Origin of the sequence: Aestuariivirga sp. (assembly GCF_047602625.1) — a bacterium.
Lineage (GTDB): Bacteria > Pseudomonadota > Alphaproteobacteria > Rhizobiales > Aestuariivirgaceae > Aestuariivirga.
On the sequence record NZ_JASGGV010000001.1, the window covers coordinates 1 to 112,556 of the forward strand.

107 protein-coding genes and 7 pseudogenes (1 of these 114 running past the window's edge) are annotated in these 112,556 nt (G+C 62.0%); 68 read left to right on the plus strand and 46 right to left on the minus strand.

The window, feature by feature from the left end:
* Positions 1-10 precede the first annotated feature (10 nt).
* Positions 11-211 carry a hypothetical protein gene (locus tag QM694_RS00005; protein WP_415004910.1) on the minus strand — a complete coding sequence of 67 codons (201 nt, stop codon included), beginning with the start codon at positions 209-211 and terminating at the stop codon, positions 11-13.
* Positions 212-653: 442 nt separating this feature from the next.
* A pseudogene (locus tag QM694_RS00010) lies at positions 654-1,927 on the minus strand (carboxyl transferase domain-containing protein).
* 443 nt (positions 1,928-2,370) lie between these two features.
* On the opposite strand from QM694_RS00010, the gene QM694_RS00015 reads away from it, so the two are divergent.
* Positions 2,371-2,811 (plus strand): hypothetical protein, encoded by a 441-nt coding sequence (locus QM694_RS00015; protein ID WP_415004911.1) that lies wholly within the window; start codon positions 2,371-2,373, stop codon positions 2,809-2,811.
* Between the two features lie 96 nt (positions 2,812-2,907).
* Here QM694_RS00015 and QM694_RS00020 read toward each other — a convergent pair whose 3' ends face one another.
* The 6 genes from QM694_RS00020 to QM694_RS00045 form a co-directional block, all read right to left on the minus strand.
* Positions 2,908-3,135 carry a hypothetical protein gene (locus QM694_RS00020; protein WP_415004912.1) on the minus strand — a complete coding sequence of 76 codons (228 nt, stop codon included), beginning with the start codon at positions 3,133-3,135 and terminating at the stop codon, positions 2,908-2,910.
* 179 nt (positions 3,136-3,314) lie between these two features.
* The gene (locus QM694_RS00025) at positions 3,315-3,470 is read right to left on the minus strand and encodes a hypothetical protein (RefSeq protein WP_415004913.1); all 156 of its coding nucleotides are present in this window, start codon (positions 3,468-3,470) and stop codon (positions 3,315-3,317) included.
* Positions 3,471-3,496: 26 nt separating this feature from the next.
* Complete coding sequence (locus QM694_RS00030; RefSeq protein WP_415004914.1) at positions 3,497-3,661, minus strand: hypothetical protein; 165 nt, start codon at positions 3,659-3,661, stop codon at positions 3,497-3,499.
* Positions 3,662-4,145: 484 nt separating this feature from the next.
* On the minus strand, positions 4,146-4,274 hold the full coding sequence (locus QM694_RS00035; protein ID WP_415004915.1) for a hypothetical protein: 129 nt from the start codon (positions 4,272-4,274) through the stop codon (positions 4,146-4,148).
* Positions 4,275-5,434: 1,160 nt separating this feature from the next.
* Positions 5,435-5,695, minus strand: coding sequence for a DUF1028 domain-containing protein (locus QM694_RS00040; protein WP_415004916.1), 261 nt, complete (start codon positions 5,693-5,695; stop codon positions 5,435-5,437).
* 1,639 nt (positions 5,696-7,334) lie between these two features.
* The gene (locus tag QM694_RS00045) at positions 7,335-7,607 is read right to left on the minus strand and encodes a hypothetical protein (RefSeq protein ID WP_415004917.1); all 273 of its coding nucleotides are present in this window, start codon (positions 7,605-7,607) and stop codon (positions 7,335-7,337) included.
* 522 nt (positions 7,608-8,129) lie between these two features.
* On the opposite strand from QM694_RS00045, the gene QM694_RS00050 reads away from it, so the two are divergent.
* Genes QM694_RS00050 through QM694_RS00070 form a run of 5 tightly spaced genes read left to right on the plus strand, consistent with a single transcriptional unit; the run spans position 8,130 to position 12,131 of the window.
* Positions 8,130-8,537, plus strand: coding sequence for a 4-hydroxyphenylacetate 3-hydroxylase C-terminal domain-containing protein (locus tag QM694_RS00050; protein ID WP_415004918.1), 408 nt, complete (start codon positions 8,130-8,132; stop codon positions 8,535-8,537).
* A 28-nt stretch (positions 8,538-8,565) separates the two neighbouring features.
* Positions 8,566-9,822, plus strand: coding sequence for a flavin-containing monooxygenase (locus tag QM694_RS00055; protein WP_415004919.1), 1,257 nt, complete (start codon positions 8,566-8,568; stop codon positions 9,820-9,822).
* 17 nt (positions 9,823-9,839) lie between these two features.
* Complete coding sequence (locus tag QM694_RS00060) at positions 9,840-10,256, plus strand: RidA family protein (RefSeq protein WP_415004920.1); 417 nt, start codon at positions 9,840-9,842, stop codon at positions 10,254-10,256.
* A 16-nt stretch (positions 10,257-10,272) separates the two neighbouring features.
* Complete coding sequence (locus tag QM694_RS00065; RefSeq protein WP_415004921.1) at positions 10,273-11,457, plus strand: aromatic ring-hydroxylating oxygenase subunit alpha; 1,185 nt, start codon at positions 10,273-10,275, stop codon at positions 11,455-11,457.
* Positions 11,454-12,131: a DUF1028 domain-containing protein gene (locus QM694_RS00070; protein ID WP_415004922.1), complete on the plus strand. Its 678-nt coding sequence runs from the start codon at positions 11,454-11,456 to the stop codon at positions 12,129-12,131. The genes QM694_RS00065 and QM694_RS00070 overlap by 4 nt, the downstream gene beginning before the upstream one ends.
* On the opposite strand, the gene argE is transcribed toward QM694_RS00070, so the two are convergent.
* A complete protein-coding gene (gene argE / locus QM694_RS00075) occupies positions 12,128-13,279 on the minus strand; it encodes an acetylornithine deacetylase (protein ID WP_415004923.1) in 1,152 nt (383 codons plus the stop codon). The two genes, QM694_RS00070 and argE, sit on opposite strands and share 4 nt — an antisense overlap.
* A 91-nt stretch (positions 13,280-13,370) precedes the next feature.
* Between argE and puuE the strand changes: the two are divergent.
* Positions 13,371-14,270 (plus strand): annotated as a pseudogene (gene puuE, locus QM694_RS00080) (allantoinase PuuE); the annotation flags it as partial.
* 42 nt (positions 14,271-14,312) lie between these two features.
* Positions 14,313-14,735, plus strand: coding sequence for an OsmC family protein (locus QM694_RS00085; RefSeq protein ID WP_415004924.1), 423 nt, complete (start codon positions 14,313-14,315; stop codon positions 14,733-14,735).
* Positions 14,736-14,738: 3 nt separating this feature from the next.
* Here QM694_RS00085 and QM694_RS00090 read toward each other — a convergent pair whose 3' ends face one another.
* Complete coding sequence (locus QM694_RS00090; protein ID WP_415004925.1) at positions 14,739-15,434, minus strand: hypothetical protein; 696 nt, start codon at positions 15,432-15,434, stop codon at positions 14,739-14,741.
* Positions 15,435-15,629: 195 nt separating this feature from the next.
* On the opposite strand from QM694_RS00090, the gene QM694_RS00095 reads away from it, so the two are divergent.
* The 4 genes and pseudogenes from QM694_RS00095 to scpA all read left to right on the plus strand — a co-directional run bounded on the left by QM694_RS00095 (position 15,630) and on the right by scpA (position 21,360).
* Positions 15,630-17,162 carry an acyl-CoA carboxylase subunit beta gene (locus QM694_RS00095; protein WP_415004926.1) on the plus strand — a complete coding sequence of 511 codons (1,533 nt, stop codon included), beginning with the start codon at positions 15,630-15,632 and terminating at the stop codon, positions 17,160-17,162.
* A gap of 26 nt (positions 17,163-17,188) precedes the next feature.
* Positions 17,189-18,674: pseudogene (locus QM694_RS00100) on the plus strand (acetyl/propionyl/methylcrotonyl-CoA carboxylase subunit alpha); the annotation flags it as partial.
* Entirely contained in the window at positions 18,653-19,207 is a 555-nt protein-coding gene (locus tag QM694_RS00105; protein ID WP_415005743.1) for a biotin/lipoyl-containing protein, read from the plus strand. The pseudogene QM694_RS00100 and the gene QM694_RS00105, both read left to right, overlap by 22 nt.
* Positions 19,207-21,360: a methylmalonyl-CoA mutase gene (gene scpA / locus QM694_RS00110; RefSeq protein ID WP_415004927.1), complete on the plus strand. Its 2,154-nt coding sequence runs from the start codon at positions 19,207-19,209 to the stop codon at positions 21,358-21,360. The genes QM694_RS00105 and scpA overlap by 1 nt, the downstream gene beginning before the upstream one ends.
* 21 nt (positions 21,361-21,381) lie before the next feature.
* On the opposite strand, the gene rsmD is transcribed toward scpA, so the two are convergent.
* On the minus strand, positions 21,382-21,939 hold the full coding sequence (rsmD, locus tag QM694_RS00115; RefSeq protein ID WP_415004928.1) for a 16S rRNA (guanine(966)-N(2))-methyltransferase RsmD: 558 nt from the start codon (positions 21,937-21,939) through the stop codon (positions 21,382-21,384).
* Between the two features lie 73 nt (positions 21,940-22,012).
* On the opposite strand from rsmD, the gene QM694_RS00120 reads away from it, so the two are divergent.
* Positions 22,013-22,444 carry a nucleoside deaminase gene (locus QM694_RS00120; RefSeq protein ID WP_415005744.1) on the plus strand — a complete coding sequence of 144 codons (432 nt, stop codon included), beginning with the start codon at positions 22,013-22,015 and terminating at the stop codon, positions 22,442-22,444.
* Here the strand turns inward: QM694_RS00120 and QM694_RS00125 are convergent.
* The 3 genes and pseudogenes from QM694_RS00125 to purD all read right to left on the minus strand — a co-directional run bounded on the left by QM694_RS00125 (position 22,428) and on the right by purD (position 25,602).
* A complete protein-coding gene (locus tag QM694_RS00125; protein WP_415004929.1) occupies positions 22,428-23,264 on the minus strand; it encodes a patatin-like phospholipase family protein in 837 nt (278 codons plus the stop codon). The two genes, QM694_RS00120 and QM694_RS00125, sit on opposite strands and share 17 nt — an antisense overlap.
* A pseudogene (locus QM694_RS00130) lies at positions 23,261-24,326 on the minus strand (phosphotransferase family protein). The gene QM694_RS00125 and the pseudogene QM694_RS00130 overlap by 4 nt, the downstream one beginning before the upstream one ends.
* 22 nt (positions 24,327-24,348) lie before the next feature.
* Complete coding sequence (gene purD, locus QM694_RS00135) at positions 24,349-25,602, minus strand: phosphoribosylamine--glycine ligase (protein WP_415004930.1); 1,254 nt, start codon at positions 25,600-25,602, stop codon at positions 24,349-24,351.
* Positions 25,603-25,671: 69 nt separating this feature from the next.
* Here purD and xseA point away from each other — a divergent pair, with 69 nt between their 5' ends.
* Complete coding sequence (gene xseA, locus QM694_RS00140) at positions 25,672-27,072, plus strand: exodeoxyribonuclease VII large subunit (RefSeq protein WP_415004931.1); 1,401 nt, start codon at positions 25,672-25,674, stop codon at positions 27,070-27,072.
* A 260-nt stretch (positions 27,073-27,332) separates the two neighbouring features.
* Here the strand turns inward: xseA and QM694_RS00145 are convergent, their stop codons facing one another.
* Positions 27,333-27,716 (minus strand): VOC family protein, encoded by a 384-nt coding sequence (locus QM694_RS00145; protein ID WP_415004932.1) that lies wholly within the window; start codon positions 27,714-27,716, stop codon positions 27,333-27,335.
* Positions 27,713-28,942: an aminopeptidase gene (locus QM694_RS00150; RefSeq protein ID WP_415004933.1), complete on the minus strand. Its 1,230-nt coding sequence runs from the start codon at positions 28,940-28,942 to the stop codon at positions 27,713-27,715. Before QM694_RS00150 ends, QM694_RS00145 begins: the two co-directional genes overlap by 4 nt.
* 67 nt (positions 28,943-29,009) lie before the next feature.
* On the opposite strand from QM694_RS00150, the gene QM694_RS00155 reads away from it, so the two are divergent.
* Positions 29,010-29,225, plus strand: coding sequence for a DUF2093 domain-containing protein (locus QM694_RS00155; RefSeq protein ID WP_415004934.1), 216 nt, complete (start codon positions 29,010-29,012; stop codon positions 29,223-29,225).
* A gap of 2 nt (positions 29,226-29,227) precedes the next feature.
* Here the strand turns inward: QM694_RS00155 and QM694_RS00160 are convergent, their stop codons facing one another.
* A complete protein-coding gene (locus QM694_RS00160) occupies positions 29,228-29,479 on the minus strand; it encodes a hypothetical protein (RefSeq protein WP_415004935.1) in 252 nt (83 codons plus the stop codon).
* Between the two features lie 190 nt (positions 29,480-29,669).
* Here QM694_RS00160 and QM694_RS00165 point away from each other — a divergent pair, with 190 nt between their 5' ends.
* Both QM694_RS00165 and QM694_RS00170 read left to right on the plus strand, forming a co-directional pair.
* On the plus strand, positions 29,670-31,067 hold the full coding sequence (locus QM694_RS00165; RefSeq protein WP_415004936.1) for a class II 3-deoxy-7-phosphoheptulonate synthase: 1,398 nt from the start codon (positions 29,670-29,672) through the stop codon (positions 31,065-31,067).
* A 485-nt stretch (positions 31,068-31,552) separates the two neighbouring features.
* Positions 31,553-32,248 carry a glutathione S-transferase N-terminal domain-containing protein gene (locus QM694_RS00170; RefSeq protein WP_415004937.1) on the plus strand — a complete coding sequence of 232 codons (696 nt, stop codon included), beginning with the start codon at positions 31,553-31,555 and terminating at the stop codon, positions 32,246-32,248.
* Here the strand turns inward: QM694_RS00170 and QM694_RS00175 are convergent.
* From QM694_RS00175 to QM694_RS00185, 3 genes are read right to left on the minus strand one after another with little or no spacing between them, the layout of a single operon-like run.
* Entirely contained in the window at positions 32,245-33,141 is an 897-nt protein-coding gene (locus QM694_RS00175; RefSeq protein WP_415004938.1) for a DMT family transporter, read from the minus strand. The two genes, QM694_RS00170 and QM694_RS00175, sit on opposite strands and share 4 nt — an antisense overlap.
* Complete coding sequence (locus QM694_RS00180; RefSeq protein WP_415004939.1) at positions 33,141-34,019, minus strand: DMT family transporter; 879 nt, start codon at positions 34,017-34,019, stop codon at positions 33,141-33,143. The genes QM694_RS00175 and QM694_RS00180 overlap by 1 nt, the downstream gene beginning before the upstream one ends.
* On the minus strand, positions 34,016-34,873 hold the full coding sequence (locus QM694_RS00185; protein ID WP_415004940.1) for a DMT family transporter: 858 nt from the start codon (positions 34,871-34,873) through the stop codon (positions 34,016-34,018). The genes QM694_RS00180 and QM694_RS00185 overlap by 4 nt, the downstream gene beginning before the upstream one ends.
* Positions 34,874-35,141: 268 nt before the next feature.
* Here QM694_RS00185 and cysS point away from each other — a divergent pair, with 268 nt between their 5' ends.
* The 5 genes from cysS to QM694_RS00210 all read left to right on the plus strand — a co-directional run bounded on the left by cysS (position 35,142) and on the right by QM694_RS00210 (position 41,025).
* Positions 35,142-36,536, plus strand: coding sequence for a cysteine--tRNA ligase (cysS, locus tag QM694_RS00190; protein ID WP_415005745.1), 1,395 nt, complete (start codon positions 35,142-35,144; stop codon positions 36,534-36,536).
* A gap of 217 nt (positions 36,537-36,753) precedes the next feature.
* The gene (locus QM694_RS00195; protein WP_415004941.1) at positions 36,754-36,876 is read left to right on the plus strand and encodes a hypothetical protein; all 123 of its coding nucleotides are present in this window, start codon (positions 36,754-36,756) and stop codon (positions 36,874-36,876) included.
* A gap of 24 nt (positions 36,877-36,900) precedes the next feature.
* Positions 36,901-38,478, plus strand: coding sequence for a citramalate synthase (gene cimA, locus QM694_RS00200; RefSeq protein WP_415004942.1), 1,578 nt, complete (start codon positions 36,901-36,903; stop codon positions 38,476-38,478).
* Positions 38,479-38,551: 73 nt separating this feature from the next.
* Positions 38,552-39,475: an EamA family transporter RarD gene (gene rarD, locus QM694_RS00205; RefSeq protein ID WP_415004943.1), complete on the plus strand. Its 924-nt coding sequence runs from the start codon at positions 38,552-38,554 to the stop codon at positions 39,473-39,475.
* Between the two features lie 236 nt (positions 39,476-39,711).
* Positions 39,712-41,025: an alpha/beta hydrolase gene (locus QM694_RS00210; protein WP_415004944.1), complete on the plus strand. Its 1,314-nt coding sequence runs from the start codon at positions 39,712-39,714 to the stop codon at positions 41,023-41,025.
* 44 nt (positions 41,026-41,069) lie between these two features.
* On the opposite strand, the gene QM694_RS00215 is transcribed toward QM694_RS00210, so the two are convergent.
* From QM694_RS00215 to QM694_RS00225, 3 genes are all read right to left on the minus strand, one after another.
* On the minus strand, positions 41,070-41,930 hold the full coding sequence (locus QM694_RS00215; protein ID WP_415004945.1) for a hypothetical protein: 861 nt from the start codon (positions 41,928-41,930) through the stop codon (positions 41,070-41,072).
* Between the two features lie 33 nt (positions 41,931-41,963).
* Complete coding sequence (locus QM694_RS00220) at positions 41,964-42,440, minus strand: MarR family winged helix-turn-helix transcriptional regulator (protein WP_415004946.1); 477 nt, start codon at positions 42,438-42,440, stop codon at positions 41,964-41,966.
* A gap of 191 nt (positions 42,441-42,631) precedes the next feature.
* On the minus strand, positions 42,632-43,231 hold the full coding sequence (locus QM694_RS00225; protein WP_415004947.1) for a TIGR00730 family Rossman fold protein: 600 nt from the start codon (positions 43,229-43,231) through the stop codon (positions 42,632-42,634).
* A 158-nt stretch (positions 43,232-43,389) separates the two neighbouring features.
* On the opposite strand from QM694_RS00225, the gene QM694_RS00230 reads away from it, so the two are divergent.
* The 5 genes from QM694_RS00230 (at position 43,390) to QM694_RS00250 (ending at position 48,399) form a co-directional block, all read left to right on the plus strand.
* Positions 43,390-44,718 (plus strand): LysM peptidoglycan-binding domain-containing protein, encoded by a 1,329-nt coding sequence (locus QM694_RS00230; protein WP_415004948.1) that lies wholly within the window; start codon positions 43,390-43,392, stop codon positions 44,716-44,718.
* Positions 44,719-44,722: 4 nt separating this feature from the next.
* A complete protein-coding gene (locus QM694_RS00235) occupies positions 44,723-46,594 on the plus strand; it encodes an ABCB family ABC transporter ATP-binding protein/permease (RefSeq protein WP_415004949.1) in 1,872 nt (623 codons plus the stop codon).
* 302 nt (positions 46,595-46,896) lie between these two features.
* Positions 46,897-47,601 (plus strand): phosphatidylserine decarboxylase, encoded by a 705-nt coding sequence (locus tag QM694_RS00240; protein ID WP_415004950.1) that lies wholly within the window; start codon positions 46,897-46,899, stop codon positions 47,599-47,601.
* Positions 47,601-48,005, plus strand: coding sequence for a CDP-alcohol phosphatidyltransferase family protein (locus QM694_RS00245; protein WP_415004951.1), 405 nt, complete (start codon positions 47,601-47,603; stop codon positions 48,003-48,005). The genes QM694_RS00240 and QM694_RS00245 overlap by 1 nt, the downstream gene beginning before the upstream one ends.
* Complete coding sequence (locus tag QM694_RS00250) at positions 47,890-48,399, plus strand: CDP-alcohol phosphatidyltransferase family protein (protein WP_415004952.1); 510 nt, start codon at positions 47,890-47,892, stop codon at positions 48,397-48,399. The genes QM694_RS00245 and QM694_RS00250 overlap by 116 nt, the downstream gene beginning before the upstream one ends.
* Here the strand turns inward: QM694_RS00250 and QM694_RS00255 are convergent.
* Together QM694_RS00255 and QM694_RS00260 are read right to left on the minus strand one after the other, a co-directional pair.
* Positions 48,388-48,588 carry a hypothetical protein gene (locus QM694_RS00255; RefSeq protein ID WP_415004953.1) on the minus strand — a complete coding sequence of 67 codons (201 nt, stop codon included), beginning with the start codon at positions 48,586-48,588 and terminating at the stop codon, positions 48,388-48,390. The genes QM694_RS00250 and QM694_RS00255 overlap by 12 nt on opposite strands.
* Complete coding sequence (locus tag QM694_RS00260) at positions 48,533-49,612, minus strand: trans-sulfuration enzyme family protein (RefSeq protein ID WP_415004954.1); 1,080 nt, start codon at positions 49,610-49,612, stop codon at positions 48,533-48,535. The genes QM694_RS00255 and QM694_RS00260 overlap by 56 nt, the downstream gene beginning before the upstream one ends.
* An 82-nt stretch (positions 49,613-49,694) precedes the next feature.
* Between QM694_RS00260 and QM694_RS00265 the strand changes: the two genes are divergently transcribed.
* The 5 genes from QM694_RS00265 to QM694_RS00285 all read left to right on the plus strand — a co-directional run bounded on the left by QM694_RS00265 (position 49,695) and on the right by QM694_RS00285 (position 57,628).
* Entirely contained in the window at positions 49,695-52,265 is a 2,571-nt protein-coding gene (locus QM694_RS00265; RefSeq protein ID WP_415004955.1) for a hypothetical protein, read from the plus strand.
* A gap of 91 nt (positions 52,266-52,356) precedes the next feature.
* Positions 52,357-53,937, plus strand: coding sequence for a peptide ABC transporter substrate-binding protein (locus QM694_RS00270; protein WP_415004956.1), 1,581 nt, complete (start codon positions 52,357-52,359; stop codon positions 53,935-53,937).
* Between the two features lie 64 nt (positions 53,938-54,001).
* Complete coding sequence (locus tag QM694_RS00275; protein ID WP_415004957.1) at positions 54,002-54,925, plus strand: ABC transporter permease subunit; 924 nt, start codon at positions 54,002-54,004, stop codon at positions 54,923-54,925.
* Positions 54,918-56,033, plus strand: coding sequence for an ABC transporter permease (locus tag QM694_RS00280; RefSeq protein ID WP_415004958.1), 1,116 nt, complete (start codon positions 54,918-54,920; stop codon positions 56,031-56,033). Before QM694_RS00275 ends, QM694_RS00280 begins: the two co-directional genes overlap by 8 nt.
* Before the next feature lie 2 nt (positions 56,034-56,035).
* Positions 56,036-57,628, plus strand: coding sequence for an ABC transporter ATP-binding protein (locus QM694_RS00285; RefSeq protein ID WP_415004959.1), 1,593 nt, complete (start codon positions 56,036-56,038; stop codon positions 57,626-57,628).
* A 2-nt stretch (positions 57,629-57,630) separates the two neighbouring features.
* Here QM694_RS00285 and QM694_RS00290 read toward each other — a convergent pair.
* From QM694_RS00290 to QM694_RS00305, 4 genes and pseudogenes are all read right to left on the minus strand, one after another.
* A pseudogene (locus tag QM694_RS00290) lies at positions 57,631-58,363 on the minus strand (peptidase).
* Positions 58,364-58,390: 27 nt separating this feature from the next.
* Positions 58,391-59,194, minus strand: a complete 804-nt coding sequence (locus QM694_RS00295) for a transglutaminase family protein (protein ID WP_415004960.1) — start codon at positions 59,192-59,194, stop codon at positions 58,391-58,393.
* A gap of 5 nt (positions 59,195-59,199) precedes the next feature.
* Positions 59,200-60,147: an alpha-E domain-containing protein gene (locus QM694_RS00300; RefSeq protein ID WP_415004961.1), complete on the minus strand. Its 948-nt coding sequence runs from the start codon at positions 60,145-60,147 to the stop codon at positions 59,200-59,202.
* Positions 60,147-61,562 (minus strand): circularly permuted type 2 ATP-grasp protein, encoded by a 1,416-nt coding sequence (locus tag QM694_RS00305; RefSeq protein ID WP_415004962.1) that lies wholly within the window; start codon positions 61,560-61,562, stop codon positions 60,147-60,149. The genes QM694_RS00300 and QM694_RS00305 overlap by 1 nt, the downstream gene beginning before the upstream one ends.
* Positions 61,563-61,621: 59 nt before the next feature.
* Between QM694_RS00305 and QM694_RS00310 the strand changes: the two genes are divergently transcribed.
* From QM694_RS00310 to QM694_RS00345, 8 genes are all read left to right on the plus strand, one after another.
* The gene (locus tag QM694_RS00310; RefSeq protein ID WP_415004963.1) at positions 61,622-61,819 is read left to right on the plus strand and encodes a hypothetical protein; all 198 of its coding nucleotides are present in this window, start codon (positions 61,622-61,624) and stop codon (positions 61,817-61,819) included.
* 66 nt (positions 61,820-61,885) lie between these two features.
* A complete protein-coding gene (locus tag QM694_RS00315; protein ID WP_415004964.1) occupies positions 61,886-63,271 on the plus strand; it encodes an aspartate aminotransferase family protein in 1,386 nt (461 codons plus the stop codon).
* 79 nt (positions 63,272-63,350) lie between these two features.
* Complete coding sequence (locus QM694_RS00320) at positions 63,351-64,430, plus strand: ABC transporter substrate-binding protein (protein ID WP_415004965.1); 1,080 nt, start codon at positions 63,351-63,353, stop codon at positions 64,428-64,430.
* Positions 64,431-64,486: 56 nt separating this feature from the next.
* Positions 64,487-65,377 (plus strand): ABC transporter permease, encoded by an 891-nt coding sequence (locus QM694_RS00325; protein WP_415004966.1) that lies wholly within the window; start codon positions 64,487-64,489, stop codon positions 65,375-65,377.
* A gap of 2 nt (positions 65,378-65,379) precedes the next feature.
* Positions 65,380-66,222 carry an ABC transporter permease gene (locus QM694_RS00330; protein ID WP_415004967.1) on the plus strand — a complete coding sequence of 281 codons (843 nt, stop codon included), beginning with the start codon at positions 65,380-65,382 and terminating at the stop codon, positions 66,220-66,222.
* A gap of 2 nt (positions 66,223-66,224) precedes the next feature.
* Complete coding sequence (locus tag QM694_RS00335; protein ID WP_415004968.1) at positions 66,225-67,313, plus strand: ABC transporter ATP-binding protein; 1,089 nt, start codon at positions 66,225-66,227, stop codon at positions 67,311-67,313.
* A 3-nt stretch (positions 67,314-67,316) separates the two neighbouring features.
* Complete coding sequence (gene speB, locus QM694_RS00340) at positions 67,317-68,312, plus strand: agmatinase (RefSeq protein WP_415004969.1); 996 nt, start codon at positions 67,317-67,319, stop codon at positions 68,310-68,312.
* 9 nt (positions 68,313-68,321) lie between these two features.
* Entirely contained in the window at positions 68,322-69,011 is a 690-nt protein-coding gene (locus QM694_RS00345; protein ID WP_415004970.1) for a DUF2459 domain-containing protein, read from the plus strand.
* Position 69,012: 1 nt separating this feature from the next.
* Here the strand turns inward: QM694_RS00345 and QM694_RS00350 are convergent, their stop codons facing one another.
* Complete coding sequence (locus tag QM694_RS00350) at positions 69,013-70,134, minus strand: NADH:flavin oxidoreductase/NADH oxidase (protein WP_415004971.1); 1,122 nt, start codon at positions 70,132-70,134, stop codon at positions 69,013-69,015.
* The gene (locus QM694_RS00355; protein WP_415004972.1) at positions 70,131-71,408 is read right to left on the minus strand and encodes an NAD(P)/FAD-dependent oxidoreductase; all 1,278 of its coding nucleotides are present in this window, start codon (positions 71,406-71,408) and stop codon (positions 70,131-70,133) included. Before QM694_RS00355 ends, QM694_RS00350 begins: the two co-directional genes overlap by 4 nt.
* A gap of 86 nt (positions 71,409-71,494) precedes the next feature.
* On the opposite strand from QM694_RS00355, the gene QM694_RS00360 reads away from it, so the two are divergent.
* Positions 71,495-72,844: a glutamine synthetase family protein gene (locus tag QM694_RS00360; protein WP_415004973.1), complete on the plus strand. Its 1,350-nt coding sequence runs from the start codon at positions 71,495-71,497 to the stop codon at positions 72,842-72,844.
* Positions 72,845-72,962: 118 nt separating this feature from the next.
* Complete coding sequence (locus QM694_RS00365; RefSeq protein ID WP_415004974.1) at positions 72,963-74,522, plus strand: L,D-transpeptidase family protein; 1,560 nt, start codon at positions 72,963-72,965, stop codon at positions 74,520-74,522.
* 24 nt (positions 74,523-74,546) lie between these two features.
* Here QM694_RS00365 and QM694_RS00370 read toward each other — a convergent pair whose 3' ends face one another.
* The gene (locus QM694_RS00370) at positions 74,547-76,190 is read right to left on the minus strand and encodes a thiamine pyrophosphate-dependent enzyme (protein WP_415004975.1); all 1,644 of its coding nucleotides are present in this window, start codon (positions 76,188-76,190) and stop codon (positions 74,547-74,549) included.
* Between the two features lie 14 nt (positions 76,191-76,204).
* Positions 76,205-77,347: a citrate/2-methylcitrate synthase gene (locus QM694_RS00375; protein WP_415004976.1), complete on the minus strand. Its 1,143-nt coding sequence runs from the start codon at positions 77,345-77,347 to the stop codon at positions 76,205-76,207.
* 239 nt (positions 77,348-77,586) lie between these two features.
* On the opposite strand from QM694_RS00375, the pseudogene QM694_RS00380 reads away from it, so the two are divergent.
* Positions 77,587-78,284, plus strand: a pseudogene (locus tag QM694_RS00380) (phosphate acyltransferase).
* Here QM694_RS00380 and QM694_RS00385 read toward each other — a convergent pair.
* From QM694_RS00385 to xsc, 3 genes are read right to left on the minus strand one after another with little or no spacing between them, the layout of a single operon-like run.
* The gene (locus tag QM694_RS00385; RefSeq protein WP_415004977.1) at positions 78,267-79,355 is read right to left on the minus strand and encodes an acetate/propionate family kinase; all 1,089 of its coding nucleotides are present in this window, start codon (positions 79,353-79,355) and stop codon (positions 78,267-78,269) included. The pseudogene QM694_RS00380 and the gene QM694_RS00385 overlap by 18 nt on opposite strands.
* Positions 79,355-80,095 carry a sulfite exporter TauE/SafE family protein gene (locus QM694_RS00390; RefSeq protein WP_415004978.1) on the minus strand — a complete coding sequence of 247 codons (741 nt, stop codon included), beginning with the start codon at positions 80,093-80,095 and terminating at the stop codon, positions 79,355-79,357. The genes QM694_RS00385 and QM694_RS00390 overlap by 1 nt, the downstream gene beginning before the upstream one ends.
* Before the next feature lies 1 nt (position 80,096).
* On the minus strand, positions 80,097-81,872 hold the full coding sequence (gene xsc, locus QM694_RS00395; RefSeq protein WP_415004979.1) for a sulfoacetaldehyde acetyltransferase: 1,776 nt from the start codon (positions 81,870-81,872) through the stop codon (positions 80,097-80,099).
* A gap of 162 nt (positions 81,873-82,034) precedes the next feature.
* Here xsc and QM694_RS00400 point away from each other — a divergent pair, with 162 nt between their 5' ends.
* Positions 82,035-82,691 (plus strand): glutathione S-transferase family protein, encoded by a 657-nt coding sequence (locus tag QM694_RS00400; RefSeq protein WP_415004980.1) that lies wholly within the window; start codon positions 82,035-82,037, stop codon positions 82,689-82,691.
* Positions 82,692-82,706: 15 nt separating this feature from the next.
* On the opposite strand, the gene QM694_RS00405 is transcribed toward QM694_RS00400, so the two are convergent.
* Entirely contained in the window at positions 82,707-82,988 is a 282-nt protein-coding gene (locus QM694_RS00405; protein ID WP_415004981.1) for a cupin domain-containing protein, read from the minus strand.
* Between the two features lie 132 nt (positions 82,989-83,120).
* On the opposite strand from QM694_RS00405, the gene QM694_RS00410 reads away from it, so the two are divergent.
* The 6 genes from QM694_RS00410 to QM694_RS00435 all read left to right on the plus strand — a co-directional run bounded on the left by QM694_RS00410 (position 83,121) and on the right by QM694_RS00435 (position 87,315).
* A complete protein-coding gene (locus tag QM694_RS00410; protein ID WP_415004982.1) occupies positions 83,121-83,552 on the plus strand; it encodes a hypothetical protein in 432 nt (143 codons plus the stop codon).
* A 66-nt stretch (positions 83,553-83,618) separates the two neighbouring features.
* Positions 83,619-84,092: a transcriptional repressor gene (locus tag QM694_RS00415; protein ID WP_415004983.1), complete on the plus strand. Its 474-nt coding sequence runs from the start codon at positions 83,619-83,621 to the stop codon at positions 84,090-84,092.
* Complete coding sequence (locus QM694_RS00420; RefSeq protein WP_415004984.1) at positions 84,092-84,856, plus strand: ATP-binding cassette domain-containing protein; 765 nt, start codon at positions 84,092-84,094, stop codon at positions 84,854-84,856. The genes QM694_RS00415 and QM694_RS00420 overlap by 1 nt, the downstream gene beginning before the upstream one ends.
* A 2-nt stretch (positions 84,857-84,858) precedes the next feature.
* The gene (locus tag QM694_RS00425; RefSeq protein WP_415004985.1) at positions 84,859-85,659 is read left to right on the plus strand and encodes a metal ABC transporter permease; all 801 of its coding nucleotides are present in this window, start codon (positions 84,859-84,861) and stop codon (positions 85,657-85,659) included.
* Between the two features lie 5 nt (positions 85,660-85,664).
* Positions 85,665-86,888 carry a flavodoxin-dependent (E)-4-hydroxy-3-methylbut-2-enyl-diphosphate synthase gene (ispG, locus tag QM694_RS00430; protein WP_415004986.1) on the plus strand — a complete coding sequence of 408 codons (1,224 nt, stop codon included), beginning with the start codon at positions 85,665-85,667 and terminating at the stop codon, positions 86,886-86,888.
* A 1-nt stretch (position 86,889) separates the two neighbouring features.
* A complete protein-coding gene (locus QM694_RS00435; protein WP_415004987.1) occupies positions 86,890-87,315 on the plus strand; it encodes a hypothetical protein in 426 nt (141 codons plus the stop codon).
* A 131-nt stretch (positions 87,316-87,446) separates the two neighbouring features.
* Here the strand turns inward: QM694_RS00435 and QM694_RS00440 are convergent, their stop codons facing one another.
* Positions 87,447-88,325 (minus strand): polyprenyl synthetase family protein, encoded by an 879-nt coding sequence (locus QM694_RS00440; RefSeq protein WP_415004988.1) that lies wholly within the window; start codon positions 88,323-88,325, stop codon positions 87,447-87,449.
* A 38-nt stretch (positions 88,326-88,363) separates the two neighbouring features.
* On the opposite strand from QM694_RS00440, the gene mtgA reads away from it, so the two are divergent.
* From mtgA to QM694_RS00460, 4 genes are all read left to right on the plus strand, one after another.
* On the plus strand, positions 88,364-89,134 hold the full coding sequence (gene mtgA / locus QM694_RS00445) for a monofunctional biosynthetic peptidoglycan transglycosylase (protein ID WP_415004989.1): 771 nt from the start codon (positions 88,364-88,366) through the stop codon (positions 89,132-89,134).
* A gap of 71 nt (positions 89,135-89,205) precedes the next feature.
* Positions 89,206-89,391 carry a 50S ribosomal protein L32 gene (gene rpmF, locus QM694_RS00450; protein WP_415004990.1) on the plus strand — a complete coding sequence of 62 codons (186 nt, stop codon included), beginning with the start codon at positions 89,206-89,208 and terminating at the stop codon, positions 89,389-89,391.
* 89 nt (positions 89,392-89,480) lie between these two features.
* Positions 89,481-90,581: a GNAT family N-acetyltransferase gene (locus tag QM694_RS00455; RefSeq protein WP_415004991.1), complete on the plus strand. Its 1,101-nt coding sequence runs from the start codon at positions 89,481-89,483 to the stop codon at positions 90,579-90,581.
* A complete protein-coding gene (locus tag QM694_RS00460) occupies positions 90,578-91,510 on the plus strand; it encodes a cupin-like domain-containing protein (RefSeq protein ID WP_415004992.1) in 933 nt (310 codons plus the stop codon). Before QM694_RS00455 ends, QM694_RS00460 begins: the two co-directional genes overlap by 4 nt.
* Before the next feature lie 60 nt (positions 91,511-91,570).
* Here the strand turns inward: QM694_RS00460 and ald are convergent, their stop codons facing one another.
* Positions 91,571-92,689: an alanine dehydrogenase gene (ald, locus tag QM694_RS00465; RefSeq protein ID WP_415004993.1), complete on the minus strand. Its 1,119-nt coding sequence runs from the start codon at positions 92,687-92,689 to the stop codon at positions 91,571-91,573.
* 119 nt (positions 92,690-92,808) lie between these two features.
* On the opposite strand from ald, the gene QM694_RS00470 reads away from it, so the two are divergent.
* Positions 92,809-93,156: an Lrp/AsnC family transcriptional regulator gene (locus tag QM694_RS00470; protein WP_415004994.1), complete on the plus strand. Its 348-nt coding sequence runs from the start codon at positions 92,809-92,811 to the stop codon at positions 93,154-93,156.
* Positions 93,116-93,280, plus strand: a complete 165-nt coding sequence (locus tag QM694_RS00475; RefSeq protein WP_415004995.1) for an Lrp/AsnC ligand binding domain-containing protein — start codon at positions 93,116-93,118, stop codon at positions 93,278-93,280. Before QM694_RS00470 ends, QM694_RS00475 begins: the two co-directional genes overlap by 41 nt.
* Here the strand turns inward: QM694_RS00475 and QM694_RS00480 are convergent.
* Positions 93,277-94,212, minus strand: a complete 936-nt coding sequence (locus tag QM694_RS00480; protein WP_415004996.1) for a DMT family transporter — start codon at positions 94,210-94,212, stop codon at positions 93,277-93,279. The genes QM694_RS00475 and QM694_RS00480 overlap by 4 nt on opposite strands.
* A gap of 13 nt (positions 94,213-94,225) precedes the next feature.
* The gene (locus QM694_RS00485; protein ID WP_415004997.1) at positions 94,226-95,692 is read right to left on the minus strand and encodes a PLP-dependent aminotransferase family protein; all 1,467 of its coding nucleotides are present in this window, start codon (positions 95,690-95,692) and stop codon (positions 94,226-94,228) included.
* 90 nt (positions 95,693-95,782) lie between these two features.
* On the opposite strand from QM694_RS00485, the gene QM694_RS00490 reads away from it, so the two are divergent.
* From QM694_RS00490 to QM694_RS00520, 7 genes and pseudogenes are all read left to right on the plus strand, one after another.
* On the plus strand, positions 95,783-98,620 hold the full coding sequence (locus QM694_RS00490) for a molybdopterin oxidoreductase family protein (RefSeq protein ID WP_415004998.1): 2,838 nt from the start codon (positions 95,783-95,785) through the stop codon (positions 98,618-98,620).
* Positions 98,621-98,708: 88 nt separating this feature from the next.
* A pseudogene (locus tag QM694_RS00495) lies at positions 98,709-99,507 on the plus strand (4Fe-4S dicluster domain-containing protein).
* A gap of 2 nt (positions 99,508-99,509) precedes the next feature.
* Positions 99,510-100,439, plus strand: coding sequence for a dimethyl sulfoxide reductase anchor subunit family protein (locus QM694_RS00500; protein ID WP_415004999.1), 930 nt, complete (start codon positions 99,510-99,512; stop codon positions 100,437-100,439).
* The gene (locus QM694_RS00505; RefSeq protein WP_415005000.1) at positions 100,439-101,257 is read left to right on the plus strand and encodes an MBL fold metallo-hydrolase; all 819 of its coding nucleotides are present in this window, start codon (positions 100,439-100,441) and stop codon (positions 101,255-101,257) included. The genes QM694_RS00500 and QM694_RS00505 overlap by 1 nt, the downstream gene beginning before the upstream one ends.
* A 51-nt stretch (positions 101,258-101,308) precedes the next feature.
* A complete protein-coding gene (bmt, locus tag QM694_RS00510; protein ID WP_415005001.1) occupies positions 101,309-102,322 on the plus strand; it encodes a betaine--homocysteine S-methyltransferase in 1,014 nt (337 codons plus the stop codon).
* A 60-nt stretch (positions 102,323-102,382) separates the two neighbouring features.
* On the plus strand, positions 102,383-102,886 hold the full coding sequence (locus tag QM694_RS00515; protein WP_415005002.1) for an AAA family ATPase: 504 nt from the start codon (positions 102,383-102,385) through the stop codon (positions 102,884-102,886).
* A complete protein-coding gene (locus tag QM694_RS00520) occupies positions 102,801-103,145 on the plus strand; it encodes an AAA family ATPase (RefSeq protein ID WP_415005003.1) in 345 nt (114 codons plus the stop codon). Before QM694_RS00515 ends, QM694_RS00520 begins: the two co-directional genes overlap by 86 nt.
* On the opposite strand, the gene QM694_RS00525 is transcribed toward QM694_RS00520, so the two are convergent.
* The gene (locus QM694_RS00525; RefSeq protein WP_415005004.1) at positions 103,142-104,071 is read right to left on the minus strand and encodes a Gfo/Idh/MocA family protein; all 930 of its coding nucleotides are present in this window, start codon (positions 104,069-104,071) and stop codon (positions 103,142-103,144) included. The two genes, QM694_RS00520 and QM694_RS00525, sit on opposite strands and share 4 nt — an antisense overlap.
* A 2-nt stretch (positions 104,072-104,073) precedes the next feature.
* Complete coding sequence (locus QM694_RS00530) at positions 104,074-105,315, minus strand: cysteine desulfurase-like protein (protein ID WP_415005005.1); 1,242 nt, start codon at positions 105,313-105,315, stop codon at positions 104,074-104,076.
* A 163-nt stretch (positions 105,316-105,478) separates the two neighbouring features.
* Between QM694_RS00530 and QM694_RS00535 the strand changes: the two genes are divergently transcribed.
* From QM694_RS00535 to QM694_RS00545, 3 genes are all read left to right on the plus strand, one after another.
* The gene (locus QM694_RS00535; RefSeq protein WP_415005006.1) at positions 105,479-106,180 is read left to right on the plus strand and encodes a corrinoid protein; all 702 of its coding nucleotides are present in this window, start codon (positions 105,479-105,481) and stop codon (positions 106,178-106,180) included.
* A 159-nt stretch (positions 106,181-106,339) separates the two neighbouring features.
* Positions 106,340-106,924 carry a HupE/UreJ family protein gene (locus QM694_RS00540; RefSeq protein ID WP_415005007.1) on the plus strand — a complete coding sequence of 195 codons (585 nt, stop codon included), beginning with the start codon at positions 106,340-106,342 and terminating at the stop codon, positions 106,922-106,924.
* A gap of 151 nt (positions 106,925-107,075) precedes the next feature.
* Positions 107,076-107,711 (plus strand): DUF1638 domain-containing protein, encoded by a 636-nt coding sequence (locus QM694_RS00545; RefSeq protein WP_415005008.1) that lies wholly within the window; start codon positions 107,076-107,078, stop codon positions 107,709-107,711.
* A gap of 16 nt (positions 107,712-107,727) precedes the next feature.
* Here the strand turns inward: QM694_RS00545 and QM694_RS00550 are convergent, their stop codons facing one another.
* The 3 genes from QM694_RS00550 to QM694_RS00560 are packed head-to-tail and all read right to left on the minus strand — an operon-like array spanning position 107,728 to position 110,352.
* A complete protein-coding gene (locus QM694_RS00550; protein WP_415005009.1) occupies positions 107,728-108,111 on the minus strand; it encodes a GFA family protein in 384 nt (127 codons plus the stop codon).
* Entirely contained in the window at positions 108,108-108,764 is a 657-nt protein-coding gene (locus tag QM694_RS00555; protein WP_415005010.1) for a hypothetical protein, read from the minus strand. The genes QM694_RS00550 and QM694_RS00555 overlap by 4 nt, the downstream gene beginning before the upstream one ends.
* A gap of 7 nt (positions 108,765-108,771) precedes the next feature.
* Complete coding sequence (locus QM694_RS00560; protein WP_415005011.1) at positions 108,772-110,352, minus strand: trimethylamine methyltransferase family protein; 1,581 nt, start codon at positions 110,350-110,352, stop codon at positions 108,772-108,774.
* A 170-nt stretch (positions 110,353-110,522) separates the two neighbouring features.
* Here QM694_RS00560 and gcvA point away from each other — a divergent pair, with 170 nt between their 5' ends.
* Positions 110,523-111,449, plus strand: a complete 927-nt coding sequence (gene gcvA, locus QM694_RS00565; RefSeq protein WP_415005012.1) for a transcriptional regulator GcvA — start codon at positions 110,523-110,525, stop codon at positions 111,447-111,449.
* Positions 111,449-112,556 carry the 5' portion of a trimethylamine methyltransferase family protein gene (locus QM694_RS00570; RefSeq protein WP_415005013.1) on the plus strand. 461 nt of this gene lie beyond the right edge of the window, so 1,108 of the gene's 1,569 nt are visible here — the first part of the coding sequence; the start codon lies at positions 111,449-111,451; its stop codon lies off the right edge, out of view. The genes gcvA and QM694_RS00570 overlap by 1 nt, the downstream gene beginning before the upstream one ends.

The window sequence follows — 112,556 nt, forward strand, 5'->3', positions numbered from 1 at the left end:
TATTGCTAAGTTACAGGGAAACACGATAATCTGAACAGCACCTCATCGAGCATTCGCGCTCGCCGAGATAGACCATGTTGCCATGTTTATCGCCCAGCACCTGAATTTCGATGTGATGCTGCATGAAAATGCGGTCGTCGCCGAATGTTTCGCTTCGTTGCGGGAAGACGGACTCCTCCGCGCGCTCCGCCTCGTTCCAGGCAATGCGCATTCCGCCGTCCTGCCGATGCCTTGATCTCATCTGGATAACCGACGCTGTTGGACATCCGCACGGCTTCTTTGGCATCGGCAATCAGGCCCATGTCTGGGCACGGTTGGACGCCCGTTCGCGATTTTCTTAGGCTGCCCCCATCGCTTCGATGGCCTTCACCTGGCCGATGAGGAGTGGCGCGGTTCTCGGACAAGAACCCATATCCGGATGGACGAGCGCCCGTGGCGCGGATGGCCGAGACGATATTGTCGATGACGAGATAACGGACCCGGCGGCACGGGCACGGCCACAAGCTCGTCCGCCACATACCGGTCGGCATCGGCATAGACGGCAACCGTCTTGACGCCGAGCCGCCGCGCGGCTGCGGGATGACGCCGTGATCGCCGCGCTTGGCAATGAGGATTTTGGAGAACATCGGGACGGTCCGTTGTGAGGCGATGGATCAGAGCGGAATGGTATCGTGCTTGCGCCACAAGCCCGCTGCGCAACATGGCGAAGGAGCGGGGGCGATGCGGCGGCGAGACGCATGCGGCATGATCACTTCGTCAATGGAGCCGCGCTCGGCGGCGACGAAAGCGGTCCCATATCGCGCGCCGGACCGTTCGATCGGTTTCGCGCCCTTGGCGCCATCACGGCGATCGTCAACGGTGTAATCGACATCCGCGCCGATATGCTTTGACGCCATGACGTCATAAGCGCCGCCATAACGGGTGATCAGTGTAACCATCGGCACGGTGGCCTGGCTATAGGCAAGCAGCAGCTCCGGCGCGCGCTTGATGTTGTTAACAAATCCCGCACATCAACCAGCGTCACATGGGGATGCTGAAGGCGTACCGAATTTGCCTTGCGCGAGGAGTCAGGCAGCGGCCAGCACCATGCCTGATTGGCTACTACTGTGATCGTCTGCCCCTCCATAACGATGGAAGCCGGTGAGAATGTTGCGCGCAAACGCCTCGTCAGAGATTTCAGCTCCGCGACGGCGAGGATTAGTTCGCGCATAATCGGTAGGCTTGCGTTGCGTGTCCGGGGATCAAGGTATCAAGGCCGTCGTCGATGCGGGCCGGTCACAAAGTAGGGCTACTGTAGCTTCTCGCGATTGTTCAGCGGCAGGAAATCAAACAGGTCACGGATGCGAAGCAGCGCCACTCCATCGGCGAACCGAGGACTTGCTCAACGGACTTCGCCGACAATCATTTGGTGATGGTTCTTCACCATATCAGGCCGGTTACCAACATGTAGGAGGAATTCCTGCACCATGAAGATGAGTCCGTCACGGCCAATAAAGTGCCCCTCCCGTGCCGCCCATGATGACGGATATTTGCGGGATCGTGTTTGCTGAGCACCCTCTGGCATTGCGGCGGAAAACTTCCGCATTTCCGCCAGCGAGGCGACGCCTTCCTGGACGCGGGCCCCGCCACGATTTTCAGGCCATTGACCGGCGCGCCGTTGCGCGCCGCCATATCCATGATCTTGCACATTTTTCTGGGCATGGGTTTCCGAGGGACCGCGAGGTCCCGCCGAGAACACGTAGACGAGACGCCCGTTGATGGTGGCCCCAGCCGCTTCACCACGCGCCCCCGGGAACACGAGTCCGTGCAGCGGTGCATCACATGATGTCCGTGTTCAAACGACCCCTGATCCAGGAGCACTTCGCGCGCGGTGAGCTTTCCCTTTGGCACGGCGGCCGCCACCCATCCGCGCCGCACTGCGCCGCATTCAAGGTGTTCGTGTATTTGGCGCATTGCGTTTTCCCATCCGGCATGATGACAACCCTACTCCAATTCCGGTACCAAAACTCCTCCTGTCTGGACAACACGGGAGCAACCCGGCAAGCTCCAAACTGGCGCTACCGCTACGGTGAGTTAGGCTTCCGCAAAATACGGTTCCTCAAAACTGCAGGTGAGCACCACGATTTTCCGGGCGATCCTGCACATCGGAACACCGCGCACGGGCGCGGCCCAGCCTGAGACGCTACCTGACCCGTGACGCTGCGCTAAAACCCTGCGCTGCCGGTCCTGGGACTACAAGGGGCAATTTCAAGGCGCTGTTTCAGCCGCTTTGCTTTGCTATTTCCGCCGGACGCTTGTGCATGAAAAGACTGGTGGAGCGGCTGTTTCACGGGCGCCGCGCCGCCACATCATGCGATACCGGGGCCGCCCATGCAGTTCGACAGCTATTTTTTCCTGCGACCTGCGTCCCTGCTGCGCCAGCGGATGAGGTCTTGCGCCTCGAAGCGCCTGTTCCGCCCTGAAATCGTTCACCATCGTCTTGTGCCTGCGTCGGGCTGCCTATTTACGGCAGCGCCAGCGCCGATTTTGACCTACGGTGCCGACGCAGCAGCCAAATCTTTCCCACTGATCTGTCACATTCATTTATGGCTTGCCGATGATGACGCCATCATCAAAACCTACAGCCTGATCAGTCCGGACATCCGGCGATCGAGACCCATGACCGTGACCGTGGCGCATGGAAATGCGATCGTTTTGGGGATTGGTGATGCGCGCCGTCGACGAACGTGGCGGCGAACCTGCCTGACGGTCAGGCGCCGTCTTCCTCGACCGTCCAGCCATGTTCGATCTTCGCCGTCTTGCCGAACATGATCGAGGAGCAATGTTTTCGGCCGAGAGATTGATGGCGCGCTCCGTTTTTCCCTTCAGCGGACAGTCGGCTTCACGTGGGCTGAAGGCTTCGGGTTGTCACGCTTCCGCCTCCAGCGTGATGTCGCAGGCCGTGACCTTCTCGCGGACGATATACAACGTCGACCCTGGCGGTGAACAGTTGCAGGTCAGGCAGCAGCATTTCCATTGGCCGCACACCAATATTGCGCCCGCCTGCAGGGCGCGCCATCCATCACCACCGCGTGGCCCGATCCGCACTCCGCCACGAAACCTGCGCCCATCCAGCCATTGAACCCGTGCTTTCATGATCGTCTCCCGGCTCACGCTCCTAGCCGCCTAGAAGGTGGCGTGCCAGTGGCGCGTGATGTCGATGCGGCGGGGAATCCACACATTGGGATTCCACTGCACGGCTAACCGAATTTTGCGGAGGCCCGGCGCGCGGCCGGGTGGTGCCGATTCAACGGCAATGGAGGCCCACCGACACCTCACTCTTCGGCGATCCTGCCTTCCTCATAGGAGGCAATCGAAAACGGTCCTTGAGATACTGGTAAATGTTCGCCGGTGTTGAAGCCCTGCGGCGTGGCGAAGCGCATGTCGTTGGCGTTGAGCGTATAGGGAAATGACGAGGTGGCGGCCGCCATCAGCCTTCTTCAGCCAATAGGGAAGGTCATCGAACTAGCTCGGAGGAGAGGAAGCCGCCCTCCTCCATCACCAGCCTCGTGGTGTTCATGAGCAGCGGCCGGTAGACCAGCCTGAGCGGACGCTCGCCCGTCACCTGCTCATGCAGGCGGATCGTCGGCGATTCCTGCCGCCGCTCCTCCTCTTCCGGCATCTCCCCTCCACCCATTTGAGGCCATGGCTGGCGATTTCCCAGCCCGCCTCCCATCGCGGCGACCTGATCCGGCGAGCGCATAGGCCGTGGCCACACCATAGATGGTGGAGTGGACGCGGCGGCTCGGGTGGGCCGCCAGAACCTGCGTGGGCGCCTAATTTCATAAATCGATTTCATGTTCCAGCTGTGCTGGCCAACCCAGGCCGTGCGCCACGATTCCGACAGAAAGGCTCGGGGCCGATCGCGATGGAGGATATTGTTCTCGCCGCCCTCCTCATAGTTCAGCAACGACCCCTACGGCCACAGGGCCCCGCCCGGCCATGGGGATTTGGGGATCGCGTGGCCAGCTTTCATGTCGCGGGACAACGTCTGCCATATTGCCCTCTTTCGCGGCCAAGCATGTGGCTGGAACAGCGCGTGGCAGCAGCTCTTTGACATTTCGGCGCGTGAGACGCAAAATCATGTCCGCTTCCCTCGATCTGCTTCACACCCTCACGGCGACAGCAATCTCGATCTGATCGCCTATGTGCGCGACTACCTCGGGAAACTCCGGCATCACGTCGATGCTGGCGCCGAGCGAGGACGGCGGGAAGGCGAACCTGTGGGCTACCATCGGGCCTGCCGATACCCGGGGATCGCCGTCCGGGCACACCGACGTGGTGCAGGCGTGGTCAACCGACCCATTCACTCTACCGCCCGCGATGGGGTTTACGGGCGTGCTGCAGTGACATGAAGGGCTTCGATCGCCTGCTGCCGCAACCCCGCGGAGGCGAAGCTCAAGACGCCCATCCATTTGCCTTTTCCTATGACGAGGACGCTGCTGGTGGGCGTGCCGGCGGCTGCTGGACCTGCTGAAGGACGCACCGGTGAAGCCGCGCCTGGTGGGCGAGCCGACGACGACGGCTGCCACGGTGCACAAGGGCAAGCTGGGCTTCCGCGTTACAGCCTTCGGACTCGGCGCATTCGGTCTCGTGCTCATCGGCGTCAACGCGATTGTCCATCGGCGCCATCCGCGCGATCCAGGGTCAGCATCGCGTTCGCGACGGCGACGATGAGGTGGCCTTTACGACGCTGCATGTGGGCAGATGCAGGGGTGAGGTGATGAAGCATCGCGTGAACCGCGCCAGCTTCGACTTTCCGCCATCCTGCGGGAGGACGACGGAGGCGGCCGTATTCCGCGGCCGAAAAGATCGCTGAAACATACAGGCCGGTCTATCCCATGCTGCTTCAGCTTCGCGGAATTGCAGAGCTATCCGGCCATGAATACGCCAGTGGACAGCGAGGCGGTGAAATTCGTCGCATGCTCTCACGGGCGGACCGCAGACTACTTTCGGGAACCGAGGGTGGCCTGTTCCAGACGGGCACCTTCTCGTGGCCCGGAGCATCGCCGCCGCGCACAAGCCCGATGAATATGTGAGCCAGGCGCAAACGGACGGCGCGGCTGGTGGAGGGAGCCGCAGGTCGCGGGCACGCCGTAGCTTGGCGCTTGCGTGGATCTTCGATGCGCGCTGGAGATAGGGCGCCATCTGCGGCTTGTAGCTTCCTCATTCCCTCAGTACACGGATGGGAATCGTCTGCTTTCCCCAGTTGACGGTGCCTACGAGGGGAAATTTCGTGATGGACGATGAGCGTGCGGGAGAAACAGGCTCCGCCCCCGTCAATGACCAGCGGCAGCACTGATCGGCATTCGCCGCGAAATCCGTCATCACTTTTGGGAGTGCTGAAGATTTCAGAAGATTGCCGGCGCCACGCAATCCTTCTGTTCCGAAACGCCTAGGACGTGCTTTCCCGAACCCACGACAATTGCCGTTGCGGTCCACCGCGCCCGCCCAACTGGCGTTCGGATGCGGCGGTCCCATATTCCCTTGCGCTCAATCCCTGTTCCATCAGATCAAGAAGCATTGGCCCAAGGTTTGGATCGGTGAATCCGCGTGGCGACGGTACCGCGCGCGCATACGGGCAGCGCGCGCCAACCGCGATGGATGAGGTGGCGACGGCAACGCCGAAGCACCCGATTTGGGCAGCGACCGGCAATCGAAAACGTCATTCCGCAGCAATCGACACGGACCTGCCCGATCCGAGTTTCTTGTCGAGATAGCGCGCGAAGTCATGGATCTCGCGTTAAGCCAGCTCAGGGGACCGCGCAGTGTATATTTGAGCCCTTGGACTCCTCCACCACGAACTTGTTTGGCATTCACGCGGTCGAAGACGTTCGCGAGTTTGTCATGTCGTGCTCAACGCCACGCCAAAGCGCACATGCACCACGCCCTTCGGCCTCAGCGAGAGATACCAGAGATGATCCGGGGGCCACATATACATGTGGGCGGGGAACACGGTGGGAAGGATCCAGGTATAGCGCCATTTGCCTCACGTATTGCTCTCATGCGCGCGGCCATAGGTGGCGTTCTCGTCCTTGGTGGTGTCCGGTAGGTGAAGGCGTCGAAGACCTCGTCCGGGGACTCGTGTCCTCCACGGAAACCAGGATACCGCAGGTGATAGCCTTCCATGAAGTTCTCGTTCAGCAGCTTCCAGTTGGTGTCCCAGACATCATCACGGACACAGCCCGCCATGTCATAGCGTTCGACGACCGGCAGAAGCCCTTGCAGCAGCCGCGCCAACGGACCGCATCGGGATTGAGCGTGACATAGACCCAGCCTCTCACATTTTCGGTGTGGAGTTCCGGCAGGGCGAACTGCTTTATCAAAGGCGGATCACGGCCTCACCTTGCCTTCAGCGTCGTAAGTCCAGGCGTGGACAGGCATGCTTGCCGCAGGAGCGGCCCTCCACCAGGTGCAGGCAGACATTGGAGAAGCTGCGGATGACGCCATCCCTGCCCCGCACGAACGGCCGACTGGGGTTTGACATCACAACCCCTGGGACAGACCCAATCCTTGCTGATGCGTTCCATCTCCAGTGCTTCCAACAGCAGCGGGATGGTGTCCGCCTGCTGAAAGGCGATTGGGCAACGGCATGAAGGCCGCGCAGGGCCTCATCCACCTCACGTGGAGGCTTCATGCCGATTTCTCCCTGATCAATCCGGAATGACAGCCGTTGTCTTTATTTCCACAACCCATTCAGGCACGGCGCCCAGCGCGGTGATCAACTCAAAGGCCCGTGAACATGTGCTTCAGCTGATTTGCCATCTCGCGATAGACATCCTGCCGGTAACGCACGTCGGTGAGACGACTGATGTGGAGCACATGGTCGATGTTGCCGCCCGCCTCGTCCTCAGCATCTTGATGTTGGCCATGGTCTTGCTGTCTGCTGGGTGGCTAACTACACCACATGGGCCGTCTGCGAAACCGCGCAGGCAACACGGCGCCCTTTGCCACCACGCCCGGACGCATGCCGCTTCTGTTCGGGGTAGGTACCCCTTGGCGAAAAGGGCGGATGCGCTTGTGTGCGGTCAAATCCGTCTCCAATCGATTTGACGCTTGCGGGGCCGAGCTCATAGGCCATGCAGCCGTGCTGCATGGCGATCTGGTCGGCGAGATATTTGGCATCGTGCCAGATGGTCCGACTTTGAGCCCCGGGGCGTGACAGCCAGGGAAGCCCCAGAAAATAGCCCGGGTTCGGTGGAGACGCCTCGCTGAATATCGACCTTCAACCATCCGTAGTCGGAGGACGCTGGCCCAGACGAGGCGATGCCTGCTTCTTCACAGGATGGGATCGGTCATGCATTGGGCGCGGGGCCGGTATCTCGGCGGGCTTCCGCAGCGAGGCCGTTACGGGCGATGAAGGCGTCCGCCTCGCGCAACACGGGCTTGGCATCGCCTGCTTCTTCCACGTTGCGGGCCAGATCGGGTGCGCAGGACATCGCGTCATCCTGGGTGCGGCCCACCAGCATCATGCCCGTGCGGCCGAGTTGCTGGGACACGAACTTTTTCCGCCCGTCCGCGCCGCTCACAGCGGTCACATGCTCCTTGCCTTGGGCGGGCGTGGTCATGTCCCAACTTGCCAACAGACGAAATCACGGCCGCTGATAGCTTCTCGGTGGGCGGTCACGCGGGCCGACCCCAGAGATACACTTTCCGCCCGGCTTTCAACAGTTCCTCGGCGATCTGCAGCGGCCGCGCCCACCACCAGCACGGCACCTTCCGGCAATTGCGCGGGGTTGCGATAGGCTGTCGACTTTCCCAGCACGCCAGCGCTTTCCGGCACGATGGGCGAAAAATGGGTCTCCGAAGGTCAATCCGGCCTTTGGAGATTTACCGCGGAAGCCACTTTCCTTCGTTTTTGTGAACTGATGTCACGTCCACGGGGATCTAACGCCGCTTCGCAAAATCACAAACGCGTCGGCGATCTTTTCCTTCGGAACGAATTCATCGGGGCGGAGCCCGGGAATTCAAGGCCGGGATAGGTGTCGTGCCACACCATCCAACTACGAGGCCATCCAGCGTTCGGAGCGCCAGCGCTCGGCGATGCGGCTCCGTTCCAGCACGATATGGGGAATGCCCGCCTTCGTGAGATGGGCGCTCATCGCCAGCCCGGCCTGGCCTTCGTGAGATGGGCGCTCATCGCCAGCCCGGCCTGGCCCGCGCCCACCTCGCTGAAATGTCGGTTGATTCAGCGTGATCTTCAAAACTATTCCGCCGCCTGCTTACGCCCCAGATGTTATCAGAGAGATTGCCGGCCTTCTGCGCGAATTTCAGGGTGCTGTTCCAGTCAAAGGTGCGGTAGACCGCCGGAGCCGCTGGCGCTGGCGCGCGATCTCCTGAACTCCGACTATGCCGGCCACCGGCTGACCTTCCAGCTTTTCGCCCAGTCGCCGCCCTTCGCGCAGTCTGCGGCGGTCTACCGCACCTTTGACTGGAACAGCACCCTGAAATTCGCGCAGAAGGCCGGGCATTTTTTTCTGATAACATCTGGGGCGTGAGAAACAGGCGGCGGAATAGTTTTTGAAGATGACCACTGAATCAACCGACGTTCTCGTGGTGGGCGCGGGCCAGGCCGGGCTGGCGATGAGCGCCCATCTCACGAAGGCGGGCATTCCCCATATCGTGCTGGAACGGAGCCGCATCGCCGAGCGCTGGCGCTCCGAACGCTGGGATGGCCTCGTCGCCAATGGCCCGGTGTGGCACGACACCTATCCCGGCCTTGAATTCCCGGGCTTCGGCCCCGATGAATTCGTTCCGAAGGAAAAGATCGCCGACGCGTTTGCTGATTTTGCGAAGCGGGACAAATTGCCGGTCCGCACCGGCGTGGACGTGACATCGGTTCACAAAAACGAAGGAAGCCGTGGCTTCCGCGTCGAAACCTCCAAAGGCCCGATTGACGCAAAATTCGTCGTCGCCGCCACGGGCGCGTTTCAGAAACCCATCATTCCGCCCATCGTGCCGGAAAGCGCTGGCGTGCTGCAGATGCATTCGACAGCCTATCGCAACCCCGCGCAATTGCCGGAAGGTGCCGTGCTGGTGGTGGGCGCGGGCTCGTCCGGCGCGCAGATCGCCGAGGAACTGTTGAAAGCCGGGCGGAAAGTCTATCTCTCGGTCGGCCCGCATGACCGCCCACCGAGAAGCTATCGCGGCCGTGATTTCGTCTGGTGGCTGGGCGTTTTGGGCAAGTGGGACATGACCACGCCCGCCGAAGGCAAGGAGCATGTGACCATTGCGGTGAGCGGCGCGGACGGCGGCAAGACCGTGGATTTCCGCAAGCTCGCCGCACAGGGCATGATGCTGGTGGGCCGCACCCAGAGCTGCAGGGATGGCGCGATGCACTTCGCGCCCGATCTGGCCCGCAACGTGGAAGAAGGCGATGCCAATTATCTTTCCGTGTTGCGCGAGGCGGACGCCTTCATCGCCCGTAACGGCCTCGATCTGCCGGAGGAGCCGGAAGCCCACAAGATCGGCCCCGCGCCCCAATGCATGACCGATCCCATCCTGTCGCTTGACCTGAAGAAGGCCGGCATCGCCACCATCATCTGGGCCACCGGCTTTTCCTCCGACTACGGATGGTTGAAGGTGGATACCTTCGACGCCAAGGGCAAGCCGAAGCATCAGCGAGGCGTCTCCACCGAACCCGGTATCTATTTTCTGGGGCTTCCCTGGCTGTCGCGCCGGGGCTCGAGCTTCATCTGGGGCGTCTGGCACGATGCCAAATATCTCGCCGACCAGATCGCCATCCAGCGCGGCTACATGGCCTATCGCGGCCCGCAACATTGAATCGATTGGAGACAGACATGACCGCACACAAGCGCATCCGCCCCTTCAACACCAAGGACACCTACCCCGAACAGAAGCTTGACAATGATCTCTGCCAGGGCGTGGTGGCGAAGGGCACCATGGTGTTCCTGCGCGGCCAGGTTTCGCAGGATCTCGACACCCGCGAGTCCCTGCATGTGGGTGACGCCACCCAGCAGACGGCCAAGACCATGGCCAACATCAAGATGCTGATGGAAGAGGCGGGCGGCAACATGGACCATATCTGCCGCATCGTCGTCTATCTCACCGACGTGCGTTACCGGCAGGATGTCTATCGCGAGATGGGCAAATGGCTGAAGGGCGTGTTTCCCTGTTCGACGGGCCTCGTGATCACCGCGCTGGCGCGTCCTGAATGGGTTGTGGAAATCGAGGCAACGGCTGTCATTCCGGATTGATCAGGGAGAAATCGGCATGGAACGCTCGCGTGAGGTGGATGAGGCCCTGCGCGGCCTTCATGCCGTTGCCCAATCGCCTTTCAGCGCCGCGGACACCATCCCGCCGCTGCTGTATCGCTCCCGGGACGTTGAAGCGCTGGAGATGGAACGCATCTTCAGCAAGGATTGGGTCTGTCCGGGCCTTGCTGCTGATCTGCCCAAACCCGGCGACTACATCACCTTCTCGATCGGCGATCAGCCCGTCCTGACATTGCGGGGCAGGGATGGCGTCATCCGCAGCTTCTCCAATGTCTGCCTGCACCGCATGATGCCGCTGGTGGAGGGCCGTGGCTCCTGCGGCAACAAGATGGTCTGCCCCTATCACGCCTGGACTTACGACACTGAAGGCAAGGTGATCGGCGCGGGCCATATGGGCGGCCGTGATCCCGCCTTTGATAAAAAGCAGTTCCGCCTGCCGGAACTGCGCACCGAAATCTGGCAGGGCTGGGTCTATGTCACGCTCAATCCCGATGCGCCATCCGTGGCGGAGCTACTGCAAGGGCTTCTGCCGGTCGTCGAACGCTATGACATGGCGGGCTATATCCCCGTCGTCCATCAGGATCATGTCTGGGACACCAACTGGAAGCTGCTGAACGAGAACTTCATGGAAGGCTATCACCTGCCGGTCGCCCACAAGGCGACGGTGGGTGCCTGGTTCCCCGTGGAGGACACGGAGTTCCCGGACGAGGTCTTCGACGCCTTCACCTACCAGACCTTCACCAAGGACGAGAACGCCACCTATGGCCGCGCGCATGAGAGCAATACGCGGCTGGAAGGCAAATGGCGCTATACCTCGATCCTTCCCACCGTGTTCCCCACCCACATGTATGTGCTGGCCCCGGATCATCTCTGGTATCTCTCGCTGAGGCCGAAGGGCGTGGGGCAGGTGCATGTGCGCTTTGGCGTGGCGTTGGCGCCCGAAGTTCATGAGGCGCTGGGCGAAACCCGCGATCAATGGGTGAAGGAGCTCGTCGATTTCTTCGACCGCGTGAATGCCGAAGACAAGTTCGTGGTGGAGGGAATCTTCAAGGGCTCGAAGGCGCCGCTCGCCTCGCGCGGTCCCCTGAGCTGGCTTGAGCGCGAGATCCATGACTTCGCGCGCTATCTCGACAAGAAACTCAATGGGCCTGCCGTGTCAGAAAAAAGGATTGCTGCGGAATGACGTTTTCGATTGCCGGTCGCTGCGCCAAATCGGGTGCCTTCGGCGTTGCCATCACCACCTCATCCATCGCGGTTGGCGCGCGCTGCCCCTATGCGCGCGCGGGTGCGGGCGCCGTCGCCACGCAGAATGTCACCGATCCAAACCTTGGGCCAATGCTTCTTGATCTGATGGAACAGGGATTGAGCGCAAGGGATTCAATTGACTCGATAATCAGGGACCGCCCGCACATCGAATATCGCCAGTTGACGGCGGTGGACCGCAACGGCAATTCCGCCTCATGGTCGGGAAAGCACATCCTCGGCACCCATGGCGTTTCGGAACAGAAGGATTGCGTGGGCGCCGGCAATCTTCTGAAATCTTCAGCACTCCCAAAAGTGATGACGGACGCTTTCGCGGCGAATGCCGATCAGCATCTGGCCGAGCGCTTGCTGCGCTCACTTGAGGCGGGGCTTGCGTCGGGCGGCGAGGAAGGCCCTGTTCATTCCGCCGCGCTCATCGTCCATCACGAACAGAAATTTCCCCTCGTCAGCCTGCGCGTCGACTGGGACGACAACGATCCCATCCGTGTACTGAGGAAATTGTGGGAGGACTACAAGCCGCAGATGGGCGCCTATCTCCAGCGCGCCGTCGATCCCACGCAAGCGCCAAGCTACGGCGTGCCCGGCGACCCTTAGGCCGAGAGCTTCTCCACCAGCCGCGCCATCATCCGGTCGCACTGGGCCATCTGCGCCTCGCTCACATATTCATCGGGCTTGTGCGCCACGGCGATGTTGCCGGGGCCGCAAACCACAGCCGGCGTGCCCAGCGCCTTCTGGAACAGGCCACCCTCGGTTCCGAAAGTGATCTTGCCGGTGGAATTGCCGCCCGTGAGAGCATGGACGAATTTCACCGCCTCGCTGTCCACTGGCGTATTCATGGCCGGATAGCTCTGCAATTCCGCGAAGCTGAAGCGGGCGTCGGGATAGACCGGCCTGTATGTTTCAGCGATCTTTTCGGCCGCCGCCCGGATGCGGGCCACGATCGCCCCCTCGTCGTCCTCCGGCAGATAGCGGATTTCAAAGTCGAAGCTGGCGCGGTTGGGCACGATGTTCATCACCTCGCCGCCCTGCATCTTGCCCACATGCAGCGTCGTAAAGGCCACCTCATAGTCGCCGTCGCGAACGCCATGCTCAGCAATATCTTTCTGGATCGCGCGGATGGCGCCGATCAAGTCCGCCGCCATGTAAATCGCGTTGACGCCGATGGGCGCGAGGCTCGAATGCGCCTCAAGTCCGAAGGCTGTAACGCGGAAGCCCAGCTTGCCCTTGTGCGCCGTCACGGCCTGCATCATCGTCGGCTCGCCCACGATGCACAGGCGCGGCTTCACCGGTGCGTCCTTCAGCAGGTCCAGCAGCCGCCGCACGCCCACGCAGCCGATTTCCTCGTCATAGGAAAAGGCGAAATGGATGGGCGTCTTGAGCTTCGCCTTCACCGCTTGGGGTGCCATGGCGAGGCAGCAGGCGATGAAGCCCTTCATGTCAGCGCTGCCGCGCCCGTAGAGATTCCCATCGCGGGCGGTCAGCGTGAATGGGTCGGTTGACCACGCCTGCCCCTCCACCGGCACCACGTCGGTGTGCCCGGACAGCACGATCCCCGGCGTATCGGCAGGCCCGATGGTAGCCCACAGGTTCGCCTTCCGCCCATCCTCGCTCGGCGCCAGCATCGACGTGATGCCGAGTTTCCCGAGGTAGTCGCGCACATAGGCGATCAGATCGAGATTGCTGTCGCGGCTGACGGTTGGAAACGCCGTGAGGGTGTGAAGCAGATCGAGGGAAGCGGACATGATTTTGCATCTCACGCGCTCCCCGAAATGTCAAAGAGCTTGCTGCCACGCGCTGTTCCGGCGCATCTTCACCCGCACGAAAGAGGGCAATATGGCAGACGTCTATCCCCGCGACATGAAAGGCTACGGCCGCGCGATCCCCAATCCCAGATGGCCGGGCGGGGCCCATGTGGCCGTGCAGTTCGTGCTGAACTATGAGGAGGGCGGCGAGAACAATATCCTCCATGGCGATCAGGCGTCCGAAGCCTTTCTGTCGGAGATCGTTGGCGCACAGGCCTGGGTTGGCCAGCGCCACTGGAACATGGAATCGATTTATGAATATGGCGCCCGCGCCGGCTTCTGGCGTCTCTGGCGCATGTTCACCGAGCGCCGCGTCCCACTCACCATCTATGGTGTGGCCACCGCCCTCATGCGCTCGCCGGATCAGGTCGCGGCGATGAGGGAGGCGGGCTGGGAAATCGCCAGCCATGGCCTCAAATGGGTGGAGCACAAGGATATGCCGGAAGAGGAGGAGCGGCGGCAGATCGCCGAAGCAATCCGCCTGCATGAGCAGGTGACGGGCGAGCGTCCGCTCGGCTGGTATACCGGCCGCTGCTCCATGAACACCACGAGGCTGGTGATGGAGGAGGGCGGCTTCCTCTATTCCTCCGACGACTATTCCGATGACCTTCCCTATTGGCTGAAGAAGGCTGATGGCGGCCGCCACCTCGTCATTCCCTATACGCTCGACGCCAACGACATGCGCTTCGCCACGCCGCAGGGCTTCAACACCGGCGAACATTTTTACCAGTATCTCAAGGACAGTTTCGATTGCCTCTATGAGGAAGGCAGGCGTGGATCGCCGAAGATGATGTCGGTGGGCCTCCATTGCCGTCTGATCGGCAGGCCGGGCCGCGCGCCGGGCCTCGCAAAATTCATCGATTACGTGCAGTCGAAGCCCAATGTGTGGATTCCCCGCCGCATCGACATCGCGCGCCACTGGCACGCCACCTTCTAGGCGGCTAGAAGGCGTGAGAATTTTCGGGAGACGATGATGAAAGCACGGGTTCAATGGCTGGATGGGCGCGCCTTCGTGGGCGAGTCGGGATCGGGCCACGCGGTGGTGATGGATGGCGCGCCGGAGTCAGGCGGGCGCAATATTGGTGTGCGGCCAATGGAAATGCTGCTCCTGGGCCTCGGCGGCTGCACCGCCTTCGACGTTGTGCATATCCTTGAAAAGTCCCGCGAGAAGGTCACGGCCTGCGACATCACGCTGGAGGCCGAACGTGCGGCGGAAGACCCGAAAGTCTTCACCCACGTGAAGATCAACTATGCGCTGAAGGGAAAAAACCTGAAACCCGCCGCCGTGGAGCGCGCCATCAATCTCTCGGCCGAAAAATATTGCTCGGCCTCGATCATGTTCGGCAAGACGGCGAAGATCGAACATGGCTGGACGGTCGAGGAAGACGGCGCCTGACCGTCAGGCAGGTTCGCCGCCGCGTTCGTCTTCGACGGCGCGCGTCACGCCAATGGTGCGGAAAAATGCCGAAACGATCGCATTTCCATGCGCGGCGTCACGGTCATAGTCGATCACCCGGATGTCCGGACTGATCAGGCTGTAGGTTTTGATGATGGCGTCATAGTCGGCGAGCCATGAATCGGATTCGACATAGGTGGAAAGATTTGGCTGCTGGCCTCTCGGCACCCGCTGCAGGTCAAAATGGCGGGCGCTGGCGTCCAGATAATCGGCGGGTTCACGCAGGCACAAGACGATGGTGAATTCCGTTCCGGGCGGAAACAGGCGCTTGAGGCGCAAGACCTCATCCCGCTGGCGCAGCAGGGACAGCAGGTCGCAGGAAAAAATCACTGTCGAACTGCGGTGGCGGCCCCGGTATCGCATGATGTGGCGGCGCAGGCGCCCGGTTTGAAACAGCCGCTCCAGCCAGTTCTGTTTTTCATGCACAAGCGTCCGGCGGAATGGCGAAAGCGAAGCGTGAAACAGCGCCTTGAAATTGCCCTTGCCGTCCAGCCCCCGGCAGAACGCCAGGTTTTCAGAGCGCAGCAGTTGCCGCTCACGGGTCAGGTAGCGCTGCAGGCTGGCCGCGCCCGTGCGCGGTGTTCCGATGTGCAGGATCGCCCGGAAAATCGTCCGGGTGCTCACCTGCGGCTTTTTCAAGGAACCGTCTTTGCGGGAAGGGTTAGCGCCTGGCGTCACGTGCAATTCCGGAGTGTGCCGAATCTGGCCGGTTTCAACATTTGCCGGGTTGCTCCCGTGTTGTCCAGACAGGGAGAGTTTGGCATTTTGGCCGCGGGATTTGGTTTACCGGAAGGAATTGGAGTAGGGTTGTCATCATGCCGGATGGGAGACGGAATGCGCGAAATACGCGAACAGCTTGAAATGCGGCGCAGTGCGGCGCGGATGGGTGGCGGCGAGGCGCGCATCGGCGCCCAGCATGCCAAGGGAAAGCTCACCGCGCGCGAACGGCTGGATGTGCTCCTCGATCAGGGGTCGTTTGAAGAATACGACATGTATGTGATGCACCGCTGCACGGACTTCGGCATGGCCAAAAACCATGTCCCGGGAGACGGCGTGGTGACCGGCTGGGGCACCATCAACGGGCGTCTCGTCTACGTGTTCTCGCAGGATTTCACGGTTCTCGGCGGATCCCTGTCGGAAACCCATGCCCAGAAAATCTGCAAGATCATGGATATGGCGGCGCGCAACGGCGCGCCGGTGATCGGCCTGAATGATTCAGGCGGGGCCCGCATCCAGGAAGGCGTCGCCTCGCTGGCGGGCTATGCGGAAGTTTTCCGCCGCAATGCCGAGGTGTCGGGCGTCATCCCGCAAATATCCGTCATCATGGGGCCATGCGCGGGAGGGGCCGTTTATTCGCCCGCCATGACGGACTTCATCTTCATGGTGCGGGATTCCTCCTACATGTTCGTCACCGGGCCTGATGTGGTGAAGACCGTCACCAATGAAATCGTGTCGGCGGAAGATCTGGGCGGCGCCAAGACCCATTGCAGCAAGTCCTCGGTCGCCGATGGAGCTTTCGACAATGACATCGAGGCGCTGCTTCGCATCCGTGACCTGTTTGATTTCCTGCCGCTGAACAATCGCGAGAAGCCGCCGGTGCGGCCCTTCTTCGATGACCCGGCCCGCATCGACGAGCGCCTTGATACCTTGATCCCGGACAGCGCAACCAAGCCCTACGATATGCGCGAACTAATCCTCGCCATCGCGGACGAGGGTGATTTTTTTGAAATCTCTGAGGCGTTTGCGCGCAACATTCTCACCGGCTTCATCCGTATGGAGGGGCAGACGATCGGCGTGGTCGCCAATCAGCCCATGGTGCTGGCCGGTTGCCTCGACATTGACTCCTCGCGCAAGGCCGCGAAATTCGTGCGCTTCTGCGATGCCTTCAGCATCCCCATCCTGACGCTGGTTGATGTGCCGGGGTTTCTGCCCGGCGTCGCGCAGGAATATAATGGCATCATCAAGCACGGCGCCAAGCTGCTGTTTGCCTATAGCCAGGCCACCGTGCCGATGGTTACGCTGATCACCCGCAAGGCCTATGGCGGCGCTTATGACGTCATGGCGTCAAAGCATATCGGCGCGGATGTCAATTACGCCTGGCCCACGGCCGAGATCGCCGTGATGGGCGCCAAGGGCGCGACGGAAATACTCTACCGCTCGGATCTGAACGATTCCGGAAAAATTGCCGCGCGCACGAAGGAATATGAGGACCGCTTTGCCAATCCCTTCGTCGCCGCCGAGCGCGGCTTCATTGACGAAGTGATCATGCCGCATGCGTCTCGCCGCCGCATCGCCCGCTCCTTCGCCATGTTGCGCAGCAAGTCCGAAAGCAGCTTGTGGCGCAAGCACGATACCATTCCGCTCTGATCCATCGCCTCACAACGGACGTCCCGATGTTCTCCAAAATCCTCATTGCCAACCGCGGCGAAATCGCCTGCCGCGTCATCCGCACCGCGCGGCGGCTCGGCATCAAGACGGTTGCCGTCTATGCCGATGCCGACCGGGACGCCATGCACGTCAAGATGGCGGACGAGGCTGTTTATATCGGCCCGTCTCCGTCCGCCCAGTCCTATCTCGTCATCGACAATATCGTCTCGGCCATCCGCGCCACGGGCGCTGATGCCGTCCATCCCGGATATGGGTTCTTGTCCGAGAACCGCGCCTTCGCGGCCAGGCTGGAGCAGGAAGGCGTGACGTTCATCGGCCCGCCCGTGAAGGCCATCGAAGCGATGGGCGACAAGATCACCTCTAAGAAAATCGCCGCCGAAGCGGGCGTGTCAACCGTGCCCGGCTACATGGGCCTGATTGCCGATGCCAAAGAAGCCGTGCGGATATCCAACAGCGTCGGCTATCCCGTGATGATCAAGGCATCGGCGGGCGGCGGCGGCAAGGGCATGCGCATTGCCTGGAACGAGGCGGAAGCGCGCGAGGGTTTTCAGTCTTCCCGCAACGAAGCGAAGGCGAGCTTCGGCGACGACCGCATTTTCATCGAGAAATTCGTGGATCAGCCGCGTCACATCGAAATTCAGGTGCTGGGCGATAAACATGGCAACGTGGTCTATCTCGGCGAGCGCGAATGCTCGATCCAGCGCCGCAATCAGAAAGTCGTGGAAGAAGCGCCATCCCCTTTTCTTGATGACGCCACGCGAAAGGCGATGGGCGAGCAGGCGGTCGCCCTCGCCAAGGCCGTTGGCTATTGCTCTGCAGGCACGGTGGAGTTCATCGTCGATGGCCAGCGCAACTTCTATTTCCTGGAGATGAACACGCGCCTGCAGGTCGAGCATCCGGTGACGGAGCTGATCACCGGCCTCGATCTGGTTGAACAGATGATCCGTGTCGCTGCGGGAGAGAAACTGTCCTTCGCGCAACCGGACATCAGGCTGAACGGTTGGGCGGTGGAGAGCAGGCTTTATGCTGAAGACCCTTACCGGAATTTCCTCCCCTCGATCGGGCGTCTCACGAGATACCGTCCGCCTGCCGAAGGCGCGCAGGACGACGGCACAATTCTCCGCAACGACACCGGCGTCTACGAAGGCGGCGAGATTTCGATGTATTATGATCCGATGATTGCCAAGCTCTGCGCATGGGCGCCGGGGCAGGGATCACCCGCCCGCCGGAAAGCCATCGCGGCGATGGCGTCGGCCCTTGATGATTTCGAAGTCGAGGGCGTTGGCAACAATCTGCCGTTCCTCTCCGCCGTCATGGCGCATCCGCGATTCCAGTCCGGTAACATCACCACGGCCTTTATTGCCGAGGAATGGCCGGATGGGTTTCACGGCGTGGAACCGGACCCGCAGCAGGCGCGGCTGCTGGCCGCGGTGGCAGTCTTCGCGCATCTCGCCGATGAGGAGCGCAAGGTGCAAATCTCCGGCACCCTTGCCAATCACACCCGCAAGATCGGTTCTGACTATGTTGCCGTTGCGGGAAATGAAACGCTCCCTCTCACGGCCACGCGCGCTGGAAGCACAGTGAAGGTATCTTTCGGCGATGGCGTGTCCCATGACATCGCGTCGGAATGGACGCCGGGCATGCCGCATGGCCGTTTTGCCGTCGATGGCGAGGCGCTCGGCATCAAGATTGCGAAGATGTCAACGGGATGGCGGTTGCGCTGGCGCGGCATTGACAGAACCATCATGGTGATGACGCCGCGGGTCTTCGAACTCTCGGCTTTCATGCCCGTCAAGAAAGTGGCTGATACGTCCAAGCAGTTGCTGTGCCCCATGCCCGGCATCATCACGCAGGTGATGGTGAAGGCGGGCGATGTGGTGGAAGCGGGCCAGCCGCTCGCCACGGTCGAGGCCATGAAAATGGAAAACGTCCTGAAGGCGGAGCGCAAGGGCGCTGTGAAAGCGGTCAAGGCATCCGCGGGCCAGTCACTGGCCGTCGATGAGGTTATCATGGAGTTTGCGTAATGGCGGGCAAGCCCTCGGTTGCGGATTGGGAAAAGGCCGCGGCGCGTGAGATCAAGGCGCCCGCGGAAACATTGCTCTGGCAAACGCCGGAAGGCATTGCCATCAAGCTGCTCTATACCGGACAGGATCTGCAAGGCCTCACCCATCTGGACTCGCTGCCCGGCTTTCCGCCCTTCACGCGCGGCCCCCGCGCCACCATGTATGCTGGGCGGCCATGGACGATCCGCCAATATGCAGGCTTCTCGACGGCGGAAGAGTCCAACGCCTTCTATCGCAAGGCCCTCGAGGCTGGGCAGAAAGGCCTCTCCGTCGCCTTCGATCTCGCCACCCATCGCGGCTATGACAGCGACCATCCGCGCGTCACCGGCGATGTCGGCAAGGCGGGTGTGGCCATCGATTCCGTCGAGGACATGAAAATCCTCTTCGACAAAATTCCGCTCAAGGACATGTCCGTGTCCATGACGATGAATGGCGCCGTCATCCCCATTCTCGCCAGCTTCATCGTGGCGGGAGAGGAGCAGGGCGCATCGCCAGCCGATCTTTCCGGCACGATTCAGAATGACATTCTGAAGGAGTTCATGGTCCGCAACACCTATATCTACCCGCCCGAAGCCTCGATGCGGATTGTCGCGGACATCATCGAATATACCGCGAAGGAGATGCCCCGCTTCAACTCCATTTCCATTTCCGGCTATCACATGCAGGAGGCCGGAGCGACGCTGGTGCAGGAACTGGCCTTCACGCTTGCCGATGGCCGCGAATATGTGCGGGCCGCGCTTCGCAAGGGATTGGATGTCGATGAGTTCGCCGGGCGGCTTTCGTTTTTCTTTGCCATCGGCATGAACTTCTTCATGGAATCCGCCAAGCTGCGGGCGGCGCGCCTTCTCTGGTCGCGCATCATGGGCGAATTCAATCCGAAGAAGGATTCATCCCTGATGCTGCGCACCCATTGCCAGACATCGGGCGTCTCCCTGCAGGAACAGGACCCTTACAACAACATCGTCCGCACCGCCTATGAAGCGCTGTCGGCCGTGCTCGGCGGAACCCAGTCCCTCCACACCAATTCTTTTGACGAGGCGATTGCTCTGCCCACGGAGTTTTCCGCCCGCATCGCCCGCAACACGCAGTTGATCCTTCAGCATGAAACGGGCGTCACGAAGGTCGTGGATCCGCTGGCCGGCTCCTACTACGTCGAAAGCCTCACCGCCTCGCTTGCCGCAGACGCCTGGGCGCTCATCGAAGAGATCGAGGCGCTCGGCGGCATGACCAGGGCTATTGATAAGGGATTGCCCAAACGGTTGATCGAAGAGGCGGCGGCGCGGCGTCAGGCCGCCATAGACCGCGGCGAGGAGGTGATCGTCGGCGTGAACAAATACCGGCTGGAAGAAGAAGCCGAGATCGAAACGCTCGACATCGACAATCGTGCGGTCAGGGACGCGCAGGTCAGGCGGCTTGAGGCCACCCGGCGGTCGCGAAATCCCGAGGTCTGCGCTGCGGCGCTTGAAGGATTGAAAGAGGTGGCGCGCAACGGTGAGGGAAACCTGTTGGCCTCCGCCATCGTTGCGGCCCGCGCCCGCGCGACGGTTGGCGAAATCTCCGATGCCCTGCGCCAGTCCTTCGGCGACCACAAAGCCACGCCCGAAGTCGTTTCGGATATTTATGGCCCCGCCAGCGCCGGCGATCCGGAGTTTCAGACGCTGGTCGACAGGCTTCAGGCGCATATCGCCCGTGCCGGAAAAAGCCCGCGCATCCTCGTCGCCAAGCTGGGCCAGGATGGCCATGATCGCGGCGCCAAGGTGATCGCCTCGGCGTTCGGCGACATGGGCTTTGATGTGATCGCCGGTCCCCTGTTTCAGACACCGGAAGAGGCAGCCGACCTTGCGATCGCCCGGCACGTCGATATCATCGGCGTCTCTTCCCTCGCGGCCGGCCACAAGACGCTGCTGCCCGAGCTGATTGCCAGGCTGAAGGAAAAAGGCGCCGGGCACATCGCCGTGGTGTGCGGCGGCGTCATCCCGCGCAAGGATTATGATTTCCTGATGCAGCATGGCGTGTCCGCCATCTTCGGTCCCGGCACCAATGTGCTCGATGCGGCCCGCGCCATCCTCGATCTCGCCGAAGGAAAGCGCGGCAATGTGTTCCGCGCTGGCTAGCCATTCCGCCCGGACAGAAGCCTAATCTGCACGGTAGAACCGCACCTGCGTGTCGCCGTAGATGCGCGTATCGATGAGCGTAAGCCCCGCCACATCGGAAACCTGCGCATCCGCCTTTTCCTCCAGCACCACCACCGCGCCAGAACTCAGCCACTGGCCTTCCACAAGCGAAGCCAGCGCGCCTTCGCCCAGCCCCTTGCCATAGGGCGGATCGCAGAATACCAGATCGAAGGGCGTCTGCGGCGCGCAGGGGCCGAGCTTGGTGGCATCACGCCGCCAGATCTTCACCTGCCCGATCACGCCCAGCGCATCGGCATTGCGGCGGACGAGGCCGCGCGCCTCCGTGCCCTCATCCACGAACTGGCAGAAGCGCGCCCCGCGTGAGAGGGCTTCGAGGCCCAAAGCCCCCGTGCCCGCGAACAGGTCCATCACCCGCGCCCCGTCGGGCGTGAGGCCGTCGATGCCATGGCTAAGAATATTGAACATCGCCTCGCGCACCCGGTCGGAGGTGGGGCGCGTCGATTGATCGGATGGTGCTGCCAATGTGCGGCCCTTGAACGTTCCGCCCACGATGCGCATGGCGTTTCCCCGGCTTGACCTGATGCTGCTGTTTGCCTCATCTGGCACGATGATCCTCAAACCGCCAGACCAGATGTTGCAGGCCTTTGCCGAAGCCGAAGCCTCAGCCCTCCGTGGCGAAGTGCCGGTGGGCGCGGTGATCGCCGATCAGTCGGGGAAAATTCTCGCGAAAGCCGGAAACCGCACGCTGGAACTGCAGGACCCGACGGCCCATGCCGAGATGCTGGTCATCCGCGCCGCCGCCAATCTCCTCAATTCCGAACGGCTCACGGCTTGCGATCTCTATGTCACGCTGGAGCCCTGCGCCATGTGCGCGGCGGCGATTTCTTTCGCGCGTATCAGGCGGCTTTATTTCGGCGCGTCAGACCCCAAGATGGGCGGTGTGGAGCACGGCCCCCGCTTCTTCACGCAATCGACCTGCCATCACGCGCCGGAAGTCTATGGCGGCTTCGGCGAACAGCGCGCGCGCGATCTTCTGACGGAATTCTTCAGGCACCGGCGCTGAACAGGGCATCCAGCCTGCGCTTCAACTCTTCCTTGGCGGGCTGGGCGGCTTCAAGCACTTCCTGCAGGCGGAAGAAATCACCGGCACGGAAGGCTTCCGTCGCCGGCTCGATATAGATGTCGGGCGGATTGGCCTCATGCCTGAGCATCGCCACCTGGTGGAACATGATGAGGAGCGAGCCGAGCGCCAGTTCGCGGTTGGTGTGGTGGCGGCGGGCAGGGGGCTGCGGCTTGCCTGTCACGTCAATGGCGACAATCACATCGCTGCCTTCGCGCACATGGTCGAAGGGCACGGGATTGGTGCAGCCGCCATCCACATAGACGCGGCCATCGAAAGTGGGTCCAAGGATCACGCCGGGAATGGCGATCGAGGCGGCCACCGCCTTGATGAGGCTTCCTTCGGTGAACACCCGCTCCTGCCTGGCATCGAAATCGGTGGCGACCACGCAGAAGGGAATGGGCATCTCCTCGATCCGGAGCGGGATCGTATGCGGCAGCACGAGATCGACCAGCTTCTCGGCGTTGAGGTGCAGCGAGGCAAAGCCTTTCAGCGCCAGAATGTCCCTGATCTTGGTGCGCTGCGAGCCGAAGACATAGCGCATGGCATCGAAGCGGGTGTTGAGAATCTGTTCCGCCCGGGCGCGGATTTCTTTCGCACTCATGCCGCCCGCATAGGCCGCGCCGATCACCGCGCCGATGCTGCACCCGGCCATGCGCGCCGGTTTGATGCCCAGCTCGTCGAAGACTTCCAGCATGGGAATATGGGCGAGGCCACGCGCGCTGCCGCCCCCAAGCGCAAGGCCGATGCGGGGCTCGCTCATGCGCCGGCCTTCCGTGCGAAATTCCATGCCGTTTCGGCCAGCGGCTCCACCTGTTCGGCCATGCTGGCAGCCTGCGCATTGGCCGCCGTGCCATCCCGCACACGCCCGAGAATGCCCTGGAAAATGGCGGCAAGGCGGAAGAAATTATAGGCCATGTAAATGTTGAAGTTGGGAATGCCGGGGAGGTTCCGTCTCGCGCAATAGGCGGCGATATAATCTTCCGCATGCGGAATGCCGGGATCGCCGAGATGGCCGATCAGCGAGCCCACGCCGGCGCCTGACTGCGACACCGGCATGTACCATTGCATGAGGTGATAGGTGAAATCGGCCAGGGGATCGCCCAGCGCTGCCAGTTCCCAGTCCAGCACGGCGATGACGCGCGGTTCGCTTTCATGAACGATGCAATTGTCGAGGCGGAAATCGCCGTGAACGATGGCTGATGCGCCGTCTTTCGGGCAGGCGTCCGGCAGCCACGACATAAGCCGGTCCATGGCGGCAACTTTCACGGTTTCGGAGGCGCGGTATTGCTCGCTCCAGCGCTTCACCTGCCGCGCCACATAGCCCTGCGGCTTGCCGAAGTCCGCGAAGTCCGGCGGCATCGATGTCAATGCCATGCAAAGCGGCGATGGTGCCGTTGAGGGAGTCAAACAGCGCCGCGCGGTCTTGCGCAGAAAAGCCCGGCGCATAAGGCTCCCACACCACCCGGCCCTCCGAAAAATCCATCACATAAAAGACCGCGCCGATGACGGAAGCGTCTTCGCAGAGGAGATGCGGCTTGGGCACCGGGAAACCCTGCGCATGCAGCGCCGATGTGATGCGGTATTCCCGCTCGATGGCGTGCGCCGAAGGCAGCAGGTTGCCGAACGGCTTGCGCCGCAACACGTAAGCGCGGCCCGATGTGTCCAGCCTGTAGGTGGGGTTGGATTGCCCGCCCTTGAAGCGGCTGACGGTCAGCGGCCCCGCAAAGCCCGGCAGTGCCCGCGCCAGATACTCCGTCAACGGAGCAACGGCAAGATCGGCTTCTGTAGTGCCGGAAAATTCTGTCTGGCGGTCAAGCGGCATGGGGTGAAAGTCTAGCGCCGGTTCAGAGCGCCCGCCAGCCAATATCCCGGCGGCAGAAGCCTTCCGGCCAGTCGATCCTGTCGACCGCCGCATAGGCGCGCTGCTGCGCCTCTTTCACCGTGTGCCCCAGTGCGGTGACGTTCAGCACCCGGCCACCCGCCGAAACAAGCTGGCCGTTTTTCAACGCCGTTCCAGCATGGAAAATCTCAACGCCATCCGCAGCCGCGTCCTTCACGCCCTTGATCGGCGTGCCCTTCACCACGTCCCCTGGATAGCCCTTGGCGCACATGACGACGGTGAGCGCCACCTGTGGGCTCCAGCGCACGCTCATTTTATCCAGCGTCCCATCGGCGCAGGCAAGCAGCAGCGGCACCACATCGTCCTCAAGCCGCATCATCAGCACCTGGCACTCGGGATCGCCGAAGCGCGCATTGTATTCGATGAGCTTGGGGCAGTCCTTTGTGAGAATCAGCCCCGCATAAAGAACGCCCGAATAGGGGTGCCCCATGTCGGAGAGCGCGCGGATGGTGGGCTTGACGATCTTTTCCAGCGCCTCCGCGCACAGCGCCTCCGTCATGCAGGGCGCCGGGGAATAGGCGCCCATGCCGCCGGTGTTAGGGCCGGTGTCGCCATCGCCCACCCGCTTGTGATCCTGCGCGGTGGCCAGCGGCAGCGCATGAACGCCATCGGTCAGCACGAAGAAACTCGCCTCCTCGCCTTCAAGAAACTCCTCGATCACGCATTCAGCACCGCCGAACTTGCCGGAAAAAATATCGGCCACCGCCGAGATTGCCTCATCCATCGTCATGGCCACGGTCACGCCCTTGCCCGCCGCCAGCCCATCCGCTTTGATGACGATGGGAGCGCCGTGTTTTTCCAGATAGGCGCGCGCCGATGCTTGATCATGGAAGCGGCCATAGGCGGCGGTCGGGATATTATACTTCGCGCAAATATCCTTGGTGAAACCCTTGGAGCCTTCAAGCTGGGCGGCGAATTTGGAAGGACCGAACACCTTGATGCCCGCTTCCCGCAGATCATCGCCCAGTCCCGCCACCAGCGGCGCTTCCGGCCCCACCACCACGAAGCCGATGTCCTTCGCGCGGCAGAAATCGATCACGGCGGCGTGGTCCGTCACTTTCACATCAGCGAGTTCCGCCACCTCGGCGATGCCGGGATTTCCCGGCGCGCAATAAAGCCTGCCGCACAGCGGGCTTCTGGAGATTGCCCAGGCGAGGGCATGTTCGCGGCCGCCGCCGCCGATCAAGAGTATGTTCATCCCGGCCATCCTTGCCTTTGCGCGCCTTCTCGCATTTGATGGGCGGGAATCAAAGAGACGATTTGCACCATGTCACAGGCCTGGGACCACGATCCCGAAACCGGCGAAATTCTTGAAGGGAAGCAGCCCAATCTCTCCGAATATTCGGTGAGCGAGATTTCCCACGCCTTGAAGCGCACGCTGGAGGACCGTTTCGGCCATGTGCGGGTGAGGGGCGAGATTTCCGGCTTCCGGGGGCCCCATTCCTCCGGCCATTGCTATTTCTCGATCAAGGATGAGGGCGCCAAGCTCGACGCCGTGGTGTGGCGCGGCACCTTCTCGAAATTGCGCGGCAAATTGCAGGAAGGGCTGGAGGTGATCGCCACCGGCAAGATCACCTCCTATCCCGGCAAATCCTCTTACCAGATCGTCATCGAGAACGTGGAGACGGCGGGCATCGGCGCGCTCATGGCGCTGCTCGAAGAGCGCAAGCGGAAGCTCGCCGCCGAGGGCCTGTTCGATCAGGCGCGCAAGAAACCCATTCCCTATCTGCCGCGCGTCATCGGCGTGGTCACCTCGCCCACGGGGGCGGTGATCCGCGACATCCTGCACCGCCTCAATGACCGCTTTCCCCGCCATGTGATGGTGTGGCCGGTGCGCGTGCAGGGCGAGACGGCGGCGGCGGAAGTGGCGGCGGCGATCGCCGGATTCAACGCCATGGCGGTGAAGCCCGATGTGCTGATCGTGGCGCGGGGCGGCGGCTCGCTTGAGGATCTGTGGGGCTTCAACGAGGAGATCGTGGTGCGCGCCGTGGCGGCCAGCGTCATTCCGCTGATTTCGGCGGTGGGCCATGAAACTGATACGACGCTCATCGACTTCGTCTCGGATTTGCGCGCCCCCACGCCCACGGCGGCGGCCGAGCATGTGGTGCCGGTGCGGGCGGACCTCGTCGAGCGCGTCGCGAAGCTCGATGCGCGCCTGTCGGGCGGCCTGTGGCGCGGGCTTGAGGATAGCAAGCGCACCGTGCGCAACCTCGCGCGCGCCTTGCCGAAACCTGATGAGATTCTGGCTCTCGCCCGCCAGCGCCACGATGCGGCGGCAGGCCGCCTGTCGCAGGCGCTCCGCGCCAACACGCAGCTTCACCGCTCGGGCTTCGAGCGCGTGGCGGGGCGGCTGTCGCTCAAACCGCAGCAGCAGCAGATCGCCAGGGCCTCCAAGTCGCTCGAACGCCTGTCCCGCACCGCAGCCCGCGCCGTGCGGGTGATATTGGAGCGCCGGCGTCAGGCGCTTGAGAGCCAAGGGAAACTATTTGACAGCCTAAATCACAAATCCGTCCTCCGCCGTGGCTTCGCGCTGGTCAAGGACATGAACGGCAACCTCATCCGCACCGCTGCGTCTGTCGTGCCCGGACAGCGAATGGAAATCGAATTCGCCGACGGCACGGTGAAAGCAAAAGAAGACAGCGGCCCCAAACAAGGCTCGCTGTTCTGAACACCACATTGTCCTCGCCCCGATTTATCGGGGAGAGGGAAGGGACCCGTTGCGGAGCAACGGGGAGGAGAGGGGCCAACGGATGTTTTTTACAGAATCCGGATGCCCCTCTTCTCCCCCATCGCAAGAGCGATGGGTCCCCTTCTTCCCCCCGCTGGCGCGGAGGGGAAGACGTAGAGGCGGCTGAAGCGTGGTGAAATCAGCGCGACCCCTCATCCGGCTCTTCGCGCCACCTTCTCCCGCAAGGGGAGAAGGTGGATCTAACCCTCAATCCTCCACGGCGGATTTTTGCGGTTCTTGCCGGCCCAATAGAGGCAGATGGAATTGCCGGAAGGATCGCGCATCCACGCTTCGCGCCACAGCCAGCGCTTGTCTTCCGGCGCGCTCTCGAAGGCCATGCCTTTTGCCGTCAGTGCGGCATAGCGGGCGTCGAGGTCTTCGCATTCAAAATAGATGTGAATGCCTGACGCGCTGTTGACCTCCGTTGCTTCAACGCGCGACAGCGAAAGCGTGGCCTCGCCATCCGGCAGTTCAAACCGCGCATAGTCTTCGGTGCGGACGACGAGGATCAGCCCCAACGCCTCATAGAACGAAACCGATGCCTGAAGATCACGCGCGGGAAGCGTCGCCTGATTGAAATTCACGCCACCCACTCACCCTTGCGCATCAGGGCTTCGGGCTTGCCGTCCGCCAGAATGCCGTCGATGTCGATCTCGCCCGAGCCGATCATCCAGTCGACATGGATCAGGCTGGCGTTCATGCCCTTGGCGAGGCGCTCTTCGGGCGTCAGGCCCGCCGCCCCCTTCATGTTGTCCATATAGGCCTGGCCCACGGCGATGTGGCTGGCGGCGTTTTCATCGAACAGCGTTTCGTTGAACACGATGCCCGACGCCGAGATGGGCGAGGAATGCGGCACCAGCGCCACTTCGCCAAGCCTGGCCGCGCCTTCATCGGTGGCGATCATCTTCTGGAATACGTCCGCGCCCTTCTCCGCATGGGCCTCGACGATCCGGCCTTTCTCGAAGCGCACCCGGATGCCGTCGATGAAAGTGCCCTGATAGGAGAGCGGCTTGGTGGCCCGCACGCTGCCGTCCACGCGTTCCCGGTGCGGCATGGTGAACACTTCTTCGGACGGGATATTGGGATTGCAGATGATGCCGTTGCGCGCCATCGACGCGCCACCCTTCCATTCATGGTCTTCCACGAGGCCGATCACCAGATCGGTGCCGGGGCCTTTGTATTTGAGAGCCGAATAGCGCCGGGCATTGAGGAAATCCGTCCGTTCACGGAGGGCTTTCGAGTGCGCGGCCCACGCGCCCACGGGATCGGGCAGGTCGGCGCGGGTGCATTTGAAGATCGCCGCCCAGAGCTTTGCCAGCGCCTCGTCCGGCGGCAGTCCCGGGAACGCCGACTTCGCCCATGAGGGCGTCGCATAGGCGATGATGTTCCAGTTGATGGCGAAGCTCGAAATCATTTCCAGCGCCGGGCGATAGGCCTTGGAGCGCGCCCGGTTGGCGCGGCTCACCTTTTCGGGGTCGATGCTGGCCAGCAGGGCCGGGTCTTCGCCGATGATGGCAAGGCGCGCCGCATTGCCCTTGAAGGCCGCAGCCATCCCCTCGAACAGCCAGGCGGAAGCCGTGTCGAAGCTTTCGTCCGAAGCATATTTAAATCGCGCCAGCGTGTTCTGCTCATCGTTGAACAGCGGCGTCACCAGACTGGCGCCGGCTTTGTAAGCATGTTCGGTGATCTTCCGGACGAGCGGCACCGCCTCGACGGGCGCGGTGATCACAAGCTGCTGGCCGGGCGCAATGTTCAGGCCGGAGCGCACGGTGAGTTTGGCATAGGCATCGAGAAGCTGGTCATGTGTCATGGGCGCTCTCTTAGCCGAGCCGCGCGCCCGCTTCAAATCCGCCGCGCGCGGGTCTAGGATGCGTTCCATGAACCTCCACGATCCACTGACGCCCCAGCCCCGCGAGGCGAAGCTCCGCTATCTCGATGCCGATTATCAGGTGATGCGCGAGGGTGAGTTCGTGCGCTGCGCCGTGACGGGCGAGGCGATCCGGCTCGACATGCTGCGCTATTGGAACGTCGGTCTTCAGGTGCCATACCGCTCGGCGGCGGTGGCCTTCGGCGAATTGCTGAAGCGGCTTTAGATTTAGAGGATGCGGCTCAGCGACGCCTGGATTTCATCCTGGAACAGGATGAGGCCGTTGGCCATCAGCAGCAGGCTCTGCACGGCGATGGCGGTGCGCGACGGCATGGTGTGCACGCCCTTGGCCCGCCGGACGATAAACAGGATGAAGACGACCGTGTTCAGCGCCAGAAGCTTGAAAATCATCGGCGGATTGCCATCGGCCAGCACGTTGTAGAACTGGTACCACGGCGCGTTGATGATGGTATTCCACATGACAGCTATCTTTGATCGGGTCTCTGTTCGGCCCTTGTGTATGCCACGGCCGGTCTTAACTTTCAGTTGCAGCCTGTGTTGTGGGCTGGAATAGCCATAACAAGGCGTGTATAAGCCCGCACCTTTTGCAATTGGCCGGGGAAGCGCAGACTAGTCGGAACCTGCGTCTTTTGGGCCGTGGAGTAAGAAGATGGTTACGAATTGGACACCGGACGGCTGGCGGAAACTCCCCGTCGTCCAGATGCCGGATTACAAGGATCAGGCAAGGCTCGCGGATGTCGAAAAGCAGCTTGCAGGCTATCCGCCGCTGGTTTTCGCGGGCGAAGCGCGGAAGCTCAAGCGCAAGCTGGCGCGGGTATCGGAAGGCAAGGGCTTCCTGCTGCAGGGCGGCGATTGCGCCGAGAGCTTTGCCGAGCATTCCGCTGATAACATTCGGGATTTCTTCCGCGTCTTCCTGCAGATGTCGGTGGTGTTGACCTTCGCGGGCGGCCAGCCGGTGGTGAAGGTGGGCCGCATCGCGGGCCAGTTCGCCAAGCCGCGCTCCTCGCCCACCGAAGTGGTGAACGGGCAGGAACTGCCCATCTACCGGGGCGACATCGTGAACGGCGCGGATGCCACGCTGGAAGCCCGCCAGCCCGATCCCGAGCGCCAGATCATGGCTTACCGGCAATCGGCGGCCACGCTGAACCTGCTGCGCGCCTTCGCCCAGGGCGGCTATGCCAACCTTGAGCATGTCCACAAGTGGACACTTGGCTACCTCAAGGATTCGCCCGCTTTCGAGCGCTATCAGGAGCTCTCTGACCGGATCACCGAGGCCTTGGGCTTCATGCGCGCCTGCGGCATCAATGCCGATACCGCGCCGCAGCTTCGCTCCACCGATTTCTTCACCAGCCACGAGGCGCTGCTTCTGGGTTATGAAGAAGCATTGACCCGCGTCGATTCTACCAGCGGCGACTGGTACGCAACATCGGGCCATATGCTGTGGATCGGCGACCGGACGCGCCAGGCCGATCACGCCCATGTGGAGTTCTGCCGCGGCATCAAGAATCCGATCGGCCTCAAATGCGGCCCGTCGCTGAAAGCCGATGACCTGATCCGCCTGATCGACAAGCTGAACCCCGAGAACGAGGCGGGGCGGCTCACGCTCATCGCCCGCTTCGGCGCCGACAAGGTTGAAAAGCACCTGCCCGAGCTGATCCGTGCCGTGAAGCGCGAAGGCCGCGTCGTCGTGTGGTCGTGCGATCCCATGCACGGCAACACCATCAAGGCGACCAGCGGCTACAAGACCCGTCCCTTCGAGGCGATTCTCGCCGAGGTGCGCCGCTTCATGAGCGTGCATCAGGCCGAGGGCACCCATGCCGGCGGCATCCATGTCGAGATGACCGGCAAGGATGTCACGGAATGCACGGGCGGCGTCCGGGCGCTCCGCGATGAGGACCTGAACGACCGCTATCACACCTTCTGCGATCCCCGCCTCAACGCCACCCAGGCGCTGGAGCTGGCCTTCCTGGTGGCCGAGGAGATCAAGAAGGAAATGGCCTCGCGCCCCAAGCTGGACGACGACGAAGCCGCCGAAGCGGCGGAGTAAAGGTGCAGGGCGAGGAAGCTCGTCTGGAAATCGTCCGCATGCTGATTGCATGCCGTGGCGATCCGGAGCTTCTTCGCATCCGGCTGAACGGATTTCCTTTCGACTATGAGGAAGAACCGGTCGCGCTCACCGCCACGGACATCCTGAATGTTATCCGGCGGATGCGCACAGGCGACCTGACATTCGATCAGGGCGTGGCCTGGGCAAATGCTGTCGAATTCAGGGATGACATCAGGATTTCCGCATCAACTGAAGAGCGGGAAGCCGGTTTGCATGACGCCCTGTTTCTCCTTTCGACGCCGAAAATATCCGGGCTGACAGAAGGGGAAGTGCTTGAGCAGGTCGAAATCTTCCTGCCTGCAAGCATAGCAGTTCGATTATTTGGGCCTGCCTGCCATGCCGAAAGGCGCGCAATCGGAACTGGACGTTCATCCCGCGCATTCCTAAATCTGTTTCCTCCGGGATTACAGATTGGAGTGCACGGGATGATCGACCTCTATTACTGGCCAACCCCCAACGGCCACAAGATCACGATATTCCTCGAAGAAACCGGCTTGCCGCACAAGATCGTGCCGGTGAACATCGGCAAGGGCGACCAGTTCCAGCCCGATTTCCTCAAGATTTCCCCCAACAACCGCATGCCTGCCATTGTCGATCATGATCCGGCCGATGGCGGCGCGCCGCTGTCGGTCTTCGAATCCGGCGCGATCCTGCTTTATCTCGCGGAGAAGACCGGCAAGTTTCTGCCCAAGGATCTGCGCGGGCGGTTTGAAACGCTGCAATGGCTGTTCTGGCAGATGGGCGGCCTGGGGCCGATGGCGGGGCAGAACGGGCATTTCAACGCCTATGCGCCGGAAAAAATCCCCTATGCCATCGAGCGCTACACCAAGGAGACGGGCCGCCTTTATGGCGTGCTCAACAAACGTCTGGCTGACCGCGACTATATCGCGGGGGATTATTCGATTGCCGACATGGCCAGCTATCCGTGGATCGTGCCGCACCAGAGCCACAAGCAAAACCTCGACGAGTTTCCCAATATCAAGCGCTGGTTCGAGCGCATCAAGGCAAGGCCCGCCGTGGAACGCGCCTATAATGGCGTGGCCCCGTCCTATTCAAAGCCGATGACCGACGAAGAGCGCAAAGTGCTGTTCGGCCAGAGCGCCTCGACGGTGAAGGCCTAGCCCGCCCGGAACGGTTCCGGGTCGGCCTGGCGGTTGCCCCGGAACTCCATCAGGATATGGCCGAACAGGGCCAGGAGCACGATGGCGCCGCCGATCAGCGTGGCGGCATTGGGCGTTTCGCCCAGCACCAGCCACACCCAGAAGGGCGTGAACGGCACTTCCAGCGCCGCCAGGAGCGTTGCTTCCGCCGCAGGCACGCGGCGCGATCCGAACGTATAAAGCGCCAGCCCCATGGCGTTCTGGATGACGCCGAAGGCGGCGGAGAGCCAGAAATCCTGCCCGCTGATCCTGAACGGCTGCGCGAAGAAGAAGCAGAACGCCGAACAGAGCCACGCGGAAGCGCCCATGGCCGGCAGCATCGGCACATCGCGGTTGCCGCGCATGATGGTGGTGAAACTCGCCATGCTCAGCGTCATCAGCACCGCCAGCCCCTTGCCGATCAGGCTTCCGCCCCACGGGCTGCCCCACAGCATGATTGCCACGCCGATCAGCGCCACCGCGGCGGCGATGAGCGTCGAGCGCGTGGGTCTTTCGCCCAGCAGCAGATAGGCCATCCCCGCCGTCACGAAGGGCACCGTGGCATAGATCACCATGGCATCGGCAACCGTGGTGAAGCGGTAGGCGCCGATGCCCGTCACCATGCCCATGGCGGAAAAGAACGCCACGCCCAGCGACGGTAGCCTCATGCGCTTGAGAATTCCCAGCGCATTGCCGCGTTCCAGTGCGAAGAACAGCAGGAACACCGCCGAGCCGGAAAAGATGCCGCGCCAGAACAGCATGGTCATCAGGTCCGCGCCGATGAAGCGCGTGAACAGTCCGGCGGATGACCAGAACAGCGCGCACAGCGCCACGAGGATCAGCCCGATGCGGTGCGATCTGCGGCTTTCGGTCATCACACCCTCGCCTCGCTGCGGCGGAACTCGCGCAGCACATAGCCGAGCAGCGCCGAGAACACGATAGTTCCGCCGATAATCGTCCAGATGTCCGGCGTTTCGTTGAACACAAGCCACACCCAGAAGGGGGTGAGCGGCACTTCCAGCGCGGCGATCAGCGTCGCCTCTGAAGCCGGGATGCGGCGCGAGCCCAGCGTATAAAGCACCAGCCCCATGGCGTTCTGCACCGCGCCGAACAGGGCGGAGAGCCAGAAATCGCGCGCGCTGATTTCCATCGGATGCGCCCAGAAGAAACAGATCGCGGCGCTCAGCCAGGATGAAGCGCCCATGGCGGGCAGCATCGGCACGGTTTTCTCGCTCCGGATGATGGTGGTCAGCAGCGCCATGCACAGCGTCATCACCACGGCCAGCGCCTTGCCCAGCAGGCTGCCGCCCCAGTCGCTTCCCGCCAGCATGATGGTGACGCCGGTGAGCGCCACGGCACTGGCCACCAGCGTGGCGTAAGAGGCGCGTTCGCGCAGGAAAAGCCATGCCGTGCCTGCCGTCACGAAGGGCACGGTGGCATAGATCACCATGGCCTCGGCGATTGTCGTGTAACGGAACGCGCCAATGCCGGCGATGAGGCCCATGGCGGAAAAGAAGGTCACGCCCAGCGACGAAAGCCCAAGGTTCTTGAGGATCGGAACGGCGTTGCCGCGCTCCATCAGGAAGAACACCGCCAGCACCATGCCGCCCGAAAAAATCCCGCCCCAGAACAGCATGGTCATCAGGTCGGCGGAAATTGCCCGCGTGAAGAAGCCCGACAGCGACCAGAACAGCGCCGACGCTCCCACGAGGATCAGGCCGGTGCGGTGTGATGCACGGTCCCCGGCGTTCATGCGCTGCGCGCCTTCAGCAGATTGATGGTGTTGGCGGCGAGAATGAGGATGGCCCCGATGATGGACCATAAATCAATGCCCTCGGCATAGAGCCAGAAGCCCACCAGTGCCGTCAGCGGCAGGCGCAGGAAGTCCATCGGCATCACGATGGTGGCATCGGCCAGCGAAATGGCTTTCGACAGGCAGTAATGCGACACTGTTCCGGCAATCGCCACCACGGCAATCCATGGCCAGGCCGTCACGGGCGGCGAAACCCATGTCAGATAAGTTGGAACGGCACCCAGAATGCTCTGCATACTGAACATCATGAAGATCACGGTCAGCGCCGTGTCGCGCCTTGTGATGTATTTGGTCAGCGTCACGGTGCAGGCGAACAGCAGCGCCGCCGCCAGCGCCACGGCATGGCCCGTATCCGCCGTATGTCCGGGCTTGACGATCATCAGCACCCCGGTGAAGCCCACCACCAGAGCAAAAACCTTCGGCACCGTCATCCGCTCGCCCAGGAAGGCGGTGGCCAGAATGGCGATCCACAGCGGCATGGTGAACTCGATGGCGATCACCTCGGCGAGCGGGATCAGCATGATGGCCGAGAACCACGCATATTGCCCGCCATAGTGCAGCGTGTTGCGGATGGCGTGGAGCTTGAGCTGCGAGAGCCTTGGCCGGATGCCGCCATTGGCCAGCACGAAGGGCAGCAGGATCAGCGTGGCGATGACGCTCCGGAACATCATCAGCTCGAAGACCGACATGGCATGGGTCAGCTCGCGCCCCGCCACGGTGGTGGAGAGCGTGGCCGTCAGCCAGCCCGCCATCCACAGCGCCGCCCGCCCGATCTGCTGCTGTTGCCCGGCCACGTCCTTCGAGTTCTCTCCCCGGCCCATGGATAGCCGGGGGCGCAAGCCCGGAACAGGCTGGAAACGGCATGGCAACCCTGCTTTTGCTTAAGGCTTGACGGAAAAACCGCGCTGACGCATGGTGCGCGCGCAATGACGACCGCCCGCGCCAAAGCTGCGATTTGCAGCGCCATTATTTGCAGCTAGCCGAAAACCGCTGGCAGGGCGCCGCTTGACTTGAACCTCAGATGAAGCGATCCCCGGGCCGGCAAGCGCCCCGAGGACCATGATGCCGCTTCGCCTCTACAACACGCTGACGCGCCAGAAGGAAGAGTTCCAGCCGCTCGATAAGGAGCGGGTGCGCATGTATGTCTGCGGCCCCACCGTCTATGACTTTGCCCACATCGGCAACGCCCGCCCGGTCATCGTGTTCGACGTGCTGTTCCGCCTGCTCCGCCATCTCTATGGCGAAAGCCATGTCACCTACGTGCGCAACATCACCGATGTGGACGACAAGATCAACGCACGGGCTTTGCGTGATTTCCCAGATTTGCCGCTCAACGATGCCATCCGCAACGTCACCGAAAAGACGGCCAGCCAGTTCTTCGCCGACGTGAAAGCGCTGGGCTGCCTCGATCCCACCGTTCAGCCGCGCGCCACCGACAATATCCCCGGCATGATCGAGATGATCCGTGCACTGATCGCGCGCGGCCATGCCTATCAGGCGGGCAGCGAAGTGCTGTTCAGCGTGCCCTCGATGCCGGACTATGGCGCGCTGTCGCAGCGGCGGCTGGAAGACCAGCAGGCGGGTGCGCGCGTGGCGGTGGACGCCCACAAGCGCGATGCCGCGGACTTCGTGCTGTGGAAGCTTTCAAGCCCCGAGGAACCCGGCTGGGACAGCCCCTGGGGCCGCGGCCGCCCCGGCTGGCACATCGAATGCTCGGCGATGAGCAGCCGCTATCTGGGCGAGGTCTTCGACATCCACGGCGGCGGCCTCGATCTCATCTTCCCCCACCACGAAAACGAAATCGCCCAATCCCGCTGCGCCTTCGGAACGAGCGTGATGGCCAGAACCTGGATGCACAACGGCTTCCTGCAGGTCGAAGGTCAGAAAATGTCCAAGAGCCTTGGGAATTTCGTGACGATCAATGATGTGCTGCAGGAGTGGCCGGGAGAGTTCGCCCGATATTCAATGTTATTGACTCATTACAGACAACCTATTGACTGGACGCGATCCAAATTGATCGAGGCCAGAAGTAGTCTGCAAAAGTTCCAGAAATGGTATGTGCCGCTGGAAATCGGCTTCTCGGCAGACTACGATCAATCAGCCGTTGATGTTGAAGTGTTGGAATCGCTTCAGGACGATCTAAGCACGCCAGAAGCGTTTTCCGCTCTGCACAGATTGGCGACTGATCTTGCTAATCCCGCACTGCAATCTCGTCCTGATCATAACAAGCGCTTATCTGAGTTTTCTCGTTCGTTGGACTTGCTCGGACTAGCGCCGCGAAAACAGCTAGTTGATATAGACGCAACGCGCGTTGACGCCTTCATCTCCGCCCGCCTCGAAGCCCGCAAGGCGAAGAACTGGGCGGAGAGCGACCGCATCCGCGATGAACTGGCCGCCATGGGCATCGCCATCAAGGACAACAAGGACGGCACCACCAGCTGGGAGGTGAAGCGATGAGCATCACCTTTTCGCCTTCCCCCCTCGCGGGGGAAGGTGGATCGCGCGTGAGCGCGAGACGGATGAGGGGGAGAGGGGCGTCTCGCGAAATGGTCCAGTGGACCATTTCGAGCCCCGAACGCCCGGAGCGCAAGCGCAGGGCCGGGAGAGCGGCAGCCGTCAGCGTGACCCCTCATCCGGCGCTCCGCGTCACCTTCTCCCGCAGGGGGAGAAGGGCATGAAAGAGGTATGGCGGGACAAGTTGCCGTTTCCAAAACGCTGGCTCTGGTACATCGCGCTGAAACTCATCGTGATCGCGCTTGCCGTCTATCTCATCCTGCACTGGAAGGGGCTGCTCTGATGCAGCCCGGAAAAAGAAAATAACATGGAACGTCTCTATCTCTTCGATACCACGCTGCGCGATGGGCAGCAGACGCCGGGGGTGGATTTCTCGGTGGATGACAAGCTCGTGGTGATGGGCCTGCTCGACCAGCTTGGCGTTGATTACATCGAGGGCGGCTTTCCCGGCGGCAACCCGACGGATACGGCGCTGTTCGCCGAGGAGCGCCCAACCCGCGCCACCTTCACCGCCTTCGGCATGACCAAGCGGCCGGGTCGTTCCGTCTCGAATGACGCGGGCCTCCAGCAGATCCTCGCCGCGAAAGCGAAGGCCGCCTGCTTCGTGGCCAAGTCCTGGGATTATCACGTGCGCGTGGCGCTGGGCTGCACCAATGACGAAAACCTCGACGCGATCCGCCAGACGGTGGAGGCCGCCCGCGCCGCAAGCAAGGAAGTGCTGATCGACTGCGAGCATTTCTTCGATGGCTTCAAGGCCAACCCGGATTATGCGCTGGCCTGTGCCAGTGCCGCTTATGATGCAGGCGCGCGCTGGGTGGTGCTGTGCGACACCAATGGCGGCACGCTGCCGTCGGAAGTGCGCGCAATCGTCCGTACCGTGACGAAATCCGTGCCGGGATCGCATTTGGGCATCCACGCCCACAATGACACCGAGCAGGCGGTGGCCAATTCGCTGGCCGCGGTGGAGGAGGGCGTGCGCCAGATCCAGGGCACGCTGAACGGCATCGGCGAGCGCTGCGGCAATGCCAACCTGATCTCCATCATCCCGACGCTGGTGCTGAAACCCTTCTTCCGCGAGCGTTTCGAGACGGGCGTTTCGGCGGAGAGGCTGGAGCAGGTCACCCATGTGTCACGGAGCTTCGATGAGCTTCTGAACCGCGCCCCCTTCGCGCAGGCGCCTTATGTCGGCAAGAGCGCCTTCGCCACCAAGGCCGGCATCCACGCCTCGGCGATCCTGAAAGAACCCGAAACCTATGAGCACGTCACGCCCGAAAGCGTCGGCAACCGCCGCCGCATGCTGGTGTCTGATCAGGCGGGGAAATCCAACCTCATCGCCGAACTGCAGCGGATCGGCATGGCCGTGGCGAAGGATGATCCGCGCCTCGATGCGCTGCTCCGCGATGTGAAGGAGCGCGAGGCGCAGGGCTATGCCTATGACGGCGCCGATGCCTCTTTCGAGCTTCTGGCCCGGCGCACGCTGGGCAGCGTGCCGCATTATTTCGATGTCGTGTCCTTCCGCGTCATCGTCGAGGAGCGCGAGAAGGAGATGGTCTCCGAAGCCGTGGTGAAAGTGAAGGTGGGCGATGAAACCTTCCTCAACGCGGGCGAGGGCAACGGCCCGGTGAACGCGCTCGACGTGGCGCTGCGCAAAGACCTGGGCCGCTTCCAGCGCTTCATCGAGGACATGGAGCTGGCCGATTTCAAGGTGCGCATCCTCAATGGCGGCACGGGGGCGACGACCCGCGTGCTGATCGAAAGCCGCGATGCACAAGGCAACCGCTGGTTCACCGTCGGCGTGTCGCCCAATATCGTTGACGCTTCTTTCCAGGCGCTGTCGGATGCCATCATCTACAAGCTGCTGCATGAAGGCGTCCAAGGCGACTGACATGCGGGCCGCTCATGCGTGACATGACAAGCCGGGGTTTGCCCGAAGCCGGGCCAAAGCCTATGCGCATGCCATGTCCGCCATTCCCGAAGCCGCCGTGCCCGCCCGTTCGATGACAGAGTCCGAAAAGGGCGTGCTGCTGGCCGTCCTCGCCCATCTCGTGTGGGGCGGCATGGCGTTTTATTTTGGCCTCATGCGGCACATCTCGCCGGTGGAGATCGCCGTCCACCGCGGCCTGTGGTCGCTCCCCATCGCCTTCGGCCTCGTGTGGTATCTCGGCCAATGGCGCGATGTGATGAAGGCGGTGTCGAACCCCCGCATGCTGGCCACGCTGGCCCTCACCTCCGGCCTTATCGTTTTCAACTGGGGCTTCTATATCTGGTCTATCCAGGCGGGGCGCACGCTCGAATCGAGCCTCGGCTATTTCATCAACCCGCTGCTCAACGTGGTGATGGGCTATCTCTTCCTCGGCGAACGCTTCACGAAGCCGCAGATCGTGGCGCTGGCGCTGGCGGTCATCGCCGTGCTGGTGCAAACGGTGGCGGCGGGCGTGTTCCCGTGGCTGGGGCTGATGCTGGCCTCCACCTTCTGCCTCTATGGCTTCCTGCGCAAAACCATTCCGGTCGGCCCCACGCAGGGCTTCTTCATTGAAGCCGCCATCATCGCGCTGCCGCTTCTCGGCGCACAATGGTGGCTCATGGAAAAGGGCCAGGCATTTTTCGGCACCGACGTGAAGGACACGCTGATGCTCATCGGCTGCGGCGTGATGACGACAGCGGCCTTGACCCTCTTCGCCGCCTCGATCCGCCGCATCCGCTATTCCACCGCCGGCCTCCTGCAATATATCTCGCCGTCGCTGGTATTCCTCACCGCCGTCTTCGCCTTCCACGAGCCGATCAACATCTGGAAACTCATCTCCTTCGCCATCATCTGGCTGGCCCTCGCCATCTTCTCGGTCTCCGCCTTCCGGGCAAGGCCCGCGGCTGAGCCTGTGTAGCGGGCAGAAGCGGCTGCCCTCGCCTCTGAACGGAGCAGACACAACGCCCCACCGCACCATCCGTCATGCCTGCGCAGGCAGGCATCCCGCTTTGTTCATGGGCTATTGCCGTATGAGATTAGTGGTTTAATCCATTGACGTGATGTGTTGCGCCGTGGGAAATTCCGGCATCACAGAAGTTCCTGCAATCTTGCTATGAAGAATTGCTTGCGCATTTGTCCGGAGTCTAGCCGAACATGTTTGCTTATCGATTTCTGTCGGCAGACGCGCAGGTTCTCAGCAAACTCTCAACACGCATTTTTCTCAACTTTCTGATTTTAATGGTGTGTTATGCAGCGCCCGCCAAAAGCGAGGAAGCCTATCATGCCGATGTCTTCTTTGAATATTTTTTGATGAATATCTATCCGAACGTGCCGCAGCATAAAGTTATTGTTGTGGGGCCGGGAGGATATTGGCAGCCGAATTGGTCTGCTGCGACCAAACAAGACGCAACGGAAAAGGCGCTTCAGTTCTGCAATGAGGCGGCAGCACAGGATTTTCCAGAGTTGAAGGATAAAGCCTGCCGCGTCTTGGTTGAAGACAATGACTTCAAGTTAAAGTTTGTTACGGTAGGCGGAGGGTTAAATGATATCGCCAAAGGCGATGATATTCCTCTCAAGGCAGGGCCCTCATGGAAGCCTGCCGGGAAGCCGCGCGGAATTGTCCTTTTCGAGCTCGGCTGCAATTGGCTGCAAGGCGTTTCCGGGTGGCAAATCGCCTGGGCCGATTTCTATACGAGCTTAGGTTATCTTGTGTTTATGCCGGATAGCTTTGCAGAACAGCGCCCTGAAGAAGTGTGCGGAACCCCGAAGAACAGGGCGGATGACAGGACAGCTATCTTTAAGATTCGTATGGCGCAGGCCCGCCGTTCTGTTGCAACGCTGCGGCGGCAATTTCCGGGGCTTCCGATCATTCTTCAAGGTCATTCCGAAGGTGGCGGTGTCGTTCAGGGCTTGGGCACGAAGGTTGATGGGATCATCGTAACCGGAGCGCAATGCGGGTTTGGAAACAGTTTTGCACTGAACGTCGCGAAAAAAGTGCCGCTTCTTGTCATCGCGGGGTCGGACGATCCTTTTGCGGCCAGCGCTAAGACAAGCAAATCCTTTTCCGCCTACTGCAACAATCTGATCGGCAACGTAAAAGCCGAGACATTGTCAGTTGCGGGACATGGGCACGACGTTGCTCCCTGGTGGCCCGGAGTTTCCGAGGCTTTGGGAAAGTTTCTCAAGGCCAATCCAGTAGCCATTTCTCATAATCCTGAGCCGTCGAGTGAGAGGGCCGATGATCAGTCAAATGATTTTCTGGAATACAAAACCGCGTCACCGCATAAGGCCTGGGCGCAATACGGAACCACAAGAGCCTATGCGGCAGGTGCGGCCACCGGCGCCGATGCGGCAGAATACGCGCTATTTTCTTGCGACAACTTGTTGAAAGTCAATCCTTATACAACTCCGAACAGACAACATGTTTGCAAAATTCTAGATATCGACAGTGAAACCTTTGGGCGCTGATGCCGCGTTGCATCTTTCTTCATGCATACGTGTAAGTGTGAACGCTATTTCGTTGCGAGAGTTGGAAAATATTTCCGTCCCAGTTGGGCCCCATACATGACGACGGCAGCGCCGAATCCGATGGCGCAGAAGGCTTGCATGACGGCCGCGCTGATCAGCAGCAGGTCATCCCCGGCGTAACATCTCGTGTCGACAATACATGGGTTGCTACCGAAGCCGCCAAAGTTGAGATGGCCGGTAAATCCGCAGTAAGCGCACCAGAGGGAGAAAAGTATCCTGATCACCAATCCTGGTGTCGAGTGAGGTGGAGACACCACCCTGTTGAGGGTGGCACGGGCGTTTTGGGCGCGCTGCTCCGGTGCCAGGCGCCTTCGCATGATGAATGTGAGGATGGCTAGAATGGCAAATGCCACAAACCATAACGCCATCATGGCTTCGATCTTGAGGCTTTCTGCAGGCGGAATATCCCAGGATGCTCTTGCAAGCCGGAAATTACCGATCCACGGAAAAATAGGCCGCGCCGTCGCCGAAAACGCTGTGGCGATTGCTGCTGTGATGCCATCCGCTGATGTTATATTGGCAAATGCGACGGACAATCCGAGAACCAAGACGGTCGCCGCGAAATACGAAATATATTTGCCAGCCGTCACACGCGAGGTCACGCCATAAAAACCCTCGATGCCGCGTTGAGAAATGCGTGAGGGGCGGGTGGACCATGCGGTGGCGAGAACGAGAACAACAAAAAATACAAAGAACCCATACCAGGCAAAACGGGTCACAGCGCTTGAGTTGACGACCAGCATCGGCGGCATCAGGAAAAGCGCCATCCACACGATGGTTGCGATATTTTCCCGCCGCCATGTTGCGCGGCGTCCGGCTTCATTGTCCTGATCTGGCGGCATCACGGGAACATCCGTCTCGAAGTTCTCCTGTGTAAGTTAGTCTCGGCTATCCGGCAATGGCGCCTCGGCTTGCTCCACCATCCTCACCAATCCCACTTTCACCTCCACCGGAAGCGCCGCGATCAGCCTTCGCCGCGCTTTGGCCTCGTGCCGGCCGAGGCTGCGGGCGAGGGTGAGGCCTGAGCGCGTGGCGGCGGGGGCGTTGCGGCCCCTTCGGGTGAGCAAGCCCAGCTCCTCCAACGCTTTCACCGTGCGGTTTACCTGCGCCCGGTCCATGCCCACGGCTTCAGCCAGCGCCCGCTGGCTCTCAGGCCTGTCCCGCACGATGGCGCGGAGCAGGCGGGCTTGTGTCCGCGTCAGGGTGGCGGAGGCCAGCGCGTCCTCCTCCGCCTGCCGCCATGCCGCGAGAAAGGGCCACAGCCGTTTCAGCGCCCGCTTCACCTCGCCCGGCGAAGGCTCGGGCTCGGGAGCCTTGGGGAGGGGCGGGTGGACACTGAGGCGGAGAATGGTCACTAGGATAATATTCCATAATGAATTGACAGAGTCAATCCCGCCGGCCGCAAAATGGCATCTTTACACCTCCGAAAATCAACGAAAAATCACGCTACAACGGGCATTTTTGCGCGGAAATGCATCCAAAAGTGCAATGATTCCGGCCTTGGGAAATGTTTCACATGAAACATCGTAGGGGCAAAAATTTATGCCTACATTTTGGAGATCAGGATTTCCTGCGGCACCTTTTCGGGCGAGAGCTTGAGGCGGCGCTCGAAGGCGGGCACCACATCTTTCGCCTCCTTCACCACGTCCATGGTGAAGTCCATGCCCTCGCGGATGAACTTCTCGGCCCGCATGTGGTCGAGCAGCGTCACCAGCGGGTCCCAATAGCCCTCGATATTGCACAGGATGATGGGCTTCCGGTGCTGGCCCAATTGCGCCCAGGTGGAGATTTCTGCCAGTTCCTCCAGCGTGCCAAGGCCGCCGGGCAGCGCCACGAAGCCGGAAGACCTGGCGAACATCGTCATCTTGCGCTCATGCATGTCATTGGTCACGATGAGTTCGTTGGTGTTGGTCAGCATGCGCTCGCGGCTGGCGAGGAAGGTCGGGATAATGCCCGTCACATGGCCGCCGCCGTCCAGCACGGCCCTTGCCGTTTCGCCCATCAGCCCCACGCTGCCGCCGCCATAGACGAGGCCGATCCCGGCCTTCGCCATCTCGGTGCCAAGCGCCCGTGCCGCCTCCAGATAGGCGGGGTTGCGGCCGTTGCCGGAACCGCAATAGACGCAAAGCTTACGGGATGGAGACATTGACGGGACCTCTTTCACGGGGTGATGCGCAGCATTCCCGGCGGATTGCCAGCGAAATCTTTGCAGAAATGCGCGCCGGGCCTTAATAAGGCCATCAGCACCCGCGAGCGAGGGCATTATTCGCCACAGGGGCGGATGACAGGATCGGACGGCCCGACATGAGTGAGATGAAGCCCAAAACCCCGCTGGCCATTGTGGGGGGTATTGCTGCGGCCGCCATTGCCGCCGTGATCGGAATGCAGGCGCGCGAACACTGGATGCCGCCGGATCAGCTCGCCACCGTCGGCACCGAGAAGACCCTGAACGGCCAGCAACAGGCGCAGAACGGCAGTACCGCCGCCGAACAGCCGGGGACGGCCACCACAACAACGGCAGCGGCCACCACCGATACCGCCGCCCCCGCCAAGTCAGAAACGCCAGCCGAAACAAAGGTTGCGGCGGTCGAGCAGCCCGCCCCCGCCGCCAAGGTGGAGCCGGCGACGGTTGAGGCGAAAGCCCCCGGCACGCCCACCTTCGATACCGTGCGCGTCGAGAAAACCGGCGATGCGCTGATCGCCGGCCGCGCCGATCCGGGCGCCAAGGTCACGGTGATGCTGGACGGCAAGGCGATCGGCGATGCGGTGGCCAATTCCGATGGCGCCTTCGTGGTGACGCCCGACAAGGCGCTGCCGCCCGGCAGCGGTTCGCTGACGCTGGAAGCCACGGATGGAGACGCCGGAGCGGCGAAGAAGTCCGATCAATCCGTCGCCGTCATCGTGCCGGGCGAGGCCAAGACCGATGCGCTGGTCGCGGTCATCAGCCCCGACGCGCCGACCAGGATTCTCCAGAAACCCGCCGCCGAAACCGCCGTGGCCGAAGCGCCCGCCGCCACTGTGACGGCCACCGATACCTCCAACAAGACCGCTATTGTTGCCAAATTGCCCATCGGCAACAAGCCGGTGAGCCTTGATGCCGTGGATTATGATGCCAAGGGCAACATCGTCTTCTCCGGCAGCGGCACGCCCGGCAGCACGGCCAGGCTTTATGTCGACAACACCCGCGCCGGGGATGCGGTGACGGGGGATGACGGCACCTGGACCTTCGCGGGCTCCGCACCCATCGGCCCCGGCAAGCATACGCTCCGCGTTGATGGGCTTGATGCGCAAGGCAAGGTCAAAAGCCGCATTGAGTTGCCCTTCTTCCGCGAAGAGCAGACCAAGGTGGCCTCCGCCGCCACCAGCGATGCGCCGGGAAGCGGCACGGCCGAGCCGAAGGATGGCCGCGTCGTGATCCAGCCCGGCAACAATCTCTGGCGCATCTCGCGGGTGATCTATGGCGAAGGCACCAAGTTCACGGTGATCTTCGAGGCCAACAAAGACCGCATCCGCAATCCCGACATGATCTATCCCGGCCAGGTTTTCGCCACGCCGGGCGTGGTGGCGCCGGAAAAGATCGATCCTCTGCGCCGCGATCCCCTGCAGCCCGGCGAAACCACGGCAACGCCTTGAAATCATGACGCGTAAGACCCCGCCATCGCCCGCCGGGCTCGCCCTGGGCGATGGTGACCAGTGGGCGATCATCAGGGATTTGCTGCCCTATCTCTGGCCGGAAGGTCGGCCCGATCTCAAGCTGCGCGTCATCATCGCCATGGTGGCGCTGCTGCTGTCCAAGATCGTGACGGTGGCAACCCCCTATTTCTTCAAATACGCAACCGATGGCCTGAGCGCCAAGGGGGGGACAACAGCCATCGCGCTCGGCCTGCCGCTCATCATGGTGCTGGCCTATGGCATTGGCCGGGTGCTGATGGTGGCCCTGGCGCAATTGCGCGACGCGATCTTCGCCAAGGTGGGGCAGCGCGCGGTGCGCGAGGTGTCGATCCGCACCTTCCGGCATCTGCATATGCTGTCACTCAAATTCCATCTCGAACGGCGCACCGGCGGCCTGTCGCGCATCGTCTCGCGCGGCACGGCAGGCATCGACACGGTGCTGCGCTTTTCGCTGTTCAACACCTTCCCGACGCTCCTTGAAATCGGGCTGGTGGCGGGGGCGCTGTGCTGGTCCTTCGGCTGGCTCTACGCCGCCGTCGTCCTGGTGACGATTTTCTGCTATATCCTCTTCACTTACCTCGCCACCGAATGGCGCATCAACATCCGCCGCACCATGAACGAGGCTGATAATGACGCCAGCACCAAGGCCATCGACAGCCTGCTGAATTTCGAGACGGTGAAGTATTTCGGCAACGAGGCGCATGAGTGGACGCGCTACGACGTGTCGATGGCGAAATATGAGAAGGCGGCGGTCAAGACCTGGATTTCGCTGGCGACGCTGAACGCCGGGCAGGCGGCGATCTTCTCGGTGGGCCTCACCCTCGTCATGGCCATGGCGGCGGTGGCGATTTCGCAAGGCAAGGCGAGCGTCGGCGATTTCGTGATGATCAACGCGCTGATGATCCAGCTTTACATGCCATTGAATTTCATCGGTTCCTCCTACCGGGAGATCAAGCAGGGGCTGATCGACGTGGAGCAGATGTTCAAGCTGCTGCGCACCAATATCGAGGTGGCCGACAAGCCGGGCGCCGTGCCGCTCACGGTTTCGGCGGGTGAAGTGGCGTTCGATCATGTGAGCTTTGCCTATGACCGGGAACGCCCGATCCTGAAGGATTTTTCGCTCCGCGTGACGCCCGGCCATACGGTGGCTATCGTCGGGCCTTCCGGTGCTGGCAAATCAACGATCTCGCGCTTGCTGTTCCGCTTTTATGACGTTTTGGCTGGGCATATTCTGATCGACGGGCAGGATATTGCCGGGGTAACGCAGAGCTCGCTCCGCGCCGCCATTGGCATGGTGCCGCAGGATACCGTGCTGTTCAACGACACCATCCGCTACAACATCCGCTACGGCAGGCCGGACGCCACCGACGAAGAGGTGGAAGCAGCGGCAAAACTGGCGCAAATTCATGAGTTCATCATGAGCCTGCCGCAGGGCTATGACGCGCTGGTGGGCGAGCGCGGCCTCAAGCTCTCGGGCGGCGAAAAGCAGCGCGTGTCGATTGCCCGCACCATTCTCAAAGGCCCGCCGATCCTCATTCTCGACGAGGCCACCTCGGCCCTGGACAGCCGCACCGAGCAGGACATCCAGAACGCGCTGAAAACGGTTTCTGCGGGCCGCACGACGCTGGTGATCGCCCACCGGCTTTCAACCGTTGTCGATGCTGACGAGATCATCGTGCTGGAAAAGGGCGTGATCGCCGAGCGTGGCACCCATCGCAGCCTGCTGCGCAGGAAGGGCATTTACGCCAGCATGTGGAACCGCCAGCGCGAGGTGGACGAGGCGCGCGCCAGGCTGAAAGAGGCTGGTGAAGCGGAGATGGCAGAGGCGGGCGAGTAAGATTTGGGTCACCCTGATCGCTGACCCGCCATTAAGCCTCACTCCGCAAATTCAAATCGAATAAGCCTCAAATGCCGGGTTTCTTGCCATTTGTTCATATTCGGCGGGCATGATCGCTTCATGCCACAGGGGGATGCGGTACCGGCAGGTGGAACAGCCGGGGCGCATCAAGGCGGCAAACACGCACCATAAAACAACGGTGCACACATGGGGCACGGGGGTGGGGACCTTCCGTGCCCCATGGCGTTTGGGCCTGTCGAATATCTTTGCAAAGCCTGTTTGAGCGGCTAGAGCATGCCCTCATGTCCATCGTCGATAGTATCCAGAAATCATTCGTGCCGATCCACCGTGAGGGGTGGCGGTTCATTGCCATTTTCGCCGCCGTCACGCTCGTGCTGTTCTGGCTGAACCTGACGCCGCTTGGCTGGCTGGGTGTGATCCTGACGCTGTGGTGCGCCTATTTCTTCCGCGATCCCGAGCGGGTGACGCCATTGCGCGCCGGGCTTGTCATTTCGCCCGCCGATGGCGTGGTGAGTGCGATCGAGCAGGTGATGCCACCGTCCGAACTCGACCTTCCGCGCGAGGCCATCACTCGCATCTCGGTGTTCATGAACGTGTTCGACGTGCATGTGAACCGGGCACCCGTGGATGGCATGATCCGCCGCATCGCCTATGTGCCGGGAAAGTTCATCAACGCCGAACTCGACAAGGCGAGCGAGGACAATGAGCGCCAGGCGCTGACACTGGACATGGCCGATGGCCGCCGCATCGGCGTGGTGCAGATCGCCGGCCTCGTCGCGCGGCGCATCGTGAAATTCGTTGGCGAGGGCGATCATCTGGCGGCTGGGCAGCGCTTCGGCCTGATCCGCTTCGGCAGCCGGGTGGACGTTTACTTGCCCAAAGGCGCAGGCGCGCTTGTCAGTACCGGCCAGCGGGCCATTGCGGGTGAAACCGTGCTGGCCGATCTCGCCTCCAGCGAAGGCGAACGCATGGCAAGGCGCAGCTGATGGACGAGGAGCATCCGCTCGACAACATGCGCTCGCCGCGCTTCAAGCGCGTGCCGGTGCGCTTCCTTCTTCCCAACCTCATCACGCTGCTGGCGCTGTGCAGCGGCATCACGGCGATCCGCCTGGGCGTTCAGGGGCGGTTTGAGTTGGCGGTGGGTGCGGTGATGATCTCGATCATCCTCGACGCCGTGGACGGGCGGCTGGCGCGATTCCTCAAAGGCACATCGCGCTTCGGGGCCGAACTCGAACTCGCTGGCCGATTTCGTGAATTTCGGCGTGGCCCCGGCCATGCTGCTCTATTTCTGGATCCTCAACCGGCTGCACACCTTCGGCTGGATCATTGCACTTATGCTGGCCATCTGCTGCGCTCTCAGGCTGGCAAGATTGAACGTGGCGCTGGATGATCCGAACAAGCCGGCTTGGGCGGCGGGTTTCTTTACCGGCGCCCCCGCACCAGCGGGTGCAGGCCTTGCCATGCTCCCCATGTATCTGGGCTTTCAGGGTTTCGTCTATGAGGGCCGGGGATATGCTCTGCTCGTCGCCGTCTATGTGGCTGCCGTGGCGATCCTGATGGTGAGCAAGGTGCCGACCTTTTCCGGCAAGACATTGGGTCGCTATATTCCCCGCGACATGGTGCTGCCGATCCTTGGGCTCACCGCGCTCGCCATCGTGCTGCTGATTTCCTATCCGTGGGAAACCCTCACAATTTTCGGGATTCTCTATCTCGGCATGATCCCCTTTGGTATCCGCAGTTACCGCCGCCACAAGGCGGCGGACGCCAAAGCCTCAGCGGGCTAGCACGCGGTCGAGGTCGCGGCAGATATCCCTTGCCGCTTCAATCCCCACCGACAGCCGGAACACGCCGTCGCCCGCATAGCTCCGGTAGCGGCGAAGCTGTTCTTCATCATGGCGGAAGGTGGTGCGCTCGATATCATCGGTGGAAATCCAGCAGACCAGGCTCCGGTGATGGCCAAGCGAGAACGGCATAGTGGATGACCTCAAGCTCCTTCACCATGCGGCGCGCCGCCTCGACGCCCGGCTCATGGGTCTGGAAGGTCATCATGCCGGAGAAATTGCGCATCTGCTGTTTGGCCAGCGCATGCTGGGGATGGGACGCGAGGCCGGGATAGAAAACGCGCTTCACCGCCGGATGAGCTTCGAGGTGGCGGGCCACGGCCAACGCCAACTCTTCATGGGCGCGCATGCGGAGGGGCAGCGTCGCAGCGCCACGCAGGATCAGCCAGGCATTGAAGGGTGACAGCACGCCGCCGAAATGGACACTCGCTTCAAGGTTTAGCGCATCGAGATCGCGCTTTCTGCCGATCACCGCGCCGCCCATCGCATCGCCATGGCCGCCGATATATTTGGTGAGCGAATGCACCACGAAATCGGCTCCAAGTGCGATTGGATTGGTGCCGATGGGCGAGGCGAAGGTAGAATCGACAACCACGTCGCGCACGCCTTTCGCGTGGGCGAGCTTTGAGAGGAGCGCGATGTCGCACAGCCGCATCGTCGGGTTGGCGGGCGTTTCGAGCCACAGCATGCGGGTGTTGGGGCGGATTGCTGCCGCGACCTCCTCGGCATGGGAGGTATCGACGAAAGATGTCTCGATGCCGAAGCGCGGCAGCGTATCGCGCGCCAGTTCGGCGGCGGCCACGTAGTTCGTATCGGCCATCAGCAGATGATCGCCCTGGGACAGGCGCCCGGCGATCAGCGCGTGAACGGCGCCGATGCCCGAGGCATAGCAGAGGGCCGCTTCGGCCCCTTCAAGCGCCGCCAGCTTTTCCTCGAGCTGCCGCACCGTGGGGCTGCCAACCCTCGCATAGACGAAGCCCTCGTAATCCTTTTCGTCCCGCGCTGAAAAGCCGGTGAGTTCCGTAGGCGCGAAAGTGACTGACATGACGAGATTGGGCGAAGAGGCGCGGGTGGCCGGGTCCACGTGTTCGCCTGCGTGAACAGCCGTGGTTTCCACCGCCCAGCCGTCATTCCGCCCTGATTTGCCGCTGTTCATTCCGAGTACTTTCCTTCAACCGCGCCCGGCCTATGATGGCGGCGCGACAGCGAATCTGCAACCTGGGGACACTCCGCAAGACATGGAAGACTGGGACGAGCCCCATTGGAGCGGCAGGCCGCAGGCCAAGCCCGATACGCGGCCGAAGCTGAAGCCCAATCTGTTCGCCCGGCTGGCGCGCTTTTCGGTGCGCCATGCGCCAGCCGTGCTGACGCTTTTGACACTGTTGTGCGTGGCATCGGCGTCCATTGCGGCGTTGAAGCTGCGCGTTGATCCCTCGCGCTCGCCTATAATCGCACTGGACGAGCGGACAGCGGCGGCGGAGGCGGCGCTCGATCAGGCCTTTCCCGGCATCGACCATACTTTCGTGGCGCGAATTGATTTGAATGACGGGGCGTCTGCCAAAACAGCGGCTGCGGAAGCCGCCATCCGGCTAAGTGAGCGCACCGATCTGTTCCGCTCTGCCTTCGTGCCGGAACAGGGGGCATTCTACGAAAATTATGGCCTGCTGTTTCAGCCGCGTGAGCAGATCGAGGCGCGCGTGGCGCAGGCCGTGCAAATGCAGCCGCTGCTGCATGCGCTGGGACAGGCCCCCGACGTGCCGGGACTGGCAGCCCTTGTCACGGTAATCGCTGAAGCCATTGCCGATGGCCACCCGCCCCCAGGGCTCGCACCGTTGCTGGATGCTGCGGCGGCCTCCGTCGAGTCCAATGTCGCGGGATCGCCCGCGCGGCTGAACTGGAAGGCGCTTGCCGGGCTTGATGTGCCGTCCGCAAGCCCCGTGTGGTTCGTGATTGCAACGCCAATCGACGGCAAGACGAAGGAAGCTGCGGGTTTTGCGCAAAGCGTGCTGCCGGATTCCAAGTCTGTGGATTGGTCGTTTCCGGCGGGGGCACAGCCGCAGCCCGGTGATTTCGTCCGTGATTTGATTGTTCCCGCGCTCGTCGCGGCGCTGCTGGTGCTGACCGTGCTCGGCATGGGGCTTGGCTCGCTGCGGCTTGCCGCGGCGGTGGGCCTTTCAGTGGCGGCGTCGCTGATCCTGTGCGCCGCCGCGGCCTGCCTGTTCAAGGCGGGGCTTGATGCGGTGAGCTGGTCTTTCGCGGCGGCCTGCCTTGCGCCGTCGCTGCTGTTTTCCATCCTGATGAGCGTGGCCTATCAGCAGGCGCGGCTGAAGGGCGGGCAGCCGCAAGCTTCGGTGATGCTGGCGGCGCAGCGCAAAGGCCCGTTGCTCTCGGTGCTGGCGCTGATCGCCTCAGTGTTCTGGCTGGTGTGGCTGCCCCGGCAGTTGCCATCGGTCGCGGATACGGCGCTGATCGCCATCATCGGCGTGATCGTGGCATTGCTGGTGAGCCTCATCGCGCTGCCGGCCCTGCTGGTGAACCTCGAGCGGCGGCGGCTTTATGCCAACCACTGGCTGGACCTCGCGGCGGACACTCCCGCCGGTACAACGCTTCTCAACCTGCGGCAGGTGTTTGCCCTGCTGGTGATAGCGGCCAGCGTGTTTTCGGTGATCTTTCTGCCGGGTTTGAGGTTCGGCGATCCGCCTGCGGGATCGCATATCGCCGACTTGCCGGAAGCCCCGGCGACGCGCGATGCCGTGCATTTCGTGGTGAACTCGCAAGGCGAGGCGGAAGACCTCGCCAGCCGTTTGGCGCTGCTGCCGCAAACCGGCGCGCTGCTCTGGGCCTCGCAATTCCTGCCGCAGGATGTGCAGCCGAAGCTGACTGCGCTGCACCAGTTGAGCGGCCTGTTCGATCAGGGTCCGGTGCCGCGCGAGGAGCCGGACGCCACGGCGCTTGCCTCGGCCTTTACCGATCTTGAAACCGCCTTGCGTGCGATCGCAGGGTCTTCCGCGCCCGAGGATTTGCGAAGTGCGGCCGCACGCCTGCGCAGCGCCTTCGCGGCCTTTACGGCAGAGCCAACGCCGCCCTCGCAGAGGATCGCGGAGTTGAATGACGCGCTGTTTGGCGGCCTTGAAGATATGTCGGCGGCTGGGCGCAAGCTGGGTGCGCTGCAGGCGCCGGCGCTGGGTGCGCTCGATCCCGGGCTGCTGCGCCGCTTCATTTCGCAGGACGGAAAGTGGCAGATCGAGGCGGTGGCGAAGCCGGGAATCAACCGTCTCGCTTTCGCGGCGGCGATGCGGCGCGTCGACTCCGAGGCGGCGGGGCCTCCCATCGTCGCACTGGCGCGCAGCGAAATCCTCCACCATGAAACGGTGCTGGCGCTGGGCATGGCGCTGGCCGTAGCGGCGCTCATCGCGCTCGCCTATCTCCGCCGCCGTGCGCGGGCCTGGATCGCCACGCTGGTTCCGGTCGGGTGCCTGATGACCCTGTCCGCCGCCATCCTGTCGGCCACCGGGCAGACGGTGATTTCCTCCGGTCTCGCTGCCGCGGTGACCGCCATATCGGCCTGCCTGTCGGCCTCACTGATCCTCGTGGATTTTGAAGCGGAGGAGCCGGGCGCGGCGATCCGCGCTGCCGTTCTGCCCGTGCTGGCGCTTCTGGGCGCGGTTGCGCCGTTGAGCATTTCCAGCAGCCCCGCCGTCTCAGCTTTCGGACTGATTTCCATGCTGTTCCTCGCCCTGTCCATCATTCTGCCGCTGCTGCTGGTGCCGCAGATCATGGCCTGGACGGGGGCGCGAAAGCCTGTCTGACGCTGCGCCACTGGACCGGCGACAAGGCCAAATCCCGATGCTAGGGTTGTCCGTCAACGCGGGCAACCGCCGGAACAGGGAGTGGAACCAGATGAAAATGAATACGAAAGCCTGGCTCGCCGGGTCGACGATGTTGATGATGGCGGCCACCGGCGCATTCGCCGAAACGGTCTTGAACCGCGGTAACTCCGCCGATCCTGAATCCCTCGATCCGCACAAGACTTCGACCGTCTATGAAGCCAATATCCTGCGCGACATTTTCGTTGGTCTGATGACGCAGGATGCCAAGGCGGATGTGATCCCCGGTGCAGCGGAAAGCTACACCGTGTCACCCGACGGCAAGACCTATACGTTCAAGCTGAGGGCGGATGGCAAATGGTCCGACGGCTCGCCCGTGACGGCCAATGATTTCGTGTTCTCCTGGCGGCGTCTGGTCGACCCCGCCACCGCGGCGGAATACGCCTATATGCTGGCGCCCGTCGTCAATGCCGAAGACATTACCGCCGGCAAGAAGAAGCTGGAGGAACTGGGTGTCAAGGCTGTGGACGATCACACCTTTGAAGTGCAGCTCTACGCGCCAACGCCTTACTTCCTTGAGATGCTCACCCATCAGGCGACTTATGCGGTGAGCGAAGCCAATGTGAAGGCCAAGGGCGCAGATTTCACCAAGCCCGGCAATCTCGTCTCAAATGGCGCTTACACGCTCACCGAGTTTGTGCCCAATGACCACATCAAGCTGGTGAAGAATGCCAATTTCTATGACGCAGGAACCGTGAAGATCGACACCGTGAACTATCTGCCCACGGAAGACCGGTCCACCGCCATCAAGCGTTTCGAGGCGGGCGAGATCGACATGAATGATGACATGCCGCTTGAGCAGCTTCCCGATCTCCGCGCCAAGTTCGGCGACCAGATCAAGATCGGGCCCTATCTCGGCACTTATTACTATGTGTTCAAGATTCCGAAGCAGCCGTGGGGAGACGTGAAGCTGCGGCAGGCGATTTCAGAAGCCATCGACCGCGATTATCTGGCGGAGAAGGTGTGGAACAATTCCATGATCCCGGCCTATTCCTTCGTGCCGCCGGGCATCAAGGGCTATGAAACGCGGGTGACCGACTATGCCGAGAAGTCACAGTTTGACCGCGAGGATGACGCCAAGAAGGCGCTGGCGGAGCTGGGCTATGGCCCCGATCATCCGCTGAAAATGGAAATCCACTACAACACGTCGGAAAACCACAAGAACACGGCGGTGGCCATCCAGGAGCAGCTGAAGCCGCTTGGTGTTGAAGTGTCGCTCGTCAACACCGACACCAAGACGCATTACGGCATGCTGGAACAGCACGGCGATTTCGACATCGCGCGGGCCGGCTGGATCGCCGACTACAAGGACCCCGAGAACTTCCTGGCGCTGTGCAAGACCGGAACCGGCAACAACTATGCGCAATATTCCGACAAGGACTTTGATGCGCTGATGGCCAAGGCCGCCGCTGCGGCGACGCCCGAAGATCGCATGAAGAGCCTCTCGGATGCCGAAGCCATCGGCGTGGCGCGCGATCTCTGCGTGGTGCCGCTGCTTTATTACAGCTATCACGATGTCGTCTCCTCGAAGCTGAAGGGCTGGGAACCGAACGTGATGGACGTTCATCCCTCGCGCTTCCTGAGCAAGGAATAATCCGCAGACGGACGAAGGCCGCTCCGCCATCTCGGCGGAGCGTCCCGGGTTCGACGGAGGATCCATGCTGCGCTACGTGCTGAAGCGGCTTTTGACCGCCATCCCGACGATGTTCGTGATCATCACGATCTCGTTCTTCCTCATGCGGCTGGCGCCGGGCGGGCCATTCAATCTCGAAAAGGGGCTGAACCCTGTCATCAAGGCCAACCTTGAGCGCCAATATCATCTCGATGATACGTTATTGCAGCAGTATTTGCGCTATCTGGGTGGTCTGCTGCATGGCGATTTTGGGCCGACCTATACGTCGCCCGATTTCACAGTGGCCGAAAAATTCGCGGCGGCGCTGCCTTTTTCTATCCAACTCGGCAGTATCGCGCTGCTGCTGGCGCTGGTGCTTGGCACTGTATTAGGCATCATCGCGGCGCTGTTCCAGAACCGCAGCGCCGATTATGCGGTGATTGCCACGGCGACGGCGGGATCGACCATTCCCACCTTCGTGATCGCGCCGCTTTTCCAGCTTTTCTTCGCACTCACGCTCAAATGGCTGCCGGTGGGCGGCTGGGGTGACGGCGCGCTGGTGAACAAGATCGGCCCCATCGTCACCTTGATGCTGCCGCAACTGGCCATCGTGGCGCGCCTGATGCGTGGCTCGATGATCGAGGCATTGAGGGCGCATCATATCCGCACGGCGCGGGCGCTTGGGCTTTCGGATTTCTCCGTCATCGTGCGCCATGCGCTGAGAGGCGCGCTGCTGCCGATCATTTCCTATGCGGGGCCCGCTGCCGCGGCTCTTCTGACCGGATCGATCATCGTCGAAACGATCTTCGCCATTCCCGGCATCGGCCGCGAATTCGTGCTGGGGGCGTTGAACCGTGATTATACGGTGGTGATGGGCACAGTGGTGCTGATCGCCGTGTTCACCATCCTGTTCAATCTCATCGTCGATATTCTCTATGGCGTCGTCGATCCCCGGGTGCGCTATGACTGACGCCTTGCCCGCCGCTGTCGCCGGACGCTCGCTGTGGGCCGATGCGTGGAACCGCCTCAAGGCCAATCGCGCGGCGATGATCAGCCTCTACTACATCGCCGCCATGGCGATCATATGCATCTTAGGGCCATGGTTTACCCCGCATGATTTCTCGACCATCTATCAGGACTATAACCGGGTGCCGCCGAGCTTCTCCTCCTACCCGAAGGCGGAGGGCATCGACCTCGCGGTGAAGGATGCGGTCAGGCGCGCGAGGCTCGATCTCGTGGGTTGGGAGGATAAGGACGGCAAGATCTTCATCACCGTTTCCTCCGCCAAGCCCATTGACGAGCGGGTGACACGCTATATCGACCGCTCGGATGCGTTCGAAAATACTGTGGTGACGGAAAAGTCCGCCGATGGCCTGAAGCTCACCATGAGCACGGACCTGAAACGCATGTATTTCTTCTTTGGCACCGACAATTCCGGCCGCGATCTCCTGACCCGCACGCTGATCGCCGGCCGCGTGTCGCTGGCCATCGGCCTTCTGGCGGGGCTGGTGGCCGGCATCATCGGCGTGGTCTATGGCGCGACAGCGGGCTTCGCGGGCGGCAAGACCGACGAGATCATGATGCGCATTGTGGACATTCTCTATTCACTGCCCTTCATCTTCTTCGTCATCATGCTGGTGGTGTTTTTCGGGCGGAACTTCATCTTGATGTTCCTCGCCGTGGGCGCGGTACTGTGGCTGGACATGAGCCGCATCGTGCGCGGACAGGCGCTGTCGCTGAAGCGGCAGGAATTCGTGCAGGCGGCGGAGGCGCTGGGCGTCTCGCGCGCCGGCATCCTGTTCCGCCATATCGTGCCGAACCTGCTGGGGCCGGTCGTCATTTACATGACGCTGCTGGTGCCGCAGGTGATCATCCTCGAGAGCTTCCTCTCCTATCTTGGCCTTGGCGTGCAGGAACCGATGGCGAGTTGGGGCGTGCTGATCGCGCAGGGTGCGAACAATATTCCCTATGCCAACTGGCTTCTGGCCTTTCCGGCCTTCTTCCTGATCTCGACGCTGTTCGCGCTGAACTTCATCGGCGACGGCTTGCGCGACGCACTCGATCCCAAGGACCGCTGAACATGGCTGACAGGGTTCTGGACATCGAGAACGTGAAGGTGCGGTTCCACACGCTGGACGGTGATGTGGAGGCGGTGAAAGGCGTGAGCCTGCACGTGAATTCGGGCGAGACGGTCGCCATCGTTGGCGAATCCGGCTCGGGCAAGAGCCAGCTGATGATGGCTACCATGGGGCTTCTGGCCTCTAATGGCGAAGCGTCGGGCACGGCGAGCTATCGCGGCGTGAACCTCATCGGCCTGCCGAAGTGGAAACTCAATACCATTCGGGGGCGGAAGATCACCATGATCTTCCAGGAGCCGATGACCTCGCTTGATCCGCTCTACACGATCGGCAGCCAGTTGATGGAGCCGATCATGCAGCACCAGAAGCTCGCGGCTGAGCAGGCGCGGAACCGGGCCATCGAGATGCTGAAGCTCGTCCGCATTCCCGATCCGGTGCGGCGCATGGATTCCTATCCGCATGAAATGTCTGGCGGCCAGCGGCAGCGGGTGATGATTGCCATGGCGCTCGCCAATGATCCGGACCTGTTGATCGCCGACGAACCGACGACGGCGCTCGATGTGACCATTCAGGCGGAAATACTCGAATTGATGGCCTCGCTCCAGCACAGGCTGGGCATGGGCATGGTGTTCATCACCCATGACCTCAACATCGTGAAGCGCATCGCCCACCGCGTGGTGGTGATGCGCCATGGCGAGGTGGTGGAGCAGGGCGAGACGCAGGCGATCTTCGCAAATCCGCAGCATCCCTGCACCAAGTCGCTTCTGGAGGCCGAGCCCACCGGCACCAAGTTACCTCCGCCAGCCTCAGCGCCGCGGATTCTCGATGCCACCGACATGCGGGTGACGTTCAAGTTCGGCGGCGGGTTTCTCTCCGGCCCGGCGATTGAGCTTCATGCGGTGGACCGTGTGTCGCTGTCGCTGAAGCGCGGGCAGACCATCGGCATCGTCGGGGAGTCGGGATCTGGCAAGTCCACGCTGGCGCGCGCCATCCTGCGTCTGGTGCCGAGCGAGGGGGCGATCTTCTTTGCGGGCCGCAATATCGCGGGGCTCGACCGCGAGGCGATGCGGCCGCTCCGGCGTGAATTGCAGGTGGTGCTACAGGATCCGTTCGGATCGCTCAGCCCGCGCATGACGGCGGGGCAGATCGTGACGGAAGGCTTGATGGTTCATGAGCCTTCGATCTCCAGCCGACAGCGAGACGCGCGCGCCGTGCAGGCATTCGAGGAAGTGGGCCTCGATCCGAAACTGCGCAACCGCTATCCCCATGAGTTCTCGGGCGGGCAGCGGCAGCGCATCGCCATTGCCCGCGCCATCATCCTGAAGCCCAAGGTGGTGGTGCTGGACGAGCCGACTTCGGCGCTGGACCGGCAGGTGCAGAAGCAGATCGTTGAACTGCTGCGCGGGCTTCAGAATACATATGACCTCAGCTATCTCTTCATCAGCCACGATCTTGCCGTGGTGCGCGCCATGGCGGATCATATCCTTGTCATGAAAGACGGGCGGCTGGTGGAGCAAGGCAGCCCCGATGAAGTGATGGACCATCCGCGCGAAGATTATACCAGACGCCTGATGGCCGCGGCCTTCGCGGCGTGAAGCTAAATATCAAAAGGCTCGATGTTGGCGAATGCGGCGCGGAGGGCTTTTGACCATTCTGATGAAAGCATCTTGAAATAAGGATCGTCGAGGCCGATGCGCTTCATGTGCTCGAAGCGGAGCGTGCCCGCCTCATAGGTGAGCATGTCGATAGGGAGCCCCACGCTCAGATTTGAGCGTAGCGTCGAAGTCGAAGGAGAGCAGCACCATCTTGGCGGCGTCGCCCAGCTTCATCTCGTTGCGCGCCACCCGGTCGAGAATGGGTTTTCCGTATTTGTGTTCGCCGATCTGGAAGAACGGCGTATCAGGCGTCGCCTCGATGAAGTTGCCGGCCGAATAGATCTGGAACAGGCGCGGCGGCTCCTTGCCGATCTGGCCGGCGAAAATGAAGCTTGCGGCAAAGGCATCACTGCCGACCGACAGCGATTCACCATCGACCTTCTTGACCTCGCGGATGGCCTTGCCGACGATACGCGCCGCCTGGAACATCGTCTTCACAGTGAACAGGCTTTCTACGCCCTTGCGTTTGATCTGCGTGCCTTCGCTGAGCAGGCTGACGACGGCTTGCGTGATGGCGAGATTTCCCGCCGTGAGCAGCACGAACACCCGCTCGCCTTGCTTGGCCCAGGTGTGCAGTTTCTTGAATTTCCCTACGTTGTCGACGCCGGCATTGGTGCGCGTATCCGCCGCCATCACCAGTCCTTCGTCGAGCAGCATGCCCACGCAATATGTCATTCCTGTCCCCGGGGAATCATCGCGTTGTTATTGTTGGGCGAATTCGACCCGGACTTCAACCGTCATGCGTTCGCTGTCGCCACCCCGGCGGCTGCCGCGAATGGGCGTAATGTTGGCGGCGTCGATGCCGCCGGCCACGCGCACATATTGGTCTGTGGGCGACTTGCCATTCGCCGGATCGAAGCCGACCCAGCCGAGTTCCGGCACCAGCGCCTCCGCCCAGGCGTGGGCGGCGGTTGAGGAAGCTCCCTGTCCGGTCACCAGATAGCCCGTCACATAGCGGGCGGGGATGCCGAGGTGGCGGGCCGCGCCCACGAAGATATGCGCGTGGTCCTGGCAAACGCCACGCCCGTCCGCGAAGGCTTCCGCCGCCGTGGTGTAGGCATGGGTGGCGCCAATCTCATAGGCAACCCGGTTGTGAACGTCGGTCATCAGGCGGTGGAGCCGCTCCAGCACATCACCAGGTCCCAACTTGTCTGCCATGGCACGAATGCCGCTGCTGGGAGCGGTGGCCAGAGTCTGGCGGAGGAACACGTTGTCGGGCGCGGGGCAGGCGAGTCCCTGGACGACGCCATGCTTGTCGATGCAGTCAATAATGCCGCTGGCGGTGATGGTGACGGGACCGGAAATGTTCTGATAGGTCACCAGATGCACGCAGTTGCCGAAGCCATCAAGATAGGTGAGTGCATGCTCCATGCCCGGCGCTTCGATCGACCACGAGATCACCTGCTGGGCGCCGAAGCTCAGCGGCGTGAGGTAGAGCCGCTGCACCGCATAGCTCAGTTCCGAACCGTAATCGTAGTGGGTAGCGTGGAGGACAGAAAGGCGCATCGGTATCACGGAAAATTATAGGTGCTGCCGATGACGCGCGACAGCTTGTTGTTGGAGGCCATGAAATCTTGCAGGAATTCGTGCAGGCCGGACTGGAAAATCTGCTCCATGCTGGCGGATTTCAAATTGCTGTAGGTCTCTTGCGCCAGTTCGTGGCACTCGTATTTCTTGCCATAGAGATTGGCGAGGCCTTCGAGCGCCATGTTCACCCAATACGCCGAGAACACGAGCGAGCGCGGCATTTCCTCCTTGAGAATCAGAAATTCCGATACTAGCCATGGCCGATAGCGGCTGTCGCGGTAAAACCAGCGATAGGCGCGATGTGCAGATACCGAGCGCAGGATTTGCGCCCATTGCTGCATGTCCAGTTCGCTGCCGACATCGCCTGGTCTCGGCAGAAGGATGAAATATTTGACATCAAGAATGCGGGCCGTGTTGTCGGCTCGTTCGATGAAATTACCGAGCTGGCTGAAATAATAAGTGTCATTACGCAACATGGTGCCGAGCAAGGCGCCGCGGAAGGCCATGGTGCGCTGCCGGATCCATTCGAGAAATTCCGGCAGGCGTTCCGCAGTGATACTGGCGGGTTTCACCTGCGCAAGCTGGTTCCAAGTCGCGTTGATGGTTTCCCACACATCGCGCGTCAATGCAGTGCGCACGGCGCGGCCATTGTTACGCGCCGTCCTCAGGCAGGCCTTGACGCTTGATGGATTGCTTTCATCGAACAAAAGAAAATCGATGACGCGCGCAGAATTGGGTTCGGGATGTTTCAGGTCGAACGCCAACGCACAATCGGCCGAGGTCAGCGTGGAGCGCCATTCATCGCGGTGGCCCTCGACAGCGCCGGGCATGAGCGAAATGCGGTAGCCGACCTCGAGCAGGCGCGCCATGTTCTCCGCCCGCTCGACATAGCGCGACATCCAGTAAAGCGATGAAGCGGTGCGGCCGAGCATCAGTCCTCCAGCACCCAGGTGTCTTTAGTGCCGCCGCCTTGGCTGGAATTGACCACCAGCGATCCTTTCTTCAGCGCCACGCGCGTCAGGCCGCCGGGGGTGATGCGCACCTGGTCGCTCGACAGCACGAAGGGGCGGAGATCGACATGGCGTGGCGCAACGCCTGATTTCGTGAAGGTGGGAACGGCAGACAGTGACAGTGTGGGCTGAGCGATATAGTTGCGGGGGCGGGCTTTCAGCTTGGCACGAAAGGCTTCGATTTCGCGCCGCGAGGAGGTGGGACCCACCAGCATGCCGTAGCCGCCAGAGCCATGGACTTCCTTCACGACGAGTTCCGGCAGATGGTCCAGCACATAGGCCAAGTCTTGCTGGTCAGCGCAGCGCCAGGTCGGCACATTGCGGAGCAGTGGCTTCTCGCCGGTGTAAAATTCGATCACCTCGGGCATGTAGGTATAGATCGCCTTGTCATCGGCGATGCCGGTGCCCGGCGCGTTGACGAGAGTCACGCGGCCAGCGCGGTAGAGATCGAAGATGCCGGGTACGCCCAGCGCCGAGTCCGGCCGGAAGGCGAGGGGATCGAGGTAGGCATCATCGATGCGGCGATAGACGACATCCACGCGCTTCGGCTCCTGCGTAGTGCGCATGTAGAGATAGCCGTCCGACACGAAAAGGTCGCCGCCTTCGCAGAGCTCCACGCCCATTTCGTCGGCGAGAAAGGCGTGCTCGAAGAATGCCGAATTGTGGATGCCCGGCGTGAGGATGACGATGGTGGGTTCACTCTTGCAGGCGGGCGGCGCCACTTTTTCCAGCGTCTTGCGCAATGTGGCGGGATAGTTCTCGACCGGCGCGATCCGGTGCTGCGCGAAGAGTTCCGGGAAGAGATACATCATCGCCTCCCGGTCCTCGAGCATGTAGGAGACGCCGGAGGGGGTGCGGCAATTGTCCTCCAGTACGTAGAAATCGCCTTCACCTACCCGCACGATGTCGATGCCGATGATATGCGAATAGATGCCGAGTGCCGGGTCGACGCCAATCATCTCCGGTACAAAGGCATCGTTCTGGATGATGATGTCGGCCGGCACACGTCCGGCGCGGAGGATTTCCTGCCGGTGATAGATGTCGTGCAGGAAGGCGTTGATGGCGCGCACCCGCTGGTCAATTCCCGCCGAAAGCTTCCGCCATTCCGATGCTGCGAAGATGCGTGGAATGATGTCGAATGGGATCAGCCGTTCGGCAGCTTCACCATCGCCATAGACCGCGAAAGTGATGCCCTGGCGGCGGAAAATCGCCTCCGCCTCGCGCACGGCGCGCTCGACATCCTTCCGGCCAAGTTGCTTCAGCCACTGTTCCACCTGGCCATAGGGTTCGCGCGTTACCCCTGCGCTGCCCATCATCTCGTTGAAGATCGTACCCATTCAACCCCGATTAGTGCGATGCAGTATGGGCGCAATTCCAAAAGGCTGGCAAGGGGAACATGCCCTTGAAACCGGCGCTGCTTAAAAATGCGCCAATCCGCTGGAATCCGCGCCAGCTTGCGGAAATGCCCCTAAACTGGCAAAAGAAGCCCATGTGCTTTCACATGACAGCATCGGGATCGATCCTGCCTCTCTGGTCGCGCACGGCCTATGACGAGGTAATGCTGCATTGCGCCCGGGTGGGTTTCAAGCCCTAGGCGCGTTTCCTGCCGCGATTGAACGGGCCCCGTGGGCCAATCCGTTTTCGTTGTCTGGAGATCATCATGAATACACACGCCAAGAACATCAATATCGCCGAAGTCGTGGCGAACGACATCGCACATCATTTTCATCCGTTCACGGATCACAAGGCTTTCCACGCCGCGGGCGGACCCCGGGTGATGACGCAGGCTGACGGTGTGTGGATATGGGACGCCAACGGCAACAAAATGCTCGACGGCATGGCGGGTCTTTGGTGCGTGAATGTGGGCTATGGCCGCAAGGAACTGGCGGAAGCCGCCTACCAGCAGATGCTGGACCTTCCCTATTACAACACCTTCTTCAAGACGACGACAGTGCCGACGACCGATCTGGCGGCGAAGATTTCGTCAGTGATGCCGAAGCGCTTCCAGCACATTTTCTTCACCAATTCCGGCTCTGAATCGAACGACACCATCGTGCGTTTCGTCAGGCATTACTGGAAGCTGAAGGGCAAGCCCTATCGCCAGCATTTCATCGCCCGCACGCGCGGCTACCACGGCTCCACCATGGTGGCGGCCAATCTAGGTGGCTTCCAGGGCATGCATGAGCAGGGCGGCACGCGCTTCCCGGGCTTTCATCATGTGCAGCAGCCCTACTGGTATGATTTCGGCGGCGACAAGACGCCGGAGGAATTCGGCCTTGAAGCGGCGGCGGATGTGGAAAAGAAAATCCTCGAAGTAGGCCCTGAGAATGTCGCGGCCTTCATCGGCGAGCCGATCCAGGGGGCGGCGGGCGTTCTCATTCCGCCCTCCACCTATTGGCCGGAAGTGCAGCGCATCTGTCGCAAATATGGCGTGCTGCTGATTTCCGATGAAGTGATCTGCGGCTTCGGCCGCACCGGCAACTGGTGGGGTTTCCAGAGCCTGGGATTCGAGCCGGACATTGTGCCGATGGCGAAGGGGTTGTCCTCGGGCTACCAGCCGATTGGCGCGGTGGCTTTTTCGGAGGCGATCATCAAGGAGTTTTTCGATCTGGGCGGCGAGTTCTATCACGGCATGACTTATGCGGGCCATCCGGTGGCGGCCGCCGTAGCGCTGCGCAACATCGAGATCATCCAGCGCGAGAAGCTGGTTGAGAAGACACGCGAGATCGGCCCCTATTTCGCCGATGCATTGGCGAGTTTGCGCGATCATCCGATTGTCGGCGAGACGCGCTCCATGGGGCTGATCGGCGCCATCGAGCTGTCGAGCAACAAGGCAAAGCGCATCCGCTTCAAGGATTCCGGCCGCGTCGGCACCATGTGCCGCGACCATTGCTTCAAGAATGGCCTCATCATGCGCGCCTGCTGGGATACGATGGTGCTGTCGCCGCCGCTCGTCATCTCGAAGAAGGAAATCGACGAACTGGTGCGCCTCGCCCGCGTGGCGCTGGATGCCACCTACAGGGATGTGAAGGCCGAAATGGCCTGACGCAAAGAGGGTTGAATGCCGGGCTGTAATTGTTACAGTCCGGTAACCTACATAAAATCAAGAACTGAGGGAGACGTGAATGACCGACTATATGCCGAAATACCGGCCAACGCGCCGCAAGCTTCTGCAATCGGCGGGCGCTTTTGCGGTGGGCGTCACCTTCCTGCCGCGGTTTTCGCTGTCGGCGGAGGAAAAGAAGCTCAACCTCTATAACTGGGATACTTACATCGGCGAGAACACCTTGGCCGATTTCCAGACCGCGACGGGCATTGAAACCAAGCTCGATCTTTATGCCGACAATTCCGAGCTGTTCGCCAAGCTGAAGTCCGGCAATCCCGGTTATGACGTGATCGTACCGTCAGACTCGTGGATTGAGCGCATGGTGGGCGCCAACATGCTGATGCCCATAGACCACTCCAAAATTCCCAACATGGCGAACATCGATCCCCGCTTCGCCGACGCCGCCTTCGACAAGGGCCGGAAATACACCATTCCCTACATGTGGGGCACTATCGGCATCGGCTATCGCAAGAGCAAGGTGAAGGCGCCGCCGGATAGCTGGAGATATGTGTATGAGGCTGATGATTACGCGGGCCGCATTTCGCTTCTGGGCGACGCGCGCAACGTGATCGGCACGGCGCTCATGTATCTTGGCAAGTCGATGAACAGCACCGATCCGGCGGAAATCAAGCAGGCGGAAGATCTCATCATCGCCCACAAGAAGAATGTGAAGGTGTTTGCCGACGACAACGGGCAGGATCTGCTGGCTTCCGGTGAAGTAGACCTCGCACAGGAATGGAACGGTGACATTCTGCAGGTGATGGGCGAGGACAAGGATCTCGATTATTCCGTGCCCAAGGAGGGCTCGCTGTTGTGGCAGGACACCATGGCGATCCCCAATGGTGCGCCTCACCCCGAGAACGCCCACGCCTTCCTGAACTTCATCCTTGATGCCAAGGAAGGCGCTGACATCGCCAAGTTCATCAACTATGCCACTGCCAATCTCGCGGCGCGCAAGGAGCTGGGCGACGATTATAACAAGAATCCCATCATCTTCCCGCCGGATGAGATCATCGCCAAGTGCCAGTCCCAGGTCTATATCGGCGAAGACGGCCAGAAACTTTACGAAGACGCCTGGACGCGTATTCAGGCGGCGTGATGCACGATACAAAAGCCCGGGTTCATCGCCCGGGCTTTTTCACTTCGGGGGAATAATTGGAAAGCTGGCGCAACAACAGGTTTCTGTTTGGTTTGCTGTCTTTGCCCGGCACGTTCTGGGTGGTGGCATTTTTCCTCGTGCCGCTCAGCGTGCTGTGGGTCTACAGCTTCGGCGAGAAGCAGGGCATCACCGATATCGCCATCACTTGGACGCTGCAGAACTATGCCCGCGTCTTCAATTCCGTCTATCTCGAGATCATGTGGAAGTCGCTGTGGATCAGCGCACTGGCCACCTTCTTCTGCCTGATCTTCGCTTACCCCATCGCCTTTGCCATCAGCTTCGCCAATGACCGCTGGAAGCCTCTGCTCCTGCTCATCACCATCCTGCCGTTCTGGATCAACCTGCTGATCCGCACCTATGCCTTGATGGCAGTGTTCCGCACCAATGGCTATGTGAACAAGGTGCTGGGCTGGATATGGGACGGCGTGGACTATCTGTTTGGCGGCACGCATCCCTTCGTGTCGTTCGAGCTTCTCTACAACAATGGCGCGGTGATCGCGGGCCTCGTCTATGTCTATCTGCCCTTCATGGTACTGCCGCTCTACGCGACCGTGGAGCGGCTGGACAAATCCTATCTCGAAGCCAGCCTTGACCTTGGCGCCTCGCAAATCCGTACGCTGTTCGCGGTCACCGTGCCGCTCACCATGCCGGGTATCGTGTCGGGCATTATGCTGGTGTTCATTCCCTGCCTCGGCTCTTTCCTTACACCGGCCCTTCTGGGCGGCGCCAATGCCATCATGATCGGCAACGTAATCGAGGACCAGTTCAAGTCAGCCAATGACTGGCCCTTCGGCGCGGCGCTTTCCTTCATGCTGATCTATGCCACCTTTGGACTCCTAGCGCTGCGCTGGCTCATCACCGCCAACAGCAAGGGCGTGGAGATGTAGGAATGGTGCTGTTCAACCGCGCACCACAGGGACCGCTCGAATATGGCCGCAGGCTATGGCTGAAGGCGCTGCTGTTCTTCACCTTTTTCTTTCTCTATGCGCCGATCGTGGTTCTGATCGCTTTCAGCTTCAACGATTCCAAGCGCAACACCACATGGCAGGGCTTAACCACCAAATATTATGGCGTGGCGTGGAACAATCCCGACCTGATCCAGGCCTTCACCAATTCGCTGATCATCGCCTTCGTGCAGACGATCTTCGCAACGGTGATTGGCGCCATGGTGGGGCTGCTGCTGTGGCGCTTCCGTTTTCCCGGCAAGACCGGATATGAAGGCGTGATGATGCTGCCGATCGTCATCCCCGAGATCAGCATGGGCGTGGCGCTGATGGCCTTTTTCTTCAAGATCGGCTGGCTTACGTCTGACGTGAGCTGGCCTTTCAATCTGGGGCCAATCATCGTTGCGCATATCGCCTTCTCGTTCCCCTTCGTGGCTGTTGTGGTGCGCTCCCGCATGGTGGGCTTCAACATGCAACTTGAGGAAGCCTCGCGCGACTTGGGTGCCAATCTCTGGCAGACATTCTGGAAGGTGATCTTCCCCTTCATGAAGCCGGGCCTGATCGCCGGGGCGCTGCTGGCCTTCACGCTGTCGCTCGATGATTTCGTCATCACCTATTTCTCGTCGGGGCCGGGCTCTGTGACTTTCCCTGTCAAGGTCTATTCCCTCGTGCGGCGCGGGGTGACGCCCGATATCAACGCTGCGTCCACTGTCCTGATCCTGATCACTGTTATCGCCACCATCATCGCCATGAAGCTGCAGGCGCAGCCCAAGGCCTCCAAGGGTTGAGCATGTCCGATGCCATCATTTCCATCCGTAATGTCTCGAAGAAATTTCCCGGCGGCGTCACCGCCGTAGATGATGTGTCCTTCGACATCGCGCAGAACGAATTCTTCGCGTTGCTGGGGCCTTCGGGCTGCGGCAAGACTACGCTGCTGCGCATGATCTCCGGCCTTGAAATGCCCACCGGCGGGCAGATCATCATCGACGGGCAGGACATGGCGCACACGCCGCCCAACAAGCGGCCCACCAACATGGTGTTCCAGTCCTACGCGGTGTTTCCGCACATGACGGTGGAAGACAATGTGGCCTATGGCCTACGCGTGACCGGCGTTGCTGCGGATGAAACTAAGCGGCGCGTGGCAGAGGCTCTCGAGATGGTGAAGCTGCCGCATCTCGCCAAGCGAAAGCCCGACCAGATGTCCGGCGGGCAGCGGCAGCGCGTGGCGCTGGCCCGCGCGCTGGTGAAGCGCCCGAAGGTGTTGCTGCTCGATGAACCGCTGTCGGCTCTCGATGCAAAGCTGCGCGAGGACATGCGCATGGAACTGACGCGCTTGCAGGAAACGGTGGGCATCACCTTCATCATCGTGACGCATGACCAGGATGAGGCGCTCTCCATGGCCAGCCGCATCGCCGTCATGGACAAGGGCGCGGTGCAGCAGATCGCCACGCCTGCCGAGCTTTACGAGCAGCCGAAAAACCGTTTCGTGGCGGATTTCATCGGCAAGGTGAATCTCATCGATGCCAAGGTTCTGCAATCGAAAGGCAAGTCGATCATTTGCGGCACCAAGGCGCTGGGCAAGGTGGAACTGCCGGCCGAAGCCGCGGCGGGAAGCGATGTTTCCATCGCGGTGCGGCCCGAGAAGCTGAAAATCAGCAAGGCCGAGCCCAAGGGCACAACACTCATCAAGGTTCCCGGCACGGTGCGCGATGTTGCCTACTATGGTGACACCAGTCATCTCGTCGTCGAGGCGGCGGACGGGTTGAACCTGCAGGTGAATGTGCAGAACGACTCGCGCGGGCAGGGGGCCGGTGTGGAGCGCGGTCAGGCACTCTGGGTGCATTGGCAGCCGCAAGATTCGATTATCCTCACGGAGTAGGCGATGTCGCTTGAAATGAAGAACATGAATGGCGTGCCGGGCGACGGCGCGTTCCGTCGTGCGGAGCTCAGAGGCACGCAATGGGAGCCGACCTATGCGGGCGCGCTCTCCTTCATGCGGCGCAAATACAGCCGCGACCTGAAAGGCGTGGACATTGCCGTGACGGGCGTTCCCTTCGACCAGGCGGTGTCGCACCGCTCAGGCACGCGCATGGGTCCGGAAGGCATCCGCAAGGCCTCTGCCGAAAATGCCTGGGGCCCGTTCTGGCCATGGAATTTCGATCCCTTCGATACGCTCGCCGTGGTCGATTACGGCGACTGCTTCTTTGACTGGGGCCGCAAGGAAAATTTCCCCGAGACGCTGGAAAGCCATGCCACGGAGATTATCTCTACCGGCACCGAAATGGTGACGCTGGGCGGCGACCATTACATCACCTATCCGCTGCTCAAGGCGCATGCGAAGCGCCATGGGCCTTTGTCACTCGTTCATTTCGATGCCCACCGCGATGTCGAGCCCGATGACGGCGGCCGCATCGATCACGGCACCATGTTCAGCTATGCGGTGCGCGAGGGGCTGATCGATCCGAAGAAGTCCGTGCAGATCGGCATCCGCACCGTGTTCACCGGCGAACGCACTTTCGGCTTCCGGATCATTAATGCCGATGAGGTGCATGACTCGAACGCCGCTGATGTAGCGAAGATCATCCAGCGCGTGGTGGGCAAGAACAAGGCCTATCTCACCTTCGACATCGACTGCCTCGATCCTTCCGTGGCGCCCGGCACGGGAACGCCGATCCCCGGCGGCCTCACCTATCATCAGGCGGCCTCGATCATCCGCAAGCTGGGGGATGTGAACTTCGTCGCGATGGATCTCGTGGAAGTGTCCCCGCCCTACGACCACGCCGAAATTACCTCCCTCGCCGCTGCCTCGCTCATCATGGAATATCTGTGCCTCCGCGCCGCGCAGCGGGGAGCAAAAGGATTTGATATTCCAGAGTAGGGAAGCGGCATGGCGCGTGCCCGGCAGTTTTTTACCTGGACCGTGGGAAGCGTTTTCGTCACCGTGATCGCCTATGGCGGCGCAGCACTCGCGTCAGCCTTCTTTTTCGTAGAGGCAGGCGGGCAAGCCATCGATCCGGGCGAGCCGGAGATCATGGTGTGCGCAAACGCTGTGCATGCCGATCTGCTGTTGCCGTTGCATGATCCCCTGATCGACTGGAACCAGGTGCTTCCCGGCGCAATCCCCGAGAACATGCCGGCAGATGGAATGATCGCCTTCGGGTGGGGCGATCTCGTGCTGTTCCGTGACGTGCCTGAATGGAGCGATCTGAGTGCTCCCGTAGCCGTTGCCGCCATTGCTGGCCGGCATGAGACGGCGTTGCGGGTGGCTGTCACCGGGCCGCGCCCCGTTGCGGAGGGTTGCGAGCCGGTGCATGCAAGCAAGGACGCGCGCGGTAAACTCATCGCCTATATCCTTGCAACACTGAAGCGCGCGCCGGATGGCAGGCCTGTGCGGCTCGGAATTGTGCCGGGCGCCCGCCTTTATGCGGCCGCGGGGCGGTACAGCCCGTTTCACACCTGCAATCAATGGGTGGCGAACGGCCTTGCGGCGGCGGATTTGCCACATGCGCGGTTTGCGCCCTTCAGCTTTGGCGTGCTCTGGCCCATGGAGAAGCAGGCTTTGGCAGATCTCCGATAGCCTATTTCGCGTTCAACACCTTGTCCTTCGCGCGCACGGCGTAGCCGGACTGTTTCGGCCAGTCTGAATAATTTCCGTCCGGCATCAGGTGGCGCTGCGCATGGACGGGCCAGTTGGGGTCATCAAGCGCTTGCCGGGCGAGAGCGATAAGATCCGCCTCGCCGTTTGCGAGAATGGCCTCGGCCTGTTGGGGCGTGTTGATGAGGCCCACGGCGGCGGTGGGAATGTCAGCGCCTTTGCGGATCGCCGCCGCGAAGGGCACCTGATACAAGGGGCCGATCTGCACCTTGGCGCCATCAAAGCCGCCGCTGGTGCAATGGATCAGGTCATAGCCCAGCGCCTTCAGCTTCTTCGCGTAGACGATGCTGTCTTCCACCGTGGTGCCGCCGTCGATCCAGTCGATGATCGAGACGCGGGCGATGAGCGGCTTGTCCTTCGGCCACGCCTCGCGGAGTGCTGCCGCCACTTCGAGCGGGAAGCGCATGCGATTCTCAAGTCTGCCGCCATACTGATCGGTGCGCTGGTTGGCGACCGGAGAGAGAAACTGGTTCAGCAGATAGCCATGCGCCGAGTGAAGCTCGACCAGATCGAATCCGGCTCTCAGTGCGCGATGCGCGGCCTCCGCAAAGGCGTCGCGGATCGCCGCCATGCCTTGGGCATCGAGGGCTGTCGGCATTTTTGAGGCTGGAGAATGAGGAAGGGCGCTGGGCGCTACGGGCGTCCATTCCTCGAAGGCGAGGGAGATCCTCTCTTCAGGCGTTTCGTCGAATTTGCCGCGCCATGGCAGCGGCGTTGAAGCCTTGCGGCCGGCATGAGCAAGCTGGATGCCGGCATGGCTTCCATTGGCGTGCAGCAACTCTGTGATGCGCTTCAAGGGGGCGATCTGTTCATCGCTCCAGAGCCCGAGATCGGCGTAGGAGATGCGGCCTTCCGCCGTGACACCCGTCGCTTCAGCGATCACCAGTGAAAAGCCGCCCAGCGCGAAGCGGCCCAGATGCACGAGATGCCAGTCATTGGCGAAGCCGTGCCGCGCTGAATACTGGCACATCGGAGCCACCACGGCGCGGTTCTTGAGCGTGATGTTGCCGAGTTTGAAAGGCTGGAAAAGAAGAGGCGTTGTCACGAGAGGGCGTCCCTTACTCTGTAATACAACATGGCGGCCACCAGCATGGGGGTGCGGATGGGGCCGCCGGGGAAGGGCAGGTGTTTGATGCGGGCCAGGAGATCGAAACGCTCGGCGGTGCCGCGGATGGCCTCTGCCATCAACTTTCCATAGAGGCCGGCCAACGCCACACCCTGACCCGAATAGCCGTGGGCGTAATATGTGGTGGGCGACAACCGCCCACAATCCGGAATGCGGTTGGCGGTGATGGCGATGAAGCCGCCCCACGCATAGGCGATCTGTGCGTCGCGCAATTGCGGGAACACCGCCGTCATGCGCGGGCGCATGTATGCGCCAAGGTTGGGCGGCTCAAGCGTAGAATAGCTGGCCCTGCCGCCAAACAGCATGCGCGTATCCTTGGTGAGGCGGAAATAGTCGACGATGAAATTGGTGTTCGCCACCGCCTCATTGTCGCGGATCAGCGCCCGGGCACGGTTCTCGCCCAAGGGTTCGGTGGCAATAATGTAACTGCCAACCGGCATCACCTTGCCCAAGAGCGTGGGCACCGTGCGGCCCAGATAGGCATTGCCCGCGATGACCATGAATTTGGCTTTCACAGTGCCCTTGGCCGTGGTGGCGGATGGCGTGGAGCCAGTCTCGACCGACAGGACGCGCGAGCCTTCATGGATGACGGCGCCTGCCTCAATTGCCGCGCGGGCGAGGCCCAGACAATAGTTGAGCGGATGAAAATGCCCCGCTCCGCCTTCGCGCAGCGCGCCATGATAGAGGCGGGTGCCAAGCTTGTCTTCCAACTCCTGCTTCGTGAGGATGCTGGTGTCGGTATAGCCGAGCGCGTCGTATTCCTCTTTCCAGTCCACGAGCTCCTTCATCTGGTGCGGTTTGGGGATCGCGTGCAAATATCCCCATTGCAGATCGCAATCGATCTTGTGATCCGTGATGCGGTTCACGATGAGCTGCTTCGACTCCTGCGCGAGATCGAAGCATTTCCGGGCATCGGCCTTGCCAAGCTGTGCGGCGATCTTGGCCTGTCCGGAGGAAAACCCGGTGCAGATTTGCCCGCCGTTGCGGCCCGATGCGCCATGGCCCACGCGCTCCGCTTCCAGCACCACCACGCGGTAGCCCGCTTTGGCCAGTTCCAGTGCGGCGGAAAGGCCGGTGAAGCCCGCGCCGATCACGCACACATCCGTGGAAACATCCCCCGCAAGGGGCGGGTGGGCCGGGAAAGGGGTGGCTGTGGCCTGGTAGTAGGACGTGGCGTCAATCGATTTCGGCATGATGGGACAAGGGTTTAGCGGCCCCCCTTTTGCAAGGTCAAGCGCCCGCGCTAAGGTGGGAATGTTCAACAACCAACCAGGGTGTCATGTCGCAATCACGATTTGAGGAATGGATCAGCGAGCACAAGATCAGCGAGGTGGAGTGCCTCGTGGCCGATATGTCGGGCACGGCGCGCGGCAAGATCCTTCCGCCAAAGAAATTTCTCAAAGGCAACCGCTCGCGCGGGCTTCGCATTCCGGAAGAGGTCTTCACCCTCACCATCAATGGCCGCTACACCTATGATACGCGCGCGGTGAGCGACAGCGCCATCGACATCTACATGCAGCCCGATGTGGAAACCATCCGCTATGTGCCATGGTATCAGGAGCCGACGGCGCAGGTGATCTGCGATGCCTTTCACTTGAACGATGAACCCGTCGATATTTCACCGCGCCATGTGCTGAAGCGGGTGCTGCAGCTTTATAAGGACAAGGGCTGGCGGCCCGTGGTGGCGCCCGAGCTTGAATTCTATCTCGTCAAGCGTAACCCCGATGCCGATTATCCGCTGGAGGCCGCCGTGGGCCGTTCAGGCCGCAAGGAACCGGGCGGGCAGGCCTATGGCATCGACGCCGCCAATGATTTCGACCCCATCGTGGAAGACATTTATGATTATTGCGAAGCGCAGGAGCTGGATGTCGATACGCTGAGCCACGAGTCTGGCCCCGCGCAGCTAGAAATCAACTTCAATCATGGCGATCCGCTGGACCTCGCCGACCAGGTGTTCCTGTTCAAGCGCACGGTGCGGCAGGCGGCGCTGAAGCATGACATGTATGCCACCTTCATGGCGAAGCCGCATGAGAACGAGCCGGGTTCTTCCATGCACATTCACCAGTCGGTGATGGATGCGAAGACGGGCAGGAACATTTTTGCGGGGCGCGACGGCAAGCCCTCCAAGCTGTTTCTCAATCACATCGGCGGGCTGCAGCGTTATCTCGCGGCAGGCCTGCCGCTGATGGCGCCGAACGTCAATTCCTATCGCCGCCTGGTGCCGGAATCCGATGCGCCGACCAATGTGCATTGGGCGATCGACAATCGCACGGTGTCGCTCCGCGTACCTTCGTCCGATCCGTCGAATTTGCGAGTGGAGAACCGGGTGCCAGGGGCTGATTCAAATCCCTATCTGGCTTTCGCGGCGTCTCTCGCCTGCGGCTATCTCGGCATGATCGAGCGCAGCAAGCCGTCGGAACCGGTGGAAGGTTCTGCTTATCGCTATGCCCACACGCTGCCGATCAGCCTTGATGAAGCGTTGGACAAGCTCAACTACACCAAGCCTCTGAAGCAGGTGCTGGGCGAGAAATTCGTCGAGGCCTATGGCGATGTGAAGTTTCAGGAGATGCAGCATTTCCGCAAAGTCATCAGCTCATGGGAGCGGGAGTATCTGCTGCTCAATGTGTGATGGAGAAAGATGCATGAGGATGTATCATCGGGCGAATCATTGGCGTCCGGCGGTGCATCCCATGCATTCTTTCATCAAGGCGGCGTTTGCTTCCCTGCTTCTTTTGTTGGTGTGCGAAATGCAGGCGTTCGCCGAAGGCCCGGCGCGGGGACCGGCCTATGAAGACACTGCAGCGGCGATCGCGGATATTCTCAATGCGCCGCAGCGCCTGCCATTGCCGCTGGAGCGCATCCGCCCGGCGCTGATTGCCCATTACGTGCGCGATCAGGGCACGATCTACTGGGTGGGCACTGGCCGCATGACGCCGTTCATCCAGCGTCTCGAGGATGCCGAGGATGATGGCCTCAATCCGGGTGACTATCCTGTCGACTCGCTGATCGACCTGCGCGACGGCATTGCCGGCGGTGATGCGCATGACGCGGCGCTGGCCGAACTCTATTTCTCCGCCTTTTTCGTGCAGTACGCCGCCGACCTCAAGATTGGCCGGGTGACTCCGCAGAAGGTGGACCCGCGGCTGTTCCGCGCCCAGAAGACAATCGATGTGCTCCGCGTGCTGACGGATTTGAAGAAGCAGCGCGATCCGGCGAAATTCCTTGCCGCCTTCGAGTCGCGCAACCCGCACTACAAGGCTCTCAAGGACATGCTGGTGCTCTACCGCGCCATGGCGGAGGCGGGCGGCTGGCCCACGATAGCACAGGGGCCAAATATTTCAGCAGGCGGCAGCGACGCGCGTGTACCGGATATCCGGGAATTGCTGGCCATGACGGGCGATTACCGGGGTGCTGCTACATCATCAACCGTCTATGACGACGATCTGCAAGCCGCCATGAAGCGGTTTCAGCTGCGCAACGGGCTCGAGGCCAAAGGGCTGATCGGCAAGCAGACCATCATGGCGCTGAACATCCCGCCTGCCGACCGCGCGCGCCAGATCATGCTCAACATGGAGCGCTGGCGCTGGATGCCGGAGCAGCTTGGCGATCACTATTTCATGGTGAACCTCGCCGCCTTTGAACTGCAGGAGGTTCAGGCCCAGAACGTCATCACCCGCATGAATGTGGTGGTGGGCGCGGTGGCCACGGCGACGCCTGAATTTTCTGACGAGCTTGAATATGTGGAAGTGAACCCGACCTGGACGGTGCCCTATAACATCGCCACGGGCGAGATGCTGCCCAAACTCCGCGCCAATCCCTTTGCCTATGCCACCGATTTCGACGTGTTCATGAACGGCAAGCTCACCTCATGGGGCACGATCGACTGGAATGCCTATGGCAAGGGCAATTTCCCCTTCACGTTCCGCCAGCGCCCCGGCCCCAAGAACGCGCTGGGCAAGGTGAAGTTCATGCTGCCGAATGTACACAACATTTACCTGCATGACACGCCGGCCAAGGACAAGTTCCTGCAGACGACGCGCGCCTTCAGCCATGGCTGCATCCGCCTCTCGCGTCCCATCGAACTTGCCTATCATGTGATCGGCGATATCGTGGGCTGGCCCAAGGCAAAAATCGACGCGGCATTTGCATCGACGAACACCGTGCGCATCCCACTGCCGCAGCATATCCCCGTGCACCTGATTTATGCCACGGCCTTCGATGGCGTGAACGGCATCGAATTCCGCCCCGACATCTATGGCCGGGACCGCAAGCTCTACGCGGCGCTGTACGGGAAGCCTTCGAGCTGAAATTCTTCGCCCGCAGGGCGGAGCTTATTTCTTCAGTGCGCTGAGGGTTGTGAAGGCGGAGAGGACTTCGCGGCTGGATTTGACGTGGATCAGCACCGCGCCGTCATGATCCAGTGCCTCTTTCACTTTTGCGTCGATATCATCTCCGCGCGAAATTGTTACCGCATGGGCGCCGAAGGATCGGCCCCAGGCGGTGAAATCCGGATTGTGCAAGTCGGTGCCCGAGACGCGGCCGGGATATTCGCGCTCCTGATGGGTGCGGATGGTGCCGTAAATGCCATTATCCGACAGCACGATCTTGGGCTTCGCGCCGTACTGGATAGCGGTGGCAAGTTCCTGCCCGGTCATCAGGATGCCGCCATCGCCCACGAAGGTGAGGACGGTGCGTTGCGGGGCGATCATCGAGGCGGCCACCGCCGATGGCACGCCGAAGCCCATGGCCCCGGCGATGCCGCCCAGTTGCAGATTGGCGGGCGACATTTTCCAGTGCCGGTGTACCCAGGTTGAAATATTGCCGGCATCAGTGGTGACGATCGAATCCTTCGGCGCCTGCGCGGCGATGGAAAGAACCACGCTGCCGAAATTCACGCCGTCCTGCGGATCGCTGGGGGTGAACTCCTGAAAGCCGCGGATGAATCCGTTGATGTCGGTGATCCATCCCTCGCGCGCCGATGACACCACACGCGGGTTGCCGGAGAGTTCCTCGAACAGCGGCACGGCATCGGCGATGATCCCCAGATCGGTGCGGTACACGCGGCCAATTGGCCCTCCATCCTGATAGATATGCACCAGCGGTTGCGCGGGCACGGGGCAGGCGGGGAATGTGTAGTTGAGGCTTGCCACATCACCAAGCCGTGTGCCGGCCGCGATGATGAGATCGGATTTGGCCAGCGCCTCGCGGTGTTTGGGCGGGTTGCCGAAGCCCAAATGCCCGGCATAAAGCAATGAGGCATTGTCGAAGATATCCTGGTTCTTCCATGTCACCGCCACGGGAATGCGCTGCGCTTCGGCAAAGAGCGCCAGCGCCGCCGCACCGCGCGGTCCGCGAAAGCCTGCGCCCGCCACGACGATGGGACGCTGCGCCTTGTCGATCATCGCCTGCAGGGCCGAGGATTGTTGCGGGGAATGCTGCGGGCGGGCCAGCGGATAGGCGGCGGGTACCGTGGCGCCGGCCTCATCATTCAGCATGTCCTCGGGCAGCGAAATCACCACCGGACCGGGGGTGCCTTCGGCAGCGAGGCGAAAGGAACGGGCGCAGATCTCCGCCATTTTCGCACCTTCATTCACCTCGAACACGCCCTTGCACATGCTGCCGAGAAATTGCGTGTAATCTACTTCCTGAAACGCGCCGCGCGTACGTTCCTCGCGCGATACCTGGCCGATGAGGCAGACGACCGGCACCGCGTCCTGCTCGGCGACGTGAATGGCAATCGAGCCATTCGTCGCGCCGGGCCCGCGGCTCACCAGGAAGACAGCGGGCTTTCCCGTCATCTTGGCCTCCGCCACCGCCATAAAGCCCGCGCCCGACTCATGACGGCAGATCACCACCTCAATGGAACCGCCATAAAGCGCGTCGAGAAGAGCCAGATAGCTTTCGCCCGGCACGCAATAGACGCGGGTGATGCCCTGTGCTTCGAGGGATTTGACGATGATGTCAGCGGCACGCATGAAGAAAACTCCGGTTATCCGCGCTCGGCGATGGGGATGTAATCGCGGGGCAGCGGCCCATCGTAGAGGGTCAGCGGGCGGATGAGAATGTTATTCTGGAGCTGTTCCATGCATTGCACCGTCCAGCCCGGCACGCGGCCGACCGCGAAGATCGGCACGAAGAGATCGGGCGCGATGCCGTTCAGATAATAGATGACGCCGGAGTAGAAATCGACGTTCACATTCACGCCGAAGCGCGCATAGGGCTTCATCGCATCGACGACAGCCTGCAGGATGGCGAACCATTTGGGTTCGCCCATCTCGCGCGAAAGCTGCTCCACGCCGTCGCGCATGTGGCGGGCGCGCGGGTCTTCCGCCCGGTAGACGCGGTGGCCGAAGCCGGTGACGGGTTCCCCCGCCGCGCGCTTGGCTTTCACATAAGCCGCGGCATTGGCGGGATCGCCGATCTCCTGCGCCATGCGCATCACGTCCTCGGCCGCACCGCCATGGGCTGGGCCTGAGAGCGCCGCGATGGCGGCGGTCATCGCCGCATGGAGCGTCGCTTCGGTGCCGATGACGACCCGCGCCGCGAAGGAGGAGGCGTTGCTGCCGTGTTCGGCGTGCAGGATCAGGTCGCGGTCCATCAGTTGCGCGGCTTGGGCCGAAGGTTTCCGGCCGGTGATCATCCAGAGGAAGTTCGCGGCATGGGAGAGTGCCGGATCGGGCTGTGGCACCGGCTTGCCTTGGCGGATCGCCGCATGGGCTGCGACGATCATCGGCACCTGTGCCGTGAGGCGGATGCCTTTCTCGCGCGCCGCGTCAACCGCGCTGCCGGCATCGTCATCCTCGAAGGTTTCCAGCGCCGAGACGGCGGTGCGCAGCACCTCCATCGGGTGCGAGGCTTTGAGCGCCGTGATGAGATCGAGAATGGGGAGAGGGAGATGCCGCGCGGCTTTGAGCCCGGCGTCGAATTCCTCAAGTTGCGCCGCCGTGGGCAGTTCGCCATGCAGCAGCAGGAAGGAAGTTTCCTCGAAGGTGGAGCGCTCGGCCAGATCATGGATGGAATAGCCGCGATAACGGAGTTCGCCGGCCTTGCCGTTGATGAAGGTGGTTGCGGAGCGTTCAAAATAGACGCCCTTCAGTCCACGGTGTATCTCAATCTTTTCTTCTTCTGCCATGGTTTCAATTCCGGAGTTCGGTTGTGAGCGTGATCGATGAGGCAAAGGCAAAAATCAAGGGGCGCGGGCTTAGGCTGGTGATGCCGGAGGCGGGCGATGCGCGCATTGCTGAAGCGGCGCAGCGCCTGTGGGGCGAAGGCCTTGCAGACCCCATATTGTTCGATGCCGATGATGTGCCGGAAGCGGAGTCGCGGCACATCACGATTGTGCGTGAGCGCCGCGCCTCGCTGACCGAAGCCATGGCAGCGCGGTTGCTGCGCAAGCCCCTGTATCGCGGCGGCGCCGCGGTGGCGGCGGGCGATGCGTCAGCCATGCTGGCGGGGGCGGCCAACCCGACCGCACGGGTCATCGAGGCTGCGCTGCTGACCATTGGCCTCGCGGAGGGCATCGCCACGCCATCGAGCTTTTTCTCATGCAATGGCCGGAGCGGCGGCTGGTCTTCGCCGATTGCGCGGTGAACGCCCAGCCCACGGCGGAGCAGCTTGCCGATATCGCCATCGCCTCCGCCGCCAGCGCGGCACGGTTTCTGGATGATGAACCGCGCGTGGCGATGCTGTCTTTCTCCACCAAGGGAAGCGCTGTCCATGCCGATACGGAAAAGGTGATCGAGGCAGTACGGCTGGCGCGGGCGAAAGCGCCGGATCTTCTGGTCGAGGGTGAATTGCAGGGCGATGCGGCGCTGTCGCCCGCCGTCGCGGCGCGCAAGGTGAAAGGCGAAAGCACGGTGGCCGGCCGCGCCAATGTGCTGGTGTTTCCCGATCTCGATGCCGGAAACATCGCCTACAAGCTCACGCAATATCTGGGTGGCGCGCAGGCGATCGGTCCCATCCTGCAGGGCTTTGCGAAGCCGGTTTCGGATCTGTCGCGTGGCGCCACGGTGGATGATATCGTGGATACGGGATGCCTGCTGCTCGCCATGTCATTGGCCCGTCACTGACAGCACATCGCGCGCGATGGTGAGTTCTTCATTGGCCGCGATGACATGAACCTGCTCAGGCCGCAGGCCGAGCCAACCGAGATGATGGAGAATGCGCGCCCGCACCGGCCCGGCATGTTCGCCGATGCCGCCGGTGAACACCATCGCATCGAGCCCGCCCAGCGGCGGCAGAAGCGATGCCGCGTGCCGCGCCGCCGAGTAACAGAAATGTTCCACCGCTTCCCCGGCTTCGGGCGCGCTACTTGCCAGCAACGCCCGCATGTCGCCGGAGAGGCCGGAGATGCCCAACATGCCGCTCTTCCTGTAGAGCAGGTCTTCGAGATCGCTCACCTTCGGATGCTCGTCACGAAGCAGGCCCAGCAGCACGCCCGGATCGATTGAGCCGGTGCGCGTGCCCATCACCAATCCGTCAGCGGTGGAATAGCCCATGGTGGTGGCAACGCTCTTGCCGTCCCTGATGGCGCAGAGCGATGCGCCCATGCCGAGATGGGCGACGATCAGGCGGCGGGGCAGGGGTTTGCCTGTCAGTTCTGGCAGCGCCTTCACGATGTGGGCATAGCTCAGCCCGTGAAAGCCATAGCGCCGGTAGCCTTGGTCAAAATACACGCGCGGCAGGGCGAGGCGTGTTTCCAGTTCCGGCTGCGTGGCGTGGAAGGCTGTATCGAAACAGGCGATGTTCGGAACCTGTGGCGCCAGCTGCCGCATGTCGGCCAGCACGCGCACGCCCACCGGCATGTGCAGCGGGGCCAGCCGCTCCAGCGCATGCAGGTCTTTCTCAACCGCGTCATCGACAATGACCGGCGACACATATCGCGCACCGCCGTGCACCAGCCGATGGCCGATGCCGGAGAAGGAAGCGGCGGACATGGACCGGGTCTTCAGCCATGCCTCGATTGCGCGGATCGCGTCCTGATGCGAAGCAACTGCCTTGAGCGGGCGCGCGGGCTCACCATCGATCTCGAGTTGAGGGTCATCGCCGATGCCGGACACCTGCCCGCGCAGCTTTGCGTCAAGCCCGTCGAACACCGCGAATTTGAGCGAGGATGACCCCGCGTTGACGACCAGAAGCATCACACCACCGCGCGCAAAAGGCCAAGCGCCGCAAGCCCGGCCAGCAGAAGGATCGCAAAGCGGCGGAACTCCTGCGGCCCGGTTTTCAGGAAATGACGGCTGCCCAGCCAGTTTCCCAGAAAACAAAGCGGCAGCGCCACCAGCGAAACGTAGAGCGTATCCCAGCCGATCAGCCCATGCCACCAATAGAGCGGGGCGGAGTAAAGATCGAGCAGCGGGAAATAGGCCACCAGCGTGGCGCGGAACACCGCCGCCCGCATCGGCTGCGCGGCGAAAAAGGCCGCCACCGGAAGCCCGCCCATGCCCGGCGCATTGGCAACGCCCGATGCCGCACCCGCCGCCAGCGTGGCAAGCGCGCCCGCTTCTCCATTCATCCTCCAACCCGCCAGCAGCACGCCGCACATGAGAAGGATGAAGCCCGAGATCACGGCGCGCGCCGCATCCTCGGAAAGGCCGGTCAGCAGCCACAAGCCGAAGGGCAGGCCCAGCACGGCGCCTCCGACGAGAAGCCACACGCGCCGCCAGTCCACGTCATGGCCGATGCCGGTCCAGGCCTGCGCCGTCATCGCCATTTCGCAGATCATCACCACGGCCACGAAATGCAGCGGATTGGTGACGAGCCCGGAGGCAGCGATCACCAACGCCGAGAAGCCGAATCCCGAATAGCCGCGCACCAGCGCCGCGCCGAGGATGGCCGCAACCATCCATGAGGCGGCCAGTGGAGAGAGTCCGAACGGCACATCACACTTTCTGCGGGCGCATGTCGGCGGCGCTGATGCCCGCCACTTCAACGGGCTTCTTCATGGCGTCGCGGCGGAAGGGCTCGCCCAGTTCCTGATTGATCATCGCTTCGATGAGCGTGGTCTTGCCATGCTTCATCTGGTCGTCGATGGCCTTCGACAGCGCATCGCGCAGCTCATCCATGGTGCGCGCCACGACACCCTGCAGCGCGCAGGCCTTGGCGATGCCCGCATAGGAGACCTGCTCGTTCAATTCCGTGCCGACGAAATTGTCGTCATACCAGAGCGTGGAGTTGCGTTTCTCGGCACCCCACTGATAGTTCCGGAACACGACCTGCGTGACGGCCGGCCATTCCTTGCGGCCGATGGCGGTCAGTTCGGTGACGGCAATGCCGAAGGCACCATCACCCGAGAAGCCGACCACCGGCACATCGGGGCAGGCGATCTTGGCGCCGACCACCGAGGGCAAGCCATAGCCGCAGGGGCCGAACAGGCCGGGGGCCAGATATTTGCGGCCCGCCTCGAAGGTGGGATAGGCATTGCCGATGGCGCAGTTGTTGCCGATGTCGGAGGAGATGATCGCCTCTTTCGGCAGCGCCGCCTGGATGGCGCGCCACGCCATGCGGGGGCTCATCCATTTGGGCTTCGCATCGCGAGCGCGGGCATTCCATGTGGTGCCCGGATCATCATCCTCATGATCCATGGAGGAGAGCTGCTGCGCCCAGCGCGACTTGGTGGTGGCGATCAGGTCCTTGCGTTCCTTGCGGCCCGCATCTCCCGCCGAACCCGAGAGTTTCTGGAGCAGGCTTTCGGCAACCTTCTTGGCATCGCCCACGATGCCAACCGCGACCTTCTTGGTGAGGCCGATGCGGTTGGGGTTGATGTCCGCCTGAATGATCTTCGCGGTCTTGGGCCAATAGTCGAGACCATAGCCAGGGAGCGTCGAGAAGGGGTTGAGCCTCGTGCCCAGGCACAGCACCACATCGGCCTTGCTGATCAGCTCCATGCCCGCTTTGTTGCCGTTGTACCCGAGCGGGCCAGCGAACAGCGGGTGAGAACCCGGAAAGGCGTCATTGTGCTGGTAGCCCACGCAGACCGGCGCATCGAGGCGCTCGGCCAGCTTCATGGAGGCGGGAATGGCGCCCGCCAGAACGACGCCCGCACCATTCAGGATCACCGGGAACTTGGCGTCGGAGAGAAGTTTCGCGGCGGCGGCAATCGCCTCCTCGCCGCCCGCCGGGCGCTCGAATTCGACGATGGCCGGAAGCTCGATATCGACGACTTGGGTGAACATGTCGCGTGGCACGTTGATCTGCGCGGGGGCCGAAAGCCGCTTGGCATTCATGATGACGCGGTTCAGGACTTCGGCGATGCGCGAGGGCTCGCGCACCTCTTCCTGATAGCCCACCATGTCCTTGAACAGGGCCATCTGCTCCACCTCCTGGAAACCGCCCTGGCCAATCGTCTTGTTGGCGGCCTGCGGTGTCACGAGCAGAAGCGGTGAGTGGTTCCAGTAAGCGGTTTTGACTGCTGTCACGAAATTGGTGATGCCGGGCCCGTTCTGGGCGATCATCATCGACATCTTGCCGGAGGCCCGGGTGAAGCCATCGGCCATCATGCCGCCCGAGCCTTCATGGGCGCAGTCCCAGAAACTGATTCCAGCCTTGGGGAACAGGTCGGAGATCGGCATGAAGGCTGACCCGATGATGCCGAACACATGCGCAATGCCATGCATCTGCAGCACTTTGACGAAGGCTTCTTCAGTGGTCATTTTCATGGGACGGTTCCTTGCGCGGGATCGGTGGATGCTGGTTCCTAGGCTAGCATCTGGCCCCATGGCAGCGCCAGATTGGCGCGATGGATGCCGCCAGCCAGCGGCGGGGTTGCGGTTTCATGGCATTCTCCGCAAGGTAAGTGTTCAACAGCGCAGGGGATCGTCATGGGGCTTGCTGTCTACGGGCATCTGTTTTCATCCTACACCCAGAAAGTGCTGATTGCCCTTTATGAAAATGGTACCGCGTTCGAGTTCCGGGCGGTCTGGCCCGAGTCTGCTCACACCGCCGAATGGCTGCGGCGCTGGCCGATGCGAAAGTTTCCGCTGCTGCTGGATGGTGACCGTTCGGTTGTGGAAACCAGCATCATCATCGAATATCTGCAGATCAAGCACCCGGGTCCGGTGCGGCTGCTGCCCGCCGATCCCATGGCGGCGCTCGATGTGCGGTTCTTTGACCGCGTGTTCGATCTTCATGTGATGAACGCCGCCCAGCATGCGGTGGACGGCGCCTTGACGGGCGACGATGCGAAGCGGCGCGACGGGCTGGCCTTGTCCGTCGAAAAACTGAACCGCGTCTATCCCTGGCTCGATGCGCAACTGGCGGGCCGCACATGGGCCACGGGTGCCGATTTCTCCATGGCCGATTGCGCTGCGGCTCCGGCGCTTTTCTACGCGGACTGGGTGCATCAAATCCCGGAAAATCTCACGGCGCTCCGGGCCTATCGCGCCCGTCTGCTCGCGCGGCCCTCTGTCAAGCGCGCCGTGGAAGACGCCCGCCCATTTCGCCCGCTGTTCCCCTTGGGCGCGCCGGACCGGGATTGAGGCGCGCTGGCAGCGCTATTTCAGCTCGATCTCGATAAATGCGTATTCGCCGTCATTGGCGTTGATCACGTCATGCTCGACGCCCGCCTTGCGGAAGTAAGGCGCGCCCTTCTTCATCTCGGCGAAGCTGGTGCCGGATGAGGTTTCGAGCTTCACCTTGCCGTCCATGAGCGGCACCACGACATAATCATGGCCGTGGCGGTGCCAGCCGGTGTTCTGGCCGGGCTGGAAGCGGTATTCGGTGACGATCACCCGCTCATTGTCGATAAACACGGTGGCCTTGGCGCTGCCAGACATGATTGGTATCAAGCTCCATCGGTTGGAATTCATACACCGTTTGGAAAGACACGAAAATCGATGCGCGCGTCAATAGCGATAGGCCCAGCGATCATTGCTCAAGTGCTGTGTGTGCTTGCAGGTTACGCATTGGTGAGCCTGATCTTCCGAAAGGATATGCCATGGGCTGAGCTTCTGGAGCGGTCATACAGGGCATGGAATCCAATTCAGGAAGCAAGCCGGGAATACGACGGACGGTTAAGCCGCGTGGTGGTGACTGCCTCGTACGTTATTTTCTCGATATGGACCATTGTCATCATTTGGAATATAGACAGCTTGGAAGAGTGGATGATCGCAAGCTTCATGCCTGCAATTGTTTATCCGATGTATGAACTGAGGCGCGGAAGCAGAGACTATTTTTTGAGAAAGCGTTTTCTTGCCAAGTCCCCAAGCGATCCGCGCGCGAAACGGCTTAATCCGCGCGTCTATGTCGTGAACGCGCTGGTTGATCTCCTATCGCTCGGTATCTCAGTGGCCGTTTTCTGGTGCGTGTACATTCCTCTGGCCAGAATCTTTCCGAGTTAATGCGATCTTTGATCGCGGCAGGCGGAAGGGCTTGGATTTTGGGCCTGTTATGTTATATTATAACGCATGCTGTTTCCCGCACCCTCCCACAATCATGCCCAATGCACGGCGGAGCTGATTTCCCGCGCCGAGCGCACGTGCGAGCGGCGGGGGGCGCGGCTCACCGGACAGCGGCGCGACGTGCTTTCCTGCGTGGCGCAGAGCCATCAGGCCGTGGGCGCCTATGACGTGATCGAGCGCATGGCGGCGCAGGGCCCAAGGCCCGCGCCCATCACCGTCTACCGCGCGCTGGATTTCCTGCAGGCGCATGGGCTCGTTCACAAGATCGAAAGCCGCAACGCCTTTGTTGCCTGCTCGCATCCGCATGACGGCAAGCCCGCAGCACTTCTGATTTGCGAGGGCTGTGGCACGGTGGCGGAGCTCGATGCGCCTGCCGTCTTTGGAGCGATTTCCGATGCGGCGGCGGGGCAGGGCTTCGCGCCCCATCACAGCATGGTGGAAGTGTCGGGCCAGTGCGGCGCCTGTGCGGGGAGGGCCTGATGCTGAAAGCCACCGGCGCGCTGCTCAGCGCCCGCGATGCCAGCCTTGTCATCAATGGCCGCAGCATTCTCGACAAGGTGAACCTCGATGTGCGGGCGGGCGAGATCGTCACGGTGATCGGCCCCAATGGCGCTGGCAAGTCCACGCTGGTGCGCGTAATGCTGGGCCTGCAACCGCTCACCTCCGGTGAGATCGTGCGGCATGACAGGCTGCGCATTGGCTATGTGCCGCAGCGTTTTCCGCTCACCGCCAATGTGCCGTTGGACGTGCGCCGCCTCCTAACGCTCACGCTCAAGGCCGGCGATGCCGAGATTGATGAGGCCTTGCAGGAGACGGGTATCCCGCATCTGAAGCGCGCCTCGGTCGTATCGCTGTCGGGTGGTGAATTGCAGCGCGCGCTATTGGCGCGAGCCCTTCTGCGGAAACCCGAACTTCTGGTGCTGGACGAGGCGGTGCAGGCCGTCGATTTCATGGGCGAGACGAAGCTTTATGAACTGATCGGTTCGATCCGCAAGCGCCATGGCTGCGGCATCCTGATGGTGAGCCACGATCTGCACATGGTGATGGCCGAGAGCGATCATGTCGTCTGCCTCAACGGCCATGTGTGCTGCGAGGGCGGCCCCGCGACGGTGCAGAAGGATCCGGAGTTCATCAAGCTGTTCGGCCCCGCCGCGGCGCGCGTCATCGCCGCCTATACGCATCATCACGATCACGACCATGATTCCGCCGATCACTGTGCGCATCACCATGACCACAAGCATTGATCATGTTTGACATCCTCTCCGAACCCTTCTTCCGCCGCGCCATACTGGCGGGGCTGGGCGTGGCGCTGGTGGCGGGGCCGGTGGGCTGCTTCATCGTGTGGCGGCGCATGGCCTATTTCGGAGAGACGCTGGCGCATTCGGGCCTGCTGGGTGTTGGCCTTGGCCTGATGCTGGGGGTAAGTCTCACACTCGGAGCGGTGGCGGCGTCTGTCGGTGTGGCGCTCTTGCTGATCATTCTTCGCCGCCAGAGGCAATTGGCCTCCGATACGCTGCTCGGCATTCTCTCGCATGTGGCGCTGGCCATGGGCCTGATCACCGTGTCGCTGGTGACAGGCGCGGCGGGCGATCACATGGACCTGCTGTTCGGCGACATCCTGACAGTCTCGACGGAAGAAGTATGGATCGTCTGGGCCGGGGCGCTGATGGTGCTGGCGGTGCTGGCCTTCCTGTGGCGCGACCTGATCGCCATTTCCGTGCATGAGGAACTGGCGCAGGCCGAGGGCGTGAATGTGCGCCGGGTAGAACTGGGATTCATCCTGCTGATCGCGCTGATGACGGCAATCTCCATGAAGATCGTCGGCCTCCTGCTGATCACGGCCCTTCTGGTGATCCCGGCGGCGGCGGCGCGGCGGCTCGTCTCAACACCGGAACGCATGGCGGCTGTTTCGGCGTTGCTCGCCGGCCTCTCGGTGCTGATGGGGCTTCTGGCGTCGGCCTGCTGGAACGTGATTTCGGGGCCGGCCATCGTGCTGTCGGCGGGGCTTCTGTTTGTCTTGACCTTGTCACGCCCCCAGACCAATTAGCTGGCATGAGCTATTCGGCAATCGGCAGCAGGCGGATGTCCGTCCCCGTCCAGGTGGGGGCGGTCACGGTAGGGGGCGGCGCCCCTGTCGTGGTGCAGTCGATGACCAACACCGACACGGCGGATGCCGAAGGAACGGCGCGGCAGACGGCCCTCTTGGCGCGCGCAGGATCGGAACTGGTGCGCATCACCGTGGACCGCGATGAATCGGCCAAGGCCGTTCCGTATATCCGTGAGAAGCTGGACCGTTGGGGGCTTTCCGTGCCGCTGGTGGGTGATTTCCATTACAATGGCCACACGTTGCTGAACGATAATCCGGCCTGTGCCGAGGCGCTGGCAAAGTATCGCATCAACCCCGGCAATGTCGGCTTCAAGGACAAGAAAGACCGCAACTTCGCGATGATGATCGAAACGGCGCTGCGCTTCGATCGCCCGGTGCGGATCGGCGTCAACTGGGGCTCGCTCGATCAGGCCTTGCTGACCGAGCTGATGGATCAGAATGCCAAATCTGCCGCACCGCTGGATGTGCGCGAGGTGATGCATGAGGCGGTGGTGCAATCTGGCCTTCTTTCCGCCGCGCGCGCCGAGGAGCTAGGGCTGGGGCGGGACAAGATCATCATCTCAGCCAAATGTTCCGAGGTGCAGGATCTGATCGCCGTCTACCGCCTGCTGGCGGCGCGCTGTGATCACGCCCTGCATCTGGGGCTTACTGAAGCCGGCATGGGATCGAAGGGCATCGTCGCCTCCACCGCCGCGCTGGGCGTGTTGCTGCAGGAAGGGATCGGCGACACCATCCGCATTTCCCTGACGCCTGAGCCCGGCGGCGACCGCACGCGCGAAGTGATCGTGGCGCAGGAAATTTTGCAGACCATGGGGCTCCGCGCTTTCGCCCCCATGGTGATCGCCTGCCCCGGCTGCGGACGCACCACCTCCACGGTGTTTCAGGAGCTGGCGCAGGATATCCAGAGCTACGTGCGCGGCCGCCTTCCCGACTGGCGGCGCGATTATCCGGGCTTCGAGACGCTGCAACTTGCCGTGATGGGCTGCATCGTCAACGGCCCCGGCGAATCCAAACACGCCGACATCGGCATCTCGCTCCCCGGCACCGGCGAACTTCCCGCAGCACCCGTCTTCATCGACGGCAGGAAGGCCATGACGCTCAGGGGCGAAAATATCTCAGGCCAGTTCAAGGAGATCGTGGAGAACTACGTGAAGGGGCGGTGGAGTTAAGGTGGCGACCAATCAGGTTCCGGACGCGGGCTGGCACGACAATCACATTCATGCATTCCGCATCGCCGAAGGCCAGCATGGAACCGGTGAACTGATCCTTGACATCGATCATATCCTTGAATGGCGAAAGGCTGACACTGGAGATTTTCAGTTCTTGCTGTCGCCCGCCATTCTCACGTTTCACGAAGTGTCCCATCTTCGCATGACAATCGATTTCTCTACCGTGTCGGCTGCATTGGGCCCATTCTGTATTTCCTCAATGTCCAGCAAGGATGAGAAGCGCGAGCACTACATGGCAAAGTTCTGGACGATTGAGCTTGGCTGGCCGCAAGGCGAAATCACCTTCGAGGCAACAGGCTTTGACTTCGAATTGATGGGTGAGGCCGTCGTAAGCGATCACCAGAACTTGCCGCGTGTAGCAAAGTAAGCCTTCTCCCTCTCCATGCGAAAGCATGGCGATGGTGGATCGCGCGAGAGCGCGAGACGGGTGGGGGTGTTGGCAGAACGGTCTCGCACACCGCCACCCCACCCCGAAACTCGGGGAGGGAGAAATGATGTTCACGCCTTCCGTGCGATGATGAACTGCGCTGCTTCTTTCAAGACCCCGGCCTGCGCGCCGTAGATGCCGAGCGCGGCTTCGGCCTGTTGCACCAAATCCCGCGCACGGCGCTTGGCTTCGTCAAGTCCCAGCAGATCAACAAAGGTCGCCTTGCCGCGCGTGACGTCCTTTTGCGTGGCCTTGCCGAGTGTCAAGGCATCGGATTCGACATCGAGAATGTCATCGGCGATCTGGAAGGCGAGGCCGATATGATCCGCATACTGACGAAGGGGCTTGGGGTCTGCTCCCGCCAGTATGGCGCCTGCCTCGCAGGCGAAGCTGAAAAGGGCGCCGGTCTTGAGATTCTGGATCAGCGTTATCTCGGAAAGGCTTGTACTAACTCGTGATTCCGCCGCGATGTCGAGCATCTGGCCACCCGCCATGCCGGCCATGCCGGAGGCTTTGGCCAGCGCCTGCACGAGTGCAATCCGCACGGCGGGATCGCCATGCGTCGCGGCATCCCCCAGAATGTCAAAGGCGAAGGTGAGAAGGGCATCGCCGGCAAGGATCGCCGTCGCTTCATCGTAAGCCTTGTGGGTGGTGGGGCGGCCCCGGCGCAAATCGTCATCATCCATGGCGGGGAGATCGTCATGGACGAGGGAATAACAATGCACGCATTCGAGCGCGGCTCCCACCCGCAGCGCCTCCGCCCTCGGCACATCGAACAGCGCCGCGGACTCCACCACCAGAAACGGCCTCAGCCGCTTGCCCGGCCCCAGCGCCGCATAGCGCATCGCCGCCACCAGCCGGGGCGCGGCAGCGCCCCGTTCGGGCAGGAGCTGATCGAGGAGCGCGTCCGTCTCGCGGGCCGCGCGCGCCAGTGCGTCTTCAAAGGACAAGCGGAAATTCCTGTGCTAATCGGCCTTTCAGTAGTGCCATGACCGAGGAAACACAACCAGGCCTGAGCCTTCCCCCGCCGGTGGCCGAAGCGCCGCCGATCGACAGGCTTCCCGATTCGCGGCGCCAGCGCGTGCGGCGCTGGCTGAAATGGGGGCTGTGGATCGTTCTGGCCCTCATCGCCTGGCCGGTGCTGCTCACCCTTGTCTATGCTTTCGTGAACCCGCCCGTCTCCAATGTGATGATCGAGCGCAGCCTGATGGGCAGCGGCACGGTCAAAACCTGGGTGAGCCTCGACCAGATGTCGCCATGGCTCGCCAAGGCGGTGGTGACCTCCGAGGATGCCCGGTTCTGCGAACATAATGGGGTCGACTGGATCGAATTCGGCGGCGTCGTGCAGGATGCGCTGGATGCCGATGAAGCGCCGGTGAGGGGCGCCAGCACCATTCCCATGCAGACGGCCAAGAACCTGTTTCTCTGGGACGGGCGGCTGTTCATCCGGAAAGGCCTCGAAATCCCGCTGGCGCTGTGGATGGATCTGGTGTGGTCGAAGCGCCGGATGCTGGAAATCTACCTGAACATCGTGGAATGGGCGCCGGGCGTCTATGGGGCGGAGGCCGCCGCCCAGCATCATTTCAAGAAATCCGCCACCAAGCTGTCGAGGCGGGAGGCGGCGCTGCTGGCTGCCGTGCTGCCCAATCCCATCAAACGGCAGGCGGGCAAACCCTCGCGGGGCGTTTCGGCCATCGCCAGCCGCATCATGATCCGCATGGCGGGAATGGGCCCCTATCTGACTTGTCTTGGGCGGTAAGCTTCGCTATAAGCCCGGCCAACCGAAGGGCGCGGGCGGTTTTCCCCGCCCCTTTTTCATGGAGTTTTGAAATGGCCGTTCCACGCAAGAAAATGTCCAAGAGCCGCATCGGCATGCGCCGGTCCGGCCACAAGCTCGGCACCGTCACCTGGGTCGAGGACAAGAAGTCGGGCGAACTTCGCCGCCCCCACCATATCGACCTCAAGGCCGGCACCTATCGCGGCCGCCAGGTGATGGACGTCAAGACCGAAGCTTAAGTTAACGCTTCATTTACCCTGAAGCCGGCCCGTTCGGGCCGGTTTTTGTTTGTGGCGGGCCATGGCACCCGGTTTGCAAATCCGGCTCCATGCTGATCGCCAACTGGCAGGTTCTGGACACCAAGCAGGAAACCGCACCCGAGGCTTTGCGCGCGGAGTGGCAGGCGCTGTCCGACCGCGCCCTTACGCCCGCGCCGCTGAACGGGCCGGAATTTCTGCCGCCGCTTTTTACAATATCCCCAAAGGCCGAGCTTTTAACCGCCCGGGCGGCAGAAGGGCTTATGCTGGCGTTGCCGGTTCAGCGCCGGGGCTGGCCGGTGCCGGTCCTATCGAGCTTCGTGTCGCCGCTCACCAATTCCGGCCTGCCGATGATCGATCGCGATCTGGGGCCGGCGGCGCTGCAGGCCATCGCCCGGCGGATCGGCCAGCCCCTGATGCTGACCGGCATCCCAGCGTCCGGCCCGTTCTGGGACGCGCTGGATCAATCTGGCCTGCGCATTAGCATATTGGATCGCTGGGAACGCGCCGCGCTCTATCCCCAAGGCAGCTTCGCGCAATGGTTCGAAGAAGGTTTTGAACGCAAGCGCCGCAAGGAGTACCGCCGCCTCCGCGCGAGGCTCTCGGAGCAGGGCACGCTGATCAGCCGCAGCCTGCATCGGCACGAGAACGTAGACCCATGGGCCGAAGCGCTGCTCGATCTCGAAGGTGCTGGCTGGAAAGGCGCACGCGGCACGGCGCTCAAGGCCGATCCGGCGATGGCTTCCGCCTTCCGCACCATCTGCCGCGATCTCCATGCGGCGGGCAAGCTGCGGTTCTGGTCCATCACGCTGGATGGCCGCACCATCGCCTCGCTGTTTGCGGTGGTGGAGCAGGGCCAAGCCTGGCTCGGCAAGATCGCCTATGACGAGGCGCTGGCCAAATATTCCCCCGGCGTGCTGCTGATCCTCGACGCCACCGAGGCGCTGTTTGAAGAGGGCGTCACGCAGGCCGATTCATGCGCCATTCCCGATCATCCGATGATCAACCATCTGTGGCGCGGCCGCATGCCCATGGCCGATGTCATCATCGCGGGCGAAACCGTGAGTCCCTTCATGTTCAAGGCCACCGTGATAGCCGAGCGTAGCCGCCGCCGCTCACGCGCCGCGCTCAAATCGCTGTTCTACACAATCACCCGGAGACACCGCTCATGAGCATCGTGACCATCGATCCCGCCATTGCGCGCGCCAAATTCCTGAAAGAGGCTTTCACGCTGAAGCACGGGCTGGCCGGTCATCCGCTGTTCGCATTGCCGCGCCTCGTCGAGCTTGCGAAGTCGCTGCCGCGTGACCGCATCGAATATAATTCCGGCAAGGTGGCGGTGGGTGCTGAGCAAAAGGACATCCCGCAGATCGACCAGCCAGCCGAAGAGGTGATCCGCTCCATCGAAACCGCCAATGCCTGGATGGTGATAAAATTCGTCAATGAAGACAAGGAGTACCGGGCACTTCTCGAGTTATTCGTTGAAGCGGCCAATCTGGCGGCGGGCAAGAAGCGCGTCGACTATACCGACCTGCAGGGTTTCATCTTCGTCTCATCCGCCAATGCCACCACACCCTTCCACATTGACGCCGAAGAAAACATCCTGATCCAGATTCACGGCGACAAATTCGTCCGCACCTTCGACAATCGAGACCGTACGCTGGTGGGCGAGGAAGCGATGGAGATTTCGCCGTCCAAGCACCGCAACCAGCACTATGAGGGCAGGTATGAGGAACGCGCCACGGTGCATGCGCTGAAGCCCGGCGATGCGCTGCACATGCCCTACATGATCCCGCACTGGGTCAGCACGGGCGAGAGCTATTCGATCTCCATGGCGATGACATGGAAGACGCCGGAGGTCGTGCGCCTCAACAAGATCAGGTTGATGAACGGGTCGCTCCGCCGCTACGGCCTGCCGCAGAAGCCGCCGGGCGTTTCACCCACAGCCGATGCCGCCAAGGTTTTCGCCCATGACGCGATGCGGATGGTGCTCGATCCCCTGCGCAAATCCGAAACCATGCGCCGCACCCTGCGCGGCCTGATCTATGGCCGGAACGCCAATTACTATTACGGCGCGAAGGCGAAGAAGGCTGAGGCTTAAGATACTTCCCAAACAAAAAAGCCCGGCACCATGCCGGGCTTTTTCATTGATTGAGGCCGTTCAGGCGGCAAGTGCGCGGTCGGCGGCGACGTAGTCGTAGCCCAGGTCCTGCGCCACGGCGCGGTAGGTCACCTTGCCGTCCGCCACGTTGAGGCCGTTCTTGAGGTGCGGGTCATCGGCCAGCGCCTTCTTCCAGCCCTTGCTGGCGATCGCCATGGCGAAGGGCAGCGTCACGTTGTTGAGCGCGAAGGTGGATGTGCGGGCCACGCCGCCCGGCATGTTGGCCACGCAGTAATGGATCACGCCGTCCACCACATAGGTGGGGTTGGCATGGGTGGTGGCCTTGGAGGTTTCAGCGCAGCCGCCCTGATCGATGGCGACATCGACCAGCACCGAGCCGGGCTTCCAGTCCTTCAGCATCGCCTTGGTGACGAGCTTGGGGGCAGCCGCGCCGGGGATCAGCACGCCGCCGATGACGAGATCAGCGCCCGCGCATTCATCCTCGACAGCGCCTTGCGTTGAATAGATGGTCTTGAGCTCCGTCCCGAAGCGGGCGACCAGTTCTTCCATGCGGTCGGTGCTCTTTTCGAGAATGGTCACGTCGGCGCCCATGCCGAGCGCAATCGCCGCCGCATTGGTGCCCACCACGCCGCCGCCGAGTATCACGACCTTCGCTGGCGCAACGCCGGGAACGCCGCCCAAGAGCACGCCACGGCCGCCCTGCGCCTTCTCGAGGCAATGGGCGCCGGACTGCACCGACATGCGGCCCGCCACCTGCGACATGGGGGCGAGCAGCGGCAGGCCGCCTTTGGCGTTGGTCACCGTTTCATAGGCGATGCAGATGGCGCCCGAGGCGACGAGATCCTTCGTCTGTTCCGGATCGGGAGCGAGGTGGAGGTAGGTGTAGAGGATCTGGCCGGGACGCAGCATCTTGCGCTCGGCGGCCTGCGGTTCCTTCACCTTCACGATCATGTCCGATTTGGCGAAGATTTCCGCGGCGGTAGGGATGATGGTGGCGCCGGCCTGCGTGTAATCGGCGTCCGTCGCGCCGATGCCCGCTCCGGCATTGGTCTCGACCCACACCTTGTGGCCCTGCCGCACCGCTTCGCGCACCGACATGGGCGTGAAGCCGACGCGGTATTCATGGTTCTTGATTTCCTTTGGCACGCCGATCAGCATTTTGGTTTCCTCCTTGGATCGCCGGAAAGTATCGCATTTCCGCTCGAATGATTTGCCGAAGAGAGCCTTGGAGCAGTGCAGCATTGGAATTTTATCCGAAGATATGATAGGAAATCCGGATGAAATTCGAAGAATTGGATAAGACAGACAAAATCATCCTGTCGGAGCTGCAGAAGAACGCCCAGCAGCCGATTGCCGAACTGGCCGCGAAGGCCAGGCTTTCGCCCTCCGCCTGTCACCGGCGGGTAAAACTACTGGAAGAGAAGGGCGCGATCCTCGGTTACTTTGCCAGCCTTGACCGCGCCACGCTGGGCTTTGCGAACGAGTTTTTCGTCGAGGTGTCGCTTACCGCGCAGACCGAGGAGGCGTTTGAGAAATTCGAAAAGGGGGTGCAGCGGGTGCCGGAGATTTCTCGAATGCCATCTGATGAGCGGGCAGTTCGATTATCTGCTCCGCGTGGTGGCTGAGGATGCGGCGGATTATGAGCGCATCCACCGCGGCAAGATTTCCCGCCTGCCCGGCGTGCAGCGCATCCAGTCTGCCCTGGCGCTCCGCACCATCAAACCGTGGGCGGGCTATCCGGTCGGCTAGATCGCCCGGTCCAGTTGCCGGTCGCGCAGGATCATCAGGATGCCGGTGATGATGACGATGGCGCCGCCGGTCCAGGTGGCGGCGCCCGGAAAATCGCCGAAGATGAAATAGCCATAGGTCACCGCCCAGATCATGCCGGAATATTCAAAGGGCGCGACGAAGCTTGATTCCGCGTGCTTGTAGGCGGAGGCGAAGAACACCATGGCGAAGGCGGCCAGCACGCCATTGCCGAGGAAGATCGCCATGTCCCGGAGATCAGGCCACACCCAGGGGCGGGAGAGAAACACCATGCTCTTGTGCGTAAAGACCGGCATCTCGATGCTGTTGAAAAACAGCGCCATCAGCGCGGCGGCGGCGAAATAGATGACGTTCTGCCACATGGCGATCGAAGGCAGCGACACGGTTTGCGCGATCGGCCGCCCCATCATCTGGCCCACCGCATAGGAAAGGGCTGAAAGCAGCGCGAACAGCGAGGCAGGCTCGAACACGCCCGCACCCGGCCTCACCATGATGAGCATGCCGATGAAGGCTGCGGCAATCGCCAGCCAGCGGTGCGGCCGCACGCGCTCGCCCAGGAGTGGCCCGGCCAGCCCCGCAACGAAGAAAGGCATGGTGAAATAGATCGCCACCGCATCGGCGATGGGCATGGCGGCAATGGCCAGCACGAAGCAGAAATAGCCAAGGCACAGCAGAGCGGAGCGCAGGATCACGCTGCCGAGTTGCGGCGTTGCGAGTTGCGCGAAACCGCCGCTCCGCCACAACAGCACCAGCAGAACCGGCAGCGATCCGATGCAGCGGAACATCACCGTCTCGTAAGCCGAGTAGCTTCCGGACATGGACTTGGTGATTGCATCCTGCGTCGAAGCGAGTCCCACGGCAATGAGCGCGCAGGTGATGGCGAGGGCGGGATTGTCGCGCTTTGACTTTGTCATGGGGCGTGCTGCGCTACTGTTCGGCGATCACATCGGCGAGGCGGCGGATGCCCGGCTCGATCTTCTTTTCATCGATTGAGGAAAAGGCGAGGCGGAAGAAATTGCGTGGCGGGTTCTGCACGCCGAAATCGATGCGCCCCGGTTCGATCAGGATTCCTCTGACGGCGGCGGCGCGGCCCAGAGTATCGCTGTCGATATGGGCTGGCCCCTTCACCCAGAAGCTGGTGCCGCCAAAGCTGGGGTTGCGGCTGGCCTTGGGCATATATGTGTTCAGCGCCTCGCCCATCACCTCCCAGCGCGCGCGATAGGCGCGGTGCAGGCGGCGGATCAGCGTGTCGTGATGGCCGAGCGAGAGAAACAGCGCCGCCGTGCGCTGGTTGTTGTTTGGGGCATGCCGCACCATCAGGCGGCGCAGCGCGCGGGCTTCGGCGATCAACTTTTTAGGCCCCACCATGAAGCCAAGCCTCAGGCCCGGAAACAGCGTCTTCGACAAAGAGCCCACATAGACGACGCGGCCCTCGTCATCGAGCGACTTGAGCGCCGGGCAGGGCTCGTTCACGTAATTGGTTTCGAACTCATAATCATCCTCGATGATGATGAAGTTCTTTTCCGAGGCGCGGCGCAGCAGCTCCATGCGGCGCTCCAGCGGCATGGTGACGGTGGTGGGAAACTGGTGGCTGGGTGTTGTGAATACAAGCTGCGATGAATTGAGCGCCTCACCGAGCGTCAGGCCTTTCTCATCGACAGGCGCCAGCGCCACGTGATTGGTCCGCAAACGGAAGATATTGCGCACATCGGGATAGCCTGGCTCCTCCATCGCCACGCGTGTCGATGAATCAACGAGCAGGCTGGTGAGCAGGTAAAGCGCATTCTGGGCGCCGAGGGTGATCAGGATTTCATCGTCATTCGCCATGATGCCGCGGCGCGGCAGGATCCGGCGGCGGATCTGTTCGACGAGCAGCGGATCATCCGAGGCCCAGGTGTCATTGGTCCAGCTTCCCAGCCATTTCTTGCCCAGCGCCTGCCTGGCGCAATCGCGCCATTCGGCCAGCGGGAACAGCGTGTGGTCCACCTGCCCATAGATGAAGGGAAACTCGTAGCTCTGCCAGTCCAGCGGCTTTGTTACATTCTCCTGCGCGGCGGGCGATTGCGTGAGGCGGCGTTCCCAATCGACGCGGTCCTTCACCGGCTTGGGCTTGCCGGTAAGCTTCTGCACCGCCACGCTCTCCAAAGCCTTGTCGGCAACGTAATAGCCGGAGCGTTCGCGGGCCATCAGATAGCCGTCATCGAGCAGCCCCTGATAGGCCAGCACCACGGTGTTGCGCGAGACGCCCAGCGTCTTCGCCATCTTGCGGGTGGAAGGGATCGGCTCTTCGCGGCTCAATTGCCCGTCGAGGATGGCGGAAACCAGCGCCTCGCGGATCTGTGTCTGCAGACTCGAATATTCGCCGCGCCGGATATGAACCAGCCACTCGCGCAAGATTTGGCCCCTGTGAACGCCCTTTCTGGACCTATCATAGTGCCAATGTGGCTTGTAAGGTAGGGTTGAATCGTGCTTCCAAAGGCCGCCATGTCAGAACCCGTTGTCGCCACCTCGATCAAGACCTGGGACGAGATCAAGACGACCACATGCTACATGTGCGCGTGCCGCTGCGGCATCAAAGTCTATCTGAAGGACGGCACCGTCAAATATATCGAAGGCAACCGTGATCATCCCGTCAACAAGGGGGTGATCTGCGGCAAGGGTGCCGCCGGCATCAAGCAGCACTATTCTCCCGCGCGTCTCTCCAAGCCGCTGATGCGCGTGGGCGAGCGGGGCTCGGGCGAATTCCGCGAGGTGGAGTGGGAGGAGGCGCTGCGCACCGCCACGCTTTGGCTTTCGGAAGTGCGCAACAGCGATCCCAAGAAGCTCGCCTTCTTCACCGGCCGCGACCAGAGCCAGGGCCTCACCGGCTGGTGGGCCACGCAGTTCGGCACGCCAAACTATGCCGCGCATGGCGGCTTCTGCTCGGTCAACATGGCGGCGGCGGGGCTTTATACCTTCGGCGGCGCGTTCTGGGAGTTCGGCGAGCCGGACTGGAAGCACACCAAATATTTCCTGCTCTTCGGCGTGGCGGAGGATCACGGCTCCAACCCCATCAAGGCGGGGCTGGGGAAACTCAAGGCGCGCGGCGCCAAGATCGTCTCCATCAATCCCATCCGCACCGGCTATTCTGCGATCGCCGATGAATGGGTGGGCATTCGTCCGGGCACGGACGGATTGTTCGTCGGCGCGCTGATTCACGAACTCTTGTCGGCGCAGAAGATCGATGGCGAATATCTTTTGCGCTACACCAATGCGCCGTGGCTGGTGATCGAAAATCCGGGCGGGGCTGATGACGGGCTGTTCGCCCGCACGGCGCAGGGCTCCGCCATGGTGTGGGACGGTCATTCCCGCTCGCCCATGCCGGCACTTTCGCCCGATGCGGAACCCAGGCTGATGGGCCGCTTCAAGCTGCCCGATGGGCGGCGCGTGGTGACGAGTTTCCAGTTGATTGCCGAGCGCTTTCTCAAACCCGAATGGTCGCCGGAGAAGGTGGCGGAGGGGTGCGGCGTTCCCGCCGATACGATCCGCCGTATCGCCGCCGAGCTGGCGCGCACCGCCTTCGAGCAGCAGATCGAGTTCAATGTTCCGTGGACGGATTATGCCGGCCGCCATCATGACAGGATGGTGGGCCGCCCCGTCTCCATGCATGCCATGCGCGGCATCTCAGCCCATGCCAACGGCTTCCAGACCTGCCGCACCATTCATCTCTTGCAAATCCTTCTCGGCACCATCGATGTGCCGGGCGGCTTCCGCTACAAGACGCCGTTTCCCAAGCCGCCGCCTCCCGGCGTCAAGCCCGCCGGAAAGCCGGGGCAGGTGAAGCCCAATACGCCGCTGCCCGGGCCGCCGCTTGGCTTCGTGACGTCGCCTGAGGATTTGCTCATTTGCGAGAACGGCAAGCCGCAGCGCCTCGACAAGGCCTATAGCTGGGACGCGCCGATCGCCGCCCATGGCATGATGCACATGGTCATCACCAATGCGGCGAAGAAAGACCCTTACGGCATCGACGTCCTGTTCATGTACATGGCCAACATGAGCTGGAATTCGGCGATGAACGTGCCGGACACCATCCGCTATCTCACGCAGAAAGAGCCGGACGGCAGCTATACGATCCCGAAGATCGTCTACTCGGATTCCTATTCATCCGAGATGGTGCAGTACGCCGACTTGATCCTGCCGGACACCACCTATCTCGAGCGCTGGGATTGCATCTCGATGCTGGACCGGCCGATTTCTGAAGCCGATGGCCCGGCCGATTCCATCCGCCAGCCGGTGGTCGAGCCCGAGCGCGACGTGCGACCGTTCCAGACGGTGCTGCTCGATCTGGGCGCCAGACTTGGCCTTCCCGGCATGACGCGCACCGATGGCACGCCGCGCTATCCCGGCGGGTATCCGGATTATATCGTCAATCATGAACGGGCGCCGGGCATCGGGCCCCTGGCCGGCTATCGCGGACCCAACGGTAAGGCCATGGGGCGCGGCACGCCGAACCCCGACCAACTCAAACATTACATCGAGAACGGCTGCCACTGGTTTTATGAACTGCCCGATCACATGAAATATTACCGCCATGTGAACTGGGCCTATCTCGACTGGGCGACGATGATGGGCTTCATCGGCAAGCCAGATCCGGTGATCCACCAGCTTTATTGCGAGCCGCTGCAGAAGTTCCAGCTGGCGGCCAAGGGCCATGGCAAGGTTGTTCCGCCTGCGGAGCATCGCACGCGGATCGCGGCGCATTTCGATCCCATTCCCTTCTGGTACGCGCCGTTTGAGGGCGAGATGGTGGAGCAGGGCGAATATCCACTCCACGCCGTCACCCAGCGGCCGATGGCGATGTATCACTCCTGGGGTTCGCAGAATGCCTGGCTGAGGCAAATCCTGGGCCGCAACTGGCTCTATATCGCGCGCCCGACGGCTGAGGCCAAGGGCATCGCCGATGGGGACTGGGTGACCGTTACCTCGCATCACGGGGAGATCAAGGCGCAGGCGCGGTTGATGGACGGACAGAACCCCGAAACCGTGTGGACGTGGAATGCCATCGGCAAGCGCTCCAATGCCTGGGGCCTTGCGGCCAACGCGCCGGAATCGCAGAAGGGCTTCCTGCTCAATCATCTCATTTCCGAATTGCTGCCCGAACGCGAAGGCGGATACCGCTATTCCAACAGCGATCCCATCACGGGGCAGGCGGCGTGGTATGATCTGAAAGTCCGCATCGAGAAAGCCGCCGATCAGTCACCCCACAGCGAACCGCAATTCCCGCGGCTGAAAAAACTTACCCTTCCCCCCTCGCGGGGGAAGGTGGCGCGGAGCGCCGGATGAGGGGGTGGTTGAGGTCAGCGCGACCCCTCATCCCCGGCTTCGCCGGACCTTCTCCCGCAGGGGGAGAAGGAGATTATGGTATTGAGCCATGACCTCGCTTCCCGCGCAGACGCAGAAAAAACTCGGGCTGGTGATCGACCTCGACACCTGCGTGGGCTGCCAGGCCTGCGCCACATCGTGCAAGGAATGGAACACGCAAGGCTATTCCGCCCCGCTCACCGATGAGAAGCCCTATGACGCCGATCCGTCCGGCGTGTGGCTGAACCGCATCCACGGCTATGAAGTGAAGGAGGAGGGCCACGATCAATCGCGCATCGTGCATTTCCCGCGCTCGTGCCTTCACTGCGAGACGCCGGCCTGCGTGACGGTGTGCCCCACCGGCGCATCCTACAAGCGCGCCGAGGATGGCATCGTGCTGGTGAACCCCGAAACCTGCATCGGCTGCAAGCTGTGCTCCTGGGCCTGCCCATACGGCGCGCGCGAATATGATTACACGCAAGGCGTGATGAAGAAATGCACGCTCTGCGTCGACCGCATCTACAATGACAATTTTGCCGAGGAAGACCGTATTCCCGCTTGCGTGAAGGCGTGCCCCACGGGTGCGCGTCACTTCGGCGATCTGGGCGATAAGGACTTCGAAGGTCTCGAAGCTGGTGGCTGAGCGCGGCGGCTATGATCTTTTTCCGGAGATGGGCTACAAGCCCACCAACAAATATTTGCCGCCCCGGCCACGGCGCGATGCCGCGACCTCGGCGCGCGAATCCCTGCCGAAGGGGGATGGCTCGAGCTTCGACCGGTTGTTCGCCTGGGCTGACAGGATTTTATCGCGCGGGCAGGCGCAGGCGGGCTACAATGACGCCGATCATTCCGGAAAGCTCGAAGGCTGAGCATGCATCCCGCCTATTCCGTCATTCTCTTCACCACCGCATCGGGGGCGGGCTATGGGCTTCTGGCGTTGCTGGGGCTGGTGGGGTTCAATCACGGGCAGGCCTCCACCATGGCGTTCGCGCTCACCGCCATGGTCATCGCATTGGGGCTCATCACCGTCGGACTCCTCTCGTCCACCTTTCACCTTGGCCATCCGGAGCGGGCTTGGCGTGCCTTCTCGCAATGGCGGAGTTCATGGCTGTCGCGCGAGGGCGTGATGTCGGTCATCACCTATGGGCCGGCGCTGCTGTTCGGGCTGGTGTGGTCCGGGCTTGTGTCTGCACCGCAGTGGATCGCCCCGCTCGGTATCCTCACGGCGCTGCTCTGCGCGGCAACCGTGGTGTGCACGGCAATGATTTATGCGTCGCTCAAGACCATCCGCGCGTGGTCCAATGGATGGACGGTGGCGGTCTATCTGCTGTTCGGCCTTGCCACCGGGGCGGCTCTGATGACGGCGATTGCCACGGTGTTCGGCCGCTTCCAGATTTTTCAGGTCATCTTCACGGCCACCGCTCTTGTGGCGGCGATGATCGTGAAGCTGCTCTACTGGCGCGCGATTGACCAGGCCCCGCGCACCCGCACCATGGGCGAGGCGACGGGGCTTGGCCGCATCGGCAAGGTCTCTCAATGGGAAGTGCCGCACACCGCCACCAATTTCATCATGAAGGAGATGGGTTATGTGGTGGCGCGCCGCCATGCGCAGAAACTCCGCCTGCTGGTGGTGTTGCTGATGGCGGCGGCGCTCATGGTGATCCTGCTCAGCCTTCTGGCGCCCGTCATTTCGTTGCTGTCGGTGCCGCTGGCGCTGGCCGCTGCGGCTGTTGAACGATGGCTGTTCTTCGCGGAAGCGCAGCATGTCGTGTCGCTCTATTATGGCGCGGAGGCTGCCTGATGCTTGCTCCCGGCGTGCGCTGGTTCGATGACTGGTTCGTTCTCGAAGAAATTGCGCCGGGCGTCACGGCAATTGGCGAACCGCGCTTTCACCAGATCAACTGGAACTATCTGGTGGAGGGCAGGGACCGTGCGCTCTTGTTTGATACCGGCCCCGGCGTGCGCGACATTTCGGTGCCCGTGAAGGCGCTTACAAAAAAGCCGCTCACCGTGCTGCCCTCGCATCTGCATTTCGACCATACCGGAAACCTGCATCTCTTTGACGATGTGGCGCTGGCCGATCTTCCCGAACTCCGCGCCTGCATGAAGGGTGACGTGCTGCACGCCTCCGACGATCTGTTCCGCGGCTTCCGCGAAGGCATGGTGTGGAAGCCGATGCGCGTTGCGCGCTGGTGGCCCATCGGCATGAAGATCGATCTCGGCGGTCGGGTGCTGGAGCTTCTGCATACGCCCGGCCATTCGCCGGAGTCGGTGTCGCTGCTCGACCGTGATGCGAAGATCATGCTGGCGGCGGATTTCCTCTATCCCGGCCCCCTCTATGCTCAGATTCCCGGCGCTGATTTGGCCGCCTATCTCGACACGGCGGAGCGCCTGCTGCCGCTGCTGGACAAGGACGTGCGGCTGCTTTGCGCACATGGAAAGCCGGATGAGAATGGCGAGCATCGGGCACCCGTGCTGGGACTTGGAGATGTGGCCGATCTGGCCCAAAGCCTCACCCGCCTCAAGGCGGAAGGCGGCACACCCGCCGAATGGCCCGTCAATAGCCGCATGTGGCTCTTGACGTGGAAACCGGCATTTGCCGCTTGGCAAGCCCCTTGAATTTCATATAAAGACTTCTTTATATTTCCTCTCCCTTCATCCGAGGCAACCATGACACGTCCGTCCTTCACCGAAGCGCTCGCCACCCGTCCCTGGCTTCTGGCCGATGGCGCGACCGGCACCAATTATTTCCAGATGGGCCTGATGTCGGGCGACGCGCCGGAGTTGTGGAACTTCGAGCACCCGGATCGCGTCCGCGCGCTGCACGGGCAATTCGTGGCAGCAGGTGCGGATATCATCCTCACCAACACATTCGGCGGCAACCGCCACCGGCTGAAGCTGCACAATCTGCAGGATCAGGTGCGCGAGGTGAATGTGGCGGCGGCGAAGCTCGCCCGCGCCGAGGCCGATGCGGCGGGCCGCCCGGTCTATGTCGGCGGCTCCATCGGTCCCACGGGCGAAATTTTTCAGCCTGTCGGCGCGCTGTCGCATGAAGAGGGCGTGGCCGCCTTCGAGGAACAGGCAAAGGCCCTGAAAGAGGGCGGCGTGGACGTGCTGTGGATCGAAACCATGTCGTCGGAGGAGGAACTCCGCGCGGCGGTCGAGGGCGCATCCAGGGTGGGCCTGCCCATCGTCACCACCATGAGCTTCGATACCAATGGCCGCACCATGATGGGCATCACGCCCAAGGCCTTCGGCGCGCTCACCGCCTCGCTTGAAACGCAGCCCGTTGCGATCGGCGCCAATTGCGGCGTGGGCGCATCGGAACTGGTGGCAACGGTGCTTGGCATCAGCGAAGCGCGCCCCGATGCCGCCGTGGTCGCCAAGGGCAATTGCGGCATTCCGCAATATGTCGATGGCCATATCCATTATACCGGCACGCCGGAACTGATGGCCGATTATGCGCGGATCGCCTTTGATGCGGGGGCCAAGATTATCGGCGGCTGCTGTGGCACCAGCCCGGAGCATCTCGCCGCCATGCGGAAATCGCTCGAATCCTACACCAAAGGCGAACGCCCGACGGTCGAGGTGATCGAGGCTCGTCTCGGCCCGGTGTCGGAACTCGCCAAAGGCGTGGACAAGGCCGCCGCCGGCGCGGCCCGCCGCGAACGGCGCCGGGGCTGAGCTTTACCGTCTCATGTTCCGCTGCTTGCCTTTTGAGAACAGGGCAGGCAGAGGCGGGGCATGAAGGCGTTCGAGGCAAGGCATTACCTGCTGAAGGCGGAAGTGATGTGGGAGCGGGTCAAGGACCGCTCGGTCTATCCCTATGCGTTACCTGCCGTGGCAAAGTCGCATGAATTGGTGTTCAGCCCGACTGTTACCTTTCTGGTTGGCGAAAATGGTTCCGGAAAATCGACGCTGATCGAAGCGCTGGCCATCGCCTGGGGCTTCAACGCCGAGGGCGGCTCAAAGAATTTTAATTTCGGCACCCACGAGTTCTCATTCGCCTCTTCACAGCGCGTTGAGGCTGACGAAAGGCATCAAACGCGCGAGGGATGGATTTTTCCTGCGCGCCGAAAGCTATTTCAATCTCGCAACGAATATCGAGACGCTCGACGCCGAACAGGTGCCCTCGCCACGCATTATCGAGAGCTATGGCGGCATGTCCCTCCACAAACAGTCGCATGGCGAATCTTTTTTTGCCCTTCTCGAAAGCAGGCTGAAGGGGAAAGGGCTCTACATCTTTGACGAACCCGAGGCTGCGCTATCGCCTTCGCGGCAGATGTCCATGCTGGTGCGGATGCATGATCTGGTTCAACAGGACAGCCAGTTTATCATCGCGACACACTCGCCGATCCTGATGGCCTATCCCGGTGCCTGGATATACCAGTTGACGAAACACGGCCTGGAACGGGTCAGCTATCAGGATACCGAACATTTCCAAGTCACCCGCAATTTTCTCAACCGCCACGAGCAGATCGTGTCCCAGCTCCTTGATGATGGTTAAACGAAGGCCTCCGTTGCCACCTGCCGCCCCAGCATGAAACAGTCGGAAACAAGGCGCAGGGGTGCTGCATCAGCGTGGGTGCTGCCGGATTTCAGCAGCTTGGAGAAATGCGCGTAGATCGCCTCATATTCCTGCGATGGCTCGGCCACCTTCAGCGCGCCATCGATATAAAGCTCCGTGCCGCCTTTGCGCAGCGCCAGCTTCGGCCCGCCTGAAATCTCGACATCGATGTTCCAACTCTGCTCGCCCGTCTGCCGCCAGTCGAGTTCGGCGCTGTAGTCGGCCTCGTGGCCGCTGGACGGCTTGAAGCTGATTTTGGCGGCAATCGGTGTGGCGCGGTTCGACGGCACTTCGAGAACCGACTCGGTGACGAAGATCGGCTCCGGCATGATCTTGGTCACGATGGAGAAGGCATTGATGCCGGGATCGAACACGCCGAAGCCGCCCGGCTCCCAGATCCATTCCTGGCCGGGATGCCAGTGCCGCACATCTTCCTTCCAGCTCACATGCACCTTGCTGATCTTCTTGCCCGCCATTAGCTTCTTCGCATCATCAACAGCGGCATTGTATTGCGAATGCCAGGTGGTGAAGAGGATGCGGTTCTTGGCTTCCGCATACTGGATCAGCGCCTCGATCTCACCCATGGTGGGAGTGGGGGGCTTTTCGAGCAGCAGATGCAGCCCGGCATCCAGAGCTTTCCGCGCAATGTCGAAGCGCGGCTCGGGCGGCATGCAGAGCGACACGGCATCGAGCTTCACCTTGCTGGCGAACAGCTCTTCCGGCGTCTTGAAACTCGGCACGTCCTTGTATGGCCCGCGCGAGGAAACAACGGCGGCCAATTCAAAGTCGCCGTTCTTCGCCACGCAGGGCAGGTGCTGGTCCTGCGCGATCTTGCCCAGTCCGATGATGCCGAGTCTGTAAGCCATGTTTATCCCCTGGTGATGCGGGTGAGGCTGGAGAGAAGCTGATCCACTTCCGCCGCCGTGTTGTAGTGGGCGAGGCCGATGCGCAGCACGCCGCCCTTGTCCATCAGCCCCATGCGCCCAACGGGTTCGATGGCGTAATTGTGCCCGGACCACACAAAAATATTTTCCCGCGCGAATGATTTGGCGAGGCTGGCGGGATCATGGCCCTCCAGCGTGAAGGAGACGGTGGGCACCCGGCGGTGCATGGCGTTGGCCGAGGTGATGCCGCGGATGGTGAGGCCCTTGAAAGTCTTGAGCCCCTCGATGAGCCTGAGCGTCAACGCCTGCTCATACTCGGCCAGCGTGGCCCAGGCGGATTTGAGCTTCGCCACGCGCGTCGGCCCTTCGCCGAACTGTTCCAGATATTCGATGGCGCCAAGGCAGCCCGCCATGCCCTCATGGCTCAGCGTACCGGTTTCAAACTTGTGCGGCAGGTCATTGCCGGCGGGCCTCAGCTTGTAGCCGAAGGTTTCTTCCAGCAGCGCCTCGCGGCCCCATAGAATGCCCTGATGCGGCCCGAACCATTTGTAAGCCGAGGAGACGAGAATGTCGGCGCCGATATCCTGCACGTCGATCGCGTAGTGGGGCGCGAACTGTACCGCATCCACATAGACGAGCGCGCCTGTCGCTTTTGCTTGCGCCGCAAAGCCCTTCATGTCGTTCACCGTGCCGGTGCAGTTGGAAGCCGCGCCAAAAGCCACCAGCTTCGTCCTGTCCGACAGCACCCTGGTCAGGGCGTCTTCGGGGAATTCATAGGTGCCGGTATCGAAATCCAGCCACTTCACCACCAGCCCGAGGTCGTCTGCCAGCAGCAGCCAGGGCGATACGTTGGCGTCATGGTCCATGCGCGACAAGACGATCTCGTCGCCCTTCCTGAATTTCTTTCCGAGGCAGCGCGACATGTGGAAAGTTAGCGTCGTCATGTTCTGGCCGAAGACGATTTCGCGGGCGCTGGGCGCATTGTAAAAATCGGCGACCGCCTGATGCGCCTCGTCCACCAAGGCGCCTGCCGCTTCGGTGGTGGAGAAATAGCCGCCCAGATTGGCGTTCTTCGCCACCAGGCAATCCACCGTCCGGTCAATCACCCGCTGCGGCACCTGGGTTCCCGCCGGGTTGTCGAAATAGACGCGGGGGGCGCCATTGTCGGTCAGGTGAAGGGCGGGGAACTGCTCGCGCACCAGCGCGGCATCGAAACTTCTGGGCATTGCGAAAAAATCCGGTGTGGGGTGAAACAGGCTCATCAGTCGAGGCCCATGCTCATGCCTTAACCGTCGCTTTCCGGCAAGTGGTGGTCGCGCCGGGAGAAAGGCTTGCGCCATGCAGTCTCTATGCTAGAGCAGCATCAGTGATTTCCGTCCGGAGTGTCCCATGAGCGATGAAGGCGAACTCGACCTGAACAGCCTCGACGACGAGGAGCTTGTTCAGCAGGTTCATGACGATCTCTATGACGGCCTCAAGGAAGAGGTCGAAGCCGCCGTGCATATCCTGCTCGGCCGCGGATGGGCCCCTTACAAGGTGCTGACGGAAGCGTTGGTCGAAGGCATGCGCATCGTCGGCATCGACTTCCGCGATGGCATCCTCTTCGTGCCGGAAGTGCTGCTGGCCGCCAACTCGATGAAGGCCGGCATGGCGATCCTCCGGCCGCTGCTCATAGCCACGGGCGCGCCCCGCCTCGGCAAGATGGTGATCGGCACGGTGAAGGGCGACATTCACGATATCGGCAAGAACCTCGTCGGCATGATGATGGAAGGCGCGGGTTTCGAGGTCGTCGATCTCGGCATCAACAATCCCGTCGAAAAATATCTGGGGGCCATCGACGAACACAAGCCGGACATCCTCGGCATGTCGGCGCTGCTCACCACCACCATGCCCTACATGAAGGTCGTCATCGATACGCTCAAGGAAAAGGGCATGCGCGACGATTACGTGGTGCTGGTCGGCGGCGCGCCGCTGAACGAGGATTTTGCCAAGGCTATCGGCGCTGACGCCTATTGCCGCGACGCCGCCGTGGCGGTTGAAACCGCCAAGAGCTTCATGGCCCGCAAGCACAACCAGCTTGCTGCCGGATGAGACGGCGGAATGCCGCAACTTTGATCATGGCCGGGTGAATATCCGGCCATTTTCGTCTTAGGCACCGCTTCCACTTTCCCGGCCCGCGATGCTAGACTAAACGCAACACTGTCATAAGCGCCACCCGAACGGGGCGCCGCAGGAGCAAAGGAGCAGCACATGACAAGGAAGCCACTTCTCGTAACAGCCATGCTCGCCATGATGGCGACGGCGGCGGAGGCCCACACGGGCGTGGGCAGCACATCGGGGTTCGTGCATGGGTTCATGCACCCGGTCAGCGGCGCCGATCATATTCTGGCGATGGTGGCCGTGGGCCTGTTCGCCGTGCAGCTCGGCGGCCGCGCCCTCTGGCTCGTTCCCCTTAGCTTCGTGTCGATGATGGTGGTGGGCGGCATGCTCGGCATGTCGGGCGTAAATGTGCCATTCGTGGAAATCGGCATCGGCCTGTCGGTGGTGGTGCTGGGCGCCATTGTCGCCTTCAACTGGAAGGCCCCGACAGTGGTGGCCATGGCCATCTGCGGCCTGTTTGCGATTTTCCATGGCCACGCGCATGGCGCTGAAATGCCCGACAGCGCGGGTGGTGCGTCCTATGCGCTGGGCTTCGTGCTGGCGACGGCGCTGCTCCATGCCGTGGGTATTGGCTTGGGCATCACGGCGGGACGCTATGTGTCTTCACGCGTGGCGCGGATCGGCGGCGCTGTCATGGCTTTGGCCGGGGTGGGTATTCTTAACGGCACCATCTGATCCACTCTGTTTCGAGCAGGCGCGCCCATCCGTGAGGATTGGCGCGCCCTTTCTTTTGCAAAGCGGCGCGATTGGCTGAAGGGGCGGCGCTTCTAGCGGGGCTCCCGGTCTTGCAAATGCCGATCATCATGGGCATCTGGCACACCGAACCATGACGATTGTTGATCTCAGGCCATCGGACGATTTCGAATTCAAGCCCGGCAAGGGCAGCGTTCTGCTGATTGCCTGCGGGGCGCTGGCGCGCGAGATCGTGGACCTGATCGAGCGCAATCATTGGGAGGCCTTTGACCTTCAGTGCCTGCCCGCCAAGTGGCATAATACGCCGGACAAGATCGTGCCCGCCGTGCGCGAGAAAATCCGCGCAGCCAAAGCCCATTACCGCTCGATCTTCGTGCTCTATGGCGATTGCGGCACCGGCGGCCAGCTTGATGCGCTGCTGTCCGAGGAAGGCGTGGAGCGGATCGACGGCCCGCACTGCTATGCTTTCTTCTCCGGCAATGCGGAGTTTGAGACCCACAGCGAGGAGGATGTGACGTCCTTTTTCCTCACCGATTATCTGGCCCGCCATTTCGACAAGCTGGTGTGGTCAGGCCTTGGTCTCGACAAGCACCCGGACCTGCTGCCGCTCTATTTCGGCAATTACCAGCGCATCGTGTATCTCGCCCAGACGCGCGATGATGGCCTGGAACGGAAAGCCAGGGCCGCCGCGGAAAAGCTGGGGCTTGGTTATGAATACCGCTTCACCGGCTATGGCGAGTTGGAAACCGATCTGGAGCAGCGCGGCTAGGGCGCCCTGACGGGCTTCACCACCTGTCCTTCCGGTAGCCGGGCCCCGACACTTCGTAATAGTCGCCGACCTGCGAGAGGAAGATATGGCCTTCAAAGGCTGTATCGGTCTTGCCGTCGATGCTGCCGGCGGTGATCGAGGTCGAGTCCGAGCCATCTGCCTTCCAGAACAGCACCGAGCCGCACTCGCCGCAGAAGCCGCGCTGCGCTTCGGGGCTGGAGCGGAACCATTTGAGGCCGCGCGTTTCCATCATCTTCAAATCTTTGTCGGCGGCGGCGGTGGCGGACATATAGCTGCCCGTCTGCTTGCGGCATTGCCAGCAATGGCAGGCCAGCACCGGCCGCAAATCTCCCTCGACCTCGAATTTCACCGCGCCACACAGGCATGATCCCGTTTTCATCGTGCTGCCAACCTCGCTTGCAGAAATGCTGTCATGTGGAATTGCGCCTGCGCAGGCCCATACGTAAAGGCGCGCCCGACGGGGCAGGCGCGGCGGGCCAGGCAGCCGCCCTCCATGCACGTTTTGCCCGCCGTCTCCAGATGTGCAACGCAGGCTGGAACGTCATAGCCGGCCGGCGAAAAGGCCGAGACGGGGCAGGCGGAGAGGCAGGGCTTTTCCATACAGCTTTCGCATGGATGCGCGCCAAGCGTTGGCTGCGGCATGTCGAAGGCGACCGGAAACAGCAGCGCCGCGCGGAAAGCGTGCCACAGGCCGTAGGCGGGATGGATATTGAGGCCCAGCGGCGAGACATATCCTGCGCGGGCGCGCCGTGCCCAGGTAAGAAACGGATAAGGCGGCTTGTCGAAGGGAAACACAGCCCGCGCATCGAGATCGCGCGCTAGTTCTCCCGCCGCAACTTCCGTCCAAGCGTCCATGGTGTCACGGGCGGGGTTGCGCTCGCGGGCAAAGCGCCGCCACATGTCAGGCCCGGCGTTGCCGATGAGGATAACGAATTTCGCGCCGTCCGGAACGCGATCTTCCGCCTGCGGATGAAACCAGCCGAAGGGTGTGAACCCCGCCCGGCGGATGGCCATCAGGACGGGATGCTCCATGAAACTTCTAGCGGCTCCAGCGCGGATCGCCCGGCTGCATCACGCTGCGGGGCAGCTTGATGTCATGCTTCGCCCGGATCTTTTCGTCAATATCGCGCGGGATATATTCGGGATAATAGGTGGAAAGGATTTCGCGCTTGCGCGCCATTGCGCGCTCCACGAGATCGGGCCGCCCCGCTTCCAGCCATTCCTTGGGGCTCATGCGGTTGGCGATATGCGGGTAGATATATTCCTTCTGCATGAGAGACAGCGTCTGCTCATTGCCGAGATAATGCCCCGGACCCTCGATGCACACATTTGAGATGACATCGAGCGACAGCGTATCTTCATTCACCTCGATGCCGCGCACATTGCGGTTGATCGAGCCCAGCATGTCATTGTCGATCAGCAGACTCTCGAGGCAGAAGCCAAGTAGCGAGGCATGCATGCCCGCCGCCTCATACATCATGTTGATGCCGGTCATGGCGGAGATTCCGGCGGTCAGGCCTTTTTCATAACCAGCCTGCATGTCCGGCAGCTTTGCATCGCTCATGCCCGCCGCAGAGCCCACGGTGAGATTGTAGAAATGTCCCATCTGGGCGCAGCCCGAGGTGATGAGCGCCTGTTCGCCCGATCCGCCTGACATGGCGCCGGTGCGAAGATCGGAAACGAAGGGCCAGGTTCCCCAGATCGCCACCGCGCCGGGGACGACGCAGTTGATATAGACGAGGCCCGCGAGACATTCGGCCACCGCCTGCACCACGGTGCCTGCAAGAGCGGCGGGAGACGTGGCGCCGGCTTGCGCTGCGGAAAGCAGAAGCACCGGCATGCCGCCGCGCGCCGCCACTTCAAGGCAGCGGCAGGCATCCTCGGCGAATTTCATCGGCGGCACCACGAAGCAGTTGGACTGCGACACGAAGGGCCGCTCGCGCCATTTTTCTTCGCCGCCCGCCACGAAGTGCAGGATCTGCAGGCATTCTTCCACATGGGCAGGATCGACCATGCTGGTGCCAACATGCTTGTTCGTGCCGGCGAGGCAGGCATACATCGTGTTGATGTCGAGGTCGTGCCCGGTGATCATGTCGCGCGCCGTCACCGGGCGCTGATAGAAATGGATGTGCTCGCAGGTATCGACGATGCGGCCCGCATCATAGAGATCGACCAGCAGCGACTCGCGGTAGCTCCGCGTCTCGGGTTCGACGATATGGACGGCGGCGCCCGCCGTGCCGAAATAGACGCGATTGCCGGAAGGCTCCATGTCGTGTTTCGGATCGCGGGCGTGCAGCACGAAATTGCGGGCGCAACTGGCCAGCGTATCTTCCACCAGGCTCCGCGGAATGCACAGGCGGCCATGGCTGTTCATGAAGCAGCCCCTGGCCGTCATCGCCTCCACGCAAGTTGGAATGGCCTGCGCAAGGCCCACGGTTTCCAGAAGCTTCAACGCCGTCTCGTGGATGCGCTGCATGTCGCGGTCGGTCAGCGGCTTGTATTGGCCGCCCAGCATGCCCGGGCGGACGGCGGCCTCCTCCATCGGAATGGGGCGGGAGCGCAACGCCTTGCGCGCTTCACGGCCGCCGCGGCGGCGAGAAAGATCCTCGACTGCACTCATGGAAAGACTCCTGATTTGGCGGGAGTATCTGCGCTTTCAGGCCTTTTGTGCATAGGCCTATCTTCTTCTTTGCGTGATGAGAAAATTTCACCATAAAAGGCCAGGCTTTCGCTTAACCCGCCGAATTTGGCGGTGCTAGAAGGGAAATCGATTGCCATTGGTGAAGAAACTTGCCCAGACGCGACCTGCCGCCCCTCCGCGCCCTGACTGCCTTTGAAGCCGCCGCAAGGCTCGGCAGCTTCCGGCTGGCGGCGGGGGAACTGGGCATTACCCGCTCCGCCGTGAGCCACCAGGTGAAATCGCTGGAGCAGCGGCTGGGCGTGCAGCTCTTCCGCCGCGACGCCCGCCGCGCCGAACTCACCCAGACGGGCCAGAGCTATTACCCTGCCGTGCGCGATGCCTTCGACCAGATCGAGGCGCAGACGCGGGCGCTCAGGCCTCCCGCCGCCGACAATGAGCTGACAGTGCAGGTCTATGTCACCGTGGCGCTCAAATGGCTGATCCCACGCCTTCATGATTTTGAGCGGCGGTTTCCCGACATGAAGGTGAGGCTCTCGACCTCCTATTTCGACTGGGATTTTGACGAGAAGAATGTCGACGCCGGCTTCATCCTCGCCCGCAACAAATCGCCCGAACATTATTACCGCACGCTGTTCCGCTCCATGCTCACGCCGGTGTGCGCGCCGGAACTGCTGCGCGGCCCCAATGCGCTGAAGACGCCGGAAGACCTGCGCAAGCACAAGCTTCTCTATGTCTACACAGCGGAAGAGGACTGGACGACCTGGCTCGAGGCGGCGGGCGTCAAGGGCATCAAGCTGTCGGACCGTCTCGCCTTCGACAGTTACATCCTGGCGCAGGAGGCGGCGATCGAGGGCAGGGGCATCGCCATGACCATCGGCCCCTTCGCCACCGAGGAGATCAAGCTGGGCCGCCTCGTCCAGCCGTTCCCGCTGCGCGTGCCGTCGCGCCACAACTGGCTGTTCGCCTGCAATGCCGAGCACCGCATGAAAACCAAGATCAAGCGTTTCGAGGATTGGCTGGTGAAGCAGATCGCCGCCGATCCCTCACTCGACGCTTATCGTGAAAAAGGAAAGTGATGCCCGTGACCGACGCTGTGACATCAAGCCCCGAAACCTCACGCCGCAGCCGGCGCGACTCCGGCCGGAGGCCCGCCGCCGCCAAGGGCTCGATCCCCCAGCTTTCCCGCCGCAAGGTGGCGCGCGCTTTCCCGGCGATGACTCTTCTGTCCGCGGATGAAATCGAATCGATCCATCACGCCTCGCTGAAAGTCCTGTCCGAGATCGGCATGGATTTCACGCTGCCTGAGGCGCGCGATCTCTTGAAGGCGGCGGGGGCTGACATTCAGGGCGAGCGGGTGCGCTTCGATCCTGTGATGGTGGAGCAGCTCATCACCACGGCCCCTTCCGAATTCACCTTCCATGCGCGCAATCCGGAAAACAGCCAGCGGGTGGGCGGGCCGAACATGATGTTCGGCACGGTGGGAAGCCCCCCCAATTCCTCCGACATGGACGGCGGCCGGCGCACCGGCAATCATCGGGACTACCAGAACTTCTTGCGCCTCGCGCAATATTTCAACTGCATCGGTTTCATTTCGGGCTATCCGGTGGAACCCGTCGATCTTCACGCCTCGATCCGCCATCTCGAAGCGCTGCGCGACATGGTGGTGCTGACCGACAAGCCCTTCCACGCCTATTCGCTGGGCGCCGAACGCATTCTCGATGGCATCGAGATAGCCCGCATCGCGCGCGGCATTTCGGCGGAGCAGATGGAGCGCGAGCCATCGCTGTTCACCATCGTCAACACCAATTCACCCCTGAAGCTCGACACGCCGATGCTTCGCGGCATCATCGAAATGTCGTCGCGAAACCAGATCGTCTGCGTCACACCCTTCACGCTGGCGGGCGCCATGGCGCCGGTCACCGTGGCGGGCGCACTGGTGGAGCAGAATGCCGAGGCGCTGGCTGGTCTCGCCTTCACGCAGATCGTGCGCAAGGGCGCGCCCTTCATCTATGGCGGCTTCACCTCCAACGTCGACATGAAATCGGGTGCGCCCGCCTTCGGCACGCCGGAATATATGAAAGCCTGCATCGTGGGCGGGCAACTGGCGAGGCGCTATAATGTGCCCTACCGCACCTCCAACACCTGTGCCGCAAACACGGTTGATGCGCAGGCGGCCTATGAAA

Excerpts from the sequence above, each read along its gene's own strand:
- QM694_RS00230 (WP_415004948.1), top strand. The coding sequence starts at position 43,390 with ATGAGTGAGATGAAGCCCAAAACCCCGCTGGCCATTGTGGGGGGTATT.
- QM694_RS00455 (WP_415004991.1), top strand. The coding sequence starts at position 89,481 with ATGCTGATCGCCAACTGGCAGGTTCTGGACACCAAGCAGGAAACCGCA.
- ispG (WP_415004986.1), top strand. The coding sequence starts at position 85,665 with ATGAGCTATTCGGCAATCGGCAGCAGGCGGATGTCCGTCCCCGTCCAG.
- QM694_RS00490 (WP_415004998.1), top strand. The coding sequence starts at position 95,783 with ATGTCAGAACCCGTTGTCGCCACCTCGATCAAGACCTGGGACGAGATC.
- QM694_RS00545 (WP_415005008.1), top strand. The coding sequence starts at position 107,076 with ATGACGATTGTTGATCTCAGGCCATCGGACGATTTCGAATTCAAGCCC.
- QM694_RS00015 (WP_415004911.1), top strand. The coding sequence starts at position 2,371 with ATGCAGTTCGACAGCTATTTTTTCCTGCGACCTGCGTCCCTGCTGCGC.
- QM694_RS00275 (WP_415004957.1), top strand. The coding sequence starts at position 54,002 with ATGCTGCGCTACGTGCTGAAGCGGCTTTTGACCGCCATCCCGACGATG.
- QM694_RS00055 (WP_415004919.1), top strand. The coding sequence starts at position 8,566 with ATGACCACTGAATCAACCGACGTTCTCGTGGTGGGCGCGGGCCAGGCC.
- QM694_RS00415 (WP_415004983.1), top strand. The coding sequence starts at position 83,619 with ATGCTGTTTCCCGCACCCTCCCACAATCATGCCCAATGCACGGCGGAG.
- QM694_RS00475 (WP_415004995.1), top strand. The coding sequence starts at position 93,116 with ATGAGCGGGCAGTTCGATTATCTGCTCCGCGTGGTGGCTGAGGATGCG.
- QM694_RS00260 (WP_415004954.1), bottom strand. The coding sequence starts at position 49,612 with ATGAACAGCGGCAAATCAGGGCGGAATGACGGCTGGGCGGTGGAAACC.
- QM694_RS00170 (WP_415004937.1), top strand. The coding sequence starts at position 31,553 with ATGATCGACCTCTATTACTGGCCAACCCCCAACGGCCACAAGATCACG.
- QM694_RS00315 (WP_415004964.1), top strand. The coding sequence starts at position 61,886 with ATGAATACACACGCCAAGAACATCAATATCGCCGAAGTCGTGGCGAAC.
- QM694_RS00400 (WP_415004980.1), top strand. The coding sequence starts at position 82,035 with ATGGGGCTTGCTGTCTACGGGCATCTGTTTTCATCCTACACCCAGAAA.
- QM694_RS00370 (WP_415004975.1), bottom strand. The coding sequence starts at position 76,190 with ATGCGTGCCGCTGACATCATCGTCAAATCCCTCGAAGCACAGGGCATC.
- QM694_RS00385 (WP_415004977.1), bottom strand. The coding sequence starts at position 79,355 with ATGCTTCTGGTCGTCAACGCGGGGTCATCCTCGCTCAAATTCGCGGTG.
- scpA (WP_415004927.1), top strand. The coding sequence starts at position 19,207 with ATGGCGGGCAAGCCCTCGGTTGCGGATTGGGAAAAGGCCGCGGCGCGT.
- QM694_RS00150 (WP_415004933.1), bottom strand. The coding sequence starts at position 28,942 with ATGACACATGACCAGCTTCTCGATGCCTATGCCAAACTCACCGTGCGC.
- QM694_RS00240 (WP_415004950.1), top strand. The coding sequence starts at position 46,897 with ATGTCCATCGTCGATAGTATCCAGAAATCATTCGTGCCGATCCACCGT.
- QM694_RS00420 (WP_415004984.1), top strand. The coding sequence starts at position 84,092 with ATGCTGAAAGCCACCGGCGCGCTGCTCAGCGCCCGCGATGCCAGCCTT.
- QM694_RS00310 (WP_415004963.1), top strand. The coding sequence starts at position 61,622 with ATGCCCTTGAAACCGGCGCTGCTTAAAAATGCGCCAATCCGCTGGAAT.
- QM694_RS00295 (WP_415004960.1), bottom strand. The coding sequence starts at position 59,194 with ATGCGCCTTTCTGTCCTCCACGCTACCCACTACGATTACGGTTCGGAA.
- QM694_RS00155 (WP_415004934.1), top strand. The coding sequence starts at position 29,010 with ATGAACCTCCACGATCCACTGACGCCCCAGCCCCGCGAGGCGAAGCTC.
- rarD (WP_415004943.1), top strand. The coding sequence starts at position 38,552 with ATGTCCGCCATTCCCGAAGCCGCCGTGCCCGCCCGTTCGATGACAGAG.
- QM694_RS00300 (WP_415004961.1), bottom strand. The coding sequence starts at position 60,147 with ATGCTCGGCCGCACCGCTTCATCGCTTTACTGGATGTCGCGCTATGTC.
- QM694_RS00165 (WP_415004936.1), top strand. The coding sequence starts at position 29,670 with ATGGTTACGAATTGGACACCGGACGGCTGGCGGAAACTCCCCGTCGTC.
- QM694_RS00305 (WP_415004962.1), bottom strand. The coding sequence starts at position 61,562 with ATGGGTACGATCTTCAACGAGATGATGGGCAGCGCAGGGGTAACGCGC.
- purD (WP_415004930.1), bottom strand. The coding sequence starts at position 25,602 with ATGAACATACTCTTGATCGGCGGCGGCGGCCGCGAACATGCCCTCGCC.
- QM694_RS00405 (WP_415004981.1), bottom strand. The coding sequence starts at position 82,988 with ATGTCTGGCAGCGCCAAGGCCACCGTGTTTATCGACAATGAGCGGGTG.
- argE (WP_415004923.1), bottom strand. The coding sequence starts at position 13,279 with ATGTCCGCTTCCCTCGATCTGCTTCACACCCTCACGGCGTTTCCAACC.
- QM694_RS00330 (WP_415004967.1), top strand. The coding sequence starts at position 65,380 with ATGGTGCTGTTCAACCGCGCACCACAGGGACCGCTCGAATATGGCCGC.
- QM694_RS00460 (WP_415004992.1), top strand. The coding sequence starts at position 90,578 with ATGAGCATCGTGACCATCGATCCCGCCATTGCGCGCGCCAAATTCCTG.
- QM694_RS00050 (WP_415004918.1), top strand. The coding sequence starts at position 8,130 with ATGGGCGCTCATCGCCAGCCCGGCCTGGCCTTCGTGAGATGGGCGCTC.
- QM694_RS00500 (WP_415004999.1), top strand. The coding sequence starts at position 99,510 with ATGCATCCCGCCTATTCCGTCATTCTCTTCACCACCGCATCGGGGGCG.
- QM694_RS00520 (WP_415005003.1), top strand. The coding sequence starts at position 102,801 with ATGTCCCTCCACAAACAGTCGCATGGCGAATCTTTTTTTGCCCTTCTC.
- cysS (WP_415005745.1), top strand. The coding sequence starts at position 35,142 with ATGCCGCTTCGCCTCTACAACACGCTGACGCGCCAGAAGGAAGAGTTC.
- QM694_RS00470 (WP_415004994.1), top strand. The coding sequence starts at position 92,809 with ATGAAATTCGAAGAATTGGATAAGACAGACAAAATCATCCTGTCGGAG.
- mtgA (WP_415004989.1), top strand. The coding sequence starts at position 88,364 with ATGACCGAGGAAACACAACCAGGCCTGAGCCTTCCCCCGCCGGTGGCC.
- QM694_RS00250 (WP_415004952.1), top strand. The coding sequence starts at position 47,890 with ATGCTGCTCTATTTCTGGATCCTCAACCGGCTGCACACCTTCGGCTGG.
- QM694_RS00120 (WP_415005744.1), top strand. The coding sequence starts at position 22,013 with ATGTTGCAGGCCTTTGCCGAAGCCGAAGCCTCAGCCCTCCGTGGCGAA.
- QM694_RS00280 (WP_415004958.1), top strand. The coding sequence starts at position 54,918 with ATGACTGACGCCTTGCCCGCCGCTGTCGCCGGACGCTCGCTGTGGGCC.
- QM694_RS00365 (WP_415004974.1), top strand. The coding sequence starts at position 72,963 with ATGCAGGCGTTCGCCGAAGGCCCGGCGCGGGGACCGGCCTATGAAGAC.
- QM694_RS00195 (WP_415004941.1), top strand. The coding sequence starts at position 36,754 with ATGAAAGAGGTATGGCGGGACAAGTTGCCGTTTCCAAAACGCTGGCTC.
- QM694_RS00355 (WP_415004972.1), bottom strand. The coding sequence starts at position 71,408 with ATGCCGAAATCGATTGACGCCACGTCCTACTACCAGGCCACAGCCACC.
- QM694_RS00550 (WP_415005009.1), bottom strand. The coding sequence starts at position 108,111 with ATGAAAACGGGATCATGCCTGTGTGGCGCGGTGAAATTCGAGGTCGAG.
- QM694_RS00065 (WP_415004921.1), top strand. The coding sequence starts at position 10,273 with ATGGAACGCTCGCGTGAGGTGGATGAGGCCCTGCGCGGCCTTCATGCC.
- QM694_RS00035 (WP_415004915.1), bottom strand. The coding sequence starts at position 4,274 with ATGGTAGCCCACAGGTTCGCCTTCCCGCCGTCCTCGCTCGGCGCCAGC.
- QM694_RS00030 (WP_415004914.1), bottom strand. The coding sequence starts at position 3,661 with ATGCCGGAAGAGGAGGAGCGGCGGCAGGAATCGCCGACGATCCGCCTG.
- QM694_RS00505 (WP_415005000.1), top strand. The coding sequence starts at position 100,439 with ATGCTTGCTCCCGGCGTGCGCTGGTTCGATGACTGGTTCGTTCTCGAA.
- QM694_RS00530 (WP_415005005.1), bottom strand. The coding sequence starts at position 105,315 with ATGCCCAGAAGTTTCGATGCCGCGCTGGTGCGCGAGCAGTTCCCCGCC.
- rpmF (WP_415004990.1), top strand. The coding sequence starts at position 89,206 with ATGGCCGTTCCACGCAAGAAAATGTCCAAGAGCCGCATCGGCATGCGC.
- QM694_RS00225 (WP_415004947.1), bottom strand. The coding sequence starts at position 43,231 with ATGTCTCCATCCCGTAAGCTTTGCGTCTATTGCGGTTCCGGCAACGGC.
- QM694_RS00095 (WP_415004926.1), top strand. The coding sequence starts at position 15,630 with ATGCGCGAAATACGCGAACAGCTTGAAATGCGGCGCAGTGCGGCGCGG.
- QM694_RS00180 (WP_415004939.1), bottom strand. The coding sequence starts at position 34,019 with ATGAACGCCGGGGACCGTGCATCACACCGCACCGGCCTGATCCTCGTG.
- QM694_RS00005 (WP_415004910.1), bottom strand. The coding sequence starts at position 211 with ATGCGCATTGCCTGGAACGAGGCGGAGCGCGCGGAGGAGTCCGTCTTC.
- QM694_RS00160 (WP_415004935.1), bottom strand. The coding sequence starts at position 29,479 with ATGTGGAATACCATCATCAACGCGCCGTGGTACCAGTTCTACAACGTG.
- QM694_RS00175 (WP_415004938.1), bottom strand. The coding sequence starts at position 33,141 with ATGACCGAAAGCCGCAGATCGCACCGCATCGGGCTGATCCTCGTGGCG.
- QM694_RS00085 (WP_415004924.1), top strand. The coding sequence starts at position 14,313 with ATGAAAGCACGGGTTCAATGGCTGGATGGGCGCGCCTTCGTGGGCGAG.
- QM694_RS00210 (WP_415004944.1), top strand. The coding sequence starts at position 39,712 with ATGTTTGCTTATCGATTTCTGTCGGCAGACGCGCAGGTTCTCAGCAAA.
- QM694_RS00515 (WP_415005002.1), top strand. The coding sequence starts at position 102,383 with ATGAAGGCGTTCGAGGCAAGGCATTACCTGCTGAAGGCGGAAGTGATG.
- speB (WP_415004969.1), top strand. The coding sequence starts at position 67,317 with ATGTCGCTTGAAATGAAGAACATGAATGGCGTGCCGGGCGACGGCGCG.
- QM694_RS00025 (WP_415004913.1), bottom strand. The coding sequence starts at position 3,470 with ATGGCGGCCGCCACCTCGTCATTTCCCTATACGCTCAACGCCAACGAC.
- QM694_RS00335 (WP_415004968.1), top strand. The coding sequence starts at position 66,225 with ATGTCCGATGCCATCATTTCCATCCGTAATGTCTCGAAGAAATTTCCC.
- bmt (WP_415005001.1), top strand. The coding sequence starts at position 101,309 with ATGACACGTCCGTCCTTCACCGAAGCGCTCGCCACCCGTCCCTGGCTT.
- QM694_RS00560 (WP_415005011.1), bottom strand. The coding sequence starts at position 110,352 with ATGAGTGCAGTCGAGGATCTTTCTCGCCGCCGCGGCGGCCGTGAAGCG.
- xsc (WP_415004979.1), bottom strand. The coding sequence starts at position 81,872 with ATGAAAATGACCACTGAAGAAGCCTTCGTCAAAGTGCTGCAGATGCAT.
- QM694_RS00060 (WP_415004920.1), top strand. The coding sequence starts at position 9,840 with ATGACCGCACACAAGCGCATCCGCCCCTTCAACACCAAGGACACCTAC.
- QM694_RS00525 (WP_415005004.1), bottom strand. The coding sequence starts at position 104,071 with ATGGCTTACAGACTCGGCATCATCGGACTGGGCAAGATCGCGCAGGAC.
- QM694_RS00245 (WP_415004951.1), top strand. The coding sequence starts at position 47,601 with ATGGACGAGGAGCATCCGCTCGACAACATGCGCTCGCCGCGCTTCAAG.
- QM694_RS00540 (WP_415005007.1), top strand. The coding sequence starts at position 106,340 with ATGACAAGGAAGCCACTTCTCGTAACAGCCATGCTCGCCATGATGGCG.
- QM694_RS00125 (WP_415004929.1), bottom strand. The coding sequence starts at position 23,264 with ATGAGCGAGCCCCGCATCGGCCTTGCGCTTGGGGGCGGCAGCGCGCGT.
- QM694_RS00285 (WP_415004959.1), top strand. The coding sequence starts at position 56,036 with ATGGCTGACAGGGTTCTGGACATCGAGAACGTGAAGGTGCGGTTCCAC.
- rsmD (WP_415004928.1), bottom strand. The coding sequence starts at position 21,939 with ATGCGCATCGTGGGCGGAACGTTCAAGGGCCGCACATTGGCAGCACCA.
- QM694_RS00480 (WP_415004996.1), bottom strand. The coding sequence starts at position 94,212 with ATGACAAAGTCAAAGCGCGACAATCCCGCCCTCGCCATCACCTGCGCG.
- QM694_RS00070 (WP_415004922.1), top strand. The coding sequence starts at position 11,454 with ATGACGTTTTCGATTGCCGGTCGCTGCGCCAAATCGGGTGCCTTCGGC.
- QM694_RS00045 (WP_415004917.1), bottom strand. The coding sequence starts at position 7,607 with ATGACCACGCCCGCCCAAGGCAAGGAGCATGTGACCGCTGTGAGCGGC.
- QM694_RS00270 (WP_415004956.1), top strand. The coding sequence starts at position 52,357 with ATGAAAATGAATACGAAAGCCTGGCTCGCCGGGTCGACGATGTTGATG.
- QM694_RS00320 (WP_415004965.1), top strand. The coding sequence starts at position 63,351 with ATGACCGACTATATGCCGAAATACCGGCCAACGCGCCGCAAGCTTCTG.
- QM694_RS00235 (WP_415004949.1), top strand. The coding sequence starts at position 44,723 with ATGACGCGTAAGACCCCGCCATCGCCCGCCGGGCTCGCCCTGGGCGAT.
- ald (WP_415004993.1), bottom strand. The coding sequence starts at position 92,689 with ATGCTGATCGGCGTGCCAAAGGAAATCAAGAACCATGAATACCGCGTC.
- QM694_RS00535 (WP_415005006.1), top strand. The coding sequence starts at position 105,479 with ATGAGCGATGAAGGCGAACTCGACCTGAACAGCCTCGACGACGAGGAG.
- cimA (WP_415004942.1), top strand. The coding sequence starts at position 36,901 with ATGGAACGTCTCTATCTCTTCGATACCACGCTGCGCGATGGGCAGCAG.
- QM694_RS00555 (WP_415005010.1), bottom strand. The coding sequence starts at position 108,764 with ATGGAGCATCCCGTCCTGATGGCCATCCGCCGGGCGGGGTTCACACCC.
- QM694_RS00265 (WP_415004955.1), top strand. The coding sequence starts at position 49,695 with ATGGAAGACTGGGACGAGCCCCATTGGAGCGGCAGGCCGCAGGCCAAG.
- QM694_RS00345 (WP_415004970.1), top strand. The coding sequence starts at position 68,322 with ATGGCGCGTGCCCGGCAGTTTTTTACCTGGACCGTGGGAAGCGTTTTC.
- QM694_RS00425 (WP_415004985.1), top strand. The coding sequence starts at position 84,859 with ATGTTTGACATCCTCTCCGAACCCTTCTTCCGCCGCGCCATACTGGCG.
- QM694_RS00375 (WP_415004976.1), bottom strand. The coding sequence starts at position 77,347 with ATGGCAGAAGAAGAAAAGATTGAGATACACCGTGGACTGAAGGGCGTC.
- QM694_RS00020 (WP_415004912.1), bottom strand. The coding sequence starts at position 3,135 with ATGAAAGCACGGGTTCAATGGCTGGATGGGCGCAGGTTTCGTGGCGGA.
- QM694_RS00360 (WP_415004973.1), top strand. The coding sequence starts at position 71,495 with ATGTCGCAATCACGATTTGAGGAATGGATCAGCGAGCACAAGATCAGC.
- xseA (WP_415004931.1), top strand. The coding sequence starts at position 25,672 with ATGTCACAGGCCTGGGACCACGATCCCGAAACCGGCGAAATTCTTGAA.
- QM694_RS00255 (WP_415004953.1), bottom strand. The coding sequence starts at position 48,588 with ATGCCGTTCTCGCTTGGCCATCACCGGAGCCTGGTCTGCTGGATTTCC.